119 protein-coding genes and 4 pseudogenes (1 of these 123 cut by a window edge) are annotated in these 110,461 nt (G+C 61.5%); 37 read left to right on the top strand and 86 right to left on the bottom strand.

Translation table 11 applies throughout. The annotated features are described in order from the left end of the window. The 4 genes from czcB to czcN form a co-directional block, all read right to left on the bottom strand. Nucleotides 1–1,502: the 5' portion of a heavy metal efflux RND transporter CzcB gene (gene czcB / locus FFS21_RS07960; protein ID WP_004635340.1), read on the bottom strand. The gene continues 61 nt to the left of window position 1, outside the view; the window shows 1,502 of its 1,563 coding nt (coding positions 1–1,502); it begins with the start codon at nt 1,500–1,502; its stop codon lies beyond the left edge, outside the window. Between the two features lie 17 nt (nt 1,503–1,519). Then, a complete protein-coding gene (gene czcC, locus FFS21_RS07955) occupies nt 1,520–2,776 on the bottom strand; it encodes a heavy metal efflux RND transporter CzcC (protein WP_024570390.1) in 1,257 nt (418 codons plus the stop codon). A 75-nt stretch (nt 2,777–2,851) separates the two neighbouring features. After that, nucleotides 2,852–3,199 carry a CDF family cobalt-zinc-cadmium transporter CzcI gene (gene czcI / locus FFS21_RS07950; RefSeq protein WP_137924345.1) on the bottom strand — a complete coding sequence of 116 codons (348 nt, stop codon included), beginning with the start codon at nt 3,197–3,199 and terminating at the stop codon, nt 2,852–2,854. 314 nt (nt 3,200–3,513) lie between these two features. Then, nucleotides 3,514–4,164, bottom strand: coding sequence for a heavy metal efflux RND transporter CzcN (gene czcN, locus FFS21_RS07940; protein ID WP_020206397.1), 651 nt, complete (start codon nt 4,162–4,164; stop codon nt 3,514–3,516). 249 nt (nt 4,165–4,413) lie between these two features. Between czcN and FFS21_RS07935 the strand changes: the two genes are divergently transcribed. Both FFS21_RS07935 and FFS21_RS07930 read left to right on the top strand, forming a co-directional pair. Beyond that, nucleotides 4,414–4,872, top strand: coding sequence for an MgtC/SapB family protein (locus tag FFS21_RS07935; protein WP_004635330.1), 459 nt, complete (start codon nt 4,414–4,416; stop codon nt 4,870–4,872). A 107-nt stretch (nt 4,873–4,979) separates the two neighbouring features. After that, nucleotides 4,980–5,387, top strand: a complete 408-nt coding sequence (locus tag FFS21_RS07930; RefSeq protein ID WP_004635327.1) for a hypothetical protein — start codon at nt 4,980–4,982, stop codon at nt 5,385–5,387. Between the two features lie 87 nt (nt 5,388–5,474). Here FFS21_RS07930 and FFS21_RS31965 read toward each other — a convergent pair whose 3' ends face one another. After that, nucleotides 5,475–5,651 (bottom strand): hypothetical protein, encoded by a 177-nt coding sequence (locus FFS21_RS31965; protein WP_004635326.1) that lies wholly within the window; start codon nt 5,649–5,651, stop codon nt 5,475–5,477. Between the two features lie 598 nt (nt 5,652–6,249). On the opposite strand from FFS21_RS31965, the gene FFS21_RS07920 reads away from it, so the two are divergent. Both FFS21_RS07920 and FFS21_RS07915 read left to right on the top strand, forming a co-directional pair. Then, the gene (locus FFS21_RS07920) at nt 6,250–7,188 is read left to right on the top strand and encodes a DNA-binding protein (protein ID WP_004635320.1); all 939 of its coding nucleotides are present in this window, start codon (nt 6,250–6,252) and stop codon (nt 7,186–7,188) included. After that, nucleotides 7,185–8,690, top strand: coding sequence for a tyrosine-type recombinase/integrase (locus tag FFS21_RS07915; RefSeq protein WP_004635319.1), 1,506 nt, complete (start codon nt 7,185–7,187; stop codon nt 8,688–8,690). The genes FFS21_RS07920 and FFS21_RS07915 overlap by 4 nt, the downstream gene beginning before the upstream one ends. Nucleotides 8,691–8,713: 23 nt before the next feature. On the opposite strand, the pseudogene FFS21_RS32425 reads toward FFS21_RS07915, so the two are convergent. Further along, a pseudogene (locus FFS21_RS32425) lies at nt 8,714–8,890 on the bottom strand (DoxX family membrane protein); the annotation flags it as partial. A gap of 182 nt (nt 8,891–9,072) precedes the next feature. Next, nucleotides 9,073–10,998, bottom strand: coding sequence for a cytochrome c/FTR1 family iron permease (locus FFS21_RS07905; protein WP_053823089.1), 1,926 nt, complete (start codon nt 10,996–10,998; stop codon nt 9,073–9,075). Between the two features lie 417 nt (nt 10,999–11,415). Between FFS21_RS07905 and FFS21_RS07900 the strand changes: the two genes are divergently transcribed. Both FFS21_RS07900 and FFS21_RS07895 read left to right on the top strand, forming a co-directional pair. Beyond that, the gene (locus FFS21_RS07900) at nt 11,416–11,988 is read left to right on the top strand and encodes a phosphatase PAP2 family protein (protein ID WP_115737191.1); all 573 of its coding nucleotides are present in this window, start codon (nt 11,416–11,418) and stop codon (nt 11,986–11,988) included. A 46-nt stretch (nt 11,989–12,034) separates the two neighbouring features. Continuing rightward, entirely contained in the window at nt 12,035–12,514 is a 480-nt protein-coding gene (locus tag FFS21_RS07895) for an MAPEG family protein (RefSeq protein WP_115737192.1), read from the top strand. Nucleotides 12,515–12,558: 44 nt separating this feature from the next. Here FFS21_RS07895 and FFS21_RS32785 read toward each other — a convergent pair whose 3' ends face one another. From FFS21_RS32785 to FFS21_RS07860, 8 genes and pseudogenes are all read right to left on the bottom strand, one after another. Further along, nucleotides 12,559–12,780 carry a heavy-metal-associated domain-containing protein gene (locus FFS21_RS32785; RefSeq protein WP_336510614.1) on the bottom strand — a complete coding sequence of 74 codons (222 nt, stop codon included), beginning with the start codon at nt 12,778–12,780 and terminating at the stop codon, nt 12,559–12,561. 226 nt (nt 12,781–13,006) lie between these two features. Then, nucleotides 13,007–13,531, bottom strand: a complete 525-nt coding sequence (locus FFS21_RS07885) for an OmpH/Skp family outer membrane protein (RefSeq protein ID WP_115737194.1) — start codon at nt 13,529–13,531, stop codon at nt 13,007–13,009. A gap of 680 nt (nt 13,532–14,211) precedes the next feature. After that, complete coding sequence (gene cadR / locus FFS21_RS07880) at nt 14,212–14,637, bottom strand: Cd(II)/Pb(II)-responsive transcriptional regulator (RefSeq protein WP_053821795.1); 426 nt, start codon at nt 14,635–14,637, stop codon at nt 14,212–14,214. Beyond that, nucleotides 14,634–15,497, bottom strand: coding sequence for a helix-turn-helix transcriptional regulator (locus FFS21_RS07875; protein ID WP_082371465.1), 864 nt, complete (start codon nt 15,495–15,497; stop codon nt 14,634–14,636). The genes cadR and FFS21_RS07875 overlap by 4 nt, the downstream gene beginning before the upstream one ends. Then, nucleotides 15,454–15,948 (bottom strand): signal peptidase II, encoded by a 495-nt coding sequence (gene lspA / locus FFS21_RS07870; protein ID WP_053821794.1) that lies wholly within the window; start codon nt 15,946–15,948, stop codon nt 15,454–15,456. Before lspA ends, FFS21_RS07875 begins: the two co-directional genes overlap by 44 nt. Continuing rightward, a complete protein-coding gene (locus FFS21_RS07865) occupies nt 15,938–18,697 on the bottom strand; it encodes a heavy metal translocating P-type ATPase (protein WP_465251872.1) in 2,760 nt (919 codons plus the stop codon). Before FFS21_RS07865 ends, lspA begins: the two co-directional genes overlap by 11 nt. A gap of 27 nt (nt 18,698–18,724) precedes the next feature. Continuing rightward, nucleotides 18,725–18,970 (bottom strand): annotated as a pseudogene (locus tag FFS21_RS32860) (heavy-metal-associated domain-containing protein); the annotation flags it as partial. An 81-nt stretch (nt 18,971–19,051) separates the two neighbouring features. Beyond that, complete coding sequence (locus tag FFS21_RS07860; RefSeq protein ID WP_053821792.1) at nt 19,052–19,684, bottom strand: cation efflux transmembrane domain-containing protein; 633 nt, start codon at nt 19,682–19,684, stop codon at nt 19,052–19,054. 160 nt (nt 19,685–19,844) lie between these two features. Here FFS21_RS07860 and FFS21_RS07855 point away from each other — a divergent pair, with 160 nt between their 5' ends. Continuing rightward, nucleotides 19,845–20,741, top strand: coding sequence for a sterol desaturase family protein (locus tag FFS21_RS07855; RefSeq protein WP_082371464.1), 897 nt, complete (start codon nt 19,845–19,847; stop codon nt 20,739–20,741). A gap of 399 nt (nt 20,742–21,140) precedes the next feature. On the opposite strand, the gene FFS21_RS07850 is transcribed toward FFS21_RS07855, so the two are convergent. From FFS21_RS07850 to FFS21_RS07830, 5 genes are all read right to left on the bottom strand, one after another. Beyond that, complete coding sequence (locus FFS21_RS07850) at nt 21,141–21,494, bottom strand: copper-binding protein (RefSeq protein WP_053821791.1); 354 nt, start codon at nt 21,492–21,494, stop codon at nt 21,141–21,143. After that, the gene (locus FFS21_RS07845; RefSeq protein ID WP_137924344.1) at nt 21,491–24,661 is read right to left on the bottom strand and encodes an efflux RND transporter permease subunit; all 3,171 of its coding nucleotides are present in this window, start codon (nt 24,659–24,661) and stop codon (nt 21,491–21,493) included. The genes FFS21_RS07850 and FFS21_RS07845 overlap by 4 nt, the downstream gene beginning before the upstream one ends. After that, nucleotides 24,658–26,202 carry an efflux RND transporter periplasmic adaptor subunit gene (locus FFS21_RS07840; protein WP_137924343.1) on the bottom strand — a complete coding sequence of 515 codons (1,545 nt, stop codon included), beginning with the start codon at nt 26,200–26,202 and terminating at the stop codon, nt 24,658–24,660. The genes FFS21_RS07845 and FFS21_RS07840 overlap by 4 nt, the downstream gene beginning before the upstream one ends. Further along, complete coding sequence (locus tag FFS21_RS07835) at nt 26,199–27,500, bottom strand: TolC family protein (protein ID WP_137924355.1); 1,302 nt, start codon at nt 27,498–27,500, stop codon at nt 26,199–26,201. Before FFS21_RS07835 ends, FFS21_RS07840 begins: the two co-directional genes overlap by 4 nt. A 69-nt stretch (nt 27,501–27,569) precedes the next feature. Further along, nucleotides 27,570–27,974, bottom strand: coding sequence for a hypothetical protein (locus tag FFS21_RS07830; protein ID WP_137924342.1), 405 nt, complete (start codon nt 27,972–27,974; stop codon nt 27,570–27,572). Between the two features lie 255 nt (nt 27,975–28,229). Here FFS21_RS07830 and cueR point away from each other — a divergent pair, with 255 nt between their 5' ends. Both cueR and FFS21_RS07820 read left to right on the top strand, forming a co-directional pair. Then, entirely contained in the window at nt 28,230–28,730 is a 501-nt protein-coding gene (gene cueR, locus FFS21_RS07825) for a Cu(I)-responsive transcriptional regulator (protein WP_137924341.1), read from the top strand. A 16-nt stretch (nt 28,731–28,746) separates the two neighbouring features. Further along, nucleotides 28,747–31,209 (top strand): heavy metal translocating P-type ATPase, encoded by a 2,463-nt coding sequence (locus FFS21_RS07820; RefSeq protein WP_137924340.1) that lies wholly within the window; start codon nt 28,747–28,749, stop codon nt 31,207–31,209. 200 nt (nt 31,210–31,409) lie between these two features. On the opposite strand, the gene FFS21_RS32675 is transcribed toward FFS21_RS07820, so the two are convergent. Then, nucleotides 31,410–31,538 carry a hypothetical protein gene (locus tag FFS21_RS32675; protein ID WP_255459763.1) on the bottom strand — a complete coding sequence of 43 codons (129 nt, stop codon included), beginning with the start codon at nt 31,536–31,538 and terminating at the stop codon, nt 31,410–31,412. Nucleotides 31,539–31,815: 277 nt separating this feature from the next. Here FFS21_RS32675 and FFS21_RS07815 point away from each other — a divergent pair, with 277 nt between their 5' ends. The 10 genes from FFS21_RS07815 to FFS21_RS07770 all read left to right on the top strand — a co-directional run bounded on the left by FFS21_RS07815 (nt 31,816) and on the right by FFS21_RS07770 (nt 38,742). After that, nucleotides 31,816–32,067 carry a hypothetical protein gene (locus tag FFS21_RS07815; protein ID WP_137924339.1) on the top strand — a complete coding sequence of 84 codons (252 nt, stop codon included), beginning with the start codon at nt 31,816–31,818 and terminating at the stop codon, nt 32,065–32,067. A 71-nt stretch (nt 32,068–32,138) separates the two neighbouring features. Beyond that, nucleotides 32,139–32,456, top strand: a complete 318-nt coding sequence (locus FFS21_RS07810; protein WP_237381008.1) for a hypothetical protein — start codon at nt 32,139–32,141, stop codon at nt 32,454–32,456. A 49-nt stretch (nt 32,457–32,505) separates the two neighbouring features. After that, the gene (locus tag FFS21_RS07805) at nt 32,506–32,757 is read left to right on the top strand and encodes a DUF2933 domain-containing protein (RefSeq protein ID WP_137924338.1); all 252 of its coding nucleotides are present in this window, start codon (nt 32,506–32,508) and stop codon (nt 32,755–32,757) included. A gap of 81 nt (nt 32,758–32,838) precedes the next feature. Next, on the top strand, nt 32,839–33,060 hold the full coding sequence (locus FFS21_RS07800) for a DUF2933 domain-containing protein (RefSeq protein ID WP_160475182.1): 222 nt from the start codon (nt 32,839–32,841) through the stop codon (nt 33,058–33,060). 70 nt (nt 33,061–33,130) lie between these two features. After that, the gene (locus FFS21_RS07795) at nt 33,131–33,787 is read left to right on the top strand and encodes a methyltransferase family protein (protein ID WP_137924336.1); all 657 of its coding nucleotides are present in this window, start codon (nt 33,131–33,133) and stop codon (nt 33,785–33,787) included. A gap of 62 nt (nt 33,788–33,849) precedes the next feature. Further along, entirely contained in the window at nt 33,850–34,455 is a 606-nt protein-coding gene (petA, locus tag FFS21_RS07790) for a ubiquinol-cytochrome c reductase iron-sulfur subunit (RefSeq protein WP_137924335.1), read from the top strand. Between the two features lie 56 nt (nt 34,456–34,511). Then, complete coding sequence (locus tag FFS21_RS07785) at nt 34,512–34,832, top strand: P-II family nitrogen regulator (protein ID WP_137924334.1); 321 nt, start codon at nt 34,512–34,514, stop codon at nt 34,830–34,832. Between the two features lie 205 nt (nt 34,833–35,037). Then, nucleotides 35,038–36,963, top strand: a complete 1,926-nt coding sequence (dsbD, locus tag FFS21_RS07780) for a protein-disulfide reductase DsbD (protein ID WP_237381009.1) — start codon at nt 35,038–35,040, stop codon at nt 36,961–36,963. 167 nt (nt 36,964–37,130) lie between these two features. Then, nucleotides 37,131–37,985, top strand: a complete 855-nt coding sequence (locus FFS21_RS07775; protein WP_137924332.1) for a cytochrome b/b6 domain-containing protein — start codon at nt 37,131–37,133, stop codon at nt 37,983–37,985. Continuing rightward, a complete protein-coding gene (locus FFS21_RS07770; protein ID WP_137924331.1) occupies nt 37,972–38,742 on the top strand; it encodes a molybdopterin-binding protein in 771 nt (256 codons plus the stop codon). Before FFS21_RS07775 ends, FFS21_RS07770 begins: the two co-directional genes overlap by 14 nt. 168 nt (nt 38,743–38,910) lie before the next feature. Here FFS21_RS07770 and FFS21_RS07765 read toward each other — a convergent pair whose 3' ends face one another. The 13 genes from FFS21_RS07765 to arsD all read right to left on the bottom strand — a co-directional run bounded on the left by FFS21_RS07765 (nt 38,911) and on the right by arsD (nt 49,314). After that, nucleotides 38,911–39,258 carry a cupredoxin domain-containing protein gene (locus FFS21_RS07765; RefSeq protein ID WP_137924330.1) on the bottom strand — a complete coding sequence of 116 codons (348 nt, stop codon included), beginning with the start codon at nt 39,256–39,258 and terminating at the stop codon, nt 38,911–38,913. 34 nt (nt 39,259–39,292) lie between these two features. Then, the gene (locus FFS21_RS07760) at nt 39,293–40,237 is read right to left on the bottom strand and encodes a metallophosphoesterase family protein (protein WP_137924329.1); all 945 of its coding nucleotides are present in this window, start codon (nt 40,235–40,237) and stop codon (nt 39,293–39,295) included. A gap of 560 nt (nt 40,238–40,797) precedes the next feature. Then, a complete protein-coding gene (locus FFS21_RS07755) occupies nt 40,798–41,991 on the bottom strand; it encodes an MFS transporter (RefSeq protein ID WP_137924353.1) in 1,194 nt (397 codons plus the stop codon). A gap of 17 nt (nt 41,992–42,008) precedes the next feature. After that, nucleotides 42,009–42,773 carry an arsenical resistance protein ArsH gene (arsH, locus tag FFS21_RS07750; protein WP_137924328.1) on the bottom strand — a complete coding sequence of 255 codons (765 nt, stop codon included), beginning with the start codon at nt 42,771–42,773 and terminating at the stop codon, nt 42,009–42,011. Then, nucleotides 42,770–43,192 (bottom strand): arsenate reductase (glutaredoxin), encoded by a 423-nt coding sequence (gene arsC / locus FFS21_RS07745; protein ID WP_137924327.1) that lies wholly within the window; start codon nt 43,190–43,192, stop codon nt 42,770–42,772. The genes arsH and arsC overlap by 4 nt, the downstream gene beginning before the upstream one ends. A 9-nt stretch (nt 43,193–43,201) precedes the next feature. Continuing rightward, complete coding sequence (arsB, locus tag FFS21_RS07740; protein WP_137924326.1) at nt 43,202–44,278, bottom strand: ACR3 family arsenite efflux transporter; 1,077 nt, start codon at nt 44,276–44,278, stop codon at nt 43,202–43,204. Nucleotides 44,279–44,280: 2 nt separating this feature from the next. After that, on the bottom strand, nt 44,281–44,775 hold the full coding sequence (locus FFS21_RS07735) for an arsenate reductase ArsC (protein WP_137924325.1): 495 nt from the start codon (nt 44,773–44,775) through the stop codon (nt 44,281–44,283). 34 nt (nt 44,776–44,809) lie between these two features. Next, nucleotides 44,810–45,304, bottom strand: coding sequence for an arsenate reductase ArsC (locus FFS21_RS07730; RefSeq protein ID WP_137924324.1), 495 nt, complete (start codon nt 45,302–45,304; stop codon nt 44,810–44,812). Between the two features lie 9 nt (nt 45,305–45,313). Then, nucleotides 45,314–45,787: an ArsI/CadI family heavy metal resistance metalloenzyme gene (locus FFS21_RS07725; protein ID WP_137924323.1), complete on the bottom strand. Its 474-nt coding sequence runs from the start codon at nt 45,785–45,787 to the stop codon at nt 45,314–45,316. Next, the gene (locus tag FFS21_RS07720) at nt 45,784–46,119 is read right to left on the bottom strand and encodes an ArsR/SmtB family transcription factor (protein ID WP_137924322.1); all 336 of its coding nucleotides are present in this window, start codon (nt 46,117–46,119) and stop codon (nt 45,784–45,786) included. The genes FFS21_RS07725 and FFS21_RS07720 overlap by 4 nt, the downstream gene beginning before the upstream one ends. A 632-nt stretch (nt 46,120–46,751) precedes the next feature. Continuing rightward, complete coding sequence (locus tag FFS21_RS07715) at nt 46,752–47,144, bottom strand: DUF2703 domain-containing protein (RefSeq protein WP_137924321.1); 393 nt, start codon at nt 47,142–47,144, stop codon at nt 46,752–46,754. A 4-nt stretch (nt 47,145–47,148) separates the two neighbouring features. After that, entirely contained in the window at nt 47,149–48,936 is a 1,788-nt protein-coding gene (gene arsA, locus FFS21_RS07710; RefSeq protein WP_137924320.1) for an arsenical pump-driving ATPase, read from the bottom strand. 12 nt (nt 48,937–48,948) lie between these two features. Continuing rightward, complete coding sequence (arsD, locus tag FFS21_RS07705) at nt 48,949–49,314, bottom strand: arsenite efflux transporter metallochaperone ArsD (RefSeq protein WP_137924319.1); 366 nt, start codon at nt 49,312–49,314, stop codon at nt 48,949–48,951. A 430-nt stretch (nt 49,315–49,744) separates the two neighbouring features. Between arsD and FFS21_RS07700 the strand changes: the two genes are divergently transcribed. Both FFS21_RS07700 and FFS21_RS07695 read left to right on the top strand, forming a co-directional pair. Then, nucleotides 49,745–50,263: an arsenate reductase (azurin) small subunit gene (locus FFS21_RS07700; protein WP_137924318.1), complete on the top strand. Its 519-nt coding sequence runs from the start codon at nt 49,745–49,747 to the stop codon at nt 50,261–50,263. Nucleotides 50,264–50,275: 12 nt separating this feature from the next. Then, complete coding sequence (locus FFS21_RS07695; protein WP_137924317.1) at nt 50,276–52,762, top strand: arsenate reductase (azurin) large subunit; 2,487 nt, start codon at nt 50,276–50,278, stop codon at nt 52,760–52,762. 54 nt (nt 52,763–52,816) lie between these two features. Here FFS21_RS07695 and arsN2 read toward each other — a convergent pair whose 3' ends face one another. The 3 genes from arsN2 to FFS21_RS07675 form a co-directional block, all read right to left on the bottom strand. Further along, a complete protein-coding gene (gene arsN2, locus FFS21_RS07690; RefSeq protein ID WP_137924316.1) occupies nt 52,817–53,260 on the bottom strand; it encodes an arsenic resistance N-acetyltransferase ArsN2 in 444 nt (147 codons plus the stop codon). A gap of 101 nt (nt 53,261–53,361) precedes the next feature. Then, on the bottom strand, nt 53,362–53,685 hold the full coding sequence (locus FFS21_RS07685) for an ArsR/SmtB family transcription factor (RefSeq protein ID WP_137924315.1): 324 nt from the start codon (nt 53,683–53,685) through the stop codon (nt 53,362–53,364). A 364-nt stretch (nt 53,686–54,049) separates the two neighbouring features. Then, a complete protein-coding gene (locus FFS21_RS07675; protein ID WP_137924314.1) occupies nt 54,050–54,325 on the bottom strand; it encodes a hypothetical protein in 276 nt (91 codons plus the stop codon). A 379-nt stretch (nt 54,326–54,704) separates the two neighbouring features. Here FFS21_RS07675 and FFS21_RS07670 point away from each other — a divergent pair, with 379 nt between their 5' ends. Then, nucleotides 54,705–54,923, top strand: coding sequence for a hypothetical protein (locus FFS21_RS07670; protein WP_137924313.1), 219 nt, complete (start codon nt 54,705–54,707; stop codon nt 54,921–54,923). 15 nt (nt 54,924–54,938) lie between these two features. Here FFS21_RS07670 and FFS21_RS07665 read toward each other — a convergent pair whose 3' ends face one another. The 4 genes from FFS21_RS07665 to FFS21_RS31960 form a co-directional block, all read right to left on the bottom strand. After that, nucleotides 54,939–55,559, bottom strand: coding sequence for an ATP-dependent DNA ligase (locus FFS21_RS07665; protein ID WP_137924312.1), 621 nt, complete (start codon nt 55,557–55,559; stop codon nt 54,939–54,941). Nucleotides 55,560–55,576: 17 nt separating this feature from the next. Then, complete coding sequence (locus FFS21_RS07660) at nt 55,577–55,795, bottom strand: DUF2188 domain-containing protein (RefSeq protein ID WP_202127014.1); 219 nt, start codon at nt 55,793–55,795, stop codon at nt 55,577–55,579. A gap of 68 nt (nt 55,796–55,863) precedes the next feature. Further along, the gene (locus FFS21_RS07655) at nt 55,864–56,289 is read right to left on the bottom strand and encodes a hypothetical protein (protein WP_137924311.1); all 426 of its coding nucleotides are present in this window, start codon (nt 56,287–56,289) and stop codon (nt 55,864–55,866) included. Nucleotides 56,290–56,340: 51 nt separating this feature from the next. Further along, a complete protein-coding gene (locus tag FFS21_RS31960) occupies nt 56,341–56,505 on the bottom strand; it encodes a hypothetical protein (protein ID WP_160475171.1) in 165 nt (54 codons plus the stop codon). Nucleotides 56,506–56,791: 286 nt separating this feature from the next. On the opposite strand from FFS21_RS31960, the gene imuA reads away from it, so the two are divergent. After that, nucleotides 56,792–57,688, top strand: a complete 897-nt coding sequence (gene imuA / locus FFS21_RS32855) for a translesion DNA synthesis-associated protein ImuA (protein ID WP_137924310.1) — start codon at nt 56,792–56,794, stop codon at nt 57,686–57,688. An 812-nt stretch (nt 57,689–58,500) separates the two neighbouring features. On the opposite strand, the gene FFS21_RS07645 is transcribed toward imuA, so the two are convergent. Together FFS21_RS07645 and FFS21_RS07640 are read right to left on the bottom strand one after the other, a co-directional pair. Beyond that, nucleotides 58,501–58,791 (bottom strand): hypothetical protein, encoded by a 291-nt coding sequence (locus FFS21_RS07645; protein WP_137924309.1) that lies wholly within the window; start codon nt 58,789–58,791, stop codon nt 58,501–58,503. A 379-nt stretch (nt 58,792–59,170) separates the two neighbouring features. Next, on the bottom strand, nt 59,171–60,055 hold the full coding sequence (locus FFS21_RS07640) for a DNA-binding protein (protein ID WP_137924308.1): 885 nt from the start codon (nt 60,053–60,055) through the stop codon (nt 59,171–59,173). A gap of 138 nt (nt 60,056–60,193) precedes the next feature. Here FFS21_RS07640 and FFS21_RS07635 point away from each other — a divergent pair, with 138 nt between their 5' ends. Together FFS21_RS07635 and FFS21_RS07630 are read left to right on the top strand one after the other, a co-directional pair. Continuing rightward, a complete protein-coding gene (locus tag FFS21_RS07635; protein ID WP_202127015.1) occupies nt 60,194–60,994 on the top strand; it encodes a DUF6884 domain-containing protein in 801 nt (266 codons plus the stop codon). Nucleotides 60,995–61,036: 42 nt separating this feature from the next. After that, nucleotides 61,037–61,966 (top strand): tyrosine-type recombinase/integrase, encoded by a 930-nt coding sequence (locus FFS21_RS07630; protein ID WP_171020346.1) that lies wholly within the window; start codon nt 61,037–61,039, stop codon nt 61,964–61,966. A gap of 848 nt (nt 61,967–62,814) precedes the next feature. On the opposite strand, the gene FFS21_RS32420 is transcribed toward FFS21_RS07630, so the two are convergent. Continuing rightward, entirely contained in the window at nt 62,815–62,955 is a 141-nt protein-coding gene (locus FFS21_RS32420) for a hypothetical protein (protein WP_202127026.1), read from the bottom strand. Nucleotides 62,956–63,060: 105 nt separating this feature from the next. On the opposite strand from FFS21_RS32420, the gene FFS21_RS32415 reads away from it, so the two are divergent. Next, complete coding sequence (locus FFS21_RS32415; RefSeq protein WP_237380983.1) at nt 63,061–63,684, top strand: hypothetical protein; 624 nt, start codon at nt 63,061–63,063, stop codon at nt 63,682–63,684. Nucleotides 63,685–63,773: 89 nt separating this feature from the next. On the opposite strand, the gene FFS21_RS07615 is transcribed toward FFS21_RS32415, so the two are convergent. The 8 genes from FFS21_RS07615 to FFS21_RS32850 form a co-directional block, all read right to left on the bottom strand. Then, the gene (locus FFS21_RS07615; protein WP_137924305.1) at nt 63,774–64,217 is read right to left on the bottom strand and encodes a cupredoxin domain-containing protein; all 444 of its coding nucleotides are present in this window, start codon (nt 64,215–64,217) and stop codon (nt 63,774–63,776) included. A gap of 324 nt (nt 64,218–64,541) precedes the next feature. Further along, nucleotides 64,542–66,473: an adenine nucleotide alpha hydrolase family protein gene (locus tag FFS21_RS07610; RefSeq protein ID WP_237380984.1), complete on the bottom strand. Its 1,932-nt coding sequence runs from the start codon at nt 66,471–66,473 to the stop codon at nt 64,542–64,544. 24 nt (nt 66,474–66,497) lie between these two features. After that, the gene (locus tag FFS21_RS07605; RefSeq protein WP_137924304.1) at nt 66,498–66,782 is read right to left on the bottom strand and encodes a hypothetical protein; all 285 of its coding nucleotides are present in this window, start codon (nt 66,780–66,782) and stop codon (nt 66,498–66,500) included. A 297-nt stretch (nt 66,783–67,079) separates the two neighbouring features. Continuing rightward, nucleotides 67,080–69,404 (bottom strand): sbcc family protein, encoded by a 2,325-nt coding sequence (locus FFS21_RS07600; protein WP_137924303.1) that lies wholly within the window; start codon nt 69,402–69,404, stop codon nt 67,080–67,082. Beyond that, nucleotides 69,392–69,907, bottom strand: coding sequence for a hypothetical protein (locus tag FFS21_RS07595; protein WP_137924302.1), 516 nt, complete (start codon nt 69,905–69,907; stop codon nt 69,392–69,394). Before FFS21_RS07595 ends, FFS21_RS07600 begins: the two co-directional genes overlap by 13 nt. Before the next feature lie 178 nt (nt 69,908–70,085). Beyond that, nucleotides 70,086–71,543, bottom strand: coding sequence for a metallophosphoesterase family protein (locus tag FFS21_RS07590; RefSeq protein ID WP_137924301.1), 1,458 nt, complete (start codon nt 71,541–71,543; stop codon nt 70,086–70,088). Nucleotides 71,544–71,639: 96 nt separating this feature from the next. Continuing rightward, nucleotides 71,640–72,956 (bottom strand): recombination directionality factor, encoded by a 1,317-nt coding sequence (locus FFS21_RS07585; protein WP_370459395.1) that lies wholly within the window; start codon nt 72,954–72,956, stop codon nt 71,640–71,642. Beyond that, on the bottom strand, nt 72,905–73,141 hold the full coding sequence (locus FFS21_RS32850; protein ID WP_502705156.1) for a DUF7696 family protein: 237 nt from the start codon (nt 73,139–73,141) through the stop codon (nt 72,905–72,907). Before FFS21_RS32850 ends, FFS21_RS07585 begins: the two co-directional genes overlap by 52 nt. Nucleotides 73,142–73,869: 728 nt before the next feature. Between FFS21_RS32850 and FFS21_RS07575 the strand changes: the two genes are divergently transcribed. Genes FFS21_RS07575 through FFS21_RS07565 form a run of 3 tightly spaced genes read left to right on the top strand, consistent with a single transcriptional unit; the run spans nt 73,870 to nt 75,517 of the window. After that, on the top strand, nt 73,870–74,472 hold the full coding sequence (locus tag FFS21_RS07575; protein ID WP_137924299.1) for a hypothetical protein: 603 nt from the start codon (nt 73,870–73,872) through the stop codon (nt 74,470–74,472). Between the two features lie 25 nt (nt 74,473–74,497). Next, nucleotides 74,498–75,097, top strand: coding sequence for a hypothetical protein (locus tag FFS21_RS07570; protein WP_137924298.1), 600 nt, complete (start codon nt 74,498–74,500; stop codon nt 75,095–75,097). Nucleotides 75,098–75,109: 12 nt separating this feature from the next. Then, the gene (locus FFS21_RS07565; protein ID WP_137924297.1) at nt 75,110–75,517 is read left to right on the top strand and encodes a bactofilin family protein; all 408 of its coding nucleotides are present in this window, start codon (nt 75,110–75,112) and stop codon (nt 75,515–75,517) included. Between the two features lie 111 nt (nt 75,518–75,628). Here FFS21_RS07565 and FFS21_RS07560 read toward each other — a convergent pair whose 3' ends face one another. The 34 genes and pseudogenes from FFS21_RS07560 to FFS21_RS07390 form a co-directional block, all read right to left on the bottom strand. After that, nucleotides 75,629–76,009 (bottom strand): hypothetical protein, encoded by a 381-nt coding sequence (locus FFS21_RS07560; RefSeq protein WP_137924296.1) that lies wholly within the window; start codon nt 76,007–76,009, stop codon nt 75,629–75,631. 278 nt (nt 76,010–76,287) lie between these two features. Beyond that, nucleotides 76,288–76,974, bottom strand: a pseudogene (locus tag FFS21_RS07555) (DUF932 domain-containing protein); the annotation flags it as partial. Between the two features lie 83 nt (nt 76,975–77,057). Then, a complete protein-coding gene (gene ltrA, locus FFS21_RS07550; RefSeq protein ID WP_137924295.1) occupies nt 77,058–78,776 on the bottom strand; it encodes a group II intron reverse transcriptase/maturase in 1,719 nt (572 codons plus the stop codon). A gap of 608 nt (nt 78,777–79,384) precedes the next feature. Next, nucleotides 79,385–79,675, bottom strand: a pseudogene (locus FFS21_RS07545) (DUF932 domain-containing protein); the annotation flags it as partial. Between the two features lie 461 nt (nt 79,676–80,136). Then, nucleotides 80,137–81,687 carry a hypothetical protein gene (locus FFS21_RS07540; protein ID WP_137924294.1) on the bottom strand — a complete coding sequence of 517 codons (1,551 nt, stop codon included), beginning with the start codon at nt 81,685–81,687 and terminating at the stop codon, nt 80,137–80,139. 63 nt (nt 81,688–81,750) lie between these two features. Beyond that, the gene (locus tag FFS21_RS07535; protein ID WP_137924293.1) at nt 81,751–82,104 is read right to left on the bottom strand and encodes a hypothetical protein; all 354 of its coding nucleotides are present in this window, start codon (nt 82,102–82,104) and stop codon (nt 81,751–81,753) included. A 60-nt stretch (nt 82,105–82,164) separates the two neighbouring features. Further along, the gene (locus FFS21_RS07530) at nt 82,165–82,557 is read right to left on the bottom strand and encodes a hypothetical protein (RefSeq protein ID WP_137924292.1); all 393 of its coding nucleotides are present in this window, start codon (nt 82,555–82,557) and stop codon (nt 82,165–82,167) included. A gap of 221 nt (nt 82,558–82,778) precedes the next feature. After that, nucleotides 82,779–83,252 (bottom strand): hypothetical protein, encoded by a 474-nt coding sequence (locus tag FFS21_RS07525; protein ID WP_137924291.1) that lies wholly within the window; start codon nt 83,250–83,252, stop codon nt 82,779–82,781. Nucleotides 83,253–83,262: 10 nt separating this feature from the next. Next, nucleotides 83,263–83,538 carry a hypothetical protein gene (locus FFS21_RS07520; RefSeq protein WP_237380985.1) on the bottom strand — a complete coding sequence of 92 codons (276 nt, stop codon included), beginning with the start codon at nt 83,536–83,538 and terminating at the stop codon, nt 83,263–83,265. 278 nt (nt 83,539–83,816) lie between these two features. After that, on the bottom strand, nt 83,817–84,146 hold the full coding sequence (locus FFS21_RS07515) for a hypothetical protein (protein WP_237380986.1): 330 nt from the start codon (nt 84,144–84,146) through the stop codon (nt 83,817–83,819). Nucleotides 84,147–84,309: 163 nt separating this feature from the next. After that, complete coding sequence (locus tag FFS21_RS07510) at nt 84,310–84,783, bottom strand: outer membrane lipoprotein (protein ID WP_237380987.1); 474 nt, start codon at nt 84,781–84,783, stop codon at nt 84,310–84,312. A gap of 149 nt (nt 84,784–84,932) precedes the next feature. After that, a complete protein-coding gene (locus FFS21_RS07505; protein ID WP_137924287.1) occupies nt 84,933–85,706 on the bottom strand; it encodes a hypothetical protein in 774 nt (257 codons plus the stop codon). A gap of 66 nt (nt 85,707–85,772) precedes the next feature. Continuing rightward, the gene (locus FFS21_RS07500) at nt 85,773–86,111 is read right to left on the bottom strand and encodes a DUF3085 domain-containing protein (RefSeq protein WP_137924286.1); all 339 of its coding nucleotides are present in this window, start codon (nt 86,109–86,111) and stop codon (nt 85,773–85,775) included. Between the two features lie 77 nt (nt 86,112–86,188). Next, nucleotides 86,189–86,911, bottom strand: a complete 723-nt coding sequence (locus FFS21_RS07495) for a hypothetical protein (protein ID WP_137924285.1) — start codon at nt 86,909–86,911, stop codon at nt 86,189–86,191. Nucleotides 86,912–87,100: 189 nt separating this feature from the next. Then, complete coding sequence (locus FFS21_RS07490) at nt 87,101–87,904, bottom strand: PRTRC system ThiF family protein (protein WP_137924284.1); 804 nt, start codon at nt 87,902–87,904, stop codon at nt 87,101–87,103. Next, on the bottom strand, nt 87,901–88,542 hold the full coding sequence (locus FFS21_RS07485) for a PRTRC system protein A (protein WP_137924283.1): 642 nt from the start codon (nt 88,540–88,542) through the stop codon (nt 87,901–87,903). The genes FFS21_RS07490 and FFS21_RS07485 overlap by 4 nt, the downstream gene beginning before the upstream one ends. A 1-nt stretch (nt 88,543) precedes the next feature. Continuing rightward, nucleotides 88,544–89,263 carry a PRTRC system protein B gene (locus FFS21_RS07480; protein WP_137924282.1) on the bottom strand — a complete coding sequence of 240 codons (720 nt, stop codon included), beginning with the start codon at nt 89,261–89,263 and terminating at the stop codon, nt 88,544–88,546. A 9-nt stretch (nt 89,264–89,272) separates the two neighbouring features. After that, the gene (locus FFS21_RS07475) at nt 89,273–90,412 is read right to left on the bottom strand and encodes a PRTRC system protein F (RefSeq protein WP_137924281.1); all 1,140 of its coding nucleotides are present in this window, start codon (nt 90,410–90,412) and stop codon (nt 89,273–89,275) included. A 90-nt stretch (nt 90,413–90,502) separates the two neighbouring features. Next, nucleotides 90,503–90,727 carry a PRTRC system protein C gene (locus tag FFS21_RS07470; protein WP_137924280.1) on the bottom strand — a complete coding sequence of 75 codons (225 nt, stop codon included), beginning with the start codon at nt 90,725–90,727 and terminating at the stop codon, nt 90,503–90,505. Nucleotides 90,728–90,739: 12 nt separating this feature from the next. Continuing rightward, entirely contained in the window at nt 90,740–91,186 is a 447-nt protein-coding gene (locus FFS21_RS07465; RefSeq protein ID WP_137924279.1) for a PRTRC system protein E, read from the bottom strand. 71 nt (nt 91,187–91,257) lie between these two features. After that, entirely contained in the window at nt 91,258–92,931 is a 1,674-nt protein-coding gene (locus FFS21_RS07460) for a PRTRC system ParB family protein (protein WP_137924278.1), read from the bottom strand. Between the two features lie 697 nt (nt 92,932–93,628). Then, complete coding sequence (locus FFS21_RS07455) at nt 93,629–93,868, bottom strand: hypothetical protein (RefSeq protein ID WP_137924277.1); 240 nt, start codon at nt 93,866–93,868, stop codon at nt 93,629–93,631. Nucleotides 93,869–93,897: 29 nt separating this feature from the next. After that, the gene (locus FFS21_RS07450) at nt 93,898–94,302 is read right to left on the bottom strand and encodes a hypothetical protein (protein WP_137924276.1); all 405 of its coding nucleotides are present in this window, start codon (nt 94,300–94,302) and stop codon (nt 93,898–93,900) included. A 27-nt stretch (nt 94,303–94,329) separates the two neighbouring features. Continuing rightward, nucleotides 94,330–94,752: a hypothetical protein gene (locus FFS21_RS07445; protein ID WP_137924275.1), complete on the bottom strand. Its 423-nt coding sequence runs from the start codon at nt 94,750–94,752 to the stop codon at nt 94,330–94,332. 236 nt (nt 94,753–94,988) lie between these two features. After that, nucleotides 94,989–95,405, bottom strand: a complete 417-nt coding sequence (locus tag FFS21_RS07440) for a type II toxin-antitoxin system VapC family toxin (protein ID WP_137924274.1) — start codon at nt 95,403–95,405, stop codon at nt 94,989–94,991. Then, a complete protein-coding gene (locus tag FFS21_RS07435) occupies nt 95,392–95,628 on the bottom strand; it encodes a FitA-like ribbon-helix-helix domain-containing protein (RefSeq protein WP_137924273.1) in 237 nt (78 codons plus the stop codon). Before FFS21_RS07435 ends, FFS21_RS07440 begins: the two co-directional genes overlap by 14 nt. Before the next feature lie 127 nt (nt 95,629–95,755). Further along, nucleotides 95,756–96,025 (bottom strand): tyrosine-type recombinase/integrase, encoded by a 270-nt coding sequence (locus FFS21_RS32410; RefSeq protein WP_283205139.1) that lies wholly within the window; start codon nt 96,023–96,025, stop codon nt 95,756–95,758. Nucleotides 96,026–96,640: 615 nt separating this feature from the next. Then, nucleotides 96,641–98,350 carry a M30 family zinc metallopeptidase gene (locus FFS21_RS07420; protein WP_137924272.1) on the bottom strand — a complete coding sequence of 570 codons (1,710 nt, stop codon included), beginning with the start codon at nt 98,348–98,350 and terminating at the stop codon, nt 96,641–96,643. A gap of 293 nt (nt 98,351–98,643) precedes the next feature. Further along, a complete protein-coding gene (locus tag FFS21_RS07415; RefSeq protein ID WP_137924271.1) occupies nt 98,644–99,570 on the bottom strand; it encodes an N-6 DNA methylase in 927 nt (308 codons plus the stop codon). Nucleotides 99,571–99,713: 143 nt separating this feature from the next. Continuing rightward, nucleotides 99,714–100,436, bottom strand: a complete 723-nt coding sequence (locus FFS21_RS07410) for a hypothetical protein (RefSeq protein WP_137924270.1) — start codon at nt 100,434–100,436, stop codon at nt 99,714–99,716. A 66-nt stretch (nt 100,437–100,502) separates the two neighbouring features. After that, on the bottom strand, nt 100,503–100,982 hold the full coding sequence (locus FFS21_RS07405) for a hypothetical protein (protein ID WP_137924269.1): 480 nt from the start codon (nt 100,980–100,982) through the stop codon (nt 100,503–100,505). Nucleotides 100,983–101,080: 98 nt separating this feature from the next. Continuing rightward, on the bottom strand, nt 101,081–101,284 hold the full coding sequence (locus FFS21_RS07400) for a hypothetical protein (RefSeq protein ID WP_237380988.1): 204 nt from the start codon (nt 101,282–101,284) through the stop codon (nt 101,081–101,083). A gap of 156 nt (nt 101,285–101,440) precedes the next feature. Beyond that, nucleotides 101,441–102,082 carry a DUF6988 family protein gene (locus FFS21_RS07395; RefSeq protein ID WP_202127016.1) on the bottom strand — a complete coding sequence of 214 codons (642 nt, stop codon included), beginning with the start codon at nt 102,080–102,082 and terminating at the stop codon, nt 101,441–101,443. 3 nt (nt 102,083–102,085) lie between these two features. Next, nucleotides 102,086–102,604, bottom strand: coding sequence for a hypothetical protein (locus tag FFS21_RS07390; protein WP_137924267.1), 519 nt, complete (start codon nt 102,602–102,604; stop codon nt 102,086–102,088). 159 nt (nt 102,605–102,763) lie between these two features. On the opposite strand from FFS21_RS07390, the gene FFS21_RS07385 reads away from it, so the two are divergent. The 8 genes from FFS21_RS07385 to FFS21_RS07350 form a co-directional block, all read left to right on the top strand. After that, the gene (locus FFS21_RS07385; RefSeq protein ID WP_137924266.1) at nt 102,764–103,213 is read left to right on the top strand and encodes a hypothetical protein; all 450 of its coding nucleotides are present in this window, start codon (nt 102,764–102,766) and stop codon (nt 103,211–103,213) included. Beyond that, nucleotides 103,210–104,667, top strand: a complete 1,458-nt coding sequence (locus FFS21_RS07380; RefSeq protein ID WP_137924265.1) for a 3'-5' exonuclease — start codon at nt 103,210–103,212, stop codon at nt 104,665–104,667. Before FFS21_RS07385 ends, FFS21_RS07380 begins: the two co-directional genes overlap by 4 nt. 12 nt (nt 104,668–104,679) lie before the next feature. After that, the gene (locus FFS21_RS07375; RefSeq protein ID WP_137924264.1) at nt 104,680–105,909 is read left to right on the top strand and encodes a DUF1173 family protein; all 1,230 of its coding nucleotides are present in this window, start codon (nt 104,680–104,682) and stop codon (nt 105,907–105,909) included. Further along, nucleotides 105,899–106,261, top strand: a complete 363-nt coding sequence (locus tag FFS21_RS07370) for a hypothetical protein (protein WP_137924263.1) — start codon at nt 105,899–105,901, stop codon at nt 106,259–106,261. Before FFS21_RS07375 ends, FFS21_RS07370 begins: the two co-directional genes overlap by 11 nt. A gap of 133 nt (nt 106,262–106,394) precedes the next feature. Then, entirely contained in the window at nt 106,395–107,243 is an 849-nt protein-coding gene (locus FFS21_RS07365) for a hypothetical protein (protein WP_137924262.1), read from the top strand. 444 nt (nt 107,244–107,687) lie between these two features. Further along, nucleotides 107,688–108,923: a hypothetical protein gene (locus FFS21_RS07360; protein WP_137924261.1), complete on the top strand. Its 1,236-nt coding sequence runs from the start codon at nt 107,688–107,690 to the stop codon at nt 108,921–108,923. Further along, complete coding sequence (locus tag FFS21_RS07355; RefSeq protein ID WP_137924260.1) at nt 108,920–109,405, top strand: hypothetical protein; 486 nt, start codon at nt 108,920–108,922, stop codon at nt 109,403–109,405. The genes FFS21_RS07360 and FFS21_RS07355 overlap by 4 nt, the downstream gene beginning before the upstream one ends. Continuing rightward, on the top strand, nt 109,402–110,461 hold a 1,060-nt coding region (locus tag FFS21_RS07350; RefSeq protein ID WP_137924259.1), incomplete at its 3' end, for a phage Gp37/Gp68 family protein. The genes FFS21_RS07355 and FFS21_RS07350, both read left to right, overlap by 4 nt.

Below are 110,461 nucleotides of genomic sequence, written 5' to 3'. Positions count from 1 at the left end.
GCGGCGTAACGTGCGCCCGGCTTCAGGCCCTCGACAATCTCGATGACCTTGCCGTTTGTCCGGCCGACCTTCACCGGCTGCGGCACGAATCCACCTTGAACCGCGACAAAGACTACGCTCTCGCCATTGACGTCCTGGACGGCCTCGGTCTTCACCGCAACGGGCACCTCGACATCAGCACCGAATACGTCGACCGTGACGAAGAGACCCGGTCGCCAAGCCATCTGTGGATTGGTCAATGTTACGCGGGCCTTCGCCGTCCGCGTCTGCTCGCCCAGCAGCGAACCCACGTATGAAACGGTGCCATCTGCCTTCACATCGGACGATGCCGAATTGATCGACGCCTTTTCGCCGATGCGCACCCGCTCGACATCCTTGGCAGACACCACGAACTCGGCCCAGACGGACGACAGATCCGACAGCGTGAACACGTTGGCGTTGTCCGCCACCGCTTCCCCAAGCGAGATATGCTTTTCAACGATCATGCCGTCGAACGGTGCGCGCAGCTCGTAGCGATTGAGTGCCGTCGAGCTGTTGCTGGCGCCAATGGCGGTCAGCTTCTGCTGCGCGTTCTGGACACTGATCTGCGCTTCCTGCAGCGCGTTGCGGGCGCTCAGATAATCTTGCTCCGCAGAGATCTTCTGTTCCCAGAGCTTCTTCTCGCGGTCATAAGTGACACGCGCCAGATCCAGACGTTTCTGTGCTGCGAGCAGTTCGCTGCGCTGGTCAGAAAGTCCGGTGCTCGCGATGACCGCGAGAACCTGTCCCTTCTTAACCTGTTGCCCAATATTGGCCGGAACGCTCTCTACGACGCCAGCCAGTCGCGGCACCACGTGGGCTGTCTTGTCTTCGTTGAAACGGATTTCGCCGGGGAACTGGACGCCAGCCTGGACCTTTGCCGAGCCCGCGGTTTGAACCACTACCCCTGTCTTGGCCAGCTGGTCCGCTGTCAACTCAATCTTGCCTTCCTCTTTCGAGAGCCGCACGGCGAGTGGCGAAGACGAACCGGGCAAGGTCACATTTGCGGTCACGTCAAAGACATGGGGCTCGGCAACTGGCTGTTGGCTTTCCAGCGCGTCGCCAGACACCACGAACTTGAGCGCTTGAGACTCGCCCGTAGCCCGCACGAGCTGGCCTGTCGCTGCCACGCCATTTGCCACCGCCTTCCCAGACTTGCTAACCCAGAGCCGAATACGGGCCTCGCCCTTGGATTCGGCCGTGCCAATTTCGACGTCATAGCCATCACGCGAAAAGAGCGCGCCACCATTGGGGCCCTTCTTGACCTCGTGATGCTCGCCGTCGCCGTGTGACTTGTCATCCTTGTGGTCGGCTTCCGCCGCCTGCTTGCCATGGTGCTCGGTGTCGCCATGCCCCTTGGATTCCGAGTGCCCACCCTGCTCTTCCGGCGCAGAGCGCCCGCTCAGCAGAACGCCACCAGTCGCGACGCCGCCCACCAGTACGATGGCCGCAATGGCAGCCTTTTGTTTGTTCGAAATAGCCATGTTTTATGAATCCCGTCTTAACGTCCCAGAATGCGATCGATCGTGGTCGCCGCCTGATAGGTTTGTCCAAGCACGCCGAGATAGCGGATGCGTGCCTGGAACAGCGTGCGCTGGGCATCCAGGACGTCCAGATAATTGAACTTGCCGGCCTCGAAGCCAATGGTCGCCGCGTTGAAGGCTTGCTCGGCGCCTGGCAAGACGGTCTGCTTCAGCGTTTGTGCCGAGGCGCGCGATACCGACAGCTGGTTCGATGCCATCAGGAGATTTCGGGTCAGGCTGATGCGATTGGCCAGATATTCATCCTGGGCCTTGTCCGCCTGGCGAATGGCCGAATACAAGTTGCCCTGATTCCGGTCAAAAATCGGCAACGGGATCGCCACACCGATCACCGCCATGTTGCGGTTGGCTTCTGTATCTCGCTTGGCACCCAGACTGACTGTCAGATCCGGATACTGGCGGCTGCGCTCAACGCCCACCAATGCCTGGCGGCGGTCAAGTTCAGCGCGGCTTGCGGCCACCAGCGGTGAGTTTTCCAGCTCCTTCTGAAGGAGTTCAGGCGCCGGCCTGGATGGCAGCGCGTCCAGATTGCCCTGTGCTTCGGCAAACTGCGGCGATGCATTGCCCCACAACGCCGTCAACGCCTGACGGGCGGACTGCAGGCTCGCCGTTGCTTCGGCCAATTCAAGTTCGGCGTTGGCCTGTTCGACACGTGCCTTAGTTTCGTCAACCGGGGAGATCTTGCCGGCCGCGACGCGGCGTGAAGCGGCTTGCGCGCCCCTCGCAGCGATATCCGCGGAGCCAGTTGCCAGCTTGACGCGTTCCTGTGCGATCAAGACGGAAAAAAAGCTCTCGATTACCTGCGCCCGAATGTCACCGCGAACGCCAGCCAGCGTTGCCTGCGCCAGTTCGCGCGTCCTTTCCGCGGCATTGATACGAGCCGAGCGCTTGCCGCCCAGTTCGATGGGGATATTCATCTGGGCGGTGGATGTACGGGTGGATTTCCGCGTGTCCTCGACCAGCGTCTGGAGTTCCGGGTTCGGAATAACCCGGGCCTGCATGATCCCACCTTCTGTGGAATCGAGTTCCTTGGCGGCGGCGGACAGGTTGAAATTGCTTCCTGCCGCCAGCGACAACGCGGCCTCGAGGGTCAACGGTCCCGCCGCTTCCCTTGGGAAGACGGGCACCATGGACGTGCCGGTGTCAGATTGCGCTACGGCAAAGTTTGGGCTGAGAAATGCTACCGCCAGCCCGAGCGGCAGAAATAGTCTTCGCATCGAATTGCACCAAGGTATGTGACCAGGAGAATTCGGCGAGAGACGAAAGGAGAAAAAGAGTCGTCGTCTCGCCGATCAAGCGAGACGCTGCCACTGAGGACGGTCGGGAGCCCTGGCATTCAGAGACGAGAACTCGGACGCATGTTGAGTATCGGTCACTTCTACCCGATTCGCTATCAACACGTCCTGCGTCTGTCCATAGACGAACGGGAGGGAGACCAGATGGCATACCCCGCAGTCTGTATCCACGAATGGCTTTTTCTCGGCATCCGTTTTACCTTCCGGCTGCTGATGACGATGCTCGTGGTGCCCAAGGTGCCAAGTGGCCGTGGCTTTCTCGTGCTGACAATAGCGTGCCGCTGCCGCCCAGGAAAACTGGAACGGCAAAATGAGCAGCACGAAGATCAGAACGAAACGTCGCATTCCTTGGGAGACTGTGCGGGGGGCTTGGGGTTAAAGTACTAACGGCTGGGCCGTCGCCGAAGTTTACATGAATCCTCGATCACCAGCATTAAGAGCAGATTACGATTATCGCTTTCGCCTGCTCGTTTTGGGGTGCCGCTTTCGCCCCTCATCAGTCTTACGCTTGGGGGCGGGCCCATGCTTCCACCGCAAATAGACAGCGAACCCCACATACAGGACGATCAGGCCGACCAGCATCACGAGCATGCTCTCGACAACAGAATCGGAGACGTGAGCGTAGTGCATGGCTGTACGTGTATGCGGAGTTGCCCGCATCAGGCAAGCGTCACGACCGCCCGGAGGACGCCGGCGTCATGGAACAAATCAAACGACTCCACGACCACCGACAGGCCGAGAAACCAGACCGAGTCCGCAATATTGCGTTGAAAGGAAGACACATGGACCGTCCATGTCGACTCCCCCCTATACAGCGACAGACGGGGAAAGAACGCTGGTGTACGGCGTGCGTATTCGGCGAATTCCGGGAAGGCGGAAGCCAGAAAGCGGTCTTCCGTCCGGATGACAGCCGGGTACATCAGCGCAAATGCGAGCGCCAGGACTGCGGTAACCGCCAGCGACTCGGTCATCGCCCCTAGTCCGATAATGCCTAGCAAGTTGCAGACATAGAGCGGATGGCGACACAGTGAATATGGACCCGAGGTCACCAAGGTATTGTTCTTGCGCCCGGAAATGTACAACGCGCACCAGAGCCGCCCGACCGTGGCCAGGCTCACCCCCAACATCCCCAGCGTCAGCAGCAGCGGCGACACCCAGGTACCGTCCCAGCGAGAATGGCCAAAGACCAGACTTGCCAGGACAAACGTTACGACAACACGCCAAACGCCGATGCGGTGGCGTGTCAGGAAATTGTCCAGCGCCCTCGAGAGACCAGCGGGTTGGGACGGGGAGATTGAAGAATCGGTCATGCGGTTCGGGGGCTGGAGGAGAATGTCGCGCACTTCGAGTGGACACACTGGCGCGAAAACGAGCACTAATGGCCGGCATTCTAAGGTTGCCCTTCCGTTGTCAGGCTTTATTGCCGAAATGTAATACGTTGTTAATCTTGCCCCCGGGCCAGCGAATCCGGTTGTGTCATAGCTCGGCAATCTGACAGTCATCTTCTGCGACATAGACTGTCTTGGCCATTTTCAGGACACACCCAGAGACGCTCCGCAATGAACGACATCATCCGCACATTGAGCTCGGAATTCTCCGATCTCGCTAATGCTGCCGAGGCAGTACGTGCCGTCGTTCGAATGACCGTCTCTATCGTTTTGGGGGGCTTGCTGGGGTACGAGCGGGAGAGCTCGGGAAAATCCGCAGGCGTGCGCACTCACATGCTCGTCGCGCTGGGGGCATGCGTTTTTGTCGTGGTTCCCCTCCAGGCGGGCGTGCAGCTTGCCGACATGAGCCGCGTGCTTCAGGGTCTCACGTCAGGCATCGGATTCCTTTGTGCAGGGGCGATCCTGAAGCCGGACAATGAGACACACGTCAGGGGGCTCACAACTGCCGCGAGCATCTGGATTGCTGCCGCGATCGGCGTGGCCGCCGGCATGGGCCATGCGGTGACGGCCATCGTCGCGACTGCCTTCGCACTCATCGTGCTCAGAATCCTTCAAATGTCGAAGAAGTAAGACTCCCACTGCTCCCAAGCCACGTGCAGCGCGAATGCGCCAACTTCAGGTTCGGCCAGCATTTCCCAAACGTATGAGCGCGCTTAACAATACGCAAACTCCATCGCATGAGAATTTACCTGGATTACAACCTGTTTGCGTACCTTCACGAGGGCACGAACCCGGCTCTGCAAGCCAAAGTGAGCGCACTGTCCGATCGACATGAGTTTCCTTGCAGCCCGGCGCACATGGAAGAAATTGCCTCGGCGCTCGCAAGACCTTCGGATACTCCCCCGCTCGATCGGTTAGCGGCCGCTTTCTGCAAAATAGACGATGTTTCTCGAATTAGCCGGAACGTGCAATTGTCTCCGACGACGTTAGGCCCGATGGTTACGAAAGAAGAACAGCCTCTCGAGTGCTTTCTTCGGGTCATGCGGCACTATCGCAAAGAGCCGGTTGTCGAGAAGAACGACTGGTATACGCGGGACTCCGTAAAGAAGGGGTCACTTCAGAAAACGGAAAATATTGCACGCTAAGGCATGGAAGAGGACCACTGCTGTCCCCAGGGGCATTGGCCAGCCGATGGCAAGCAGGTAGAAACCAAAGTCGGGGGACTCCCGTTCTCAGAGATCGGCTAGCAGCAGGTAGGCGCGGTCGAGTTGCCGATGAGCTTCCTGCCGGCGATCCATCGCTTCTAGGGCGAGCAGGAGGTCCTCGGCCAGCTCGAAATCGCTTTCCTGGCATGCCCTTTCGAACACCGCAAAGACCTCTTCATACAACGTGCGCCCCGGAACGCCCATTTGACTAACCTCCGGCGGAAAATCCGATGCTCTCTGCCGACTTGGTCCTGCCACGCCGCAGGGGCTTCTGTCCCCCATGGTTAATATGGACGTTCCCACGGCAGGGAAGGTCAAGCATTTTTCCGGCCGCGGGCCGACCTATGGTTCGCAAGCCGCCGCGCGAGACGGTTAGTGCTCGCCCCCTACAGTTCGTCCAGCGACTAGTTACCCGCACCCGGGCGCAGCCGCACCACCAGCATCGCCGCCCACTGGATATGCGGCCAGGCCAGCGAATAGACGAATGTCTGGATCAGGGGTCCCCTTGATTTCGCCGCAATTTACCGGGGTAGCCACCCGTAGCAGCCATGCGGGTTCCAGGGTGATGCCCACCCTAAAACCCTAGTCAAATCAGTCACTTGCTGACTGGTCCTTTTCCCCTTGGTTTTGGAACGTTGACCGCCCCCGCCGCGCGGCCAAGCGCGCCCTGTGGCTGGAAGCCATTGTTTCCGCAAGATAACTAGATTTATCCGTCTTTGGTTTTCCCAAGCAACACATAAATGGCTTTTCTAACGTTAGGTATGTGCGTAAGATAGGCTGAAATGCGCCTCCGGAAACTGCCATGCCCCGCCTCGCCGCCACCCCCGACCAGATCCGCGCCACCGTGCTGGCCATGCTCACCGAGGCCGGCGACGCGGCGCCGCCCACGGCCGCACGCTTTCGCCGCGTGGTGTCGGTGCGCAAGCTGCGTGACCGCCTGGGCGGCGGTGACCCTGCAACGCTGTCGCGTACGCTCAACGCGATCGAGGCCGAGGTGGTGCGCTCGGGCCTGGCCGACCTCGCCCTGCCCGAGATTCCGGTCGAGATCGCCGAAGCGATGCGCGCGCTGTGGCAGGCCGCGGTCGCGGTGCAGCTCGACGACGTGGTGCGCCTGAAGCGCGAGGCGCAAGCCACAGCCGACACCGCCGAGGCCGCCCGCGCCGAGGCCGAACTGCGGGTCGAGCTGCTGCGGGCCGAACTGAGCGAGGTGCGCGGCCAGCTCGCCGCGCGCGACACCGCGCTGGCCGTAGCGTGCGCCGCCCAGGCGGCGGCGTGCGCGCGCGCCGATGAGCAAGCCGCACGCCGGGGCGAGCTCGAGGCGGCGCTGGCGACCGCCCAGGAGCGCGCCACGGCGGGCGAGCGCACCCACACCGAGGCGATCGCCACCACCCAGGCGCGCTACGAGGCGCTGTCGAAGCAGCTCCTGCAGGAAACCGCGCACCAGCGCGACGCGGTGCGGGCCGAGCGCGCGCAACTGGCCTCCCAACTCAAATTCGCCGAGCGGCGCATCGCCGCGCTGGAAGACGAGCGCGCACGACTCGACGCCGACCTGGCCAGCGAGCGGGCCGCGCGCCAGACCGCCGCGGGCGAGGCGAGCGCACTCAAGGCCGTCACCGCCAGCCAGCGCGCCCAGCTCGACGAGCTGCTGCGTGCGACCCTGGCCGCGGCGCCACCAGCGGCCAAGACGCGCGTGCCCAGATCGACGGGCAAGGCGGCCGCCAAGCGGACCGCCCAGTCATGAAGCCGGCCGACTGGATCGATACGGGCGCGGTGCCGCCGCGCCCACTGCCGGCCACCGTCGCGGCGGCCCTCGCCTACCTGGCGGAGGCACTCGGGCACCCGGTCTACGCGCACTGGACGCTGGCGCGCGTCAAGCGCCGCTATGGCTCGCTGGCCGACGCCAAGGCCGCGCAGCCGACCGTGCTCAAGCTGCTGCTGGCGCACGATGGGGCAGTCGAATACTGGGAGCGCGGGCGCCTGCGCACGGTGACGGCGGATCTGGCGCCCCGCCCGGAGACGGTCCTCGCGCGGCTGCTGCACACGCACCGGCGCCGCATCCGGTCCACCGCCGCCTTAGCGAGCGAAGCAACGGTGCCGACCGCCGCGGAAGCGAGGGGAGCTGTCGCGGCGAACCCGTGGCTGGCCGCTTACGGCCCTGCTGACCACGCGTGGCTCACGCGCGCCGGCCGCTTCGCCCAGCCGCACGCGGCGGCCAACACGCTCGGCGCCGCCGACGATGCACAGGCGCTGGCGCTCTTCCTGCGCGACCGAACCGGGCGCTCGCCCCACACGTTGCGCGCCTATGGCGCCGAACTGCGCCGCCTGATGCGCTGGTGCGGCGCGCACGAGCTTGGGCCGCTCTCGGACCTCACGCGCCAGCGGTTGCTCGGCTACCGGCACGCGCTGCAGCACGGGGAGACCGGCAGGGAGGACGCCGCGCCGCCCTTGTCAGAAGCGACCCGCACGCGCGCGCTGGCGGTGGTGGCAAGCCTCTACGGCTACTGGTACGACACCGGCTACTTGCATGCCAATCCGGCCGCGGGCCTGTCCGCCGGCAGCCGCACCCGGGCCGGCTTCGCGCCGACGCGGCTGATCCCGCCAGCGCTGCTGGCCGCGTGCGATGCCTGGCTTGAGGCGCCGGAGTTTGCCGCCGCCAACACGACCAACACGCTGGCGGCGCAGCGGCGGCGCGCGATTTGGGCGCTGTATCGTTACGCCGGCGTGCGCCTGGCGGAACTGGCCTGGTCGACAGAGATCGCACTGCCCCGCCTGGAGGCCGAGGCGCCCGGGCGGTGGACGCTCTATGTCTGCGGCAAGGGGCGCAAGGCACGGGCCATTCCGCTGCCGGTGCCGTGCGTGACGGTATTGCGCGCCTACCGACAAGCACGCGGCCTGCCGTCCGAGCCGCCGGCGCACGAGGCGCTGCCTGTAATCCACGGCAACAAGGGCGAAGCGCTACAGTCGGCAGGCCTGTACCGGGAGGTCAAGGCGATCTTTGCGGCCGTGGCCGATGGTCTGCAGGCGCGCGAGCCGGCGCAGGCGCTCTTACTGCGCGCGGCCTCCCCGCACTGGCTGCGCCATGCCTATGCGCGCACACTGGTGGTCGACCACCAGGTGCCGCTGCCGGCCGCCCAGGCGCTGCTCGGCCACGCCTCGGTGCAGACCACGGCGGCCTATGCCAGGACCGACCTGACGCAGTTGCGGGCCTTTGTCGATGCCACGTTTGCGGATGATGGGCCGTAGCGACAGCGCGCGTTGCCTTGTCGCATCGCCACGGCGCGGGTCGCCAGTCCCAGCAACAGCAAAGCTGGGGCGGTCAGCTCGATTGACACCGCCAGGCAGGCCGCAGACTCCGAGGGCACCAGCGGCACCCGGTAGTCCTCGCGGAACAGGTCGAGGGCGGCATTCCAATTGGCCAGCTTGGCGATCGCCGAGTTCCAGAAGGTTGGCTTTTTCTCAGCCCGCACAGCACGACAGTTGCGTGACATCCTTGGCAGCCCTACATGTCCATGCCGTCCATCGATCCTGCCGCGAATGGAAGGTAGTCGCAAAAAGTCCGCCACATTTGGGCCAAATCGCTGACTTTGAAATGGTCGACGAACAAAGCTTCGCGCCTGACAGGGGCTCACACCCTCGCGGTACGTTGCGATCGCAAGTTATAGGTCACGCTGGCAACGATGATGAGGAGAATAGCCACTTGCGCGGCAATGGTTTGCACAGAGGGGTAAACGCCCAAGACATCGATACGCGGCATAGAGAGCGGCGTCACTTGCAACAGGCCAACTTTCTGCAGTGCCGCCACGCCCTTGCCAATCAGGACCACGGCAAGCACGCCAACCAAGGCGGAGCTGAACGCGAAAAATTGTCGAATCGGCAAACGCGCCGTCGATCGCAGGAGCAGAAACGCAATCACTGCCAGCACAGCAATACCGCAACCGAGTCCCGCGAGCATGTAGGCACCGTTGCCATCGGACCACAGGGCCGCGTAGAAGAGCACGGTCTCAAATACTTCCCGGTAGACCGTGACGAACGATAGCAGGAAGAGCATAAACGCCGATTTCCTGTTCAATGCCGACGACAGCTTTTCCTTCACGTACGATTGCCAGCGTCCCGCCAGACTCTTCTGGTGCATCCACATGCCGACGCCGAGTAGGACGACCGCCGCGAAGACCGCGGAGAAGCCTTCGGTCATTTCGCGACTAGCGCCGCTCAGATCAACGACGTAGGTAGCTACCGCCCACGTCAATCCACCGGCTCCCAGCGCAGTGACCCAACCCGCGTGAACGTAGGGAAGGACGTCAGTGCGATTGGCCTTCTTGAGGAACGCCAGCATGGCTACGACTACCAACAGCGCTTCAAGCCCTTCACGAAGCAGGATCGTAAAGGCGCCAAGGAAGGTCGAGAATGCGTCATTGGCGCCTGCGAGCGCTTCCTGCGCCTCGTCCAGCCTTGACTGCAGTTGCGCTGCGATGTCATGCGCGCGCTCTGCCTGGCCATTCGCGACGGCATTTCGATAGAGTCCCATCGTCTTCTCGATGTCCAGGAAGAGAGCCTGGTTCTTGGCAGCCAACGCAGGCTCAACTGGTTCGAACCCATCAAGATATGCGGACAAAGCCAGTTGCGATGCGGCCCGCGTGTCTCCCTTGTCAAGCGCAGTGACACTTTCCTTCAGCTTTTCCTTGGCGATTGAGAGACTATCGGTGGTCGATGCGGCCAGTACGTCCGGTGAGCTTCGCAGGTATGCAAGACCATCACGAGAGGTCTGTGCACCCACGAATTTAGCAAGTGCCGCCTCCGAGGTCTGGCTAAGCTTGTCGAGCGTGGGAACCGCCGCGCGCAGCCCCGGTTCAGCAGTCCAAAGCTTGGCGCCCGCCTGGCGGTCAGTATCTGAATAAGACAGCGTCGAAGCAAAATAGGCCAGAGCCCATCGGTCGTCTTCGGAGAGATGGGCAAAGCCCGGCATCGATGTTCCCTCCACGCCGCGCGTGATGATCTGTTGCAAGGCAAAGACGCTGCGTTCCTGCGCGCGCGCGTGGTCGGCCAGCGCAATCGGGGGCGGGTTGAGTTTCGCTGCGAGGGGGCCGTCCGCGTTACCGGATACGCCGTGGCAGGACGCACAATGGCTTTGATAGAGCTTCGCCCCGTTCTGCAAATCAGGCGCCTTGCTTGGTGCCATAGGAACCGGATAGGCTGTGAGGACGCCGCTGGCCAACTTCCGAGCCAGTTCGGCGACAGTTTCTGGCGAGGCCTTCGCTGCGATGGACAAACGCAATGCGCCAGCTTCCTTGCCTAGTTGTTCGGAGGCGGGTCCTGGCGGCAATTCGCCTAGCTGTCGCGCGACCGTCTGCGCGAACTCTTGCATCTCGGCATATTCAGCCTCATTGGTGATGCGGCCATCGTTGACTGAACCGCCATAGTCAACGGCAAGGTAGTCCAGCAATTGCCAGACTTGCTTGGCCTTGTCTTGCGTGGATAGAGGCTCGGCCAAAGCCGTCGAGACGGATAGCGCCAAGGAGACTAGAACGAGGGAGAGGATGCGCAGGGCTTGCATGAGGAACACGCCGGGCGGGCGGCAGTTTTCGCGGACAAATGCGAATGATTGTAATTCATATCGTTTGCGCGAGCGACCCATCTTGGTGATGGAAGTATGGGGAATCGCGCTTGACTCTATAGCCGCTAGAGGGCGTAGAAATAACAACGTTAGTCAATACTGGCGACCTACTTTGAGTCAGCGCAACACAAACCGATGGGGACTTCCGGCGGATTGCTCGTATGGGGTCGAGCCAAGTGCAGCCGCGTGCAAGATGCGGGAGGGTGCAATGCGCTTACGTGAGGTGCGCACAACTTCGGGCGACCCTCCGCCTCGGCTTTCAGGCGTTCGCACGATTGCGAACAATAGAACCCAACGCCCCCATATCGCGAGTCCTTACCGTATGGTGGGATGCGAGGGGCGGAGGATGGTGATCCGATGAGTTGGGCACTTGTTCTCTACGACTGGAGCGGCTGGAATCGAGAGATCTTCCTACTGGTCAATGAAGGCACGCCGGCAATGTTCTTGCCTTTGGCCAAGCTGTTTAGCTACCTATTGGGCAACTATTGGACCGCGCCTGTTGTCATGGGAGGCTTTTGGGTCTGGTCAAGAACAACCTCGGATGTAGATCGTTCGTTGGAGCTACAGGCTCACTTGGCACGATTTGTAGTCGCATTCGGTATGGCATTTGCTGTAGTTGGAGCATCAAAGTTTCTCTTCGATTTCCCGCGGCCGGCTGCCGTGTTCGGTCACCTGTGGCATTCAATCGGTTCAATTGAGACGCACTACAGTCTTCCGAGTGGACATTCCACGTACGCCGCTCTGGTTGCTGGTGGGTTATGGCCAATGGTCCGCGCCCACTGGCGACCGGCTCTACTTACCTATGTCGCGCTAGTCGGCTGGTCACGTTTGGCCACAGGGATGCACTTCCCGGCGGACGTCTTGGCGGGCTGGTTAGTAGCGCTCGGCAGTTTGGCTCTTTCGAGCCGGTTATTGAAGGGGGCTGCTTAACGTACCAAGGATCGTCGTGCCGGGGTAACAGGCGAGGAGTGCAACCATGCCATGGAGTCTGCAACAACGTCGCATCGTACGTGATTCGATGCTTGCCTGCTTAGTTTGCGCGGTAGTTCTTGGCGCGGGTTATATCTGGCTTCCCCCCGCTCTGTTCGGCCTCGATGGACAGCTTGGTATTGGCGACCGTGTCGCGTTTGCGCTCAAGGCCGATCTCCCTGTTTTCCTATGGTTAGCAGATTGCGTGAGAGCCGTAAGCAAGGGACGCTTTTTATCGCAAGCCGATATCCAGGGCTCGGCGTTTTCGCGTCCTAGTCCCGCTATTGAGCTGCGCGTGGCGGTGCTACAGAACTCGCTCGAACAGACCGTACTGGCGGTAGGCGCGCATTTGATTCTTGCGACAGTGCTGTATGGCGCCGAACTTAGGCTGATGCCGATTCTGGTGAGCTTGTATCTGCTCGGTCGTATCACGTTCGCGGTTGGCTATGCGCGGCATCCTACCGGTCGGCTTTTGGGATGGCGATGACTGGGATTTCGACCGTTGTGGTGCCTACACGCTTGCGGTGGCTCTCATTCTCTCGGGGCGCTGAAGGAGGGGGGCCGTTTCATCGGACAGATCAGGCCCCTGCCTCGCGTTCGACCGTGGCATGCATGCCGTAACGGATTTGGTAGACGGTATTGCACCTCCAGCCGGCGGTTCATCAGGTCAAAGTCGAGTCGTTCTATCCCCTCCACCTTGCCCAGGCGCTTGCGAATCAGGGCTTCCTCGGTGGGGCAGTCCATGTTGGTGATCAGGAACTGCGTGGTGTTGCCCGTGGCTGCAGGGACGAGCGAGATGGCAGTGCCGCAGGGACCTCAGCCGGCCTCGATGGAATGAACCCAGCATTGCACCATGTCAGACAAAGTGGATGATGCTTCTATGCCTTGAAGGGTCACATCGCGTGAGTGAACATGAATTACCTACAGAGCGGGGCCAAGCATCTCCGCGCAGCCTGCTGCGACCTCCCATGAAGGTTTCCTACTTGCTGCTGGCGTCCAGCGCTTTCATGACGTCTTCAGTGATGTCAATGCGCGGATTCACATAGACTGCCTGTATGACAAGGTCGTACCCGCGCTGCTCGGCAAGCTGGCGAATCGCCTGCTGGGCGCGCTCTTGCACCCGTGCCAGTTCCTCGTTGCGGCGCTGTTGCAAGTCCTCTCGGAATCCACGCTGCTTGCGCTGGAATTCGTGGGTCAGCTCGGCCACTTCGTGCTGGCGGCGCTGATGGTCAAGATCTGTGAGCACGGCCGCTTCCTTCTCGAGCTTGTCAGCCAAGGCCCTGGTCTTCCGGTCCATGTCCTGCAGTTCACGGTCGCGCGTGGAAAACTCCTGTGCAAGCCTGTTGTGGGCCTGCCTGGCTGGCAACGAGTCCGGCAGAATAAGTTCGGAATTGACTACGGCAATGCGCGCTGGCTGCGCTAGCACCGGTCCTACCGCGCACAGCATGGCGGCGGACAGCGCCGCCGCTATCAGAGTTTTCGGATGTGGGGTTGGCGTTTGCATGAGCGACGGAGCCGTACCTTTTGTGAGTGTATGGCGGTTACCGGTTACTTCTCGGAGTGGCGTTTGGCATGCAGAAATTCATGGGCTCGAGTGTAGTGAAATCGAAGATGTTGCAGCACATTGGATCGGTCGGCTTGGATCCCGCGCTCGGCAGGTTATAGAGCAGTGCCGAGGCATGCCCCAATGATATGGCCGGTCGCCTTTAGCCCAGCGCCTCTCATTGGCAGCCTGTCAGCTGATATGTCGGTGCGATTTGACACCATGTAGTGGCTACAGGGTCAAGACAAGGCTGCACGCATATATGCCGCCTGCTACGAACAAAGCACCCGCGCCGCACTTCAGGAGAAAAGTTCGGCAAACGCGTAGCGTTTTCCTTGACCCTATGGCAGCTACACAGTGCTAGATGAAGCACTAGAAGGGGCTAGCCCAAACTGGCGTGGACCTTGTTGGCTGGTCGCGTCTGGTCGCAGGCATGCATTTCCCGGCAGACGTTTTGGCGGCTTGGGAGGCGCACTTGGGAGTCTGTGCCTTTCTGCGGGGCTATGGCAGAGGCTGCCTTGCGCGTCGGGAACGCTTCCGCCTGCGCTGTTTGGGGTGGCGCACATGCCGCTTAGCGCCGGCGACAGGAAAGCGTTCGCTGAAGGCGGATCTGCCTGTAGTCCTTCGTGGGATCCGCGTCCCTACTCTTCTCCCAACAGCTGTGGTGTCTGATGGGCTGTTTTCGTAAGGCCCTCCAGAATGCCGCAGTCCTTGGCCTCTCGCGACAGACCGCATTGACTGCGCAATTGCTTCAGGTCACGTTCCAATGCCATCAACTCTTGTATGCGGCGCGCCACGTGTCGAATGTGGCCTTCTAGCAGGACGTTGACCTCTCCACAGTCCTCGTGGGGCGCATCCTTGAGACGCAGCAAGGACCGAATCTCGTTCAGGGTCATGTCCAACGAGCGGCAATGGCGGATGAACGCCAACCGCTCAAGGTGCTGGGAAGCGTAGAGTCGGTAGTTTCCAGAGGAACGAGCCGGCGCCGGCAGTAAGCCTTCATGCTCGTAGAAGCGAATAGTCTCCACCGTGGTGCCGGCGGTTTGAGCAAGTTTGCCGATCTTCATGCTTTTCCCCTTTGTTGGGCTCCTGTCTGACGCCCTCCATGCCGGATGGTGTCGACAAATTCAAGTCCGTGCAGTGTGAATGGAGGTTTGGACTGTGCCGTACAGACAATCCGAGCGCCACGCAGCGGCGCTGGCCGGACTCCGAATGTGGACACGAAGGTGCGCGTCAGGTGCGCGCTGTCGGCGAAGCCGGCGAGATGAGCAGCCTCGGTGAGCGTACAACCATCGGAGAGGGTGCGCACCGCACGCTGCAGGCGCAACCAACGCACGTACGCCCGGAACGACAGTCCGCTCGCCTCCGCGAACCAATGCATGAAACGGGAGGACGACAGGCCTACGGCGTCGGCGGCATGTGCGACATGCACGGGTCCCTCCAGCGACGTTTCCAGCCACTGGAGGACCGCAGCCCAACGCGAAGCCTCCGTGGCAGGTTGTGACACATTCGCTGTTTCAGACGGCATTGCGCCTCGCAGCCAGCGGTCCAGCTCATGTTCCAGCATATCCGCCTGCACGGGGCTCGGCGCCATCGTGGCTGCGGGCCGACGGCCAGTAGGGCAAACGCTGTGCATGGTCGGGTCGAGAAACACCATGCGCACCGGGCCGGCCGCTACGAGACGATGCGGCACCCCGGCCGCAAGAAAATGTCCCGGGGCCTGCAATCCGCCCCAGGCCCCTTCGAGGAGCAACATCCCCTGTTTGCTCCATGCCAACTGAGCTGCTTGATGTCGGTGCAACCGACCGGCCTCTATCGGTCCGATGTAAATGGCCCAGCCGCGGCCGATGGTCAGCAGCGGCTGCCTGTCGGATGCTTCGTGTTCATCCGCGGGCTGGGCGTGCCTGCATTCTGCCGAAGAGCTCATGGAACACGATCAAGGCAGCACCGAGTGTGATGCCGATGTCAGCCACATTGAAGGCCGGCCAATGGTACGAACCCCAATGAAGATCGATCCAGTCGACCACCGCTCCGCGTGCGACCCGGTCGATCATATTGGCCAACGCGCCGCCCAAGATCAGTCCGTAGCTGATCCGCTCGGTATCGGTGGTACCAGTACGCCGAATCATGTACACAAGGAACGCGGAGGCCGCCAAGGCAATTCCAATGAAAAAATATCGCTGCCAGCCCCCCGCGCCGTGCAGAAAACTGAAGGCGGCACCTCGGTTCAGCACATGCACGACGTTGAGGACGGGCAGCCAGTCGAGGCTTGCACCGTAGTCGACCCAGGCCACGATGGCTACTTTCGTCCCGATATCCATCGCCACGATAAGGGCCGCCAATACGAAACCCAGGCCAATGCTGCGATCAGCCCGCATGGTGGTCACTCTCAGTGGAGGGGCTGGTCCCCAGCAGGCGCAGTCCGTTGAACACCACGGCCAGGCTTGCGCCCATGTCGGCAAGAATCGCGAGCCACAGGCTGGCATGGCCGGTGAAGGCCAGCACCATGAAGACCGCCTTGGTACCGATCGCGAAGGCGATGTTTGCCTTCAGCACGCCACCCACCCGGCGCGACAGCTTGATGAACTCAGGCAGCTTGCGCAGGTCGTCCTGCATCAGCGCCACGTCGGCGGTCTCGATCGCGGTGTCGGTGCCAGCAGCGCCCATCGCAAAGCCGATGTTCGATTTGGCCAGCGCGGGCGCATCGTTGACGCCATCCCCGACCATGCCTACCGGCGCCTTCGCGCCAAGCTCTGCGATCGCAGCCAACTTGTCGTGCGGCAGCAGGTCGCCGCGCGCGTCGGTGATGCCCACCTGGGCGGCCACCGCTTCCGCGGTCTTGCGGTTGTCGCCGGTAAGCATCACCGGCTCTACGCCCAACTGCTTGAGCGCCGCTACCGCACGCTTGCTGCTGTCCCGGACCGTGTCGGCAACTGCCAGGACACCCAGTGCCTGCTTATCGGTGGCAAGCACCACTGCTGTCTTGGCCTGCGCTTCCAGGCTCTCCAGCAGCTTGCGGACCTGCTCGCTGGCCACGCCAAGCTCATTTGCCAGGCGGTGGTTGCCGACGTAGTAGGTCTGGCCGTCGATGTCGCCCTTGACGCCACGGCCAGCCAGAGCCTCGAAGCGTTGCACTGAGGCGTGCGGCTTGTCGCCGTAGGCGTTGACGATAGCTGTGGCCACTGGATGTTCGGACAACGCATCCAGGCTGGCGGCAATGCGCAGCACTTCCGTCTCCGAGAGCGCGCCCGTCGGTACCGTATCGGTCAGCGCCGGGCGGCCGTGCGTAAGGGTGCCAGTCTTGTCCAGTGCCACCGCGCGCAGCAGACGCCCTTGCTCCAGGTACAGGCCACCCTTGACGAGGATGCCACGCCGCGCGGCCGCAGCCAGGCCGCTGACGACCGTCACCGGTGTCGAGATCACCAGGGCGCAGGGACAAGCAATCACCAGCATCACCAGCGCCTTGTAGACCCATTCGAACCAAGGCGCCCCAAAGAACAGCGGCGGGATCACGGCAATGGCGATCGCCAGCGCAAAGACAGAGGGGGTATAGACGCTCGCGAAACGATCAACGAAACGCTGCGTCGGCGCGCGCTGGCCTTGGGCTTCCTGGACCGAGCGCGCGATACGGTCGAGCGTGGTCTCTCCCTTGCGCGAGTGCACTTCGAATTCCAATGTGCCGCGCTCATTGATCGTGCCCGCGAACACCGTGTCGCCGGGGTTCTTTTCCACGGGCATGCTTTCGCCGGTGATGGGCGCCTGGTTGATGGCTGATGCGCCCGACACCACGACCCCATCCAAGGCGATACGTTCGCCGGGACGAACGCGCACGACGGCTCCAAGCGGCACTGTCTCGGCCTTGACCTCTTGCCAGCGACCGTCGTCCTGGCGGACGAGTGCGGTTTCCGGCGCCAGGTCCATCAGCTTGCGAATCGCGTTGCGCGCCCGGTCCAGGCTTAGCGCTTCGATCATCTCCGCGATGGCGAACAGCCAGATCACCACGGCGGCTTCCGGCCACTGGCCGATCAAAGCGGCACCGATGACGGCAATCGTCATCAGGAGGTTCATGTTCAGTGACAGCGTGCGCAGCGCGATCCAGCCTTTCTTCAGGGTCTCGATACCGCCCAACGCAATGGCCGCCAGCGACGCGGCCACCACCGGCCATGCCGATTCACCCATCCCGGCGAATGTGAGGACTTCCGCGCCAACCGCCAGCACGCCGGCGGCCCCCATGCGCAGCCACTCCGCCTTCGAAATGCCGGTGCCAAAGTCCCTCGTGACTGCGGGGGCAGGCCGACTATGGTCGCGCAGCACCGGCTGCATGCCAAGTCGCTCAATGGCCGCTGTGATTGGCACCTCGTCCTTCAGCGAATGGCTGACGGTCAGGGTCCGGCTCATCAGGTTGAACTGCAGGCTGCTGACACCCGGCATGCCTTCCAACGCCTTGCGCAGCAGCGCCTCTTCGGTCGGGCAGTCCATCTTTTCGATCAAGTAGGTGGCTTGTCCCTTGGAACTTGCCCCTGCCTCGCGCTCGACCGTGGCATGCATGCCGATCTCGCGCAGTGCGCCGAGGACCGGTGCCGGATCGGGCAGGCGGTGTTGCACCTCCAGTCGGCGATTCATCAGGTCGAAGTCGAGGCGTTCGATGCCCTCCACCTTGCCTAGGCGCTTGCGGATCAAAGCTTCCTCGGTGGGGCAGTCCATGTTTGTGATCAGGAACTGCGTGGTATTGCCCGTGGCTGCAGGGACGAAGGAGACGGGGGGCGTGCCGCAGGGACCGCAGGCAGTCTCCGTTGTCGCTGCGCAATTCGCGCCCGGAGGAGTTGTGTCTTCGCCCAGCCTTGCCTGCATGCCGATCGATTGCAACGCCGTCAGCAGGGGTTCCACCGAGGACAAGGTGTGGACGACAGACAGCTGGCGTGCGGGTAGGTCGAACTCGAGCGACCGGACGCCGGCCAACGGCTCCAGCCGCGCGCGGATCGCCGCCTCTTCGGAGCGGCAATCCATGTTTGGAATCGTGAATGTGTCTTTTGACTCTTCTAACGCAGCGCTCTGGCTGCCGGCGCAGGATCCAGCGCACGCGGATCCGCAAGCGGCGTTGCCCGCGGCTTCGCCGTCGTCCTCCATCGATGCTTGCATGCCGATCTCATGGAGGGCCTCCAGCAACGGCCCCGGGTTCGGTAGCCCATGCCGGACGGTGAGGCGGCGCTGGGGAAGGTCGAACGAAAGGGACTCTACCGCTGGCAATTTGGCAAGCCGTGCACGGATTGCCGCTTCTTCGTTGCGGCAATCCATGTTGGGAATGCGGAAGACGGATGTCGCGCCGTTCAGGTCCTCCGCCTTCTTCCTTTCTTGAGTTGATCTCGCATCACTTTCGGCATGGGCTTGGTCGAGTTTCATCATTCGCCTCTTTCTGTATATGTCAGAATTTCACACCCTAAAGTAGATACAGAGTCAAGGGCTCTGCCTCCTGGTCGGAGGTTAAGTTGCCTCGGAACGGGCCTTTTCCTCATGTTCTGTCGCGTCAACCAGGATTTCACGACCTCCGTTAGCGGCGATCGCAGATACCACCAGACCCAGAACCAGGTCTGGCAGGTTGGAGCCCGACCACATCACGAGCGCTCCGGACAACACAATGGCCAGATTCACAATCGAGTCGTTGCTGGTGAATATGGCGGAAGCCTTGAAGTTGACGTCTTCCCCGCGGTGGCGTTTCAGTAAGCGCAAGCAAATAATGTTCAGCGCCGCATTGATCGCTGCCATGACCATCATCGCCGGCCCCAATGGCGCCTCGCCGCCAAAGAACCGGCGCAGGACTTCCACGCATAGCATCAGGGCCAGCCCAATCAAAAGCCACCCCGATAGCCGCGCTGCCCGCACCTTGATGGCTCGCGATCGGCCGACGGCGTACAGGCTGACGCCATACACCAACGCGTCGGCAAGGTTGTCCAGAGCCGCACCAAGCACCGCCGTGGACGCCGCCCAAAGGCCCACGCCCATACCTGCCAGACATTGGCTGACATTAATCAGTAGTACCAGCCACAGAATCCGGCGGTCGGCCGCCTGACTCGCGTCGAGGTCAAGGCGTTCTTTGTCGGGGAAGTGGTCGTTCATGCAACTCCTTTGTTAACCCGCCTGTTTCCACAGAAGATCTGAGTAATTTCACACCCCGTACCTGCTATAGAGTCAAGACGTCGCCCGCACACAGCATGTTTATTCAAGCTAGCTGTCTGTCGCTTGGAGAAACTGGAGGAAATTGAACTCTGGAGTCGCAATGACAGCGCGTTCTGTGGTGCGGTACGGCGCCTATCCGACCATCATGGCCCTGGTAATCACAGGGGTTTCGGTCGCCCCATCCCACGGCACGCCGCTGGCTTGGCTGGCGTTGTGGGCCGCCGCCGGGCTATTTCTTGTTGCTTGGCTGGAGCGCATTGTCCCGTTCGATGCACGGTGGCAAAAGCGGGATCTCGACTTTCCGGCGGATGTCGCCCATGCCGTTGTGAATTTGGCCGTGATGCACGGTGCCGTGCTGGGGTTCGTGGTGCTGCGGGAAGGAACGGGTTGGCCCAAGCTATGGTGGCCTGCGGAATGGCCATACTTGTTGCAGGTATTACTCGCAGGGGCGCCACTGGACCTGTCGCTGTATGCCGTCCATCGGCTCAGCCACCACTACGGCTTTCTGTGGCGGCTGCACAGCATTCATCATTCGTCGCGGCGGCTCTACTGGCTAAACGGGGAACGCCGCCACCCGCTGCATGCAGCCCTGATGGCGGGTCCGGGCTTACTGGTCCTGGGCATACTAGGCGCGCCGGCCGAGGTAGTGGCCGGCTGGTTCGCAATCCTGGCGGTCCATCTGGCATTCCAGCATGCCAACCTGGACTATAGCCTGGGGCCGGTGCGGTATATGTTAGGCGTGGCAGAACTCCATCGCTGGCACCATCGGGAGCGCTTCGCGGACGCGCAGGTCAATTTCGGGGAGTTCTGGCTGGTATGGGACCACCTCTTCGGTACCTTCTATCAACCGCAGGCGCCACTGGGCGCAATCGGCATCGAAGGCGACCCGGTGCCGCACCGCTACGGCGAGCAACTGATTTATCCGTTTGAACGACCGGATCCGCAAGTTCGTCTGGCCACCGAAGACGTCTCGCAGGGCCGCGATGCTGATGTCTAAAGCCGCTCTCGTTGGTGAAACCGGCTCGCAAGCTGCATCCAGCATGAATGCTCAGGTGGGATCTGACAGGACTATTTGCGCCGTCTTGAAGTTATGCGACGTCGCGTGGACGAACCTGATCTGTCATTCTCGAGGCCGCGCTTGATGCGCATCTGGCGACGAAAATGCCAGGCAAGCGAACCTGTAGCACACACCGTGAACGCCACGGCAAACACGATGACAACGATGACTTCACGTGGCAGGTCGAAGGGTGGGCGGCTCACTGTGGCCGAACGTTCATGGAAAGCGGTTTCGATCCCGACGACGCCATTCGGAGGTCTACCGAAGCGGCGTGACGGAGGATTTTGGCCATGGCAGGCGGCACACTGCCCCGATGCGAGCGGTGGTGCCGCCTGAGTTTTACTTGCGCTGCATGTCCACGACTGTCGGCTTGCCGTCGACCGTGTCGAATACGGCGGTAACCGCATCACCTTCCTTGAAGTCCTTCAACGAAGCGCGATCCTTGACCGGGAACGCCATGGTCATGGCGGACATGCCGAGATTTTCGATCGGGCCGTGCTTGAGGGTAACTTTCCCTGCCTTCGCATCGATCTTCTTTACCTCTGCCGCAACCGGGTGGGGGGCCTGCTTCGTTTCGGCTGACGGCTTCATGTCCATGCCCTTCATATCCATGCCGTCCATCGACCCTGCCGCGAACGCAGCCGGTGTGGCAGCGAGAGCAGCCATGATGGCAAGAGTTTTGACGTATTTCATTGTGATTCCTCCGGGAGTGAGGGGTGGGTGGAAAGTGAGACAGATTCGGCCTGCCGTCTGCGTATCAGCAAGTACACCGCCGGCACAACAAACAGGGAAAGCAATGGCGCGGTGACCATGCCGCCAACCATCGGAGCCGCAATGCGCTGCATGACCTCCGAGCCGGTGCCATGCGACCACATGATGGGAATCAGGCCGGCAAGAATGACAGCGACGGTCATGGCCTTGGGGCGGACCCGCAGCACTGCCCCTTCCTGAATGGCGTCCAGCAATGCGGACACGCTGGTTTCGCCTCGGCCCTCGCGTTCGCTCCAGGCTTGCTTCAGGTAGAGCAGCATGATGACGCCGAACTCGGCTGCCACGCCGGCAAGGGCGATAAAGCCGACAACCCCCGCTACCGAAAGGTTGTAGCCCAGCAAGTAAAGCAGCCAGAATCCGCCGATGAGCGCCAGCGGCAGCGTGCCCATGATCAGTAGCGCTTCATCGAGACGGCCGAACACCAGGTACAGCAACACGAAGATGATCAGCAGCGTGAACGGCACCACCACCTTCAGCTTCGCGGTGGCCCGCTCCAGATACTCGAACTGACCCGACCAACTGAGGGAATAGCCCGCTGGCATCGGGACCGCCTTGGCCACGGCGGCCTGCATGTCCTGGACGGCCGAACGCAGGTCACGTCCGCGAATGTCCACGTACACCCAGCCGGACAGGCGGGCGTTTTCGCTGCGCAGCATCGGCGGCCCTTGCACGACCTGGATGCGCGCGACGTCGGATAGGGTGATCTGCTGACCCCGGTCGGTGACGATGGGGAGGCTGCGCAGTTGCTCCACCGAGTCGCGGTAGTCGCGCGGATATCGGACATTGATGGGAAAGCGCGCCAGCCCGTCGACCACTTCCCCCACGTTGTCGCCACCGATGGCCGAGGACACGATGCTCTGGACATCCTCGATGTTGAGCCCATACCGCCCGGCGGCCATCCGGTCGATGTCGACATCGACGTAGCGCCCGCCGGACAGGCGTTCGGCGAGTGCAGAGGTGACGCCTGGCACCGCCTTGACAGCATCCTCGATCCTCGTGGCCAGTCGGTCAATTTCCTTCAGGTCGGTGCCCGCCACCTTAATGCCGACCGGGCTCTTGATGCCGGTGGCGAGCATGTCGATCCGGTTGCGGATTGGCGGCACCCAGATATTGGACAGGCCCGGCACCTTCACCACGCGGTCGAGCTCTTCCACCAGCTTGTCGGTCGTCATGCCGGCGCGCCACTGGTCGCGCGGCTTGAACTGGATGGTGGTCTCGAACATCTCGATGGGGGCTGGGTCGGTCGCCGTGTCGGCACGGCCGGCCTTGCCGAACACGGTCTCGACCTCGGGCACGGTCTTGATCAGCCGGTCCGTCTGCTGCAGCAGTTGCGCCGCCTTGCCGGCGGACAGGCCCGGCAGTGCCGACGGCATGTAGAGCAGGTCGCCCTCGTCAAGGGGCGGCATGAACTCGCCGCCAATTCGCATGATCGGCCAGGCGGTCGCCGCCATCAGGAGCGCGGCGATCGCCACGGCCGTTTTCGGGTAGGCGAGCACCTTTGCCAGCACCGGCTGATAGCCGCGAATGAGCCAGCGGCTGAGCGGATTGGACTGCTCCGAGGGGATCTTGCCACGGATCATGTAGCCCATCAGGACCGGCACCAGGGTGACGGACAATCCCGCCGCCGCGGCCATGGAGTAGGTCTTCGTGAACGCCAGCGGCGAAAACAGGCGGCCCTCCTGCGCCTCCAGCGTAAACACCGGGATGAACGACAGCGTAATGATCAGCAGCGAGAAGAACAGCGCGGGTCCCACCTCGGCGGCCGACTCGCCAATCACGCTCCAGCGCTCGCGCTCGCTCAGATCTCGTCCGGGGTTGTCCGCATGCCAGTGTTCCAGATGCTTGTGAGCGTTCTCGATCATGACGACCGCGGCATCGACCATGGCGCCGATGGCGATGGCGATGCCGCCCAGCGACATGATGTTGGCGTTCACGCCCTGATATCGCATGACGAGAAAGGCCGCCAGCACACCGAGCGGCAGCGAGACAATGGCCACCAATGCGGAGCGCAGGTGAAACAGGAAGACCAGGCAGACCAGCGCGACGACGATGAACTCCTCGATCAGCTTGTGCGTCAGGTTCTCGACCGCACGGTTGATCAACGCGGAGCGGTCATAGGTCGTCACGATCTCGACACCGGCCGGCAGGCTCTTCTTGAGGACCGCCAGCTTGGCCTTCACCGCCTCGATGGTCTCCAGCGCATTCTTGCCCGATCGCATCACGATCACGCCGCCCGCTACTTCTCCCTGCCCGTCCAGTTCGGCGATACCTCGCCGCATCTCGGGGCCAAGCTGGACGGTGGCGACATCGCCCAGGCGCACGGGAATGCCCGCGTCACTCGTGACTATCGGGATGCGCCGAAAATCGTCCAGTGTCTTCAGATAGCCCGAGGCGCGCACCATGTACTCGGCCTCGCCCAGTTCCAGCACGGAGCCGCCGGTCTCCTGGTTGGCGCCCTTGAGGGCCGCCAGCACCTTGCCCTGTGACAGGTTGTACGCGCGCAGGCGGTCCGGCATCAGGACCACCTGGTACTGCTTGACCATCCCGCCGAGGGACGCGACTTCGGCGACATTCGGGAGCGACTTCAGTTCGAAACGCAGGAACCAATCCTGCAAGGCGCGCAACTGGCTCAGGTCATGCCGGCCGGTCTTGTCCACGAGCGTGTATTCGTAGATCCATCCAACGCCTGTGGCATCCGGGCCCAGAGCCGGTTTGGCCGCAGCCGGCAAGCGGGATTGCACCTGGTTCAAGTATTCGAGCACGCGCGAGCGCGCCCAGTACAAGTCGGTGCCATCCTCGAACAGCACATAAACAAAGGAGTCGCCAAAGAAGGAATAGCCGCGCACCGTCTTCGCGCCAGGCACCGATAGCATCGTGGTCGTCAGCGGATAGGTGACCTGATTCTCGACAATCTGCGGCGCCTGGCCGGGGAACGGCGTGCGGATGATGACCTGTACGTCGGACAGGTCCGGCAGCGCGTCAAGCGGCGTGCTGCGCACCGCCCATAGGCCCCAGGCGGTCAGCATGACCGTTGCCAGCAGGACCAGGAAGCGGTTGCGAATTGACGCCAGGATGAGTCGGGCGATCATGGCTTGCCTCCCTGGACAGAGGCGGCGGGCTCGACCGCGGACAGGACAGGCATGCCGTCGTTATTCAGATGGAAGCGGAAGCGCACGCGATCGCCCGCCTTGAGCCCTTTGGGCAGGCCCGCGGGCGGGGCGGCAAAGTCCATGGTCATGGCTCCCCACTGTGCCGACGGGATGGGGCCGTGTGAGATCGTCAGGCCTGCGCCCGTTACCGCTTCGATGCGCCCGACGCCCTCGTGCTCCGGCGCCGGCGCAGCCGATGCAGCGGGTGCGGAAGCCGCTGGCGCCACACTCATGCGCTCGGCCGTGCCGCGCAGGCTCGCCTCCGAATCGATCAGGAACTGGCCCGAGGTGACGACCTTCTGGCCAGCCTTGAGTCCATCCACAACCTCCACCATGCCTTCGGCCTCGCGGCCGGTCTTGACGTCGGTGGCCACGAAGCCCGCCTTGCCGGCATCGACGAAGACGACACTGTGCTGGCCGGTGCGGATGACGGATTCCACGGGAATCTGCAGCACTTCCTTTTCTGGGCCGCTATCGAACCGAACGGTCGCAAACATACCCGGCAGCAGATGCTGGCCCTTGTTGGGCAAAACAATGCGCACCTTGATGGTTCGCGTGGCCGGATTGACGTCAGGCAGGACGGTATCAACCTTGCCCACGATCGGGTCGGAGACGCCAGTGGGCAACACCTTGGCAGGCAGGCCGGCCGCGAGGGTACGGGCCTGTCCTTCCGGCACCTCGGCAATCACCCAGACCTGGCTCAGGTCGGCCAGGCGAAATAGCGTCATGCCGGGGGAGACGGTCATGCCATCGCGAACGGCGACTTCCGTCACTACGCCATCGACCGGACTAGGAATGCCCAGGCTGGGCTGCAACTTTCCGGAGCTTTCCACGGCGCTCACCTGCCCAGGGGTCATACCCGCCTGAAGCATGCGCGCTTTTGCCGCACCCGACAGGTCGGATTGCGCGCCAGCGGGCAGGCGTGAGACGGCAAGATATTCTTCCTGGGCGGCGACCCAGTCGGGCGAGTACAGCGTCACCAGCGTCTGGCCCCGCCGCACGGGGTCGAGCGTCGCCCGTACGGCAACGTGCTGGACGAAGGCGCTGGTGCGTGCCTGGATGACCTGGACGCTGCGCTCATCGATGGCGACGTTGCCGGGCGCCTCGAGCACCGGGCCCATCTGGCTCGCCTTGACCTCGGTGGTGCGAATGCCCAGGTTCTGAGCGACGCGGCTATCCACCGTGACCCCGCTACCGCCGCCATCGCCATCCGCGTAGACCGGCACGAGTTGCATGTCCATAAACGGGGACTTGCCGGGCTTGTCGAAACGCTGGCCGGGCACCATCGGATCGTGCCAGTACAGAATCTTCTTGCCGGTCTGCGGGTCCATGTCGCCCGCTTTCTGGCCGGACGGCGCGCCGGCCGACGCCGGCGCCTGCGGCGACTGCGCGCCCCGCGTGACGCCGAAGCGGTAGCCGCCATAGCCCACCGCGCCGAGGAGGACGAGGCATGCCGCCGTGATCATCAGTGGTTTCTTCATTTGAGGTCCTTCGCGGCAGGCTCAGTTTGGGCGGTGGGCAGTGGAATCAGAAAGGTCAAGTCAGCCCACAGCCTTGCGGTCTTCGCCTCCAGCGATAGCCGCTCCAACGCGGTGTCAATGGCGCGATGATTCGCTTCGGCCAAAGCGAGCAGCGAGCCCGTATTGGCCCGATATGCCGTCAGCGCGGCGTCTGCCTGAGCGCTCGCCAGCGGCAGCGTTGACGCGTCATAGCGCTTGAGCCGGTCGAGATTGCGCTGCAGTTCGGCCAGCTTGGCGTCAATCATGCTCTTGGTATTGCGCCTGATGATTTCGGATTTGGCGCGAGCCTCCTGCGCCTGCGCCAACCTGGCGGCGACTTCACGGTCCTGGCGGTTTCCCTGGTCCCACGGGACGGGGAAGCTGACGTTCAGCGAAGCCATGTTGGAGTACGCGGAGCCGCGCTGGCTGTACATCAGCTCCACGGTGACATCCGGCTTCTTGTTCTCGGTTGCGGAGCGGATTTCCGACTCCGCCAGCGTGACGTCACGCTGTGCGGCGGCCATCTCGGGCACGGTATCGAAATCTGTCAGGGCAAGTTGCCGGACGCGCTCGGGCACATCAAGAGGAGGCCGCTTGCCGAGTGGACGGCTCGCGTCCGTACCAATCCAGCGCGCGAGATTTACCTCGGCGGTTGCGATGGCGGCCCGATTTTCATCCTCCCGGTCTCGCAGCTTCTGGACTTCCAGTTCGGCCGAGAGCACATCCGCGCGTGTGCCGCGCCCGCCGCGGTATGCGGCAGTCGCGGCCTGGAGCGCGAGATCCAGCGGATGGCCATGGTGGCCGAGCAGCACGCCGGCCTGTTCCGCATACCAACGGTCAAGCCATGCCGCAACGGCATTGCGTTGTACGTTGGCCAGACCAACCGCGCGTTGCGCATCGGCCGCGGAGGCCTCGGCCTCGAAGCGAGCGGCACGGGCGCGACGCTTGTCCGACCGCGTGAATTCCTGCATCACGCTAATGGAGCGCTGGGTCATGAAATCCCGGCTGAGCGAGAACGCGTCGGGGCCGGTGACCGGAACATTGTCGAGCCCAAGCTTCAGCACGGGGTCGGGCAACTGGCCGGCGGCGACCGCCATCTGAACGGCAGCCTCGACGGAACCCCGGGAAGATTCAGCATCGCCAGCATGCGCGGAGGCAAGCGCGATGGCTTCCGCAAGGGAAAGGGAGTCAGTGGATTGCGGCGTCGCGGCTTGCGACACCGTCATGCCGAGAACAGGCGCGCATAGCAGCGCCAGCGTCAGGCGACGTAGAAAAAGCATACAGCCTCCGAGAGCAACGACAACCACCCCGGCATGGGGGATGGCAACAGTTCGGCGTTGTTCCGGAGGCTACGTGCGAAAACAGCAGTGAAGAATGGCCAGCGGCGGGGGCGGCGCACGCGGCTGTGCGTCGACGCTCAGTACGGTGCGCAGATCAGCCACCACCAGATGCGCTGGCTCGATGACGTTCACCAGAACAGGCAAGAATGCCGGAATCTGCGGGGAAACATGGTCGGCACTCTTGGAGTCCGCCTGGCAGTGCCCCAGGCAGAGTGCCTTCTGGTTGCCGCCCTGGTCGCTCTTGTGGTCCGCCATGTCGGGGCAGGACTCCATCAGGGCTGACGCCGCGTTGACGTCCTCCATCTGGTAGCGGCTACCGGTACAGGCGTACGCAGCCGCTGCCAGCTGGACTGTCAGGAAGACAACGAGAAGGAAGCCAGCGAACCAGGGATGCCGGCGGGCCGAGTGATGCAAGGGTGTTTTTGAGCGTTGACACGCGCAAGCATAGCGTCTTTGTCTCGAATTGCAACGTCGCTCGCAGGCCGCGTTGTGCGGCACCTACCAAAGATCGCGAGTAGGGTGCTTATTAAGCCACATCACTTTGCGCGCTACGACCTGCTCTTGACCTTCCCATATGGGCAAGGTCTATGTTGAAACCATGCTGATCAGGTCACAAAGTTCGCTCGCATTAGTGCAGCGCTAAGGGTGGTCCTATCCAGGGAGCGCATCGTGAACATCGGACAAGCGGCGGGGTCGTCCGGCGTGCCCGCCAAGATGATTCGTTACTACGAGCGGATTGGCCTGGTTACTGCGGCGCATCGCACCGCCGGCAACTACCGGACCTACGACGCGGATGACATCCATACGCTGCGCTTCATCGGGCGCGCCAGGAGGCTGGGCTTCTCGACGGAGCAGATTCGGCAACTGCTTGACCTGTGGCGAAATAAGCGCCGCACTAGCGCCACTGTGAAGGCGATCGCGCTCCGGCACATGCGCGAACTGGACGCGCGGATTGCTGAGCTGTCTCGCATGCGAGACACGCTCATGGAGCTCGCGGAGCATTGCGAAGGCGATGACCGGCCCGCCTGCCCGATCCTTGACGCGATCGGCAGTGCAGAACCGCGACATCGCCTGGTGAGTTCGCAGGGGCAAAAACATCGAAGCCCACTGTCCCGGGGGCTCCAGTCTCCGCGCGTTCACGCAAGCGGGCAGGACTTGAGCGGGACTTAAAGCAGGAGTCATCGGCATGGACAATCGGCAACGGCATACGGTTACCAGGGCGCAAGCGGCCTCGTCGCCAGCATTAGAGGTCGAGGGTGGCCCTGGCAACAAGCATCAAGGCCACGCGCACCAGCATTGCGAGCACGCGTACGCACGGAATACTAGCGAGGTCAATGACGGGGCCAAAGCGCTGGCGCACGATCCCGTGTGCGGCATGCTTGTGGAGCGCGATGGACCGTACCAGTCCGACTATGCCGGGGCGCATTACCACTTCTGCAGTGCATCCTGCCAGCGCCGATTTGATGCCGAGCCGGCTCGCTATGCGAGCCCGCAGGCTGCACCTGCCCCCAAGGAAGCGGAGGCACTGGGCACGATCTACACGTGCCCCATGCACCCCGAGATCCGCCAGGACCATCCAGGCGCCTGTCCAAAATGCGGCATGGCGCTTGAACCAGAAATGCCAAGCCTGGAAGAGGAAGAGAATCCGGAACTCGAGACATTTCGCCGCCGCTTCTGGTGGACCTTACCGCTGACGGTCGCCACCGTGCTACTCGCCATGCTGGGCCACCGCATTGCCTTGGTCGATCCGGCAATACAGGGCTGGGTGGAGCTCGTGCTCTCCGCGCCGGTGGTGCTATGGGCCGGTTTCCCGCTGTTCGTCCGCTGCCTGCAATCGTTCCGAAATCGCAGCCCCAACATGTGGACCCTGATCGGCCTCGGGACCGGCGCGGCATTCGTCTACAGCGTTGCCGCCACAGCCGCCCCGGGCCTGTTTCCCTACTCGTTCGTCATGCATGGCCGCATCGGGGTCTATTTCGAAGCGGCAGCCGTGATCATTTCGCTGACACTGCTGGGCCAGGTCTTTGAATTGCGGGCACGCTCCCGAACGTCTGCTGCCATCAAGGCGCTGCTCGGCCTTGCCCCCAAGACGGCACGCCGTCTCAACGCGGACGGCAGTGAGGAAGACGTGCCGCTGACACATGTGCACATTGGCGACCTGTTGCGGATTCGCCCGGGCGAGAAGGTGCCGACCGATGGTGTCGTGACTGATGGCGCGAGCGCAATTGACGAATCGATGCTGACAGGAGAACCGCTTCCCGTTTCCAAGCGCGCCGGCGATCATGTGATCGGTGCCACAATCAATACCTCGGGTGCGCTGGTAATGCGCTGCGAAAAAGTCGGGGCCCAGACGGTGCTGTCCCAGATCGTTCAGATGGTGGCACAGGCGCAGCGCTCGAAGGCGCCCATGCAACGAATGGCGGACCAGGTAGCTGGAGTCTTCGTCATCGTAGTCGTTGGCATCGCCTTGCTTTCCTTCTTTGCGTGGGGCCTGTTTGGTCCTGAGCCGAGCTGGGTCTTTGGCCTGGTCAACGCGGTGGCGGTGCTGATCATTGCCTGCCCGTGCGCGCTCGGTCTTGCCACCCCCATGTCCATCATGGTGGCTAGCGGTAAGGCGGCAAGCCACGGCATCCTGTTCCGGGACGCCGCAGCCATTGAGAACTTCCGCAAGGTCGATACCCTCATTGTCGACAAGACCGGCACCCTCACCGAGGGCCATCCAGGCTTCGAGCGCGCGTTTGGTGTCGCCTCGTTCGGCGAGGCCGAGGTGTTGCATCTGGCGGCAAGCCTTGACCAGGTCAGTGAACATCCGCTGGCCGCCACGATCGTCGCGGCGGCACGCGAGCGAGGCTTGTCGCTGGATCGGGTGGAGAATTTTGCGTCGGATGCCGGGATGGGCGTGCGCGGCCAGTTGAACGGCCAGCATCTCGAGCTGGGCAATGCCGCGTTGATGCACGCGTCGCAAGTCGACATTGAACCGGTGGCGGCGCAGGCCGATGACCTGCGCCGGCAAGGCGCCAGCGTAATGTATCTGGCGGTCGATCACCAGCTGGCCGGACTGCTCGCCGTTTCGGACCCGATCAAGGCCAGCACGCCACACGCGCTTGCTGCATTGCGTCAAGCTGGGATACGCGTGGTGATGGCAAGCGGCGACGGCGTCGCCACGGCAAAAGCGGTCGCCGGCCGTCTCGGCATCGACGAGTTTCACGGCGAAGTCACACCGGCCGACAAGCTGGCCTTGGTCGAGACGCTGCAAGCGGAAGGCCGCGTGGTGGCGATGGCAGGCGACGGCATCAACGACGCCCCGGCGCTGGCAAAAGCCGATGTGGGCGTCGCCATGGGGACGGGTACGGATGTAGCGATGCACAGCGCCCAGGTGACCCTGGTGAAAGGCGACCTGCGCGGCATTGCCCGCGCGCGGGAACTGTCCGAGGCCACCATCGCCAATATGCGGCAGAACCTGGCGTTCGCCTTCGTCTATAACGCGTTGGGCATCCCTCTGGCGGCCGGTTTGCTGTACCCGCTGACCGGATGGCTGCTGTCGCCCATGATCGCGGCGCTGGCCATGAGCCTGAGTTCATTATCGGTGGTGAGTAACGCGCTGCGGCTGAGCGCGAAAGTGAATGAGGCGGCGCAACGTACGCGGTGAGCATGCGTGAGCGATTTCCTGCGACGGCTGTCCGCAGTGACCTTGCTGCCAGGTTTTGGCAAGACTAGACTGGAAGCACTTGTTTTCATTGGCCCATGAAGCCTACCCATAGCCCGCTCTCGCGACTCCTCGCGCTGGTCTTGCTGGCGTCGGTGCTGTTCATGCGCCTCGCGATTGCGGGGTACGTATGCCCGACCGGCTCAGGCGACGCGGCGGATGCCATGGCAATAGCAGCCACCGAACCCTGTCAGGGTATGGACCAGGCACAGCCGGCGCTGTGCGCTGACCACCAACAGGATGGCCGGCACTGGGCCGACAATAATGGGCATTCTCCCGATCTCGGCCTCTTGCCTGCCATGGCGAGCGGGCCCGCGTACTTTCTCGCGCCGATCGCCTCCGCCGGACGCGCGCCCCTGACTGCCGCCGTGCGGCATCACCCACCACCTGATCCAGTCTATCTCGCAACGGCACGGTTGCGAATCTGATCGTTCCCCATCGCGTGGCCAAACCTGGCCACCTGCCGTGATGTCGGTTGCCTGACCGCGCGCGTGTCACTCGGCTGCGCATGGTCGAGCCGGCAAGCCATCAGATTTGGGGAAGATCATCATGCATACCATTTTCAAATCCATCCTTCTTGTTTCACTCGGCGTGTTCTCTGGCTTCGCACTGGCCGGCCCGAACTGGGACGTCATTAACAGCGCGCGTGCCGCCGCGCAGCAGCGCGACACGACCGCCGCAATCCAAGCCGCCAGGCTGGCGCAATGTGACCAAATGATGAAAAAGATGGGTTCCCACCCGATGAGCAGCGGCAAGGACGCGCAGCCCATGACTCCGATGGGCCCGAGCGAAGCCAAGTGACCGGATTCGCTTCCTCCCGCGCTCACGGCGCCGGAAGTGGCGGGAAGCGAGGAACCCAAGCAGATATGGAGATGGACATGAACACAAAGTCAGTGATGGCGGTAGCGCTTGCGGTGACCCTGCTAGGCGCCGGTGGATGGAGCATGGCGGCCGACGCAGACCAAGGCGATGCGGGTGACAAGGCCCAGACCCAGTCGCAGGAAAAAGGGCACGCGATGAGGATGGACCACGCGATGGGCGGCGGCATGATGGGCAGTTGTCCAATGATGGGGCAATTACCGCCTGGAAACGAAAAGCTCTTGATGCAAATGCACGGCGAAATGATGCAGGCCATGGGAGAAATCATGCGCAAGTACGCCGACAAGGTCCAGGTGCCGGTACAGAAATAGGTGACAACGGCGTCGTGTATGACAATCTCGCGTCGACAGGAGTACTGCGATGAAACGCAACGCGAAAACCATGATAGCCATTGGAGGTGCCCTGCTGGCAATGCTGGGCGCTGCCTACGCAGTGTCCCCGGGCATCCGCGCGCTTGTTGTGGGCGTCGGGCCGTACCTGCTGCTCCTGCTATGCCCGTTGTTCATGTGGCTGATGATGAAGAGCATTAGCGCGTATGACGATTTCCGGGACACGGAATCCCCGGGGAAACGACAGGAACCTCAATCCGGGCCGCTTCGGCGAAAGGAGTGAGCACGCATGTTTGTACTGAGGTTCCGCCGCTTGACCAACGGACCAGGGCATTGCAACTGCCGCGTGCAAGGAGATCCGATCATGTGCAGCCTCAAGACGATGGTGAAGCTTGGAGTCGGGCTGGCTGGCCTGCTCGTTGTCGCGTATGTGCTGCTGCCACAGTATCACGCCGCGATGCGGGCCATTGCGCCGTTCGCGCTCGTGCTCGTATGTGTGCTGGTATGTCCGCTCGCAATGTACTTCGGGATGCGGGGAATGCAGGCACCAGGCAAGGACGAATCAACGCATCGAGAGGACAAATGATGCCTATGAAGGAATGGACCCGGGGATCTCGGGACGGTCTCGTGATCGGCTAACTTCCTGGAGCCTTTCCATGAACCCCATGAGCGGCTTCGCCGCGCATTATGGCCATTGGGATCTCGTGCTCTTCCTCATTGTCTTGGTATCGTGGGCGTTCTACCGATACGCGGCACCGAGCGGTTGGCGTGAGTGGGCAGGGGCGGGCCTTGTCCAAGCGTTCCTGGTCGCGCTCTACGCCGAAATGTTCGGGTTCCCGCTCACGATCTACTTGTTGACGGGCTTCCTCGGCCTCGATATTCCGCACACTCCCTACGCGGGGCATTTGTGGGCGACCTTACTTGGCTATGGCGCTATCGGTGCGATCGTGGAAATGCTGCTCGGCTATGCCTTGCTCGCCGCGGGCATCGTGCTGCTGATCCGTGGCTGGACTGCGGTATACGCGGCCCGCTGCGAGGAACGGATCGCACGGGAAGGCCTGTACGGGGTGATACGCCACCCGCAATACGCCGGCATCCTGCTGGCGGTCCTTGGCGAGGTCGTGCACTGGCCCACGCTGATCACCCTGGCACTGTTCCCGGCCATCGTGTTCGTCTATGTCCGGTTGGCGCGCAAGGAGGAGCGAGACATGATTTGCCGGTTTGGCGCGACCTATGCGGACTACATGCGTCGGGTGCCGATGTTCCTGCCTGGGCGCGGCCAGTGGAGGCGGCTTTTCGGCGCTTTTGGTTAATGCGCCGGTTGTGCCAGCGCGCCGCCTGGCGGACGCGTTGGTCCCGGATGGAGGTAACTGCCATGAACGGTTCCATTGCCATGCCGCGAGATCTGCGTCAGCGCAGATTGCTGCTACGAGCCACCGGTACCCTCGGCGGGATAGGGATCGCGGGCGCCATGCTGCCGTTTGTGCAAAGCATGGCCCCGAGCAATGCCGCCAGATCGAGCGGCGCGCCTGTGGATGTCCGGCTCGACACCGTGAAGCCCGGTAACGTGGTCACGGTTGCCTGGCGGGGCAAGCCCGTATGGATCTTGCACCGGACCGAGGCCATGTTGGCGGGCTTGCGCAAGCATGACGACCTGCTGGCCGATCCGCAGTCGAGACAGAGCCAACAGCCGTCCTATGCCGCCAATGAAGCGCGGTCTATCCGGCCGAATTTCTTTGTGGCGATTGGCATCTGCACCCATCTGGGCTGCGTGCCAATCTTTCGGCCGGAAGTCGCTGCCGCGGATTTGGGGGATCGCTGGCCCGGGGGCTTCTTTTGCCCATGCCATGGCTCCAAGTTCGACCTGGCGGGGCGTGTCTTCAAGAGCGTTCCGGCGCCGCTCAATCTGGAGATTCCGCCCCACGAGTATCTGGGCGACACCCGACTGGTCGTCGGCAGGGATCGCTTCGGGGCCGAATGACAATGTTTTCCTGAACGCGCTTAGCGAGAAGTGCCACAGCCATCAAGGAGACCACCATGAGCACCAAATGCGTCGTCGCCATCGTCCCATCCGATCTGCTGGAAAAGCTTGAACAGCAGTTCGCAACCGTTCACGTACCCGGTCTGACGGCGACCCGAGTCAAGGGGTATGGGGAGTACAAGAACTTCTTCTCCAGCGACCTCACCAGTGTGCATACCAAAATTGAGATCTTTGTGGAGGAGGAAAGCGTTCAGGCCATCGCTGACGCAATTTTCCAGGTGGCACGTTCCTCAGTGCCGGGGGCCGGCATCGTGGCGGTCATGCCGGTCGATCAATTGCTGCATCTTCATGCCCCTGCGACAGAGCTCAATCCGTGAGACGGCAGGTCGTCTCGGCCAGTGCGGCATGGCCTGAGGCCCCGGCCGGCCGCGATTGCCCGCCTATCAAACGTCCGCCGAGTTGCTTTGCGGCAGGCGCGCGCATCGGGCGGTCTGGCGGCAAGATCAGAAAAGGCGGTGAGAGTATGAGGTGCGGTGCGCCGTGTCATTCTTCGGCGGCCCGAGTCGGATGCCGACCTTGAACATGGCACGAATCATTTCTGGCCTGCTCGTTGCGCTGTGGCTGTGCGCCGCGAGCACCATGGTCGTCACCCATGCCGCAGGCAGCGAGGAACTTCTGTCTCCCGAGCAGGCCTTCCGCTTCGCCGCCCGCGAGCTCGACGACCATGCCGTCGAGGTGCGTTTCGACATAGCACCGGGCTACCACCTGTATCGTGAGCGCTTCGCCTTTACCGCACAGCCTGCCGGCGTCAAACTCGGCGCGCCGGAACTCCCACCGGGCCAGGTCAGGGTCGACGAGGCGTTCGGCAAGCCGATGGAAATCTATGAAGGGAGTGTCATCATCCGCGTGCCGGTGGAGAAAGCGCCGACCGATGGCAAGTGGACGTTGGTGGTGACCTCGCAAGGCTGTGCCGACCAGGGCGTCTGTTATCCCCCAATGAAAAGTGTCTACAAGGTGCGAGGCGGCAAGCCAGTCGGACTGACGGGACAGCACGAGCGCAACGTGCCTTCAGCTTCCTCGCCCGAAATCCGGACTGATACCGGGAATCTCGCGCAGCGCAATCTGCAGGCGGACGAGGAAACCATTACCGGCGCACTGGACGCCCGCAACATTCCTGAAATTGCCGTGTTGTTCTTCGGCCTGGGTCTGCTGCTGACATTCACCCCCCCGGTCTTGCTGATGATGCCAATCCTGTCGGCCATCGTGGTCGGCGAGCACGTGACTCGCAGCGGTGCTGCGGTCGTCTCGCTGGCTTATGTGCTCGGCATGGCGGTGGTCTACACCGGCCTCGGTGTGGCCAGCGGGCTGCTTGGCGAGGGGGTCTCGGCGGCGCTCCAGTCCGTGTGGGTACTGAGCATCATTGCGACATGGATGGTGGCGCTGTCGCTCTCCATGTTCGGGCTCCTTGCACTGCAATTTCCTCAGCGTTGGCAGGCGCGGATGATGACGTCGCCTTTGCGTCGCCAGGGCGTACATGCAACCGCCGCCGCAGCGATGGGAGCCATTTCCGCGCTGATCGTCGCTCCTCACGTGACGGAACCCCTCGCTGGCGTGCTGACCTATATTGCGCAGACCGGCGATTCCGTGATCGGGAGCAGCGCGTTGTTTGCCATGGCGCTCGGCATGGGAGCGCCGCTGGTCCTGGTGGGGGTTGGCTCCGGCAACCTGCTGCCACGCGCCGGGCGCCGTGTGGCAGTGACAAGGTGTGCCCTCGGCTTCCTGCTGCTCGGCACGGCGATCTGGATACTCAGGGCGCTGCTGCCGGCCTGGATGACAATGTTGGCATGGGCCGCGCTCCTGCTGGTGGCCGCCGTGTTCCTAAACGCCTTCGACTCGCTGGGCCCCGAAACGCATGGGCTGACCCGGTTGGGCAAGGGCCTGGGCTTGCTGGCTGCGCTTGCGGGGGCCGTCGTGCTCGTCGGGCTGGCATCTGGCGGGCGCGATCCGCTGCAGCCGCTGGCGGGATTGAGCGCCGGCCGCCGAGCACCGGATAGCCTGGCAAGCCACGAGCCCTTGCGTTTCGAGCGGGTGCGCACCGTGGCTGAGCTCGATGTGCGCATTGCGCAAGCGGCCGCCATCGGCCAGCCGGTCATGCTCGATTTCTATGCCGACTGGTGTGTGAGCTGCAAGGAGATGGAGCGCTTCACCTTTTCCGATGCAGGCGTGCGAGCGCAACTCGCCAATATAGTAATCCTGCAGGCGGACGTTACCCGGAACAACGCCGATGACAAGGCACTGCTCAAGCGCTTCGGGCTATTTGGCCCGCCGGCGATCATCTTCTTCGGCGCAGACGGTCGCGAGAGCCCTGTGAGAGTCATCGGCTTCCAAGCCCCTGCACGATTTCTTGATAGCGTGGCGCGCGCTTTGGGGGGCGCGGAGCGGAACTCGGCGCGTGGGCCGTCAGCTTCCGCTCCGCCACCGGCCCACGGGCAGACATCTCCCCAATAATTCCGGCAGCGTCGACAACTCTCCGCAGTCGCAGCACTGCTCTCGCGGCAGCCCCGCTGTCCGCCTTGACTCCGGGATATCGCCGAACGCCTATCATTGATGCATCGCGCCACGCATAAGTTGTCGAGGCGACGCTGCCAAGCGTTTCATTCGATGAGAGCTACACCATGCGGTCTTCCGATGCAGCGGTCCCTCGCCGAGACTCGCTTTATTACCGCCACACATTGCCGGTGCGGATCATGCACTGGATCAACGTCATCGCGTTTTTCATCCTGCTGATGAGCGGGCTGCAGATCTTCAACGCGCACCCTGCGCTCTACTGGGGCAAGTCGTCGTATACCGGCCGGCCGCCGATCCTGCAAATGGGCGCCAAGGAAACCAAGGACGGAAAAGTGGTCGGCGTCACCAGGGTGGCTGGCCGCGAATTCAACACGACGGGTGTGCTCGGCGCATCGAGAGGCCCGGACGGCGACCTGGTCGGACGGGGTTTTCCTGCCTGGGCGACCATTCCCGGGCCCCAGTGGCTGGCACTGGGACGGCGCTGGCATCTGTTCTTTGCCTGGATCTTAGTCATCAATGGTCTGGCGTATGTCATCCACGCGATCTTCAGCCGGCATCTCGTGCGCGACCTGACGCCGACCAAGGAGGACTGGCATTCCATCCGCAAGTCGCTCAAGGACCACCTGCTGCTACGCCATCCCAAGGGCGAAGCCGCGAAACATTACAACGTTCTCCAAAAGCTCACCTACCTGATCGTCATCTTCGGCCTGCTGCCGCTCGCAATTTTGATGGGGTGGGCAATGTCGCCGTGGCTCGACTCAGTGATCCCCGGGTGGGTCGATTGGTTCGGCGGACGGCAATCCGCGCGCACGATCCATTTCATCGCCGCCCTGGCACTGGTAGCGTTCGTCCTCATTCATGTCTCTCAAGTCATCATCACAGGGCTCTGGAACAACCTGCGCGCAATGGTTACGGGGCGCTATCGGATCCCGGCGACGGAGGATCATCATGACAGCGAATGAGCCGAACCGCCGCCGCTTTCTTGCCCGACTCCTGGCCGCCAGCGGCGCCCTGTTTCTCGCAAGCTGCGATCGATTGTCGGGCACCGTGTGGTTTCCGAAGCTTCTGAAGAGCGGGGAAAAGCTTAGCCAGGCCACGCAACATCTGGTGACCTCGCGCCATTCGATGGCGCAGGAATTCACCGAAGCGGACCTCTCGCCGACGTTTCGCAGCAATGGCACCGCCAATCCGGACGACGAGCGATACCAGTTCCTGGCCGCCGGCGAATTCGCCGCGTACCGACTCAAGGTTTTCGGCCTGGTTGAGCAGCCCGCAACGTTTTCGCTGGACGAACTGCGCGCGCTGCCCGCCCGGAGCCAGATTACCCGTCACGATTGCGTCGAAGGATGGAGCGCGATCGGCAAATGGAAAGGCGCACCATTAAGTGCCTTGCTCGCGCGTGTCCACCCGAGGCCGGAGGCACGCTACGTGGTCTTTTACTGCGCCGACCCGATGGATGCAGAGGGGACGAAATATTACGAGAGCATCGACATGGAAGATGCCTACCATCCGCAGACCATTCTCGCCTACGAGCTCAACGGCAAGCCGTTGCCGATCGCCAATGGCGCGCCTTTACGCGTCCGGGTAGAACGACAGCTCGGCTACAAGATGGCCAAATACATCATGGGCATCGAACTCGTCAGCAGCTTTGAAAGCATTGGTGAGGGCAAAGGCGGCTACTGGGAAGACCAGGGGTATGAGTGGTATGCCGGCATCTGACGAAGCGCCGGATTTTTCGTCCTGCGCGCGCTTGCCGGCGGTGGTCAGCGCTACTATCAGTTCGCCGTTCATCTCTGCCGGCGTCTCCACGCGGACCCTCCCTGCAGCGCGGCCGGACTAGGCCTCGGCCGCCTCTGTCTGGCCTCGCGCTTCCGGCTCGAACTGTATCTACTGGACGGTTATCGTCGCCCTCATGTTCGGGTGTATGCCGCAGAAGATGTTGTAGACCCCCGGTTTATCGAATCTGAACTTGAAGGTGTCGTTCTGGTCGAGCGCGCTGGAGCGGAAGAGGCCGGCGTCGTTGACAATCGTGTGCGGTTCGCCATCGAGGTTTTTCCACGTGACGGTCGTGCCGGCTTTGATCGTCAGCGACATCGGCGAGAACTGGAAATTCTTCAAAACGACGGCATTGTTCTCCTCGGCTTGCGCGACGGAGAACCCGGAAGCCGATGCCGCGATGAATACCCCGGCCCCGAGAGAGAAGACCAAGGCGCGGCGAAGAATAGACGTTGGCATGATTCTGGTCCTGGTTGGTGGGGTGTCTGGACGTTCAGGCGAGCGTCGTGTCGGTGAGCGTCGCAGCGAGCGGGTGCCGCATGATCTTGATGCTGGTCACGCCAAGCATCCTAGGTAGCTGATCACTAGGTACCGTGAGCGGCATCGGTCCGGGGCCATTGCCGGCTGTCGGTTGAGGATAGGCCGTCGAACGCGCCGTATGGAAAGTAATATTGCCTTCCACCTTCGATACGATCTGGTGGATATGGCCGTTCAAGACGGTGACGGAACCGAAGCGCTGCAGATAGGTCATCGCCTCGCCGGCATCGCCGGTGCCCCAGCCCCACGGTTGGTAGATCGTCCACATTGGCATGTGTGCGAAGACGACGATCGGTGTGCTGGACGAGTGGCCCTTCAGATCGGCCTTCAGCCAGGCGAGTTGGTCGTCGCCCAAGCCCCCCAGACCGTTCGGCTTGAAATGCATCACGTTGACCAGCCCGACAAAGTGGACGCCACTGTGGTCGAAGCTGTAGTAGCCCTTATTGCCGGAGGCTTGGCCGAAACGATTGAAGTATTCCGTCCCAGGCCCATCGGTTACATCATGCTCGCCGGGCACGGTATGCAACTCGGTGATATTCAGCCCGGACATCAATTGCGCCGCGTGGTCGAACTCTTCTGCCTTGGATAGATGCGTAATGTCTCCAGTGTGAATCGTCAGCGCCGGCTTGATCGGCATCGCGTTGACGAGGTCAATGGTCTGCTTGAGCGTGCCCGCGACGTCCGGATTGGCTTCCTTGTTGAAGCCGATATGTGTGTCGCTGATCTGCAGGAATAGAGGGACGCCCGAGCCGACCGACGGCCTCTTCCCTGTGGCGGCAAGGGCCAATTCCATAGGCGAGAGAACACCGCCGGCCAAAACAAACACGGTGCCCGCGCCGCCGAATGCGAGACACTTCAACGCACTGCGGCGCAACGGATCGAACGGAAGACCTGATGACATATTGCCCTCACGAGTCAGTTTCGAGAGGTAGATTGCCGGACTATCCGACAGGCCTCGCGATTGGGTTCATCTGTATTACTGCCGGGCCATCCGTTTTATTCCGCCTTAAGCATTGCCTGTGACAACAGCGAAAAGAGGACGCCGCGGCGGTCGAAATTCCTTATACGGCACCCTGGGATCGATGCCGCTTGTGGAGCAATCCGAGCAGGCGGTCGGCACGGCAAAGTCGGTCGGCCCCGCGGCACACGAACGAAAGACCGTACAGTGCCGGGGTTTTCTCGTCCCCCTCAGGGGTAGGGTGTGGGCCTGATCAGGCACGATTCATCGAGCGCGCTTGAGGCGGGTCGCCAGCCTACGCGAACGGCCGCTCATGGCCCGATCTCTGCCCTCCGCCCACCCTGTCCAGCGGTTGCGGCTTTCAGAGGCAACTGCCGACCCTTTATAGGCCATCGGCTGAGTTCCGCGCAGATGAACGTATGCACGCGATTATTGGACGCTCGGCAACACCGGTGATTGCCTGAGGGGCATTCAGTCATAGCGTCGCTGAGCGAGCTGCCGGCTCAGACCGCCTTTGCGAGGGGTTCTTCTGTTTGCCGAATTGCCATCAGCATGACGATGGCCCCTACGCCGAGAGCCGATGATAGCCAAAGCGCCTTTGCGCCGAATGCGTCGAGGCAAATGCCAAACAGCCACGGTGCCAATGCCTGTGCAACGCGTGCGGGGACCATCAAGACGCCTTGACGATGGCCGTAATCGTTTGGCCCGAAGATGACCAACGGTAGCGTTCCCTTTGCGATGGTTAGGATGCCGTTGCCGGCACCATGCAATACACCGAACAATGCCGCTGCGGGAGCGCCTGCCACGCCAAATGCCATTGCTCCGATGGGGTGCAGTGCGGCTGCAATGCGAGCGGAAAGCAGCGGATGAACCTTTCTGAGGAAGCCGAACTCGAGGATTCGCGCCCCCACTTGAGCAGGGCCGATCAAAGCGCCTACCGTCACGGCCGTTGCGACGGTTGCACCGCCAGCCTGCAGGAGGCGCGGCAAATGGGCCGCCATCGCTGTGCTGATGAACCAGGTCGCCGCGAACACAAAGGCCAACGCATACGAGGCGAGCCGTTGGGAGTCGCTCTCCGCCACATTCGAGGGCTCGCGCTTCACCGGAGCAACCTTGTCTTGCTTGGCATCTTGGGACACAAGGCCGCGCGGCACGCTCGCATTCAGGAGCAAACCGAGTGTCAGATGCAATCCCGCCCACGCGAGACACGCACCGCGCCATCCAATGTGTGCCTCCATGAATGTCGACAGCGGCCAGCCGACCGTGCTGGCGAAGCCGGAGATGAGCGTGATGCCGGTAATCGCGCCCCGAGAGCGGTGGCCGTACAGGGCCACAAGCGTCGCGAATGCGGCCTCATATAGCCCTGCGCCCATTCCAATACCCAGGACCAGCCAGGCAGCAAAGAGTCCAACTGGGCCTTGGGCGAAACCAAGACCCGCCAGACCCAAGGCAAATATGATGCTGGTGGCTACCAGTATCGAGCGGCCGCCAGTCCGATCGATCATTCTGCCTGCAGACGGCCCGATCAGGGCCGACACGACAAGCGCAGCGCTGAAGGCCGCAAATACCGTAGGGGTGGATACGCCGAGGTCCTTCGCCATCGGCGTCGCCAGCATCGCCGGCAGGTAGTACGTCGAACCCCACGCCAAGGTCTGGGCAATGCCCAGCCTGGCGATCACGCCGCCGCTTGGCTCCATGGCCATCCCGTTCTTCGTTATTCGACTTCGCCGCTGTCGGTATCGCTGACCTGCGCGTCTTGCTCATGGCTCATCGCCGCTGCTGCGAGCGTGGTTGCCGTGGCCGGTGCTGCTTCCTTGCGCTCACTGTAGCGATCCGTCAGGTAGTCGCTGCGATCGCGTACGAGAAGCGTGAACTTGAAAAGCTCCTCCATGACGTCCACCACACGGTCATAGTAAGAGGAAGGCTTCATGCGGCCATTCGCCTCGAACTCCTGGTACGCCTTGGCGACCGACGACTGGTTGGGGATCGTCACCATGCGCATCCAGCGACCCAACACGCGCAGTGCGTTGACCGCATTGAAGGACTGCGAGCCACCACAGACTTGCATGACTGCGAGTGTGCGCCCCTGAGTGGGACGAATGCCGCCCATTTCCAGCGGCAGCCAGTCGATCTGATTCTTGAAGACCGCCGTCAGCGTGCCGTGACGCTCCGGGCTGCACCAGACCTGGCCTTCCGACCATTCTGAGAGCTTTCGCAGCTCGACCACCTTTGGGTGGTCGGCAGGGACGCTGTCGCACATTGGCAGGCCATGTGGGTCAAACACACGGGTCTCCGCACCGAAGTGCTGCAGGATCCGTTCAGCTTCCTGGACGAGCAGGCGGCTGTACGAAGTTTCGCGCAACGAACCATAGAGCAACAGGATGCGCGGCGGGTGGGTACTGATGCGTGCCGGCTCCAGTTTGTACAGGTCCGGCGTGTCGAGAACCGCTGGGACGATGTTGGGCATTTCCATCGTCATTGCACTCTCCGACCTTGGCCGTCGATCACGACCTCGCCGTCTTCCTTGGTGAAAGAACCTCGCTGTGGCGAGGGCAGGATGTCGAGCACGACCTCCGAAGGTCGGCACAACCGCACACCAAGCTCGGTGACGACAAAGGGCCGGTTGATCAGGATCGGATGGGCGAGCATCGCGTCGAGCAACTGGTCATCCGTCTGCGCAGGATCGGACAGACCCAGTTCCGCGTACGGCGTGCCCTTTTCGCGGATAGCCTGGCGCACCGTGAGTCCGGCATCACGGATCATCTGTTGCAGTGTCTGCCGGTCCGGCGGTGTGTTCAAATACTCGATGACATTTGGCTCGATGCCCGCGTTGCGGATCATGGCCAAGGTGTTACGTGATGTACCGCACGCGGGGTTATGGTAGATCGTTACCGACATTCCAGTTCCTTAATGGCCCTTGGCCTCATACCACGACTGCGACCGGTTGACGATGCCGACAACCAGCAGCATGACCGGCACTTCGATGAGAACGCCTACCACTGTCGCCAGTGCAGCCCCCGACTGGAAGCCAAAGAGGCTGATTGCGGTCGCGACGGCAAGTTCGAAGAAATTACTGGCGCCGATCAGACTGGACGGGCCCGCCACGCAATGGGCGACGCCGAGCTTGCGGTTCAGCAGGTAGGCGAGTCCAGAGTTGAAGAAGACCTGAATCAGGATCGGTACCGCGAGCAGCGCGATTACCAGTGGCTGATCGATGATGGCCTTGCCCTGAAATGCAAACAGGAGAACAAGCGTAAGGAGCAGCGCGGTGATGGAATACGGCCCGAGTCGGTGCACGACACGCTGGAAGTAGGCCACGCCGCGGCTTAGGAGCATCTTGCGCAGCAGTTGCGAGATGATGACCGGCACAATGATGTACAAGGCCACTGACGTGAGCAGAGTGTCCCATGGCACTGTGATGGACGACAGGCCCAGCAGCAGTGCTACCACCGGCGCGAAGGCGACCACCATGATGGCGTCGTTCAGAGCGACCTGGGACAGCGTGAAGTACGGATCGCCCTTGCAGAGCTGACTCCAGACAAACACCATGGCGGTGCAAGGAGCGGCGGCCAGAAGGATAAGACCGGCCACGTAGCTATCAAGCTGGTCGGCAGGCAATAGCGGCGCGAAAAGGTGACGCACAAAAATCCAACCGAGCAGCGCCATCGAGAATGGCTTGACTGCCCAATTGATGAACAGGGTTACGCCGATGCCTCGCCAATGCGATTTCACCTGGCCCAGTGCGCCGAAATCGATCTTGATCAGCATGGGGATGATCATCACCCAGATCAGAATGCCCACTGGCAGGTTGACCTGCGCGTATTCCATCCGCCCAATCGCCTGGAAGACTTCAGGAAGGATCTGCCCGAGTGCGATACCGGCGACAATGCACAGCGCGACCCAAACGGTCAGATAGCGCTCGAAAAAGCTGATCGCCGGCTTGGCCACGGCTTGGCCGGTCGCTGCTACGTTTTGGCTACTCATATTCAGCTCCCTGCCAGGCGCTGCAGGGTCTCCTGCAACTCTGCGTTGTTCATGTCATCGATCGGGAGCAGCAGCAATTGCAGCATCCTGTAGGCGATGGCCTGTCGGGTCAGCTCGAATGCCTGACGCTTCTTCTCGTCGCCGCCTTCCGTGTTCGACGGATCTGGGTAGCCCCAGTGCACCTTCACCGGGCTACCTGGCCAGTACGGGCACTCTTCTTCGGCCGCGTTGTCGCAGACCGTGATCACGACGCGCATGTGGGGCGCATTCTCGCCGACGAATTCATCCCAGTTCTTGCTGCGGAAGCCGCCAACATCGACGCCGGCGTTTTCAAGCGCCTCGATGGCGAACGGGTTGATTCGTCCGCTCGGGGAGCTTCCGGCGCTGTAGGCATGCACATCGCGGCCAAATTGCTTGGCCAGATGGTTGAGCATGCCCTCGCTCAGAACGCTACGGGCGGAATTGTGGGTACAGAGGATCAGTACGTTGGTAGTCATGGGGGCTGCAACAACAAGTAATTTGGGGAGCGTTTCAGCGCGTGCCGATGTCCCGGATCGCCTTCTGAAGCGCGACCGCGTCAAGCTTCGGCAGAGGCAGCGACAGGAACAGTTCAATACGGCGCTTGAGTGAAATGGCGGCTTCGTTGATGGCCTGCTGCTTCTGGGCTTCGGTACCTTCGCAGGCGGCCGGATCGGGTACGCCCCAATGCGCTGTCATCGGCTGACCTGGCCACACGGGGCAGATCTCTCCCGCGGCCTTGTCGCAGACCGTGAAGACGAAATCGAGTTGAGGCGCACCGTCCTGTGAAAATTCGTCCCAGCTCTTGCTGCGAAAACCCGTGGTGTCCATGCCGTGGCGCGCCAGTGCTGCCAGCGCGAGCGGATTCACCGCACCGGTGGGATGGCTGCCCGCTGAGTACGCGCGGAAGCGCCCCTTGCCCAAATGGTTCATCAGCCCTTCCGACAATATCGAACGCGCAGAATTGCCGGTGCAGATGAACAGCACGTTGTAGATTTTCTCGCTCATGAGGCACCCTTAGCAGCAGGACGGCGTGGAGTTGACCGCAATACCGACTGGCTTTCCCCTGGGCGCGCAGCACGCTGAATCCGATTTGGCGTCTTCGATCTTTCTGGATTCGCCGTACACGGGCACATTGCCAAGCGTATGGAAGTGCTCCCACGCGATGCCTTGCGGATCGGTGACCCAGTACTTGTCGCTTCGCGCATAGCAGCAGGTGGTCTCGCCTTCGTCTAGCAGCGCCATATCGGCCGCTTCGGCTCGCGCCTTCAACTCCGCCAGCTCGCCTGCGTCATCGGTCTGGAACCCGAGGTGGTCTACCCCGGTTTCGGCACCGCGTGCCGAAATGGCGAAGTTCACGCGAGGGTCCTCAAGCATCCACTTCGCGTAGTCCTCTTTCACCAAAGTGGGTTCGGCTGCGAAGAGTGCCGAGTAGAAACGAATGCTCGCAGACAGGTCCGCGACGCTGACGTGAACGTGGAAGCGCTTCATGATTGGGCCTCGGTGGCGACGGAACAGTTGGACACAGGAGAGCACGGATTGCCGCCGCAGCAGTTCTCCGTGAGGTAACCCAGCAATGCGTTCATGGTCTCGAAGCGAGCCATGTAAATGATCGAGCGACCGTCCTGGCGGCTGGAAAGCAAGCCGGCGCGGTGCAATTCCTTCAGGTGGAACGATAGCGATGACGCTGGCATTTCCATCAATTCGGCAATTCGACCGGCGGCAAGCCCCTCGGGCCCGGCTTCTACCAGTAGCCGGAACACCGACAGGCGTATCGAATGGGCAAGCGCGGCAAGCGCTTCAAGGGCGTGGTCCGTTTTCATGATTCGACTATATTCGAATTATGAAAACTTGCAAAGTGAATTTTGTATGACGACGGGCGAGGAAGCCTGCACTGGAGAGTGCGAATTGCCGGCAGACGAGCTGCAAGCTCGCCACCCGGAGTTTTTTGCCGAGTGATCTGCAATGCTGGAAGACCTGCCGGTATAGCCGCCGACCTAGTGCGTGGAACGCTCGTGAGGACGCAGGTTGTGCGTCGCGGCTATGGACCGCTCAATAAGCGTGTAGGCGGCATTCAAATGTGAGCTATCCCCGGACTGGGCGGCCAATAGCTCAAGTGCGCGCAGCAGGGGATCAGCGACGTCTGTGTTCCGTTGGCTCAACGCCAGTGCGTACGCGGCATAGACGGCTTCCGCCAATGGAAGGGAAGACAAGTCAGTCATTGTGCACTTCCAGTGCCGGGCGATGATGTATTGGCGCCCAATCAGGGTGGTCCTATTCACACTATCGACCTTGCTACAGGGGGAAGGTCAAGCGGCTTATGCATCTCGCCGGCCGGGCGGCCGGGTTCCGCGCGAGAACTTCGTGCTTGACCTGTCGCTCGCTCGTAGCTCAACACGGCAAATATGTCGCTCGGTCCCAACGTGACGTCTAGTTGCAGATGGCACATCCGTTCCTACTTTTCCGCATTCATCGTCAGCGCGGCAATGAGCCCGGCCTTGACCAGCAAGTCCTCTGGCACTACCTCGTAGGCGGTCCCACCAACGTCGACGGTGCGACATTCGGAGTCGCCGCAAACCGAACAGCAGGGGCTGCTGCCTACCGAGGCATTGACCCATTCCTCCATCGGTTTTCCCGCAATCCAGATCCGATTGGATTCAGACGGATTGGCCTTGAAGGTGGCGTCATCAATCTCTCGAGTCTCCAATACTGGCTCGATGCCCAGCGGCATCAACTGCTCGCGCAGTTGCCGGTAGGCCCGCTCAACCTCATCTCCGGTGCCAGCGCATCGTGGGCAAGTTTCCCCACCGGAAACGAGGCGCTGCCAAACGATAGGAAGTGTCTTCACGGTGTTACCTCACAGAAGATGGATCGGGCTCGCGGTTTGGCTCGCGAGCGACCAGATGCTCCAGGCCCTTGACTCCGACTGGGGACTCGGAGAGCCACGGTATTAGGGCGCAGCTTTGCGCCAGCTCGTCGACGACGCGGCGAATGAAAGGCACCTCGTAAGCGCCGCGCTGGCACAGCACGGGGTGCGTCGTCCCACTCGCCAGGAGCGATTGGTTGATGACCCACGCGTAAGGCTTGATACCAGCTCGGGCCAGGTCCTTGGCAAGACGCTCCGCCTCGTGAACGGGCGTGGCCTCCGGCAAGGTAACAATAAGCACTCGCGTATAGCCAGGGTCGCGCAGCCTGGGCAACAACTGCCGCACAGCCTCAGGCATATCCCCTTGCGTGCGCATCACTTCCCGGTGGTAGGCCTCCGCCGCATCGAGCAACAGGATCGTGTGGCCTGTGGGGGCCGTGTCCAACACCACGAATCCGTCCTTGCCTTCGTCGACGGTGCGGGCAAAGGCTCGGAATACGGCAATTTCCTCGGTGCATGGCGAACGCAGGTCCTCTTCCAGCATCGCGCGCCCAGCGGCGTCGAGTTGCTGGCCAGCCTTGGAGAGCACCTCCTCCGTGTACCGTCGCACTTCCTCCGCTGGGTCGATTCGGGCGATCGTCAGGCCAGGAAGCTCGCCTTCAATGGTGGCGGCAATATGCGCAGCCGGGTCAGTCGTTGAAAGCACGACCCGATGGCCCTTCTTCGCAAGTGCCACGGCAACTGCTGCAGCGACAGTGGTCTTGCCCACGCCGCCTTTGCCCATCGTCATGATGACGCCATGGCCGGCCGACGCCATGCGCTCGACCAGACCGCTCAAGCCAGGTGGCAAGCTGGTTTCGGGCATCTCGTGACTGGTCGGCAATGCCACAGTCTCGGGATGGGCCATTTCGCGTAGCGCGTCCAATCCGACGGTGCCACGCGGCAGGAAGGGGATACGCGCCTGCGGCAACCCGGCCAATTCGGCCGGGATGTTTGCCAATGCTTCGTCCGCCAACTGCGCCATGGCCGTCGCCGTTGGGTCGCCGGAGCCGGCGTCCGTGAACAGGCCATTGATGACCAGGGCCTGGTTACGTATCCCAAGATCCGCCAGTTCGGCACCCGTGCGATTGGCTTCCCTCAAGGATGCGGTATCGGCACGGGCAACCAGGATGACCGTGGTCTCGTCTGCATTGGAAAGACGATCGACGGTTGCCGCGTATAGCGCCTTCTGTTTTTCCAGCCCGGCCAGCGGACCGAGGCAGGAGGCGCCGCCAGTGGATGAGGAAATGAACTCGTCCCATGCCGAGGGCATTGTCAGCAGACGCAGGGTGTGTCCGGTGGGAGCCGTGTCGAAGATGACATGGTCAAAGTCGGCCGTACCGGACGAGTCGCCAAGGAGTTTCGAGAACTCGTCGAACGCAGCAATCTCGACGGTGCACGCGCCGGAGAACTGCTCCTCCATGCTTTGGATTGCAGCAGCCGGCAATATGCCTCGGTAAGGGGCCACCATCCGCTCCCGGTAGGCGTGTGCCGCCGCTTCCGGGTCGATGTTCAGCGCGTGCAGGCCAGGCGCCCCGGGGATCGCCGTTGGCAGTTGACTCAGGCCTACGCCCAGCACCTCGTCCAGGTTAGACGCAGGGTCCGTGCTAACGATGAGCACCGAACGCCCGGCTTCGGCCAAGGCCAGCCCGGTGGCACAGGATAGCGAGGTCTTACCGACCCCGCCTTTCCCGGTGAAGAACAGATAGCGGGTACGTGTAGAAGGCAAGGTCATGGCGTCCCCGCTTCAACAGCAGCCGGAGCCGGGTGTGCAGCTACCCGCCTTGACCCGCGGCTTCTCGGCCGTTGCCGGCGCAAGATTGAGCTTCTGCGCCAGGTGTTGGCGCGAGGGGTACATGCCGGTGGATACAATATGGCCATCGATTGCAATGATGGGCAGACGATCCATGCCACCCTCCATTTCCTTGACCACAGAGGGGTTGGCCACGAATGCTTGAGGCTCCTGCCCCAGGTTGTACCGGGTCACAGTGACACCTTGTTCTTCGACCCATTTGAGGTCGGCCGCGAATTGCGCCAGGATCGGATCTATATCCACGCCACAGACCCCCGTCGAGCAACACATGGCAGGGTCAAACACTTCCAGCTTTTTCATGATGACTTCCTTTCAAAAAGTCGGCCCTCGGGCTCGCTGACAGCAATCGGTGAACGGTGTGCGGTGTTCAGGGAGACGGGAAGGAATCGCTCCGGCGTTCCCATAATTCCATGTTTCCAATATTATCAAAATAAAGAGATTGCATGCGCTGTTTTCCTTGCGCTAGATCAGACTACCCACTGTTTGTTTGATGTGCTCTATGGCGTACAAACATCGTGACCATCGGCGCCGCTTTATTTTGCTATGCAACTTGCAGTGGGGCTGTCATTGCCCTAGAAATTAGTTACACAATTCCAGAATTATCAAGATCTAGTCGCGTGATCCCTCGGGGAGCGCGGCCGCCCGGCAAATCGCCCTCTAAAGCCCCGCGACCACGATGTACCTCAGGCCACCCAGCTCGGTCCGAGATCGCATTTGGAAGGAGGGCGACATGTCAATTTCGCGCAGGCAGTTTCTGAAGGCTGCTGGCGGTTCCGCGGCCGGCGTAAGCATCTCGGGTACGGTGGTGAGTCCGGCCGGTGCTGCCGCGCCACCAGCGGACGTAGGTCGCACGACCTTGCCATTCAAGCCTAAGGTGATCGCACGGGCTGGCCAGCTTCGGCCCAACACACCGGTCACCTTTACGTACCCTGATGCCTCATCGCCATGCGCGGTAATCAAGACGGGTGCGCCGGTTCCAGGTGGCGTTGGCCCCGACCGTGACATTGTTGCCTACAGCACGCTCTGTACGCACATGGGTTGCCCGGTCGCCTATGACTCCACGGCGCGCACATTCCGATGCCCCTGTCATTTCAGCATCTTTGACCCCGAGAAGTCCGGGCAGATGGTATCCGGCCAGGCCACCGAGAATCTTCCGAGAATCCAGCTCGAGTACAGCGCCGCAGATGGCAGCGTGAAAGCCATTGGCGTCGACGGGTTGATCTACGGCCGTCAAGCCAACCTGCTGTAAGGGGGCACTGCCATGGCAACGAACAAGGATCGGGTGACATTGCCGCCCGTGAGCGCGCAGCGGACCAACCTGACATGCCACTTCTGCATTGTCGGATGTGGGTATCACGTCTACAAGTGGCCGGAAAATAGCGAAGGCGGCCGAGCGCCGGGCGAGAACGCACTCGGCCTGGATTTTCGCAAGCAGCTTCCACCGCTGACTGTGATCATGACACCTGCCATGCAGAACACGATCGTCGATCGCGATGGCCGGCGCCAGAACATCATGATCGTGCCTGACAAGCAGTGCTCGGTGAACAAGGGGCTCTCGTCCACGCGCGGTGGTCAACTGGCCAAGGTAATGTTCACGCCGGATGGCGTGGGCCGTGCGCGACTGCGCAGCCCGCGCGTCTATGTTTCCGACCAGTGGGTGGACACCAGTTGGGACGATGCCCTTGCACTCTATGCCGGCCTGACCAAGAAGATCCTCGATCGGGACGGCCCCGCCGCACTGGCGTTTGACTGCTTCGATCACGGTGGCGCTGGCGGTGGCTTCGAGAACACCTGGGGCACAGGCAAGCTGATGTTCACGGCGCTGAAAACGCCGCTGGTGCGCATCCATAACCGCCCGGCCTACAACTCCGAATGCCACGCCACGCGCGAGATGGGAATTGGGGAGCTGAACAACAGTTACGAGGACGCGGAACTAGCCGATGTGATCATGGCGATTGGCTGCAACTCATACGAGACGCAGACCAACTATTTCCTCGCCCACTGGCTGCCGAACCTGCAGGGCCAGACGATGGACAAGCGCAAGCAGCGCTTCCCCGGCGAGACCATGGCCGCCGCCAAGGTGATATTCGTCGACCCGCGCCGCACGACAACGATCGCGGTAGCGGAGCAGGCCGCCGGCAAGGAAAACGTCTTGCACCTGGATATCGAGCCCGGTACCGATATCGCGCTATTCAATGGGCTGCTTACCTATGTGGTGGATCAGGGCTGGCACGACAAGGAGTTTATTGCCACCTACACCAAGGGGTTCGACGCCGCGCTGCGCGCCAACAAGCTGCCGCTGGATGAATGCAGTCGCATCACTGGCGTGCCTGCCGACAAGCTGCGCCGCGTGGCAGAGTGGGCGTACAAGCCGAAGGCCTCTGGCCATCGCCCTCATACGATGCATGCCTATGAGAAAGGCATTATCTGGGGCAATGACAACTACCTGATTCAGTCCGCACTCGTGGACCTGGTGCTGGCCACGCACAATGTTGGCCGACGTGGCACGGGCGTCGTACGCATGGGTGGGCACCAGGAGGGTTACGCCAGGCCGCCATACCCCGGCAACACCAAGATCTATGTCGATCAGGAGATCATTCACGGCAAGGGCTTGATGTACACGGCATGGGGCGCGAATCCGTTCCAGACTACGCTCAACGCTCAAGAGCATCGTGCCGTCATTCTTCATCGGTCGGGAATCGTCCGGGAGGCCATGTCCCGCCAACGCGGTGCGTCGATGCAACAGATGGTGGATGCCATCTACGACGCCGTGAAAAGCAAGGGCGGCCTCTTCCTTGTCAACATCAACCTCTACCCGACCACCCTGGCGGACGGGGCTCACCTGATGCTGCCCGCTGCCCACCCCGGCGAAATGAACCTCACGTCAATGAATGGTGAGCGCCGGATGCGGCTGTCCGATCGGTTCATGGATCCGCCGGGCACGGCGCGGCCGGATTGCCTGATCGCCGCAGCCATCGCCAATACCCTCAAGCGCACGTACGAGGCGGAAGGCAAGCAGGACATGGCGGCACGCTTCAGCGGCTTCGACTGGAAGACTGAGGAGGATGCTTTCAATGACGGATTCCGCCAGGCTGGGCAGCCCGGCGCAGCACCGATTGATAGCCAGGGTGGCAAGACGGGCAACCTCGTTACCTTTGAGCGCCTGCGCGCCATGGGCAACAACGGCGTTCAACTGCCGGTTCAGGCGTATCGCGATGGCAAGCTAGTCGGCACCGAGATGCTCTACACCGACGGCAAGTTCGATACCGCCGACGGCAAGGCAGAGTTCAAGCCAGCAACCTGGCCCGGCCTGCCGAAGCCCGTAGCAGACCAGAAGGCCAAGTACCATTTCTGGATCAACAACGGCCGCGTCAACGAAGTCTGGCAAACGATGTACCACGACCAGTTCAACGAATTCGTGCGCGCCAGGGTGCCGATGGCCTATCTCGAAATCAACCCCGAGGATGCACGTGCGCTCGGCATCAGCTCCGGCGACGTGGTCGAGGTCTACAACGATTATGGCTCGACCTACGCGCTGGCCTATCTCGAGCCAGACATCAAGCGAAATCAGACCTTCATGCAGTTCGGCCACTACAACGGTGTCATGGGCAACGTGACCACACCGTGGACGGATCGCAATGTCGTGCCTTACTACAAGGGTACTTGGGCAGATCTTCGCCGAATCGGCAGCAGCGAAGATTTCAAGGAGACTGTCAGCTTCAAGAGACGTCGCTTTGAGTCGGCCTAGGCGCGCATCACACTGCACGCCGGCGTTCGCGCCGGCGTCGACGGGCCACCAGCCTCAGGCGGTGGCCTTCGTCATGCAAGTCGCAGATGCTGGACATAGAGCGGCGAACTGCGCGCTGGATTGCAGTGCTGCGGGCGCAGCGTTTCTCTCGACGATCCTGTACCCAAGATTGAGAAAGTAGTCCGCTGCGGAGGTCGTCAACAGGTAGAGTCGTCGTACACCGATCGTCCCGGCATCTCGTTCTATGAGGTCCACCAGGACGCGGCCGAACTGATTGTGGCGGGCATCCTTCGCAACGGCGACTGATCGGAGCAGTCCATCCGTCCCATAGGGCTCTAACCCAGCACAGGCCAAGAGGCTTCCGTCCTGTACAGCCACGAAGAAGCGGCTGGAGTTTTCTGCAGCTACGTCCTCGACAAGGAGGTCTTCTTCGGCCAGCAGCGCACGGATGGACGCGAAGTCGTCGGGGCGAGCAAGTCGAAAGGTCGGAGTCGACATAGGTTGCCTTCAGTACCGACCCGCCCGATGCTGATCGGAAGACTCAATGAAATTGGCGCAGCCGCCGCGCGCTTGCCGTGGCTCTTGTTGCGGAATTTCCGTCAGCATTGGCATGAGGTAGCGCTGGCTTCCAGGCAGGGATGCCCCTGGCAGCAGTTGGCCGTCAGGAAGCCGAGCAGCTCGTTCATATGGGCGAACTCTGCCCGATAGATCAGATTGCGACCCTCACGCTGCTGCGTCACCAGGCGCGCGTGCATCAGTTCCTTCAAGTGGAACGACAGCGTGGCGCTCGGCACGTCAAGCTCCTCGGCGATGGCCCCCGGGGTCAAACCTCCCGGGCCAGCGACTACCAGCATCCGAAAGACTTGCAGGCGGATGTTGTGGGCTAGCGCCGCGAGGGAGCGGACAATGTCTTGCTCTTCCATATTTCCAAGCTATGCGAAAGAGAGGAGTAATACAAAGGAGTATGCGCCACATGGGCGACTCATGTTGCTCCTATCAGGCATAGCTGACCAGCCTTCCAGTGTTTTGCAAACGAGCTGAGCTTTCCGATGGTTTCGGCGCGAGCGTTGGCTGTGGGGTAGTAGCGTACGCCGGGTGGAATCTTCCCCTTGGGCACCATACTGAAAGATGCGAGCACGGCTTCACGCTCACCACTCTCAGTTGCGCGGATGATCGGGGCAGAGTAGTCAGGCCAGGCTTCCGATCGCCATTCTCCGACAGGCGGTTCGACGCCAAACACGTTCCGGAGCATTTGCCGTTGGACCGGCGCGTAGTTGACGCACATCATCACCCTCCATTCAATTTGCCGGACTTCCCCCGGCCGCGTACCACGTCGGCAGGGATGGGCGTTTCCATCTCCTCGCGCGTGATCGGCCGCATTAGCCACGCTTGCCGATATTCCTTCAGTTCGAAGTCGGCGCGCTCGAATCCCGTAAGGACCAAATCGTCTCCGGACATTCTCACGATCCGCGCGTCATACAAGATGCCAAGTTCGGCTGTGTCTTGGTGCTTGCTGTGGGTCATGATCGCATGCGGTATGACGCGGTGGGCGCGCGTATCCATCCGGTCCTCGATTACCACTTGGCCACGCCAAAGCAGCTGCCCGCCCCACCATCCTCGGTGTAGCCGGCGTCCTTCCAGGCAGAGTTTCATGACTTCAAACAGCATACTGTATAAATATACAGTGCTCATCGATCTTGCGGCAAGGCACATGCACGGTAAGTGGTGCGAGAGCTGTATCCCCCAAGTGTCGGGGTGACAATGAAGCACCTCGGACTCACAATCCCGTGTTCGTGACTTGACCCCACGAGGACTATGACGGCCCGCAATCAACTGCGGGTCATTTTTTTGGCTCATCGACATGCCCGGGTAACCAACAATGGCGGAGGTATCTGTGGGCCGCACGGGCTCGGAGCCTGACGCAAACAACGAGAGAAAAACTATGGACAAGCCTGCGGTCTATATTTCCCAGGAGACAATCAGCGATTCGCTGACAAAACAGGGAAATCCATCGATTTTTGAGGACAGCATTGTCAGCTTGCTCAATGGCGGCTACTCGGTTGGACTTGGCAATGCCGAAGCGCCGGTGCGAGTATTTACTGAGGCCGATGAATTTTCGGCGTGGTTCAACAACTTGCGCGTGGCCATCGAGACTGCGTGACTGTTTTTCGCGAGATCAGGGTCCACGCCTGAACGCGCCGTGCTCATGCACTCCACGACGCCTTACCTTGATCCAGTCCACCGAAGGCCCGGCTCGATAGGGGCTGCTGGCACGCTTGCAGACGATGCCTTCTAGATTGAGCGCCAGCGCGTTCGCGAAGAGCCAATCGGACTGATCAAGGACAGCCTGGACGTAGAGAAGGCCGGGCAGGGAAGCGAGTAGCGGGCGCAGCATGGCCTTACGCTCCTCGATCGGCAGCACTCGCACGTCCCGACCCCTGAACGCAAGGATGTCGAAGACGCAGTAGACAATCGGATCAGCGCCTTCATACCAGCACTTGCGCCTGGCCCGCCGATGCAGCCGCTCAAAGTCGGCGCGGCCGACGGCATCCAACACGCATACCTCACCATCGAGCACGGTGCTGGCGGGAAGGGCCCTGAGGCTTTGAAGCAGTTCTGGGAACCAGGGGGTGCAGTCCGCACCGTTCTTCGTTCGCACAGAAGGGACCGAGCCTGTTAAGGCCAAGGCTCGATAACCGTCGTACTTGACCTCGGCCCACCAGCCTTCGCCGCGTGGCAGCGACTTACGCAGGCTTGGAAGCATGGGCGCGAACGCGGCAAGATCCAACTGCGCCATAGCGCGCGGCATGGGACTTAGCCCTTAACGTCTCGCGGGTCATGGCCGAACGAGTTTCGCTCGCGGATCTGGCCGTCGCGGCCGTGAATCAGCAGCTCGACCTTGTCTTGCTTGGCGCGCTCGGTGCCAGCCAATATGGCTTCTTCCTGAGTGGCGAACATCGTCCGCTTGCCCCCTCCAGCCGCCTCAACCGCCCAGCCCTCGCCAGCCGGAACCACGTGAATATCGTTGGCCATGATGGTCTCCATTGTTGACCCTCTTCTAGTGTTCTCCTCGGGGCAACATTGGGGTATCAGGTAGGGTCCTACGGACGTTCTGCGAGCTCTTGGAGCATCGACCGATACCCTTCATGCGGATACATTAGCCAGTGCTCGGGCATGCACACGTCCTGCTTGTCGATCTCAGTGAAGGCAGCATGCCAGTCTGAACCAGCCGGAAATACCCAACCGGCAAGGCCGATGGCGCCAAATTGGTCATAAGTGATGTCGACAATGACGCCACTGGTTTCGAACCACGCGTGACTTTGCGTTCGCTTCAGAAGAGGGTGGTAAGACCCGCAAACGTAATGGCCGTCGCAATCCAACCTTTCTTTCAGAATTCTGCCAACTAACTCCGCCGCTTCGCCACAATTTCCGCGGGGGAAATCGCGGAAGCGGGAGCTTTGTCTAAGCGCTAAAAGGCCGGTTCGGCACGCCTGCGCGATGTTTTCGATGGCTAGTAGGTCGATCATTTGGTGGACCTAAAAAGAAAGAGCCCGCACTCGGCGGGCTCTTCTTTTGACTCATCGAGTCTGCTTGGCAAGATCATGAACGGTCGCGCGGACTTCGTCGGTAATCTCGTCGTCCGAGAGCCCGTCGAACCCGAGCGCACGCATCGCATCCTGCTCGTTCTGCTCTTCTACGCTGGGCGCATAGTTATCGAGCTCTTCGTCTTTGTACGAAGACATATAGGCACTCCTTCGCCAAAACCGCAGCGAGAATGATTTCCCGGCGGGGAGCTAGTGTAGCGGCAGGTTCTCGACGTGTGGGCGGCGGAGCACAAATTTAAAGGCGTGTGGCGCAAAAGCTACCGAATGTGATTTATAAAGCATAATTAACCTTATGTTCAATGTAAACAAAGCCGTTTAGCCGGCTAAATGGCGCGACACAAGCGCGACGATAGATATCTAGTAGCTACTAGATATCTATCAATTAAATTGCAAGGGGTCTTCGAATACTGTATATACGTACAGTATGCAGAGAGTTCGCGCGCACCATCCGCCTGATGTACCTACCCAGCAGATGTCGCTGTTGGGTGACGTGGAGCCTGTTCGCCCCATCGCCACGAACCTTGCCCTGCAGCCACCGGAACCAACAGAACCAAGCAGATGCTCCGGCAGGTTGAACCCCCTAACAGATCCAGGCGCGATCCACCCTTCTCTATGGCGAGCCAGCCAACTCGCCCGTCCCATTGGCAAAGTTGTGCCGAGCGGCATCGATGTTCTGGATGGGGAGTTGCCTGGCGGCGGCTGGGCAGAAGGATCAGTGGCCGAACTAATCGTCAAGCATTCGGGCATTGGCGAACTATCAATGCTTCGAGGAGCGCTGGACGCAGCGGCACAACGCAATCGCCCGATATGGTTGGTAGGGTGTCCATTTGCTCCAAACGGGCCCGAGCTTGCGCGCATTGGCGTGGGCAAGCACGTTCGATGGGTAAAGGCGGAATCTCCGGCCGACGCACAGTGGGCGTGCGAGACCATCTTGCGGTCGAATGCCCTCGGCGCGCTTGTGGCATGGTTGCCCCGGGTGCGGCCAGTAGGTATCCGGCGCTTGCAGGGCCTGACCGCGGCGACGGACGCATTGGTGTTCGCCATTCGTTCGGCATCGGCTGCGAACGACGCATCCGCATCCCCGCTTCGTATTGCGCTTGAGCCAGCGCCAGGAGGTTTCGTACGCGCGCAAATACTGAAGCGGCGGGGTCCGGCAGCTTCCAATACTCTGCTGTTGCCGCTTGGAAGCCTTGCACACTTGTTGGGCGTCAGCGGCGGTAATCGCAGACAAGTTCAACCTAGTCCAGAGACGAGTCAGGACAAGGACAGAGATAGCAAGAAGGTCGCGGGAATCGCCGAAGTGACCGGCGCTGGCACCTGAGTTGCGGGCAAACGCCATGCCGATAATTTCAGTTATCGGCATGGGGGGCTGTCGTGAAAAAGCCGCCTCGCGGGCGGCTCGGGGGAACAGACGTCTAACGCAGAGTCGCGTGCCCAAGGGCCGTTGCGATAGCCCCCCGTTCTTCGGAAGACTTAGCTTTCTTCAGCGCGGCGATCAATTCCGTTCTCGCTGCCTCGCCTCCAACCACGCCGAGTCCCGCTGCGGCGCCAGCACGGTCAGTGCCGTTTTTCCCGTTATGAAGTAGGTCGACCATTGCATCGATTGCGTCTTGCTTACTCGCCATTATTTGCGCCCTGATGTGAAGTTGGGAGCCTACTGTCGCACATGGGGCGGGACTACGCTATGGGCGCGAATACCACAAAGGGGGGCGTTTTCTGTCAAAGAGCCTGGTCCGTGTCGTTGCCGCAGGCGTCGCAGGCATAGTCGGCCACGGCATCCGGCGCGCACGGCAGCTTTTTGCCGCAGCCAGCGCAAGCCTGCCAAACAATCCAGGCGCCTAAGTACGGCTCGCACTCGCAGCCATCCAAGGGCCGCACGCTGGCCAGCGCATCGATATCCCGATCCGGTCAGCCGCATTCCTTCCGCATGAAACGGCGCGCAGCTTGCGCGTCGATGAAAAACCTTTGCATCACTGGGACTCCACGAGCTCACCGGTGTAGGTTTCACCGCCTAATTGAGAACGCACAACGCTATTTGCGAATGTCCACAGCTAGGTGGGTAGCTTTCGGCTACATGTAATCCAAAGCTACCCATCGGCCCAGAAACTATCCATAGGCTTTCTAAGATAAGTCTCAAACCGTGCGCCGGGCGCGTCGCGCCTGCTGCGAGTCGAAATGCGCCGCGACGACGGCCACCCACTGGCCGTGACAAGCTTCCGAACAACATGGAGTCCAGCCGTTTTCGCCTGTGGCGACAGGCTTGCCACAACCGTTAGCGCACCAGCGGGCGCGGTCCAGGTAGGCAGCCGTGGCCGCCCGCTCGGACTGGAGGCGTTTAACCTTGGCACGCTTGCGTGCAGTCTTATGGACGGCACGTGTCCGAGGGTCGGCGATGGTTCGTTCGAGGATGTAGTTGCGGCCCATCGTCTGACCCTCCAGAAAAGTAGTTTCCTATTCTTCAGGCTGACGCCCTACTACGGCTAAGGGTTGCCATTCACCTGCCGTGTACTCAACGCGGGGAAAATCGCCATTGGCAATCAGGCGGCGAAGCTCTGCGAGCAAACTGCTTGGCGCCTCGCCATTGGAGGCACGTGTCGCGGCCGTCTTACCGATGCTGTAGCGACCTCCACAAGCGGGGCAGTCATAAAGATAGCCGTCGGTACTCTGACGCTCCGGCTGGCGCCAGGCCGGCATATGGCATACCGCGCACGGCGCGGCTTCATTCGATCGTTGCACAATGGGCCTCCATCAGGACGCGTCGCTATGTTACCGCTATAGGCCGCTTGTCAGCGCACCCAATATCTCAGCCTTTGTCAGGAGGAGGCTGCTTGTCGCGCGCCCCCTTTTGCTGGCCAGCGGGCATTTTTCGCTCCGCCGACACTGGCCCTGCCCCGCGCCGCAAATCCACCGGCCTGCGCAGTTCGCGTTCACTACGCGCTCGCACAAGGCGACCGTCGACCAGCTGCGCCGTGAGCTCCTTTATCTGACCGTTCGCTTGTTCTTCGCGCGTGGACACGGTGCGGAGCTCCGTCTCGATGTGCTGGCGTGCCTTCTCCTCGCCCTCAAGCCGGGCGGTCGCAACTGCAGCAGCCTGCTCGGCAGCAACGCGATCGGCGCGTTCTTTCGCAGCCTCGGCGCGAGCGGTTGTCAATTCTTCCTCCAGGCGCGGCAGTGCTTCCAGCCGCAACAGTGCCTTGGCCAGATCCGTTCGAACGCCGGCGGCGGCCATGCGCTCCTGCTCGGCGTCACTACGGGCAAGCTGCAAATCAGAATTCTGCTGCTGTGCACGGCCCGCCAACGAGTCACGCTCGGACTGGCAGGCAGTAAGTTCGGCCTGCAAAGCGTCGATTTGGCTGATGAGCCGTTCGTTCTCCATGCTGAGGTCCGTATTGACCTGTTGCTGCTCCGCCAAGTCAGCGGAGAGCTCCACCTTGCCTTCAGCAACGAGCTGGGCGAGATAGTCGGCGAGGACGCGTTGGAGCGGCGCGGGCAACGTTATGGGAGCTTCAGGAATTTGTACCTGGCCTGCTCTCCACACATCCAGCATGCGTCCCACGGTGGCGTGAGAGCCAACGTCCCCCAGTTCTTTTCGCACTGCGCGAACCGATGGCTTCTTGCTGCCGGCGGCACGCAGCGCGTTCGCCGCAGCATTTACCTGTTCTTGGGTAATCGACGCTTCGCGTACCATAACAACTCCATCTATTTCGTTATGTTATGTTACGAATGTTATGTTATGGCACGAATTGGCGCAAGGCGTGAACCTTGACATGGCCATTTGGTGCGTACGCTAAAAGGGCAATTTCGCCACATCGCCCCAGTGCCCGCAATGCAACTCGCCCTATTCCAGCGAAATACCGAGATCCAGTTTGATCCATCGGCGCCTGCCCTCCTCCTCCTGGCCTGCTCTGGGAAAAAGGCGACTGTTCGCGCGCCTGCTTTGCAGCTCTACCGGGGCGTGATGTACCAGACCTACCGTGCGCATACTCGACGCGGCGCCGCCCTGGCGATGGTGATCCTCTCTGCCAAGCACGGTTTCGTGGCGCCCGACGACACGCTTGACCCGTACGACTTGCGAATGACAACTGCCCGCGCAGACGAGCTCTTGGCAAGGTTGGACCAGTCCATCACGCAGGTGGCCTGGCCACGTCGGGCCAGCAGAGTCCTCCTCGCTGGGGGTCAAACCTACCGGCGCGTGATGCGCGCTGCGATCGGGCTGGTCGGTGCGCCGCACCTGCCGATCGAGGAGGTCTGCGGAGGCATCGGCTACCAGCGCTCCCAGCTTGCGAACTTTCTCGCCGAGCAAGGCCGCCCTGCCCTTGCCGACCAGATCGGTTCCCATCCGAATGGCCAGCCGCTGTACAGGAGATACGGGGTCTATGCGGTCGGAGACAGCGTGCTTTTCAACGACCCTGGCCCGGGGCGGCTGGCGCTGAAACGCGCAGTACTGCGTGAGTTGTTCGATGGCCCGGCGGGCCCCACTGCATGTGCCGACGTCGACGACACGGTTGCCGGCCGTCCGCGCGTCGTTTCCAGGTGGATCTCGCTCGCCGGAATTCGATGCCGCGCCGAGGCCCTGGCAGACCGCCCCCCACTTTTGGAAGCGATGGCCGCATCAAAGATGCGGTGAAGATTGTCGGGAAACGCAACTTTCAGTATATAAATTCGGCCTATGGATACCCTTTGGCACCTTGACCCTGCGCGCGCTTACGCCGACTGGCAGACGCGCGAAGCCGCTGGCGCTGACCGGCGACCGTTCTCCCAGCAATCCATCGTTCAGCACCGGGCGATGTTCGACAGGTTCCACCGATACCTGGTCGGCCGCGGTGCCACGCTGGCCGGCTTCGGCGCCGATGTTCTCGACGGATTCTGGCTCGATGGCGATGCCGCAAACTACTCGCCGGCGACGCGCATGCGCTATCTCAAGCTCATCGATCGCCTTTGCAGGCATTTGGTGGCCATCGGTGTTCGAGATGCCAACCCTGCCAGTGACCTCGTCCTCGGTCAGTACTGGCCCGGCGAAGACCCCGATGTTCTGTTCCTTCCCCAACACGTCGACCGGGATATGCAGGACTTCGTACGGCCACAGCCGCACGACGATCCGGCCACGCTGCAGAAGCGGGCGATCGTCGCGCTGTATCTCGGCACCGGCGTGACGGCCAGCGAGGGCCGTGCTGCCTGTATTCAGGATCTGAATCCGCACGCATCACCTCCGTATCTCCACGTGCCGGCGCGGCCGCCGAAAGTATCCCGCACCATCCATCTGGATCCATTTGCGGTGGCAGCTCTGAGCGCCTGGCTCTATGCTCGCCGAAGCTGGCCAGCCGATGGCGACCTCCTCTTCTCCCTCAAACGCACGGGCACACCGATCACCGACATGAGCCTTGGCAAGATCGTGCGTGAGGCGTTCGCCACCATTGGCCACGAGGCTGACGACATGGGCCCGCGCATTCTGCGAAACACCTACTGCCGGCGGTTGTTGATTCGTGGCGTTGCGCCCGACACAGTCACGGAGCGGCTTGGTCTGGCCAGCAACCGAACGGTTGAACGAATCGCCGCAACAATCGACGTACCCGTTAGCCAGGATTGCCCCCCTCTTTAGCCGGGAGGCCGTCTCAGGCTTGCTACGCCATACTCGCAGCTCGAATTTCCGGATCAAACGAATTGAACAACACCGGGAGACGCAGCATGGTCACAACCCTCGCATGGGCTCTCTACGCCCTCACCCTCTTGGCCGCGCTTTTTGCGGGCCTGCGCTGGATTATCACCAACGACCCGAGCTACGCATGGGCCGAGTAATTAGCCGCTTGGCTGCCCTTGCCTTGATCGGCGCCTCGGTGGGCACAGCCCATGCATTTACGAAATGCCAGCGCGCCAGCCGAGTGTTGTACACGCAGGACCTGTACTGTCCGACCGGTTTTACACCGGTCGCAAGTCCCGCCGTTGGCACGGTCTCGACTATCGGCAAAAGTGAAGGCGTCCGCCGGCAGGAGCAGGAGTTTCTCGATGCCCGCGCCAGCACGGCTCGATCAGCGCCACCGAACGCCATCGCAATGACCACGTCGGTGCAGAACCAGCCCCAGGCAGCAGCATGCGATGCGCTAGCCGATCAGGCCAGGGCCGTTGAGGCTGCGATGCGGCGCCCCAACTCCGTGTCCTGGCTAGACAACTTGCGTCAGCAGCACCGCGGAATCCGCGACCAACAGTACCGGATGGGATGCTAGGATTCTCTCAGTCTGAGAATCGATAGTCCGTCGCACAGTGAAACAAGCCAGTCCCAAAACGTCGCAACGCGCGGCGGCGGCACTCGCCCGGCTCCACGCCACCGCCATTCAACAGGGCTTCACCTGTCACGCGACGGATTGGCCTGGCGTCAGCGCCAAGATTCCTCTGGAATGTGCCAATGGGCATCGTTTTGAGCGAGCTGCCTACGGTGTCCTATACAAGGAATCAGGTTGCCCAGAATGCAGCCGCGCCAGCGTCGCAGAAAAGTTCGACGGGCTCGTGGCAGCTTACGGCGGCCAGTGCCTGAACGAAGGCGGATTTCTTGGTGGCGCAGCGATCCACCGGATACGCTGTGAGAACGGACATGAATGGTCGCCGGAGGGCCGAAGCATATTGGCGGGCTATTGGTGCCCCCGTTGCGCTGGCAAGCCCGCGGTCTCAATCCCCCAAAGGAAGCCGTCAAAGTACGGGTTGGCAGACCTGCACGCAAAGGCCGCCGAGCACGGTGGCAAGTGCCTCGCGGCCGAGTGGAAGACCGGGCGCGATCATTACCCGTTCGAATGCGCGGCTGGCCACAGGTGGGAGGGGATGGGCTATAAGGTTCTCAAGCAGGGGAACTGGTGCCGAGCCTGTACCGATACCAGACTTGGCGCGCAGCGTACTGATACTGACGGCCTGACACGTATACGAGGCGCCGCGCGCGACCACGGCGGCCAATGTTTGAGCGCCACTTATCATGGAACGGCCGCAACCTACCGCTTCCGATGCAAGGCCGGCCACGAATGGAAGGCACTCGGCAATAACGTCCTCCAGGGAGGTGGGTGCCGCCTTTGCCGCAACGAGGGACAGAGGCTGGGCATCGAAGCGATGCGTGCCTTGGCGCGGGAGCGCGGCGGGAATTGTCTCTCCAGCACCTACCACACCGGCAAAGCGAAGCTCAAGTGGGAATGCCATCGCGGCCACGTATGGGACGCGACGCCGTCAGGGGTAAAGGCCGGCCACTGGTGCCCGTCCTGCGCGATTCTCAACACCATCGCGCCAAAGAATTATCACAAACGCCAGCGCTACGAGGTCGCAGCAAAGGCCGCAGACTAGCAATTCCTATTGCACGAAGCGCGGGCTTCTCGCTAAGCTATTTCGGTCCGGCCAAATGCCGGCATGGGTTGGCGATCCGCAAGGTTGCCCTATTGACTCGCCTCCGTTATTTTCCAGCCGCCCCAACCCACTGCTACGAGCGACAGTCGCAAAATCGGGTGGTACTGTTCAGTCACTGTCACAGCAATCTCGCGATCTGGCGCCTTGTCTACAGAGGTTGCCGCCACGCCAAATACGTATCGACCAGGCGCAAGATTGACGACCAGCTTCTCTCCGCTGCCAATTCGTGCGACTTGCTTTCCGTCCACAAAGACACTCATCAGATAATAGTGACCGGGAAACGTGTCCCGCTTGAAAACAACTGGGACGGTTCCCGGCGTGGCTTCGCTCAGAGCTGTAGCGTAGATACGGTCGGCTGGAACAGGTGCTGCAGTGTCGGTTATGACGTTCGTCGAGGCGCAGCCGGCAACGGCTAAGACAACCACCAGCCCGGACAGTAACTGGAAACTAAGATTCTTAGCTTTTGTAATCATTGTTAATCGCTCGTCCTTTGTGCATGACGCAGAAGTCTACCGCTGATTTACCCGGACTGTATGCCAGCCTCCGCTGAGCACAGCCATGAAACAGGTTCGAAACCGCATTGGGTCGGAATTGCGCGATCGGCGGCGGGCCAATTGCCCGACTGAAAAGGGACGTCCAGCCACCAGGGGCCGGAACCGGAGCTCACGGATGTCGGACACTTGTCGGCTGTTAGCTGCCTCCCCGTAACAGATACATGGGCGGGGGCGATATCCGGCCTAGCCTCACAAGGAAAAAGCCCCGAACGTCGCAAGGACGCCGGGGCTTTTTGAAGGGACTTAGCAAAGGGCAAGTTGCGCCTGTTCACTACCATAGCGTCCCCAATGGGCACTCGCCGTAGGTGGGAGCTCCTCAAGCGAGACAGACCTGGCCACGACGTTCTTGACGTCGTAGCTCAGTGTCAGACCCAGGCGGTCCTTAAACGCAGTTCGTCGAGCGATATCGTCGTGCTCGACCTTCTGCGCGTGAGAAAGCGTCAAACAGCCGTAGTTCGCGTACCAGCGATACCCCGCCGTCACTGAGCCTGGCCCGCCGTCTGCGTCGTGCATATCAAGCAGCCGATCAGTCTCGAACTCCGCAATGAGGTGCGCAGCTTCGGCGTCGACGTCAAACTGCTGGGCCGTCTGAAAGTCCAGCACTGCCCGCCCGTCCGCCGCAATTGTCAGATTCGACTGGCAAGCACTCCCCTCCGTCAAGGCCTCACGCATAGGATCGCGCAATCCGGTCCAATCGGCATCGGGAGCCGTGTCGTCCCATTCGCTGCCGACGTGCAAGTATCGTGCGATCGGCATCGCAGACTGCGGAGCGTCGGGCACTTCCGGCACGTCGTACCGGACTCCGCGAACCTGAATGTCCCGAAGGTCGGCCCAGGCTGCGAAAGGCCTCGCAACTCCGTTCAGCGACTGCATTGCGTCGACTGCGATCATCATGTCGAGGGGCAGCAACTGAAACTTTGGTCGCTCGCCAACGCCTGCAGCCCGTCGCTGCTCGTCGAAATCCAACTGCAGCATGTAGCGAGTCAGCGCCCGCAACATCGAGGGATGGTACGTATCGGGCATCACCCGGATGTAGCCACCTCGAATGGTGCGACCGATCCAGTGGCGCCGCGACCAATCGTACCGAGTCGCCCGGATGAAGCGATTCAGCTTTTGCAGGCCTGCGGCATACGCGTACCGGTCGTCGTACGCCACCATGTTTGCGAGGCTCTTGTCCTCGGCCATCTGGCAGACGTGACAGCCCAGGCGCGCACCACATTTGCCTTGCCGCCGGGTACCGCTACCGTCCAGTATCGCATCAGCCACGACAGCACACGAAGTCCCGACGGAATGGGCATAGATCCGCCGCATTTCTTCGAAATCCGAGTACCCAGGTCGCGCATCGCCTGCATACAGCCCCACGGCTTCCCAAATGTCGTCATCACTCCAATGGGCCACCGGACTGATGACCAGGTCACCATCCTTGTTGCGTGAAGCCGTGATGTCAGTGTCTCCCCGCAACCGCATTCCGGCCGCACGTCGCGTGCTTTCATCGTATCGGCTGCCGAGGCAGGTCACCGGTTCCGCGAGCCCCTGCTGTTCAAGCTCACGAAATAGCCTCCGCCGAAAGCTCCGCTGCGGCCCGATTTTGAGGTCGGTCGAACAGTCGCCCTGCGCGCCAGGAAAGCTTGGCAACGCACGACCAGAGAGCACCTTCACCTGAAATGTCGACGCCAGCGACGGCGTGACGATATGCGCCGATACAGTGATGCCATGCGCCTTCCCGAATGCGCGCATACGGCGCAGCTCCGCGCGATAGTGTTGCGCGACTTCCGGGGACTCCACGAGGGTGTCTCCCGTGGTCACGACAACCATCGGCTTGCCGCCGGCGCTGTGATGCAATAGCGCAGCATGCAATACAAGGGCTGCGACGACGCTACTGTCCTTGCCACCGCTGTACGCAACGACGACAGGATGACGGGCGGCGAACAAGGCGACGATGGCTGCGATCGCCTTGTCGGCCTTACGGTCCACCGGGTCGCATGCGCCCTGCGGAAATAGAGAAATGGTTTCCATATGGTCCTCGATAAGGACCAGCACCCAACGGGCACTGGTCCCGTTGGGTTGAAATAGCGTGTCGACCGACGGCGTCTCGTCGTCACAGAACATCGCGGAAGCGAAAAGGAAAATGCCTATGCGCCCCGGATGGGATGCATAGGCATGTAGGTATTGCAACGAACTTGGATTCCGCCAAGTCCGTCAGGCGGCTTTGCGGCCGGGAGGCAGCAGACCGAACTTGGCCAGCGCCTTCAGGTTGGTCTCGATGTACGTCACCATGCCGTCGATCTTTACCGCAAGGTAGTGATCGAAGCAGGCGGCGTCTTGGGAGACCTCAACGTTCTTGGCAGACTGGAACACTTTTAGCAGCGCCTCGCGATCCATGTTGTCACCCTGCCATCCAAAGATGCGGATAAACGTGTGGATCTTCCGGCGCCGCGGCAGCAACTTTTCAGCCTCTTCGGCCGTGACGAATACCTTAGACATGTTTTCGGTGTAACTGGGCTATGCCTGAATGATTAACGGATCGAGGGCGCTCAAGAGCAGCCCTTCGGAAGGGGGATAAAAGCCAACCGGCATTTCAGTCTTGGCATCGATGCCGTACTGGCAAACTGGTCCAGTGCCGCAGTAGCCGCCGCCGCAGATCTGTTGGCAGTAGCTCTCGATGCCCTCGGCCCGGAGTTGGGCGAAGACATCTTCAAGACATTCCTTAGACATTGGAGACAAAAGAAATGCCCGCTCCCTTTCGGGAAGCGGGCATGTGGTTAACGAATGGCGCCGGACCTACTGCAGCGCCAGCGCAACGACATCGATGACGCCATCGGCGTCGTCCACCAGGTCTGGCGTCTGCGAGATAAAGTACTCCCGCTCATAACCGCCGACCCGCAGCACCTCGCGCTTCATCTTCATGAAGGCGCGCTTGCGCTCCGGATCCAATGGGCCATCCGCTTCATCGGTGAACAACGTCTGGAAAGGCTGCTGCGCATCCTGCGCCCGATACAGGGCGATTCCGCGCGTCAGGCACTCGTTGATCCAGACCTTTTGCCCACCCGACATCACGCCAAACTCCTTCGTGGTGTCGTTGTCAGCGTCGATCACGTTGATAGAGAAGCCCTCGCGCAGTTCGCCGCTGGCCAGCGCTGTCTGTGTCTGGATCGCGATGGTGAATCGCGGTCCGTAGCAGGCCAGGAGCAAGTCATTGACGATCTGAGTGATCGCCGGGCCCGCGTCATCGATAGACAGCGCGATCACGCCATCGTTGCCCAGGCCCTTCGCGAGCAGCTTCCACTGCGCAATCTGGTCGGACAGCGCCTGCGCCTTGGCTTCGAGGTTCGGCATGCCGACAAGCTCAACATCCAGACGCTCGCGCTCGGACACGAGCATGCTCTCCTGCCGAATCAACGCTTCAATCCGGCCGGCAATCGCAGCGACAGCCTCCCGGCTGGCGGCAATCTGGCGGTCCATGTGGGCCAGTATGCCGGTCACGTCCTCCGTGGCCAGCGTCGCCAGTTCCCGACGCACCGCTTCGACTTGGGATTGCACGTCCGCGATATCGCGCTTGTGGCGCTCAATGCGTGACGCATCCTCCTCGCTCAATGCCGTCAGATCGCGTTCGGCCTGCGCCAGTCCTTCACGCGCGGCGTCCAGCAACGGCTTCTTGGCAGCCATTGCCGTGAGTCGCTGCAGCAGTTGCTGATCACGAACCAGGTGAGCCTCCAATGCCGACAGTGCAGCGCGTGCCGTGGCACGCTCAGATAGCGAACCTTGCATCGATTGCACCTGCTCCAGCTTCTTTCGATAGCTTTCGCGCAGTGCTTTCACCGACACCACCTGCTCTCCGAGCTTCACCTTGGCATTACGAGCGTGTGCCAGTAACGGACACGTGGCGTGCATGGGATCATCACGGCATGGGACCGCTTCGATGACCTCGGCTTGCAGCTTCAACGAATCGGCCAACTTCGCACCTGCAACGCCTTGCTGCTCCAGGCCCTTGAGCTCTGTACTCAGCGCCGCGTGCTCGACCTGAACGGCGTCGAGCTTCTCCACGATCGCGCGCTGGCTGGCAATTTCGTCCTGCCTCCGGCCAATAGCCAGTTGCAGAACGTCTCGTTCGCCGGATGCCGCCTCAATGTCTGCGGCCTCCGCCAATACCGCACGATGGCCTGCCACTTGCCGATCCAAATCGCGCCGGCGTGTCGTAACACGTCCGGCGGCGACCTGTTCATCGTTGGTCAGCGATGTTGCACGCTGGTCCAACTCGCCCTTGCGCTGGTTCAGTTCCCGCAACCGCGCTTCGGTACCGGCATTGGCGGCCTGCTTCGCCGCCAGCGTCGCGCGCTCCTGCAGCAGCTTCGCACCCTTCGCTGTTTCGCTGTCACGTGCATTTCGCTCGGCGTCCAGGCCTTCACCCATCTGCCGGATCTCGCGCGCCACGACCACTGCCCGATCGCGCTTGCCCGTGAGGGTCAGCACGTCGCGCTGCAGGGTGTCGAGCGAGCGGGTAAGCAGCTTGGCGACCTCGCCTGCCTTCGCCGACAAGTCGCGCAAGTGATCGATCCCGAGCAGCTCGGCGAGCAGCTTCTTGATCTCGCTAGGTTGATAGCTGGCGAGCGGCCGCCTGTTTTGAGCAGAAAAAACGCTGGTGAAGAACGCCTCGAGAGACCCCAAGACGGTTTCGAGACACCGGTTGTAGGTGTCCGCCTTGCCGTCCGACAGCGTGCCGTCGGCCAGTTGCACCGGCTTCCAATCGCCATCGGCGTGCTTCTCAAACAGGTAATACTCGGCCTTCCGGCTCTTGCCAGGGTTACGAAAAGCGAACGCGGAGCGGTACGTCTTGCCGCCATGCTCCCATTCCAGGTCCTTCTCTGCGCGCGGGGCGCAGAGATGGTCCCAGTACGAGAACGCGTCGGCCGACATCTTGCTCGCGTGGCTCGGCATGATAGGAAACGGATGCAGGTTATCCATGATCGTCGTCTTCCCTGCCCCGTTGGGGCCGACAAGGGCGATCAGGCCGCCGGGCAGCGTCGACAGGTCGACGGTGACGCTATCACGATGCATACCATCGCGGATCCCGTGGAATCCGGCAAGCGTCAGCTTCAGTGGGCGCATTCGGACACCTCCGAGCCGTTGAAAGAATGGAGATAGTCGGACGGTACTTCCATCGCGCTCTCGTCCCATTGCGGCACATCGGGCAGCGAAGGTGCATCTTGCTCAGGCTTACCGGCGACCGCACGTTCGACGGAGCGACGCGCTGTTGAAAATTGCTTGCCTGCGAGCTTCATCACGGCGTCCCAGTCCTGATGGCCGGTGAGGGCTCGCAGTTCCAGCTCGCTCCACTGTGATGCCAGGCCGTTGGAGAACGACCAGATCAATTCCTGCAGTTCCTTGGACGGCGCCACGGCAAAGAAGGTGTTGCCACCCGCCTCACCCAAGGCCATCACCAGCATGTGGTCGCGCTTGGCGATCACAGCGCCGCGGCCTGGGCCGAACGGCTCATACATCATGCACTGCGTAAAGCCGTGCTGCTCGCAAAGGCGCTTGGCCATGTCCGAGCGGTTGATAAAGGTCTCTTCAATGAAGAGCCATTGGGGACCAGCCGGGTAGAGAATCATGTTGAGCACTCCAGAGTCGGACGGAGTGCGCCCGGACGGGAAGCACCCGTCTGGGTAGATAGAAAAGAAATGGATACTGCGGGGTCGATGCGTCAGGGACGCGGGTAAAACCAGTTTTCGACAACCTCAAAGGCTGTCGGAACATGGCTTTCGCAATGTTCTAGGGATTGGCGTATCGCTACGCAAAAAGATCGTCGGTCAACCAGTTCATTGGCGCCGCCGCGGTGGCAATGGGTGCTACCGGCTCCGCTAGCGATTCCAACAAGGCAGACGTCGCCTCGGGTGCGACGGCGGTTTCATCCAGGTCCAACTCGCTCAGTTTCGCAATGAAGGGCAGCGCGGCAGCTTCCACAACGCGGACCTCCTGCGTTACAGGGATGGACGTCTCCGCAAGACCAGCAAGCACTTGATCGGCAATCGCCTGTGCGTCGAGGTTTTCCAGCATCGAAAGATTGTCCAGCAACGGATTCGCGTCGACGCCCGTCAGTTCGCACCATCGTCCAACCTTCTCGGACAATGTTGCGGCCCGACTGATACCTTCGGCGCGACTGCGGACAGCCGGCAGCACACGTGCTTCCAGCTTGACTTCCGCACTGGCAGCGAAGACCGCTTCGATGGCCTCACGATCCACCAGTTGACGATGCTCCTCGTTGACTGTCCACCGCACGCGCACGTACTTGTGGGCAGCATCGGCAGCAATCTCGGCAAGCTTTGCCATGTCAGGCGGCCCGTCGAAGTCGATGCAGACGGCCTCGCTCGCCGGCGTCTTCACCTGGGTGGCTACCGCCTCTCCCGGTGAAACCTGCCACTGCAGATACCCCTTCGCTCCGATCTCGCCGTAGTGGAACCGTCCGATTGAGCCCGGGTAGGCAACCACCCTGCCCTCACGTTCCCACTGCTGGGCCCGGTGAATGTGGCCAAGCATGAACGCGTCGCAGCTGGCCTCGAACAGTGCCCCGATAGTGAACTCGTGGTCGAGTCCGGCCATCGGCACGCCGTGCTCCGTCTGGCAACCGTTGACGGTACCGTGTGAAACACCAATCGTGCGAACGCCCTGCGACCGCCATTGACGATTCACAGCACCCGCAGCCGCCAGATAGTCAGCCAGGTGATTACCCACCGCCGTCGCAGCGTTTGCCACGCCAGCCGCGGCCGCCAACACAGCCTTGTTGACCGTTGGCACGCAGGTGAACACAACGTCCGGCAGACCGTGCTGTGTCAGCAGCCGGTCCATTTCAACCTGGCTGAAAATCGCTCCATCGCTTGGAAAGAAAGCCCCGCCAACGAGCGCGACCTGGTGAATCCGATCCGCAACGTACACGGGATAACTTGCGCCGATCAGTCGAAACAGATCCAGCGTGCCGGGCGGTTCGTGGCTAAAGGTCCCTTGCAGCATGATGACCGGCAAGTGGGCCGACAACTGATGGATGCGCCGCGCCAGCGCCGAGAGTGCCGGCGTGTGGGCATCGAGCCGGTGGTCGGTCGAATCGCCCGACACCACAGCCACCTGGCAGCGACTTGCGATCGCGTCCTCTACAGCGAAGCCAAAACAACGATCCGCCTCGGCCAGATGACCAGGGGAGTAGTGCAAATCAGAGAAATGCGCAGCCAACAGGCTTTCGCCATCGTTGAGCATTGTGGAACCTCCAAGGGAATGTGCCGGCATGCGGCAAGAAAGAAGAAAGGGAAGCCCGTGGGCTTCCCTCAACTGCCGGCACAAGGCTGGCGATAGTTACGTAGCGACGTCGGCGGCGATGGCCGCCACCTGCTCACGGAATGCCATCGGATTGGCCAGCGCAGTGCGAAGTTCAGCCAAGAACCGCCGCACATCCTGATCCCGCTTGGACCAGCCACGTCCGAAGGTCGCCGCTGCAAAGGCTTTCAGCTGGCGGGTGCCATCCTCGCTGTTGAGCCCAAGGCGCTTCACGAGATCGAGGTATTCGCTCTCCAGGTTCTCGGTACCCGCCGTATCGGACGCGGGTGCCGAGCTAGCGGCCTGATCTACGCCAATCTCCGTTGCGCCGGCCTGCGGCGTAATGGTGGCGTCATCGGCCTGGCCGTCATCTGGCAGAGGATCTTCCCGGTCGCCTTCGAGCATCGAGGCGGCCTGTTCTGCCATCTCCAATGCCGGCGGGCGCCTGTCCGAACCATCAAGCAACGCAGCGATGTCGATCTCCGCGTCGAGCGTGATGAGCCATTGCATCTGGCGCACTGGCTGACCGGAGTCATCGATGCGGCTGATCTCGATCTCCTGTTTCGACATCCAGAACTTGATGCCGACCAGCTTGCCGCGAGCCATGAAAACGGTCTGCATGGCGGCGTGAGCCTTTTGCAGAACGTAAATCGAGGTCGTGGGCATTTCGATCAGACCGAGGCCAATAGCGGAGGGCACGGCAAAAAAGAAACTGGCCGAGAGGTTACAGTTACCGGCTTGGTACTGTGGGCACTCCTGCGGATCGCAAATGCCATCCTGGATGTGTTCGTCCTGACGCAGGATGACGGTGCGGCCGTTCCACGTGCGCTTTGCACGGTCGGCCCGCGCATCGCGGACGGGCGCAGCGTACATCTTGCAGTAGCGCCTGCCGTCAGGGCCGTACTCCGAGAAGTACTGCCTGCCGCTCTTCGTCCATGCAACGAGTTGGTTGGGCATGTTGCTCAGCCAATCGTCGAACGCAAAGACCAACGGAAAGCGCCAGAGTCGCCGTCCGTGACCATCATTTCGGTCCTCGCCGTAGCGCTGCACGATGTCTTGCGCCAGCGCCGGGTTGGCGAAGTCAGAACCCCGGCAGGTGAACCACGGGACGTTTTTTGGAACCATCGGCGTCTTGATGCCAGTCGCCCTGGTGATGTCGGCCGAAATGCGCTCGAAGCTCTCGCCTCTGGCCAGTCCGGCATCGTGAATCCTCACGGCTTCGGGCTTGTCGCGCGCAGCTCTGGTCAGGACCTTGATGCCGGGCCGGATCTTGCCAATGACAGGCGGCCGCATGGGCCGCTCTTCTAGCAGGCTTCGGCGTCCGCCGGGCTCGCTGTAGGTGATGGGTGCATGCATTCGCTCTTTCTCCTATCAAGGAAACGAACGACATTCGCCCGGATGGACGCAGCATGCTCCCGAAGGCGCAAGGCTGTGTCTGCCCCGCGCTGGGTCGTTACTAGATTGAGGAAGTTCGCTCTCGCGGCTTCCGGTAGACCGGCGACGTGAGCCGCCTCACAAAGTGCCCGCCACGCCTGCGGCATGTCCTTATATTCGGGACGGCGCAGGTTCAGCGTTGCCGCGATGGCGGCGGAAATCTCGGCGTTCTGGTGGTGCATCGGGTGCTCCTGGAATCGAGGTCTCTCATCCAGAAACAAAAAAAGCCCGCCCCGGTTTGCGCCGGCAGCGAGCTTTGTTAGACAGGAACCTGCAACGCCACGCCCCTTCCGGGGGCGTGGCATCGAGGGAGCGGCGCACGAATGCGCGCTGCTCTATGTTGAGGACGTAAAGTCGCCCTCGTGCAGCATGGTCACGCTGCACAACAACCCTTTTCGCGAACCCACAGGTTCGGCCGCAGGTTCACGGATCGGCTCGACGTCTGCCGTTCTGCCTAGGAGGGGCCTTTGAGAGAGCTCCACATGGTCCCAGGCTCGAACGGTGTCCTGCGTGCGCTCATGAAGAGGCACAGCAAGGAACGCGTATTACGAGCTGATGAGGGGGAAGTGTTCGGCGAAAACACTTAGCACAAGAAGTATCCACACTGGTAGCCAACCAGTCGGCGCGTGCACAGAAGCACGACTTGATTCAACAGATGGACTCACGAGGAGTCGGGGTCGATGCGTCAGAGACGCGAGGTGTGATTGAATTCTGACACAGAGGCCTCCTAAAAAAAGTCAAAAAGCTCGCGAATTTCGTATAGCTTTCTCGGGGCGGTCTCGGCCAATTCTCGCTCACAATTTGTTACTGAGAGAGATCCTATAACACATGGAACATGGCCGAACCCTCCCACCACCTGCCAGATGGTGAACCGCGCCCGGTACCCGTCGTTTCATCCGGTGACGTGCCACCTTCCCCTGCCTCCAGCTCGGGCCCGAAGCCGATCCGGCGAATGCTTAGCGAGACGCGCGTCTCGAAGATCGTTCCTCAAACGGATAGCGGCACAGAAATCGCCTATTGCACAGACTTCGTACGGAACTTCCTTCGCAGCGACTACAACTTTTGTGCAGCCAAGTTTTCTGTTGCTAGTAAGTCAAAAACGCTCGCACTGGACGAGGCATTCCGTGAAGCTCAGCAATGGATGGACAAAAAGCTAAGCTGGATCGAGGACAAGCCTCGCCGGTACATCAGCATGAAGTTCAGTGATCGGCAAATCGTTGTGACCCACCCGCTTGCCGGCCGGCTAATCCGATTGCTGAACCAGCATGATCGCTTAGTACATCGAGCCCTCGGCGCCTACGTCGCCCAAACCATCAACGACAAAGAAAAAGACGACGCCATTCTTGGCGCGGCTCGGCACATTCGAGCCATTCATCGGCTCTGCATCCCCGATAACGACAGATTCTCCCCGGATGGCAAGCTGTCTGACGGAGCATAAGGCGATCAACGAATAGGCATGAATAATGGACATTCAAGAACTGCAGAAGCTTCATAGTCAATACGCTCAGCCGCCCCTTACCATCGACGTTCAGTCTTCCGACGCCATCTCCATGGCCCCTGGGGTTCACGCTCTCCCCGGCCCGGATCAACCGAACACATCCAGCGAAAGTCAGGGGAACCTCGGCGCGTTGCAACGTAAAGCCCTGTTGGTCGGGCTTGTCCTCGTTATGGCGGCCGCTGCTTATGGCATTGGGAGCTGGATGGGATCTTCACAGAAGCGCAAACCGGTGGAAGAGCGCGAGCAGGCAGCTGCGCTACAAAACCGTACTGGCGTAACAGCATCGGACCACGAGTGGCCGGCAGCTTCCGCAGCTGTGCCTGGCAAGCCAGCGGATCCAGCCTCCGCACCGGTCGTCATCGAGCCGCAGAGCCAAGCCACGAACGTCCGAGCAACAACAACTCAGGAGCAGCCCGCCGAGCAGCGGCCTGAGGTAAAGCTACCGCCGAAGAAGCCGCAGGTCACGAATGCGCCCCACCCCGTCCAGCAAACTGCGCCGTCTCATCAGCCTGTGAAAGCGGTATTGCCGACCAAGCAGCAAGGCAATGAGATCACCCTTTTCTGAGAGCATTGGCCAATGACACAACCAGCAAATTTCAGCCTCATCCGACCAGGTCTCAGCATCCACGGAGATATCGTTGCAGATCACGGCATCAGTTGTTTCGGGCTCATTGATGGAGACCTACGCGCATCGCGGGGGTTGGTACACATCGGAGCGGAGGGACTGGTCCGAGGTATGGTGCAAGGCGAGCACGTCGTTATTGACGGCACTGTTGAGGGCGACGTCGCAGCAAGAACATCGCTTCATATCAACGGCAAGGTAAAAGGCCGCATCATGTACGCTGGCACGATACGCCTAGGCGTCTCCGCGTCTCTCGATGGCACAATTAGCCGCGTCTCATCGACGCTTTGCACGGATGCGACCGAAGCGACGATCGCTTCGTCGACAGCGATGGAAAGCGAGACCATCGAGGCCAAAGTCTGAGCGTGCTCATCGTAAAATCCCGAAAAGGCAGCACAAAAGCAACGTCTTTCTAAGGTAGCAAGCAAAAATAGGGGGCCAACACACGAGTGTGTCGGCCCCTTTTTATTCCCGCTACAGTTGCTTCATGCTGACGATCTCTTCGACTGTGAAGAGCCTTTTGACTGTGATCCAGGGTCCTGGATGGTCTGCTGCATCAAGAAAGGCGACAAGCGGTACGCGGCTGTCGATGATGCAATCAAATTTTCGTGCACCCCTCACGTAGTCCTCTATGAGGTAACGCTTTCCGTGGCGCAGTTCAAACTCCAACAAGTCCTGCTCGATGCAGATCCCTGCGATAGCGCCGTTTGCGGGCGTCGCAGCAACTCTGAGCCAAGCATCGAATGAATCGAATTGTTCTTGAAGTCGTACATTTGATAGCCACTCTTCAACGCGAACGGCAAGTCCGTGTCGCGGCAGCCTGTCGACTTTGATATGTAGTGGATGGGATTCCAAGGCATGCTCCCTGGTCCCTCCCCGTCGTACGCAGCCACGTCGAATCCTATTGCCATATGCAAGGTCGTCGCGCAACGCGATTATCTTGGCAAATGGAACAATCCGGCTCATGAGCTTCAATGCGGCGTAAGTAATAGACGATGGAGTTCCCAAAAAGAAAAAAGCCCCGGGGTCAGCCGGGGCTTCATACCTGAAACGACCACTCCAATACCAGACTACGGCATCGGAGCAGATCGCTTGAGGTCGGGTTTAGTAGAAGGGCTCCAGACCCGAAGGTCTTAGGCCGCGTCAGCTGCGAGTTCGAGGGCTGCGTCCCAAGCGCGCTGCTTGAGAATTGCGCCGGGGCCGAACCACGCCGAATCCAGACGGTTGCCAGGGTTGCGTGCACGCTGCTGGTGATCGACATACTCGGTCACGCTGTTCACGAGACCCCAGGCGGTGCCTGCAGCCGATTGCAGCGTTGCACCGCGGCCATTACCTTCGAAGAGACTGAGCACTGCCTTCAGGCCGCGCTCATTCATCTTGGGATTGTCCGAGGGCTTGGCAGTCGAGTAGGTGAAGAGTCGCTGGAAGAACCGCTCCGTCTCGGCCTGGCTGACCTTGCGGTCGGCCAGTTCGTGCATGTTGGCCATGAAGCCATCCCACGACGAAATGGCAATGCCAAGCTCTTCCTTCACGGCGCGCGGATCGAACTGGCTACGGTGCGGCACCTTCACGGCGCCACGGTTGCGGCCCAACGCGATCTGCAGCGTGTTGTTGCACACCACGCGAACCGAGGTGAACTGAGCAGTGGTGGCCAGCGTACCGTCGCAGGCCGTGGCCAGCAGCAGGTAGCCGCGCACCTCGTCACCGCCCTTGAGCGTGGCCGATTGTCCTGTGCGCGCGAGCGCCCAGAGCTTGCGGCCCTCCTTCAGCACACCAGCCGTTTCCAACTGGTATCCGCCTACCTGAACAAGGTCCCTATAGTCGGGTAGAGACAGGCCATTGCTGGTCCCATCCCCCCCTAAGAACCGTACGTGAGAGTTTCCCCTCATACGGCTCAAGCCTTTCAAAGCCCGCTTTCGCGAACCGGCTTCACTACCGTCAGACCAAGAACGTGAATCTGGCTATGGCAGTTCGGATGCACCATGATGAGATTGGTACGTCCATCCTTTCCGCCGTCGACCCGCCGAACGATGTGGTGAACGTGCCACCGTGACTCCTGCGTAATCGATTCGCGACAGATTGGACAATGACGATCCTGCTCCAACCAGAGGTTGATCAGCTTCTTCCTGCCCCTCAATGAGTTCTGCATCTTGAGGCTCACTCGGTCCTCAAAGTACGTCTCCCACTTCGGATCGAACGGATTTGCTTCCAACTTGATCGGCAGGTGTCGCCGAATGGGCGTGTCGGCTGCTTTTCGCAACGACTTCAGGATCGGCTTCCCGTCAGGGAATCTTTCACCTGTTGCCGCCGCGAACACCCAGCTTCGGGTGTCCACAGAGCGAAAATAGCGGTCCTTGATCCAACCACTACCTTTCTGCGGATGCCGACGGACGGCCCACTGCCACAACACACGCCAAATCTCATGATCGACACGAGCGAACGTCGCTTTCGCAACGACATGCTGGTGATAGTTCGCCCAGCCTTGAATCATCGGGTTGAGAATCCGGATCAGACGTTCCTGTTCCAGAGCCTTGCTCCTTTTGACCGCAGAGCGCACCTTTCCCAAGAAGGTCTCAACATTTGCTTTCGACGGCATGATTAACAACTTGCCGTTGTACTTGCGGATGTTTTGACCTAGAAAATCAAAGCCCTCGCTGATGTGCGTGATTTTGGTCTTCTCGGGCGAGAGTGTGAGCCCCCGTTCCCGCATGAATTCCTCAATGATCGGCATGACCTCTTGTTCCAGTAGCTCCTTGGAGCGTCCCGTCACGATAAAGTCGTCCGCATATCGCACGTAGTTGACCATCAGGCGAGTCTGTACACCGTTGGCGTACCGCTTTCTTCCGAAAGCGCTATCCAGTTTGGCTTCCAGCCCGTCCAAGACGAGGTTCGCCAGGGTTGGCGAAATGATGCCCCCTTGCGGGGTACCAGCTTCCGATGGGAAAAGTTGTCGATCTTCCATATAACCAGCGCTGAGCCACCTCTTGAGGACCTTTCGATCCGTGGGGACGTTGCCCAACAGCCAGTCATGGCTGATGTTGTCGAAGCAGCCCTTGATGTCGCCTTCGAGTACCCACTGTGCTGCAGCCTTCCTCGATAGTGCCGTAAAGCACTGTTCGATTGCATCAGCAGTGGCTCTCCCAGGTCGGAACCCAAATGAGCGCCGATCCGCTGTAGTCTCAGCCACGGGTTCAAGAGCAAGCAGGTAAAGCGCCTGCATCGCCCTGTCTTTCATGGTCGGGATACCCAGCGGTCGCATCTTCCCATTAGCTTTGGCAATATAAACACGCCTCAGCGGTTTGGGACGATACCCGCTCCGCTTCAGTGACAACATCGCTTGAGACTTGGCCTCCGGAGTAGACCACGTGAGACCGTCCACGCCCGGAGTCTTTTTGCCTTGGTTTTCGGTAACGCGTCTAACGGCCAATGCCTTGCCGCTAAACGAGTGGGTAAGAATCCATTGCAAGGCTTTCACCCTGCCGTGCTTTCCTTCCCGTGCTGCCTTTACGATACGCGCTTGGAGCCTTCGCACTTCACGGTGACACCTGGCCCAGTCGATGCTGTGCCATGGTACCGGTTCGCGAGAGGGCGCACCCGCGCAAGTAGCTTCTTGCGTAGTCATCTGCAATTCCCTCCTGAAGAAGGTTAGACAAGTTTTCTCGTAGAGAAAGACCATGTGGAAGTCTGCCCGCTTTCGCGTGAGGTAATGTTGCCTCGCGGCTCAACCCCTATCCGCCCTATTACCGGACGGCATTCGCTTTTTCCACACTCCTATACCCGCACCACCAACAGCATTCCTTGCGGTCCGCCTGCCCCGAGAGGCGGTGATACGGGCTTACCGTGTTTCGCGTGAGTAACGAGATGGGTTAGACCCTGCCTTTCCGCCGGCGGCCTTTATGTCCGTGTACCCCCAGAATTTAGGGAGATAACCGACCGCACACCTTTTGGTTCAAGCCTGTCAGCATCTTTGGCTTGTTGATCCTAACGACGTTTATTGGCAGTTCACTTGCGTTGGTCGTACCACCCAGCCTAGCGTTGCACCCGCATTGATGCTCGCAGGTGACACCTCGCCTCGCGGCGTCGATGCGGCCCGAAGGCCCAACTACATTGTCCCGGCAGCTTCAAACAGGACCGTTACCGGTTCTGCATGTGCCGGTAGGCTACTGATGACGGAACATCAGGTCCCTCAACAGGTTTCCCCGTTGGGACAATTACTCAAGCGACTTCACGTCGCACAAATTCTAGGATCTCGGCGGGTTGGACAACCTGGTACCGCTGCGATACCGTCGACAGCGGCTTGCCGTTGTCGGATCGGTACAGCACCTTCTGCTCAGGGAACGACTTGATCGGATCGAGGTCATGCGTGCCAACGCGGAACATCACGTCGGTCTCCTCGATGCGCCAGTTCATGCCTGCGGCTTCGGCCCAGACTTCGAGCGGCTGATGCTCGGCCAACCGGTTACCCAGGCCGTGCCAGGGGGTTGCGCCAGCGTAAGCCATCGTTTGAACGAGATGGGACATGGGATTGCTCCTAGAAATGGAATAGCGCGAGCGAGAGCCAGTGCTTTCGATCGCAAATGAAATAAAGGGAATGAAAAAAGAAGAGAAAGACGGCCGGGCCGGAAGCGCGGTCGCCTGGGAGACGCTCGCCATCACCGCCGGCAGCGATGAGTGACAACGCGCCGCGTGGCTACAGCAAGGTGAGGTACATCGGAATCGTGGAGATGCCCACGGAGCCGTCCCATCAGGGAGCGGTCCCTGTGGGCGGTTTCAAGAGATAACCGGCGTGCCGGCGTTTGGGTCGATGCGTCGGAGACGCGGGTAAAACTCGGTTTGGACTGAACGGTTTTCAGTGCAAACAGAGCTCTGTCGGTATCGCTAAGGCTATCGCGAAAGCGGTGTCGCGCACCCGTCGAAAGCTCGGCATTTGGGTAGCTGATTTGAGAAAAAACCCCCAGCCAAGACGGCCGGGGGGGTAATAATCATGCAATCGCCTCAGATGCGTTTTGCTCGAGGCGCGCGCGCGCGTAGTCCAGCGTACCGTCCTTGGCGCGCAACGGCCGCGAGATCCGCTTCACCGGATCGTGAATCCAGTAGCGTGTGACGCTTCCCCGCCGCTCGTCGAGGAGCCGCGAGAAGCCCGCAGCGATGCAGAAGTCAACATACTCGCGCCCGTTCATGGCCTGACCGGTTTCGAGTCGGTAGGTCGTGCCCTCGGCGCGCGACTTCGCGTCTGCGACCACCCTATCAGCCCGCTTGCGCGCTTTTGATATGGCAGCCTGGGCTTCCCACTCCGCTTGCTCGGCGAGCGAGAATCCGCACAGGTCGAACAGGCGCCGTCGCCGCTCGGCAGAAGTGCATTGCAGGACATCGACACCATACTCATCGCGCAGTGCGCGCTTCGACTCGGTGTTCCAGTCTTTGGGCCCGTCGAAGATGTCCAGCACCACCGCGATATTGCGCTCCATGACGGCCAGCGCGACCCGATTGGGCCACTCGTAGCCATACCCGTCACGCTCGATCACTGCCGCCCGCAATCGTCGATCCAGTTCGCGCTGGCTGATGTTGAACGCTTCGCGCTCTGCACCGGCCCTGTCCACAGCTTCCTGATATCGCCGCTGGCAAATCAGGGTGCGAATTCGCGCCGCCAGCTTCGTTGCCGGCTGAGCGTTCGCTCCCTCCAGAGGCTTGGGTGTGGGCATGGTCCGCGGTGGCAGGATGCCGGCCGCGTACAGCGCGTCGTCGACGTGCACATAGTTCCCGTCGCGCGGCACGTCTCGCAGCGCAGCGATCAGCTTGCCGACGTTGTGTGTCGTGATTTCCAGCTTCTCGCTGCGCATGGTTTGGCAGAGCGCTTGCAGAACGCTGGGCGACAATGCCCCGCGCAGCGCCGGCACCTCGATCAACGGACGCATCCACAACTCGGAGCGGGCGTGATGCGGGTTGTCGCGATAGGTGTTGATGATGCATTCGCGCACCTTTTCGCCACGCATCAGCGCATAAGCAACATGGACTTCGTGACGGCAGTTGGGAGGCGCGGTCGGGTGATACAACGGCCCGTTCGTGCCATAGCCAAAGCGGCGGAAAAACTCGCCGCAAATGAAGTCGGTAATGTCGAAATCCCCCTGGTCTTCGAAGAGGTCCACTGTCTGGAACAGCGGCCCGGCGTCGGCTTGGGACATATCGATGGCTTCTGCCGGAAAGTACGCCAGGCGGCCGGCGGCCACCACGGCGCCCCAGGCGGCGCGGCTCATCTCGTGGGGGCGCAAGATCTTGCCGCCGACACGAACAATGAAGCGATCAACCTCGTCGAGGATCAGGGAAAGGATGGCACGGCGGGTACCGGCCGGCCGAACGGCAAAATTGCCGCTGGCGAGTCGTTCGACAGGGATCGCACCGCGTTCAACGTGGCGCACTGCGATATCTTCGACACGCGGCGCAGCCTTGCCGTCGCGGTCATCGTTCAGATACTGCAGCACGCCAGCGAGCGTCGTGCGATGTTCGGCGCGCTGGCCGATGTGAATGACGTACATAGTGGCTCCAGGACGGAGCATGCCCCTTCGGGGACATGCCCCGATAGGGTTGGAAGGGATGGCTTATGCAGGCTCTGCCGCTCTCGCGACGTGGATCGCCTGTAGCAGTTCGGGGGAAGTGATGCGCCAGATGGCACCCCGGAGGTTGCCGACGGCAATCGTGCGAGTCGGCTGGAGGCAGTCTGAGTCGAGCAGCGCAACCACGGTCGACATAGGCAGGCGCCAGATGCCGACGATCACCTCATCGTCCGCAAGCGTTTCGCTGGGGACGTTAGCGGTGAAGGTCTCGTAGATATCGCCGGTCGTCATTTCGACCAGCGACAACGCAGGGCGGTCGTTGACTGCATAGACCTCCGCTGCGATGTGCAATGGACCGGGCGATCCGGCCAGACCGGTTCCGTCGATGGTGATGGGCATGGGAATCTCCCATAGGCCCACCGCCTTGCGGGATGGGCCCGCAAGGGTTGAAGGGATCGGTCAGGCGACGACGGCCGAGCGCCGCGCGGCTTTGCCACGACTGGCCACAACACGTGCCGCCGCGACTTCCGTAAGGATTTCGGCATCGACAATGCGCCAGACTTCGCCCCGGTCAAAGCCGACCTGGTTCCAACGGCCGGTTTGCACGAACTTGCCGGTTTCAAGCAAGGCAGCCTTGAGGTCGAGGGGCAGGATCCAATCGTCCGTGACGAGGATCTCGTCGTCGGCAAGCGTGGCATCAGGCAGATTCACCGACAGCACGCCGTAGGGCATGTCGTCATCAGCGCAGACAAACGAAATGGCTGCGCGAAGGTTGGTCGAATAGACGCTGGCGCGCAGCAGGACGCCAGCCGGGTAGCTGGCCAGGCCTGCGCCATAGACGGTACTGTTCATCGGGATGCATCCTTGGATGGGAGACGTCCCGACGGGACGGCGCCCGTGTGGGTGTAGAAAACAAAAAACGCACCCCGAGGGGTGCGTTCAAGCGGTGAGCCGACGAATCGGCTCCTGAGAAGGGATTGGCTAGTCCTTGTGGATGCGGCGGCCGTTGCGGTCAGCCCACAGCATGTATGCCGCGATCAGCAGGCCCAGCAACAGAACAAATGGTCCAAACATCACTTTTCTCCTTTAGAGAGGACAGCGCCTACGGCGAATAGTACAACACCGAACGCCAGAAGGCTTGCGCAGTTCACGACGGATGTTGCGGTCCAACCAGGCAAGCCTGCTCCGTAGCCAACAGCACCAACTACCGCCGATATCGACAGCGTGTGGCAATAGCGGCCATGCTGCAGGCGCTGGTCCTTCGTCGGTGCAATGACCGAGGATTTGAGCTCGTCCAGGAACCCGGGACGCGTGGCATGCGAGCGGTCGACGCGGTACGCCCCCGTTTCGTCACGAACGAGCGGGTATTCGAAGCCGCGCTCGACAAGCAGAAGCACATGCTCGTCACCGCTGGCGCCGATCTGCTCGACCAACGATGTGATACGCGCCGGCACGGCGACGAGATTCTGTGAACCTTCATACCGGACCGAACAGGAGACTTCGACCCCGTTCGTGGCGCGAAAAACCACCTTTGCAATGCGCGACATGAGCAGCTCCTCAGCCGCGCCGGCCGGCCACCACGCGCAGCGTAGCGACCAGATTGGCGTAGCCTTGCTCGCTGGCCAGCGAATCAACGCTGACCGCGTTATCTCGGCCGCCGGTGAGGTCATGGCGACCGCGGCATGTCCGGTAGGACATAAGCACGCCACCTTCGGCACCAGCGGGATGCTGGATCTCGATGAGCAGCGAGTCGGTATGCAACGCGAACACGTTGACATCGCGACGACGCTGGCGATGCTCGCGGATGGTGTATTCGCGCGGGCTGAGCGCCATGTCGCCGGCGAAACGACGGAGAACACGGCAAGCATCCCGACGAATTGCCTGGCAGGCTGTGGAATTGGTCGGTTGGTGCCGACGGGTAAAGGACTTGGGGACTTTCATGGGAGCCTCGATATAGACGGGACATCCCTTCCCCATGGGACGAGTGTCCCAGCTGGGTTGGTGGTCCGGACGATGCCGGACATGGGTCGATGCGTCAGTGACGCGGGTGAAAACGACTTGCCGAAGCCTCAGGGCTTGGGCAAGCCCTCTCGGGCATGCACGCTGCGATGTCAGGTGACGTCGAGCAATTTACTGATCGCACGAACGAGATCCCAGCCATGCTGTTGGGACAACGTCTTGCCGATCAGGAGCTTTTGCAGGGCTGTCGTGCGCTTTGGAGCCTCACCGGCATAGCCGATGTGGTCAACATAGACAATCCAGCCTTCCGACGTCCCTCTGTAAAGAGAAACGGCGAGACGATCGCGTGCGCCGAGTTTCGGCCACGGCCGATCCGGCTTAGGACCATACAGGGCTTCGTTGCCATCGCCCGGAAAGTTGGCGGAATCCAGCCATTCCGGCTCCAGCTCGGTACCCCGGAGGGCCGCTGTGATCTGGTCCAAGACCTCTGCAATCGATTTGCCATCGGTGAGGACGGGCGAGAATTTCGGGGGTGCGTCTGCCACGGGTGGCATAAATAGCTCCGATGGACGCACGGAGCCCCGCACGGGGACTCCGTGCGGGGAAGGTGAAAGAATTTGGGGATCCGACTGGAACCCGATTGAATTAGCGCGTCAGACGGTAACCGCCACCGGACGCCACGAGGTAGAGCTGCTGCCCCGTGACGAACTGTTGGTCGGCATCCTGCGTGACGGCGATCTGGCTGCCATTCTCCTTGCGGACAATGACTTCCAGGCCTTCGCGGCGGTTCATGCGGCTAGCCACAGCTTGCGCTGCAACAGCCGACACCGTGCCGGACATCGCGCCGGCAATGTAACGTCCATTGCCGCCGCCAATGACACGGGCACCGAGCAGGCCACCCACGACCGCCCCAACGATACCGGGGACGCCGCTATTGGCCGACGTGTAGCCATCGCTGTCGACGATCGTGACCTGGCGGACACGGACGACAGTGACAACTTCAACGGCGCCAGTGCGCAGAGCTTCCGAACTGCGATAGGCATTCGGAGACGTCTGCTGGACAGCGCAGCCGGTGAAGATGACCGAGCAAAGGAAAAGCGAAACGATGCGCTTGAACATGATGGCCTCAAATGAAAAAAGGGCCAACATGCCCACGGGCAGGAAGGCCCGTAGGTGGGAGAAGAAAAAAGCTGTCCGGCTATACAACCGGAAGTGTCGATGCGTCTGAGACGCGGTAGGTGCACGAATCTTAGCAGCCGTTACAGGAATCAGCAACGATTGATGCGCGCGATTGCCAGGGCATCCACGAGTGAGATGCCGTACTCCGCAGCGGGGTCTGCATGGAGCCAGAGCGGGGAACCGCATAGGGGGTTGAAAATCTCTTCGCCCCCCGAGACGAATACCAGTCGCGGAAGCGGTTCTCCACTTTCATCGTCATGCATGGTGATGTACAGCCCGAGCCGCGGATAGCGACCGTGGTACCGTGCGAGGTCAGCGACCGTCGCACCGCGCAAGCTTCCAGCATCAGCGCCGAAGAACCGGAAGCCCGGAACGGAAACCTCGCGACCGAGCTGCCGCGTCAATGCAAATGCGCGCTTGGCAGTCATGATGGCAAGGTATTGTGCCAACCCGTAGACGTCGAAGACGAACTGGTTGGCCAGCTTGCCCGTTACCGCGCCGACCGCCCCATGCGAGGCAAATTCCCAATACGCCGCGTAGCCCATGTACACGAAGACTTGCACAAAAATCAAGGCGGCGGCCGCATAGTCGTCGACACGCCTCATCGCCTGAGAATCAACAGCGACTGTGCGCGAGCGGACAACACCCCAGAAAAACCAGCTGATTGCTACCAGCATGGCCGGAAACCCGATGGCGGCAAGGAAATGCTCGCCGCAGGCCATGAGCTCCCGTGGAATGGCTAGCCAATCCGCCGCGTAGTAGCCCTTGTATTCGAAGTATCGGAAGGCGCGCGACGCCAAAGCAACGCCGCAGAATCCAACGGCGAGACGAATATTTGTGAGAAGAAACTTTCTAGCGTTCATCGTTGGAGAGAAGAGGAAGGAGACGCGCCGCCTCACAAGGCCAGGCGGCACGTTTCGCATTGCGGGTCAGGCGAACGAGTCCAGGCGGATTGACGTTGCGTTCACGGTGATGCGGACCTTCTGAGTCGCAGGGATTTCCAGCGCCTTGCGCAAGTCGACCAGCGGCAAGTGCTCACCAAAGTCATCGCCACCGAAACTGCGGCGCGCGTTTTCATAGAAATCGGCGTCCTTCGCAGGATTGCAGCCCTTGAAATAGAACAGGCACTGCTTATCGGGCGTGGCACCCGTGCTGTAGCCGACATACGCACCGTGGTCCTTCGCGATGAAAAACTGGTCCGAACCAGCCGCATCGCAGAAGGCGACGAGCGATGCGACCTGCGTGCGGGAAAGAGTGATCTGAGGCATGAAAGTGCTCCTAGAGATGGGCGGAGCACTCCCCCAGCGGGATGTGCCCGCGATGGGTGAAAGAGAAGGTTAGAAACTCAGACGCCGCCGACTTCGCGGGCCAGTTGGTCCAGCATCGCTTCGATGATTCGCTCGCGCCGCGCTTGCTGCGGCAACGCATTGAATCCCTCGCCATCGGCGAGATACGTGAGCGCGTCGACAACGGCAATCCATTCGCTGGACTGCACAGCAATCCGAACCGCTCCCGGCAACGGAAGCCGCTGGCTTGCAATGGCCAGCACGGCATCGAACCGAGACAGGTCCAGCCGACGACGGCAGTCCAGGCGCTGTTCGATATAGCCGGACAACCGGAAGGACGCATACGCACACAGCGCAACGTGATCCTCGTCTGCCAGAGCTTGCATCCATTCGAGTGCCGCCGTTCGGACCATCACGTGCAACGACTGCCCGTGAATGGCAGGGACGGTATCGTGACGCGCCAACTGCCATCCCCAACCGAAACCGACGGCGTAGAGATCCATCAGCTTTCCGTCGACGATGTGGGGTTCGGCGTCAAACCATTCGGTACGGCTTCCTTCGACGTGCCGCACCGCATTGCGCGACTCACTGAAGGTTAGATCCGGCAACAGCTCGCAAAGCCGCTGCACATCCGCACGACTAAACATGGGATATGTCAGCGTGTGCCACGGCTTGCCGTTCCAATAACCAGTAGCGATAACGCCAGCAGACAGCCAGGGGCCCGTCACGAAAATGCGACGAAAGGCCGACTGGGCCGGGACTTGAGGGGTGGAAATGCTCATGTAGTGCTCCGAAGAGGATGGAGCACTCCGCCAGGGCAAGTGCCCCAACGGGATAATGAAATGTGTGGCCTAGTGCCACGGGTCGATGCGCCGGAAGCGCGAGGTGTGGCGCAATAGTAGCAGCCAGGCCTGCCGTCCTGCAACGAGCGCACAAAAGAAAAAAGCCACTCCCGCAATGGGAGTGGCTGTTCAAACGGATTGGCGCGTCTTGCGTTTGGCACGAGCCTTAGTCTCACCCAGCTTATAGCCGAAGCGTTCCCATGCACCCGGATCCAGCGGCAGCGGGCTTGTACGCCCCGTCGCCAGATTTACAAACGCACCGCAGTACTGGAGCGTCCCCGTGCGGAACAACGTCCACAACAGGTTGTACGCCTGTACTGCAATCACCGAGTTGATCACCAGCGACTGCTTCTGCAGCGCCTCCGCCATCGAGCACGATGGCGCGGTGTCGGCCTTGTCCCCTTTCGGGTCCAGCAGCTCCGGAAACAGGTCGCCCACGTGGGGCAGCCGTTCCTTTGCCTTGCCACGCACCTGCCCAAGAATCACCTGGCCGCGATCAGACTCGTTGCCGCAGTCGATATAGTAGCCACCGGTACCCCGTTGCATCGCGCCGAGGATCGCCTTGCGAGCGCCCCGTGTGTCGACGCAACCAATCACCATGTCGCACGCGAAGCGGTCGCCGCTTCCAATCCGGCGGGTCTGCGCTTGCCAGCGCGTACCCATCAGGTTGTTCAGGCGGTTCACGATCAGCGTCGCTTTGGGCTGTCCCACATCAACCGGGTAGAACCCCTGGCGGCCGACGTTGGTCTCGCTGACGGTATCGTCATCGTAGACCGTACAGTCAATACCCCCAGGATGGCCAAGCTCCAGCATGGCGTGATGCAGCCGCGCAAGGTTTGGCAGCAAAGCGCTTCCGGTACCGCCAGCGCCCACAACCGCTACTTCCCATGCGCGAGTGGTCATCTCCTGCGGAATGCGATGTGCGAAGGTCATGCCAAGACCTCCTCGCGCGCGGCCTCGTACCATTCAGCCGGTACCTTCTCCACGTTCTCAAAGATCCCTTTGGCGCAGAGACGCAGTGCCAGCGATGGCACCGCGGCCTGGCAATTTCCCATCACGAACGCGAACTTCACGTCGTGCTGGTCATCGGCGTTGTCCGTTCGGGAAAACCCCGCCGGATGGCAACCATGCGAATGGCAGTCGACTACCAGGACCTCGCCAGTTCGGAGCGACGGACGGTCATACTTGAGGTGCCCGCCACTATGCTCCAGGATTTGCACGGGGACCAGTCGGAATGCCGCCGTTGCGGCATTCCAGACAATCCACGCGCCCGTTTCCTTGGGGTGCGTAGCACGCGCCATCGCAGCGAACTCGCCGATCAGGTCGGCGGGAACTCGACTACAGCGCAGTTCGGTGGCTTCAGCCACCTCGCCATAGGGGATCGCCGTGCGGTACTGGAAGGCACCGAGACGACGAACGACGCGCAGCCAGGGCCGCACGATTTCCAGAAAAACACCGTTGGCCGCGATGAGCAAGCGCTCGCCGGGCCGCTCCATAGTGGCCAGCGCACCGAAGCGCGGGACCATCACGGACGGAAAAGACTGCTGCAGGGCAGCGTCAGCAGGATGCATGTTACTTCTCCAGTTTGCCGGCGATCAGATCGGCCAGCGTGGATTTCATGGAAACGAGGACGTGCTTGGGAAAGTCAGGAAACTGACCGTCCAGCATGTCCTTCCAGAAGGCATAGGCGCCGCGCTCGTACTTGACGCGCTTGCCGCCGTGATTGGGATGGGTGAATGCCGAGTTGAAGAACCCGTCTTCCCAGCCCTTAATCGAGGCAACGTCGATCTGCTTTGGCACGTGTGCTGAGCCGATGCAGATCTTGCCGTGGTCCCACGTGTTGAAGTACGGCGGTTCGAACAACACGCTCTCCGGTACCGGGCGCTCTTCCCCTTTCAGGGCGAAGACCTTGAAACCGGATTGCGATGCCTGGAAGACCAGCGCGGGGTGCGCAACGATGGCGCTACGCTCACCCAGCTCCTTGCACTTGAAGAACACCCGACGGCGTTTGGCTGGACACCACCACGTCACCGCACTCGTGCTGATCGAAAGCACGTTGGGTGTCAGGAACTCGCCCTTGGGAAGGGCGTGCTCTGCTACCTCGCGGACTGCGTGGATCAATGCCATGCGATTCAGTGGCACACCGGCGCCAATCACCGGGCGCCCGGATGCTTCCGATTCGATGCGATGGGCGGTGGCATAGGAAAACTGCCCCGGCCCTTCCCCATAAAGCAAAATGGCCCCCTGGAGGGCCACTTCATGCGACCGCGAGGCGGTCAGGATTTCGGCCATGTGGCCCCCCTAGTCAGAAATAAGTGTGAGTACGCGATCCAGCGCCGCAATGATCTTGAGCATGCCGCTCAGATCCTTGAACTGTTGCCGAATCGCCTTTGGCTCGTCCGCGATGGGAATAAAACACTGGAACATCGTTGCATCGCCGTTGCAGTTGAGTCCGTCATAGAGGTCATCCAGCACCTGCGTGACATAGTCCGACTGCATATAGGCAAGGGTGGCCGCCGCATAGGCCGGTTCGGCCCATTGGGAACCCGAAACAGCCGATCGGTCACCCTGGCGCTTTACCGCCAGGTTCAACTCCGCCAACGCCACGCACAGATCCTTGATCCAGCCTTGATGGCTGCGAGCCAGCTCGTAGAGCTTCCGGCTACCAAAGGCCCTGAGTCTGCGCGACTCCGGGTATGCGTGACAGAAGGATGGGAGCACCTCATCCGGCGCCAGTTCCGGCCGAACCGCGGACGGCAGGTACCGCGCGATGTCGTCCTCATCCAGGCCGCACTGTTCCTTGAGGAACTCGCGCGCGTCGTCGTCGTTGGCAAGGGTGCAGTCGTACTCCCAGTGCCACCGCGCGAACAGGTCGAGCAGTACCTCTGGCGTACGGAGAAACAACGATTTCGCACCCGCCAGGTTGATCAGCGACATGGCGGTGTACAGCAGATGGGGATGCACGGACCGCAGCGCGTTCGCGCGAGCCTCACCGATGAAGTACGCCTCGTCGCCAGGCATGTCGATGGCCAGATACAGCGGCGCATCCACCTCATCATCCCAGCCGAACTGCATCAGTTGATCCCTCGCTGCGCCGATATCAAGGAGCGAGAAACTGAAGTTCAGCCGCCGGCAGCTTGGCATCCGCGCCGCGAGCCATGCGAACATGGCCTGCGCGAACGCATCACCCGCTCCAGTGGGATTGACGACGTCACTGGCACGTAGCACGCCCGTTGCGAACTGGGCGCGTGCCAAATCCACCGCTTCGACCTCGTCTCCGAAGGTCAGAAGCGCACGGCTGGGGATTCCCTCCGGGATGGCAGGGAGCGTCAGAAAATCATGGGCAGGTCGACGTTTGGCAACGGGATGCTGTCGCGCAGGCGTCCATGCGGGTTGTCCAGCATCGACCGCTGGAACAAACGACCGAGGGTCGAACAACATTGTTGAGTCTCCTCAGAATGTAAAAAAACCGCCCTCTCGGGCGGCTTCGTAGTGGAAGAGAACTGGGCAGATGCCAGCGCTCTCATCAAGTCAGATTTGCGCATGCGCGCCCTTTGCGCCGGCGGCGCGGACGAACGTGTAGCGAGCGACACCACCCGTCACTTCCGGGCCGTCCACCGCGGCGGTGGTCAGCTCGGGGTATTGAGCGGAATAGACATCGCGCACCTGGTCGGGCGAGAACTGCGGGCCCACGTCAGGAAGCGTCATGCCGTTGTAGGAAAACTCACGGGTGAGTTGCGTTACTTCGAGTGCCATGTCGGTTCTCCTTTACAACAGGGAAGCGAGGTCGGTACCGGTGGACGCCGGTGCGCTCGTATCAGCTTTCGCCTCGACTTGCGCGCCGTCACCGGTTTCCGACTCGTCAGCATCACCGCCATCACTGGTGGTGTCGGGCGCCGACGGCGATGCGGCCTTGGCCAGCGCTTTCGTCGCCTTGGACGATTGCGTGGATTTGGCGGCATCGAGAATCGACCTCGTGGCCTCGGCCTGCTCGGCAAGCGAGCGATGGGCTTCGGTCACGCTGGTGACGGCCGCCGCGAATTCGGCATCCATTTCCGCCGGCGTAGCCGACAGCATCAGGGGCCTTGTCAGTGCGGGGTCCGCAGCGTCCTTGATGACGGGCATCACGACGACGGACATCGTGTCGCCTTGCATTGTGAGGGTGAGAACGACCTTGTCGCTCGCGCGAACGAGCGGCATCAATTCAGTGAACATGTTGAATCCTTTGGGGAAATGAAATGACAGAGGGCGCCTGGGCGCCCTCTGCAGATGGAGAGTTGAGTGGATCAGTAGCCCAGAACCTTGGGCAGCTTTCCGGTGTAGTCGAAACCTTCCACCGCCAGCAGGCCGGCGATGACTTCGGGCTTCGACTTGTTGAATAGCTTGGCGAAACCATCGCCGAGCGCCTTGCGGATACCCAGTTCGTCGGCGAGAACCTTCATCTCCGACTTGGTGAGCATTTCGAGGAAATCCTGTGCTTGCTGGAGATTCCAGTGGTTGCGCAGATCCAGCTTGTGATACCGGCACAGTTCGCGGAGATTGCCTACCTCCACGCCATCGATAGCGGCAACGGTCAGTCCGATCGTCAGCTGCTGGCGCTTCTGGTCATCCAGCGCGTGGATGGCCGTCAGGCAGCCCTGCAGCGACGATGACGACTTCTGCTCGGTCAGCTTCTCGAAAAACTTGCCCATCACGTCGCCGGCGATATTGCGCGCCAGCCCGTTCAGTGCAACCGCCAGGAGGTACGAGTTCGCCTGTTCGGCGTTCTGCGCAACTTCCTTGCGCAGTGCCTTGCGCCAGAGCGCGGTGCGGTACCCCTTCACCTTTTCACTCTCGCTGATCGACGTCACCGGCTTTTCGGCCGCAGCAGAGGACTGGTCGCCCTTCTTCGCAGGCGCCGCCTTGCCACCTGCTGCCGGTTTGGCTGCAGGCGCCTTGGTGGCATCCTTCTCGGCCTTGATACGCGCGGCAACCTTGCTCTGGTTGCAAACGGTATCGAAGCACTGGCCACTGTAGACCTTGCCCATCGAGTCGGGCAGGCCACTGACGGCGGCGCCGAAGTTCTGGCACGCGTGGCAGGCTTTCGCCTGTTCATCGCCCACGCCAGTCGGGCCTTCAACCTTCAACTGGATCCGGGTGTGGTTGTCACCCACCCGGATGATGCGCACGATGGGATACTCGTCCTTGAGCCCATAGGCGATGCCTTCGAGCTTGCTGGTGAGCTTGCCGTCGTAGCATGCGCGGTTTGTGCAGTTGCCGGTGGCAATGGCTTCGCTGAACATCTCCGTTTGCAACGACGAGTTGTGCGGGCACGCCGCGCACTCAGTCTTGTCAAAGATGGCGGCTTCGAGACTGCACGCGGCGGCCTCGATCGTCTTCTTCAGTTCCGCAACGGGCTTTTTCTCGCTCACGATGACCGGCAGGAGCTTGTCCTGCTTGTCCTTGGCGAGCGTGGCCAGCAGTTCGGCATGGCCGAGCTGGATCGTACGGGTGTTGAGCGCTTCCAGAACGGATTCGCTGCAGTTCATCAGCGCCAGGCGCTTGTCGAGCGTTGAGCGCGACCAGCCAAGCTGGCGGGCCGCTTCGTCGCGGTCGCCGTTCAGTTGACCGACAATCTTCGACGCTTGCACGGCCTCCTCGGATGGAGCCATGTCGGCACGCTGGATGTTCTCGATCAGCGCCTTACGATCGGCTTCGGCATCGGTCATCACCTGGATGTTGACAGGCATCTCGTACCTGTCGCCGTGGGCCGCCATTGCAGCACGATACCGGCGTTCGCCGGCTACCACCTCATACTCGTGGCCGTGCTCATCATCCTCGATGGGACGGATCAAGATGGGCTGGATGACCCCGTCTACGCGGACGGATTCGGTCAGCTCGGCCATCTGGGCAGGATCGAAGTACTTGCGCGGGTTGCGGCCAGGACGGATGCTGCCAATAACAACGGTAGGATTTTGCATTGTGGGTTCTCGCGAGAATAGGGGAACCCGTTGCCGCACCGGGAACATGGTTCCCGAGGGGATAGAAGGTTGGACTACCAGGCTATGCTGGCCGGCCACCGTACTGCAGAAGCTGGCACCAGGAGGTGCGGGGTCGATGCGTCTAGGACGCGGTAGGTGCCGTGAGGATATCCTAGGCCAGTTTCGGAATCAAGCACCTGCGATAGTAGGGTGCGGGATCCCGCAGTCAGGCAGATCCATGTCCTTTTCCGTTGTCAGTGTTGTCGCTGCCCGATTGCTTTCGATTCGCGCAGCTTCCGCTCAGCCGTGTCGTGCCTCAGACGGTCCAAGGCCGCGAGAGCAAGACGCACTTCGTCGCGCATTTCCTCCAGTGTTTGCCAATCGCCTTCCCTCCGCGCTCGCTTCGTCATGGCGTCCAGGACAATCGGCAGCCGAGAAGGGTCATCGAATCGCTCGTACTCTGCCAGATGCTGCGAGGCCAGCCGCCACTACGCCACGCAGAGCGTCGCGCAAAACACCGCGAGGGTGATCCCGAGATATAGAAGCCGATATCATTTCGCAGGCGGTCGCGGAGCTTCTTCTGTTCATCACGATCCGCCCTGCGAACCTTCCGTTGGAGTTCGCGGACTCGCTCTGCTTCGGCCTGAAAGAAAATACTCTTTCCCTTCATACCGGCTTCTGTCGTCCTATATCGCGGTTATCGAACGCGCGTTCGCCAAACAGTCAATATAACCACGAATGCGCTGCCGGCCATGCCGATCAAGCTAGCAAGGATGGCCGCCGGGTTGCGCGAAGCAGCATTGAAAAAGATCCCAGCTACGCAGCTGCCGAACACAACACAGTTGAGAATCAGTAGTGCCAGGGAGGGGCCGGAGAAGGAGAACCTCGCCTCTTCGGCGTCGCGCTCGCCGCATTTTATTGCAGTACTTTCCACCATTTCTGCTTTTCCTGTCTATTGCGACTGCGTTAGGACGGCTTGCCCACCGTTACGGATACGTCGTAGGGCCCCGTGGCACACGCGGACGTGATCGACCGCTCCAAGGGCGCGTCACCGTACGGCTTGACAACGGTGTTGTTCACCACGGCCTGCACCACGACATCGGGCCGCAATGGCCGGGCGTTGCGCACGAAGCTCTCGCAGGCCGCGGGGTCCTTTAGGACCCCGCGTACGCGCACTGCGTCACCGCTGCGGGTGAGCGTCGCCGCTTGGAAGGTCGTCCCTGCCGGTGGCTGCTTCTGGCAAGCTGCGCCTTCCTCCAGCCGGCACTGCGCGAACGCGACGCTGGCCATCGCCAGCTCCCAGCCGGCGTCCGAGCAGCCCGACACCCCCAGTGCCGCCATCGTCAATGTCACAACGGGCAAAATTTTCATGGTTCAGTCAGTCTTTTCCGTTGTCTTTTACCCTGCAGCGCCGAGCTCGGCGAAGTCAGCAGGAAGCTTCGGAAGCTTGCCATCAAGATCACCATAGCCGCGCACAGCATTCCATGTGTCACGCAGATCCTCGATCGCGCGCGAGACCGCAGACGTCCATTCGGAACCGCGGGTCAGTTGCTCTTGCGGTAGCGCGGCCAGCTTCGCTTCCAGTGCGGCCATTGCCTCATTGAGGGTGCGACCGGTTTCCATCGGCAGCCAATCGACGCTGAATACGTACTCCATTGCCGGGATCATGTCGAGATCGCCCGCGCTTGATAGGTCGCGGACGGTATCGATCATGTTCTCCCACACCCCGAGCGCCGCCCACACGCCTTTGCCGTAGCGGTCTTGCCAGGCCTGAAAGGCGAAATCATGCGTGGTGATTAGTGCGTCAATTCGCTCGAACATCGTCTTTCCACTTTTCCCTTGTCTTACTGGGCGGGCTTCCAACCCATATCTTGGTGGCACACTACCGGCGTGCCGTCGGCAGTTGCTTTTACCCCTTTGCTGCGCGATACAAGGCGCACCTTGAACGGCCGGGCGCTTTTGCGTCAGGATGTTCCAGGCGTAGGCGAACATCGCCAGCGCGATTACGAGCAAGACAAAGTTCGTTGCTATCCTCATACTTGAAACGCTCCTTTTCCTTAGTCGAATGGGTTCAGCACTCGGACACCCAGCCCCCCGAAGTCTTCTACGTTGCGCGTTACAACGGTCAGGTCATGTATCAGGGCAGTTGCAGCGATCAGCTTGTCTAGCGCGTGCTCGGGATGCGGAACCCGAAGGCGTCCCCACACTTGGCCAACTTCCTCGTCCACCGAAAGGATGTTCTGCGCGAAATCACTCAGAACAGTCTCCAGCCATGCGTCAAGCATTGCCGCCTGCTGCTCATCGCCACGGTGACGAACCACCTCGACACCTCGCCGCAACTCGCCCACAGTCACCACGGACAGATAGAGACCGTTATCCTTTTTGACTGCCTGACGAAAGAATGCCAGCACACCTTTGTTAGCACGCAGGCGCTTTCGCACCTCGCTGATGACATTGGTATCAACCAAATACACGCGCGACCTCTCCCACGTCATCAACGCGTGCAAAGTCGGCATCCTCGCCAACGTTGGGCATGCTCATAAGGACTTCCGCAAAACTCTTGCGCTTCGTCCCGCCCAACGCTTTGGCCAAGATTTCACGATGTTCGGCTTCAGCGCTACGCCCGTGAGCTGCGGCCACTTCACGCAGTCGTTGCACGAGTCCCTCATCGACATTTCGAACCAAAAGATTTGCCATTGCCACTCCTTGTCGTCGCGCTATCAATGATAGCACGCACACAATGAAGTGCAATCATTGATAGCGTCAGGGAGTGGCGCACCAACACCTCGTTGAGGTATCGGCATTTGTGCTTAGATCTTTACATTCAGCCAGCGTCCAACTCGGCTATCGCCTCTCGATATTCTTTCTTCGGCACTTCCAAATAGGGAGCAACATGATCCAGCTCGGCATGTCCCAACAGCAGTTGCGCGGTTTCGAGCGAATGCCCCTGCGCCAGAAGCCAACTGGCGAACGTCCGTCGCCTTGAGTGGCTGCTGTAGTCCCTCCCAAGCCCGGCCGCTCGATAGAGCCCCGTCACATAGCTTTGCAGGCTGTCGGCTGCAAGGTAATCGACCCGTTCGCCGGCCTCGTTGATTCTGCGCTTGACGCTTAGTTCATAGGGCCCGCCCTTGTGCGTCAGGATGAGCCTCGGTGACGCGGAGTAGGTGGCGGATTTGGGAAGGTTTGAGGGTCTTGGCGCCCTTGATATTCATCCTTGTCCATCTCGGAATATGCTCGATTTCGAACTTGTTACGAGAGAAAAACGCGGAGCGCTCCCTGCTTGGCGTCCTCGGAAAAGGCGATGGACAGGCATTGGAATGCTTCGCCTCGAATTTCATTGCTCTCCCAGTCGAGTCACCGTCCGGATTTCCGCGGAGTGCCTCGCACTCGCAGGGATGGCAGCCACACGCCAGGCCCCGGCGCTTTGACTACGGTGCCCTCTACAGTCGCTTCGCGGCCAACGAGCGAGCGAGCCTCGTCCAAAGGCATTCCCACCAGCTCCCAGGTCTCATGGGCAGCCGTCTCCAACACCACGGTCGGGAATGGCTCGTTACCCTTGATGTGAATCTCCCCCACCAGCGTTTGCGTCTGAGGCTCCGTTGCCGCGCCCGCGCAGGCCGCAAGGCCGAGTGCCGTTAGTGCGGTCAGTACGATCTTCTGCATGACAATCCCAAAAAACGAAGGGGCGGCTGTTGCCGCCCCGGGGGTCTTATTGAATCACGACCGACAACGTCGAGTTAGGCGGAACCTTGACCGTCTCGCTATACGTACCGTTCACGGCCTTGCGCACCACCGGCAGGCTCGCGTAGGGCTGGAGCGTCGACGGCACCGTCTGCGTCAGCGTGCGGCTGGCCAGCTGCGCCTGCGGATCGATCACCGGCAGCGTGAAGCCACCTTCCGCGCGGGCCGGGAAGCCGAAGCCGGTCGGGCTCGGCGCCTTCATCAGCGCGCCAGACGTGGCGGCGAAGCGGCGCAGCTGCTCGCCAAGGCTGGACGTCGGCGCGATCGCCTTGATCGACGCGTCAAGCACGGCAACGGAGTCCGTGCTGCCGACATTGGTCAGCAGGTGCTTGTAGAAGCCCAGGCCGAGTTGCCGATCCAGGAAGCCGCCCAGCGAGCCGGACACCGAATAGCTGTCGCAGGCCGCGCCGAATGGGTCCCACGTCAGCAGGCTGCAGTTATACGAGCCTGCCTTGTAGCCGATGTAGTTCGGGAAGCGCACATCGCGGATCGCGTTGTAGGTCGGGTCGATCGACTGGCTCGCGAAGTCCTCCATCATCATCGCCGTGCCCTCTTCCAGCCACGTGGCAAAGGCGTAGGCCGGACCCTTCACCACGCCGCGCCGGTAGAAGTTTTGCATGTGCATGCCTTCGTGCGCCATCGTCAGCAGCATCGACTTCATGCCCGACGCGCCACCCAGGTATAGGGTCTCGGCATCGAGGTACAGCGACACCGACTGGTTGCTGAGCGGCTCGGCGGCAGCCGTGAGCGCATTGCGACCGTAGAAGTAGCCGACCATGCCGAACGGCGTGGCGTTGTTGTCGAAGTTCAGGATCACGATGTCGATCGGCTGCGCCACGGCGCCAGAGATCAGGTCCGTGTACACGTGCGGACCCCACACCGGGCCGCCGGTCTGCTTGAGCAGGTCGTAGATCTTGCCGGCCGGCACGAAGCCCGCTTCCAGCGCGGCGACGATGGCCGTGCTGACCTTGAGCGGGTTGTTCTCCGTATCCTCGACCCAGAAGTTGACGACCGTGCCGTCGGCGGTCGTATCCGTACGGACCAGCGTGGTTGCCCGCGAGCTGTTGTCCTCGTGATACCAGTTGCGCGTGTCGCCCACGGTGTAGGCGGCACGCAGCGGCGGCGTGGCGCCGAACGTCGACAGGCTGGCGCCGGTGCCCCGGGCGCCTGCCTTGGCGGCCCAGCCATCGCGGTTGTAATCGGCGATCCGGCCCTTGGCGGCGCTGACGCCGTCATCCCACTGGATGGCGCTCGCGGCCACCGTCGGCAACTGCGACGCGGTCAGCGCGACAGTCGGCATCGTCTGGGCGGTGCCGGATTGGTTCGTGAACACCAGGGTCACGTCTTGGCCGGTCAGGCCGGCGATGCTGATCGGCATGTCGACGGCTGCCGTCGTGGCATTCATGCTCTGCCAGACACCGACGCCAGAGCCGGCGTAGGTATTCGCATCGACCGCAGCGCAATTCGAGCAGGCCGGTGCAACGACACTGGTTGGCTTGGCAGCCGGATCGGCGGGCGTCTGGGTAGCCGGACCGCTCGGCGCGGTCGCGGCCGTTGTAGTGGATTGCGTGGCGGGCTCTCCGCCATCGCCGCCACCTCCGCATGCCGCTAGCACGGCCGACGTCAGCAATGCCAAAGCAAGAGACCCTGGGAACGACAAAGTGCGCTGATTGCGCATGACAATTTCTCCATGTTTCGTTGGCCGCTACCCTTCAATTCGCGGCATCTGAATATCGGCGGATTCGCCGTGCCCTGCACCCCGCTTATGGGGGATTACCCTAACCCTCTGGACTTGCCGGTGCATCTGCGGCAATCGCCCACGGCTTCAAAAAAAAAGCCCTCACGAGGAGGGCGGGGAGAACGGGTCCATCTTGAGAGAGTTCCGTAGCGGGGCGCTACGGAAACCATCTTATGGCTTAGTGGGCCGGTCGATGACCCCGAAAGGTTGGCAATTTCGGCGTCTTTTCGCCGTCAGAACAGCGCAAGCTGGTCATCTGGCACGAAGACCCGCATCGCCGGTGTGGTTAAGCGCGCCTGCTCGGGATCTGCACTCACGTGGAGAATGGATTCAACCTCAAGGTCAGTCGATCCAGTCGGCAACGACGGGGCAGCGGATTCGTCGGTGTCAACGGACTCCGGAGTCAGCGATTCCATAGCCTCACGGAACCGCTTTACCCGCAGCTTCGCGCCCCAACCACCGAGGATGTGAGCCGGCGTGAACCAGGTGCCCCAAGCCTCGACGGAGAGCGCGTTGCCGTGTACGACGATGGCGGGGATATTCAGGAGCGACAATTGAACGTACGCCATGTGGACGCACCTTGGATCGATGTCGATGCAGGTCGCATGCATCGTCTGCTGGTAGTTGCGGCCTGCGTCATGAAGTGCATCCGCGCAAGCGATCACCATCCCACCGGCACCGCATGCCGGCTCGCTGATCGTGACGAACCCGTCCCGGTCAACGTACGGATTGCCGTCGCCGATATTGATGCTGGCCATCAGGCGAGAGACGCTGTACGGGGTAAAGAACTGCCCTGCCCGATCGTTCCCGAGTTCGAGCATCATGTATGTCTGGCCAAGCACATCGGCCAGGCCGTCGCCGTGGGGCACCAGTTGCTGCACCCGGTCTTCGAATGTCAGCGTCAGGGCCCCCAGCATGTGCGAGAAGCGCTCCAGATCCTCGCGCTCGTACCGCTTCACGATTTCCAGGTAACGCTTCTCCCGCGCATCGAACTGATGGCGATCGACGGCATTGCTGATGGTCAGCGCCGACAACTCGACGAAGTCGGAGAAGACCTCGTGCATCGAGTGCCGGTGGCCGAAGGCCTTGAAGAACGACAGCAGCTGCTTGTGCGGGTCGCTGGCCGTGCCTTCGAACTTGCGTTTGGCGGCCTTGCTCATTGACCCGGCCTACGCAGAAACGGGTACGCGGCAGTACTGCAGCAACGGAATTGAATGGAATTTGGGGGCATTTCGTTGGGATCAATGGATCCGGAAACGCCCCCTTGCCGGGAACGTTCCCGGACGGGGTGGAAGAAAAGGGTTCAGGTGCCGACGAACTGCGCCAGGCGCTCGGCAAGCTCTCGGTGCAATCTGATCTCCCATTGCTCGTTGAACTGGCGGATCTCGACACCAGGGAAGGCGCGCCGCTGGGGAGATACAAACGGCGCGTCGACGCGAAACTCACTGAGGCAGGCGGCCATTGCCAGCTCGCCAGAGCGTTTGGCGAAGACGGCCAACCCAGTTAGAACCAGGTTAACCCGGTCGACAGCGCCGGCACAAAGCCACCGCATACCGGGCGTATGGCCGGCCGCCGGCTCGGACGGAGCCGCAAGGCGCAGGATTCCGAGTTGCCGCGTCAGCCTCATGCTCAGGTTCGTGTTATCCGCGAAGGCGCTTCGCAGCACGCTTACGGCCTGCTCGATAGGCAACGGCTGAGCTTTTGAGGCAACCAAGACATGCCAGAGCTTGTCGAGATCGGGAATCTGGCCGGCGTCAATCACCTGCCAGACATTACGGGGACCATCCAACTGGACCCGTGTTTCGTCGACGCGCTCCCCGATCTGCGTACTCGCCTTGTCGACAAGGTTTGCTGCAAGGCGCTTCAGGAAGGCACGACGGTACCGCAGCCGAGATTCACTCGAACGCCGGCAGGCGAGGCGCGCCGCATTGGGGAACAGAGTGGCCTCCAGCTTGGCAACCCGATCCATATCGGTCGTGCTGAAGTGTTCCGCGGCCAGAAACTGGCCGATCAACTGGTTGTACATATGGTCTCGAAGGAATATCGGGACCGACCCGCAGGGACTCGGTCCCATGCGGGGAAATTGCGATGCTCAGTGCAAGCCGAGCGATGGCACGGCGGGGGAAAAGCCCATAGCCCACCACTGCGCAACAGGGTGATTCGGGAATTCCGGAATCTCTTGCGCCCGGAATATCTCCGGGACAAGGGCAATGGCCGACGGCCGCGCAAGCACTGTCTCGCGCCACTGCTGCTGAAGGCGCAACCACGTCAGTTCGGCGCGAGCGACATGATCCCAAGCGTGCGGCAAGCGGTCTTCGTCAAATACTTCTGCACCTTCTGCCGTCATGACTGCCACCACCTCGTGGTACCGCCCGAGTTCATGCGGGAAGCCGCGACGAACAAACTTCAGGATGGTCGCGTCCGGGAAATTGAAGACGCGCTGCAATTGCCGGATGTACACAGCGCATTCACGTCGCGAGCGCTCGTTGTAGTCGTCGCGGCCAACCTGCGCACACGATTCTTCGGCCGGGACGGGCCCGACTTCGATGTCAATTGTCTTGGGGCGGAGCATTGCGTTTCCTAAATGGGAGACGGGAAACGCCCCATCGGGACGCTTCCCGGATGGGTGTGGAGGGCCGCGCGTGCCGGATGGGCAGCGCGCGGCGATGGTCAGACCAGCTGGCCCGACAGATGAGAGAACCTGGCAAGGACCCACAACACAGCAACCACCAGAACGGCGACTGTCAGCGTGGAAAGTTGCAGGTACAGCAGCGGTATGCTCACCGTCGTAACGATGAAGAAAAGCGCTGTGAAAAGAATCACGACCAGTGCAACGATGGCACCGGCAGTTTCAGGGGCGTCGATGTGAGACATGATGGCTCCAAAGTAATGGGAGCCATGACCCATGTGGGGACATAGCCCCAATGGGTGAAAGAAGAAGATGGCCGGTACGCCGGCGAGGTCGATGCGCGGTAGCGCGGAGAATCGAGTGGATAGTACAGCGCACCAGCGCCTAGGGCAAGACGCTAGTCATGCATCGGGCTTCTTCGCCGGCATGCAATCCGCAAAGTCGGCGTGGAGTGCGCGCACGGGAACCATGTTGGGCTGAGCGTCTGTCGAGACCAGCGCAGCCATCTGCGCCGCATAGGTGACCAGGCCATTTGCGCACCTGACCACATTGTCAATCAGTCCCATCGGGTAACCGGAACCGGATCTGGACATGGGATTCATACCGCCGTGCGTGAAACTGTTCATGGCGCGCAGGGATTGCTGGCGATACTCGTCCAGATGCCCCACGATTCCTTTCACTCGCGGGTCATCGAGCTTGAGCAGCTCGTCGAACATGACCTTGAGGCCCGGCGCCTTGTCCGCTGCCCGCGCCGACTCTTCGCTAAGTGGCTCGTGATACTGCCGCACCCACTTCTCGCCTGCCGCTTCCAGCAGCCAAACGCCACGGATCAGGGTTTCGAACTGCGGTCGGAAAAGTGCCATCGCGGCATTAGGCATGCCCATCGTGAGCAATGCAACGGCGCCTGCTGCATGTTCCACGGACATTAACGCGCATTGGTAAGCACAGATCGTCCGCGGATGATCCACGGGCGTGGCGCGGGCCATGCCAGTCACTGCGGCGTTGTGGAGTTCCGCCGAGCGGCTCAGGATATCGACGGCCATCGGCTATTCCCCCTTTGTTGCATGTCGGGCCAGGCGGTTAGCCTCCCGGAGACGGTTCACTACGGCCCAGCGCCGCTGCTCAACCTCTTCCGGGTTCTCCAGATTGGAATAGTCCTGCATGGGTCCATCGCCAATGAACGCCCTGTAGTCCTCAGGAAGCTTGCCTTGCGCCTTCAGCTTGTCGCGCTGCAGTCGCCCTAGCCCATCCGTCGCCTCGGTGATGGCCACGTAGTCCCAGCGCGCTGGCACGGCCGCCTCAGAAAACCAGACCTCCCCCTCTCCCTGGCCCACGAGTGCGACCACGTCGTACACGCTACCGACAGGCGACGGCACAGCGCGCACCTCGAAGCGCAGCACCTCAGGGCGAGGGTGCCAGAACACACGGTCGAGATAGCGTTTGAAGATGAAGGCGTCGAGCCTGGCGATCTCGCCGTACTCCGGCTCTCCGGGCGCGATGAACTGCGGCTCGCTTTGGGGGCGGTTCCCGAGGGATACCTCTCGGCTGATGGGTGTGTGCGACATGGTTTTCCGGTAAAAGGCGCCCCAAATTCTATAGCTTTCGGGCCTAACCCCGACGGAAATCACCCGGAGAATGGTTGGCGGCGAACTACGCCCGCCGGCCGCCTTGACTTCGGCGTGGGGCCGGTATCTTGGTCTCAGACCACCAAATACCTAGCCGCCATGCGATTTACCCGACACGGACGCCACGATCCCATCAATTTCAATGCACGCCGCCAGGCTGCCTTCGCCCGCAAGCAGCAACGCGAGCGCGACAGGTACCCGCTCTTTGCGGAACACGTCGCGGCCGAGCAGCACTCGCCGGACGAGGAGTTCGCGCGCCGTCAGCGTCGCTCAGACAACCTGGAGCGCACGACGCGCAGCCTGCACGCCCGGATCTGGCGTGAGAAACGCGCCGTCTACTTTTCCCTGGCAGCCGAACTTCGCGCCGAAATCCGTACGAAATGGTTGGCGTGGACGGGTCCTACAACCCCCTTCTACTTCGCCTACATCGTTGACATGGTCAGCGGCGAAGCTGCACGACGCGCAGAGGCCTCCCGCGCAAACATGCTCGCGGTCCGTCGGCGCGTCCTGGCCATGATGCCGGAACAGGCTGCACTGGAGATTGCATGAAGCCAACCGCTGAACAGGATCAGGTCGTCGAAGCAGTCGGCGCCGGCGGCGCCGTCAAGGTCAAAGCGTATGCCGGCGCTGGCAAGACCTCAACGCTGCGCATGGCTGCCGAGGCTCGCGGCCGTGCCCGGGGTCTGTACCTCGCCTTCAACAAAGAGATCGCCAACGAAGCGGCCCGCAAATTCCCGCAAAACACCCGCTGCCGCACGGTGCACTCGCTGGCCTACAGCGGCACGCGGCCCGAGATCACCCGCAAGCTGAGAAATCCGGTGGAGCCGCCCCACCAGTTGGCGTTGCGCTATGGCTTTGGCAAACTGCGCCTGCCTACCACGATTGGCAAGGATCTGGAACTCAGTCCGAGCAAGGTCGCCCGGATGGTGATGGACGGTGCCGCCCGCTTCTGCCGCTCCGCCCAGTCCGAACCGCTCGCATGGCACATCCCGGTCGAGGCGATCGTAAAGGACGAGGAAGCCGAGCATCTGCGCGAATCGCTGTTGCCGTCCGTCAAACGCCTCTGGTCGGAATACCTCGATCCGGCGGCGCCATCAGCCATTTCACACGACTGCTACGTAAAACTCTGGCAACTCAGCCGGCCCCGCATCGGCGCAGATTTCATCCTGTTCGACGAGGCGCAGGATGCGGATGGCCTCATGCTCTCCGTGCTGCGCGCCCAGCAGTGCCAGGTCATCTACGTTGGCGACCCTTACCAGCAAATCTACGAATGGCGTGGCGCCGTGAACGCCATGGAGCATATCCGCGCGCCCGAGTGCGCACTGACTGAATCGTTCCGCTTCGGCCCCGCTATCGCCCAGCTCGCCAGCCGCGTGCTGCAATTGATGGACGAGCAAACGCCCGTACGTGGCCAGGACCATGTCGCTTCACGCGTCCTGCACGAGTCCTCCCCCGGCCAAGACCGATTCGACGCCATCCTGTGTCGGAAGAACGCCACGGTGCTGACCCACCTCGCGCAAGGCATCGGCCGCGGTGACCGTGTGGCGGTCCGAGCCAACGTCGATGAGCTGCGCGCCTTCGCGGACGGCGCAGAGCAGCTCATGCGCGGCCAGCGCGTCGGTTTTCCAGCGACCCTCGCCCTCTTCGAGACGTGGGATGAGGTGCAGGAGTACGCCGAGTCGTTCGCAGGCCGGGACCTCAAGCCACTCGTCACGCTGATCGACAGCGAGGGGGTCGACTACCTCAGGCTCATCCTCACGCGCGTTGCCCCGGAGGACGAGGCGGACTACATCGTTTCCACCATCCACCGCGCCAAAGGCCTCGAATGGAACCGCGTCCAGCTCGCCGGCGACTTCAAATTCAAGAATGACGAAGGCCAGCTCACGATGGCCCCAGAGGAAATGCGACTGCTCTATGTCGCCATGACCCGCGCCAAGCACGTCCTGGACGTGAGCGAGATCCGGCGCGATCTCTACACCATGTTCCGCGATGCAGGCGTCTGAGGAGAATCAATCATGATCACGGTGCGGATTGGCGGGACCGAGTTCCCGTTGGGCGATGTGTTGGAAGACCCGGGCCGCTATGCCCGGCAACTGGAACGCGCGAAGACCGTACAAGGGTTCGCAGAATGCGGCTGCACCTCCAGCCGTCCACGGCCCAAGCTGGTGATCCGACGCCACCGCGATATCTTCCTGCTGGCGCGCTGGCCGGACCAGGCCCATCACCACGGCGGCGCATGCCCCTTCCATCGGCAGGCGCAATCCAAGACCAATGTCGTCGACAGCCTCGACGCTTTCCGCGTGCGCGACGGCCGCCATGACATCCGCCTGGATGCCACGCTGTCTGCAAGCACGCGAACGCCGGCGAAGACCGTGCAACGGACCCCGCAAGCGCAGAGCACCAAGCCCCAGCGGCGCTCCGCAGGCCTGCTCGCCTTTCTCGAGTACGCGTGGGAGCAAGCGGGACTGAACGTCTGGTCCGGCAACGGCTCGCGCGGCTGGAACGCGTGCTGGTCCCAGCTGACCACGGAGCTAGCCGACTGCCACATCAACGGCAAGCCCGCCGCTGAATTGCTGCACGTCATGCAACGATGGGACCCGGCGCGCAAGACAGAAATCCTGGCCGAATTCGACGCGTGGCAGGCCCGCCTCGCCCCCAATTCGACAGGCAACCCGCGCGGCATCGTAATCGGGGAGGTCGAGTCGCACGGAGCCACCCGGTATGGCGGCAAGCTGGTGTTGCGCCAGAGCACGCAGCGCTTCTTCATGGCGGCCGAGATCTACGCCCGCCTGCAATCTTCTTTCGGCGGGGCCCTGGCGGCACTTGGCAAGGACGACCAACGCTGCGTCGCCGTCTTGCTGGTTGAGCGATCGAAAGCCGGCTACCTGACCGTGGTCAACGTGGCCGCAATGCTCGCGAACCGCCAGTTCCTGCCGTGCGATTCGTCGTACGAAGTCGCTATGGCCGATCACCTGGTCGCCCAGCGCCGTGCGTTCCGCAAGCCCCTGCGCCACATTGGCCGCGCCGTCGTCCATCCCGACTTCGTATTGACTGATGTCGAACCGGAGGTCGTCATCGAGGTGCTGGGCATGACCGGAAACCCGGAGTACGACGCGCGTATGGCGGCCAAGCGCCAGCACTATCGTGCACAGGGTGTCCCGTTTGTCGAATGGGATGCGGTGTCGACGTCCCTCACCCAAGTGCCGCTGCCCCAAGCCAAGTCACCGTCGCACGATGCACGCTGATCGCGAAGCCCTGTTCGCAAGGACAATTGCGCTTGTCCACGAGCATCGCGCAGCGTCTGTTGTGCTCCTGCAGCGTCATCTTGGCGTCAGCCACGACACGGCAGAAACGTTACTGCTGCGCATGGCTACGGAGACGACTGCGGTGCGGCGCATGCAGAACGGGTTGTTCCTCTACACGCAGGGACCTATCGGCGAGGAACTGGCGGCGCTCCACGGGTTCGCACGCGCCGTGCTCACCGCGCTGGCGGAGGACAACGTCGATACCGAGCTGCTGCGAGCGGCTGCAGTCCGTTTTGGGTTGGCTAAAGGCGAGGCCCTCCCTTTGACGCTCCAAGGACGCTTTCCACCTTGACTTCTAACGTTGCCCGCTAGGGTGACGAAACGCACATGTTTTGCGTCTTCACCAAAAAGTGCGAGCAAAGCGCGAACGCACGGCTCGCGATTAAGGTTTCAATTGTCATCCTCACCATATACAAGGAGCAAGCATGACAGTCACGGAAAACGGCACGCTTGATGCCGGTGGCACGACCAACGGCAACGCACGCCAGGCGGGGCTGACGATTGCGGCGCAAGTCGCGCGCAATCGCGGCCTTGACCTGCACGCCACCGAGCTCCGCGCCATCCTCGCCGCCCAATCTGGGGATGTCAGCAACGCTGCGATCCCGCAAGGCTGGATGCTAGTTCCCGTGAACCCGACCGAGGAAATGCTTCATGCGGTTGACATCGGGCGAATCGTGCCTGCCAGCGTTGGCGAGACTGTGAAGCGCTGGGACCGCCGTCGCAAGGACTGGGCTGTAATGCTCGCAGCGGTTCCTCCCGCGCCCAATACCGATCCTGCCAAGGATGCCAGCAACGCAGCGACGGGGCGAGGGCTGACGGCGGAGCAACGCAAGCAAATTGCATGGGACGCCCATAACACGATGACGCGCATTCCTGGCGCTTCGATCTACAACGATGCAGAAATGACAGTGCCAGCAACTCTCGAAGCCATCGCTGCGCCCGCCGCACCAGCGCCGAAGCTGACGCCTGAGCAGGCTTACGCGGCATGGTCATCCATAGCGCCATACGGCACTGGCTTGGAGCCGGAAACCATCGTGGCATTTGCCGAGGCAGTCTGTGCCATGATCGCGGCGCCGGCACCCGCTGCGCAGGCGGATCTCACAACGATCAACGTCACGCAGCCGGGCGACCAGCGCTTGATTGACATGCTGACGCAGGCTTTCGGCTCGCGGCACCAAGCCATTGACGACTTGGCCGCACTGATTCTCCGCGCCAACGCGAAGGCACGCACCCAGAGCGGCGAGGCGGGGGCGGATGCGAAGGGAGGTACGTGATGGATTTCGATTGCCACAAATGCGGCGGAGAGAAAACCGTCTGGATACTCCCAATTTCAGGGGGTCGCGGAACGGGGGAGGCGACTGCCTATGAGGCGCGCTGCGAGACATGCATGGTGGTTCATGCGACCGAGTTGCCTAGCAACAACGACGGAAGGAAGTCGAGCGCAAAGCGTGAGTTCCAGCGCATTCAGCACGCCGCCATGCGCGATCAGCGGACCGTGGAGGGGTGAGATGGCGAAGCAGATCCTTGATCTGCGGCTCCGATTGGAAAGCTGATTTGGATTCACTGGAGCGGCTCGACCAACCCAACGACGGCCGCACCTTGGATGCGATCCAGTCCCGTTTCCACATCGGCTGACGCGCGCGTAGGTCGCCCCGACTTGACTTTGCACGCCAGCGGCTAGGCTGATGACACCATAATTTCGTCCTCTCCCTCACACCATGATTTCGCTTCCCCGTTTCCCCGCCGCACTCCGCAAGATGTGGAGCGGCGCCGAAGTTCAGAACTGGATCGATACCAATCTCGCCCCCCTCCTCTCCCGGCAAGACATAACGTGCGGTAAACTCCGCGAGGCTTTGGATCGGATGGACGCGCTGCTCGACCCCGCCTGCGGCTTGTTGAGCGTGCCAGCTGAATCTGCAACTGCACAAGCCAGTGTCCGCGACATGGCCATGATCCGCGCCGCCCTCGTCCCACTAGACGAAGGAGTGTCTGAGGCCGATGCCCGGCTTCAGATTGAGCACGTCCTGCACACGCTGGACGGCGGGTACGTCATGGAAATGGGTGGGGACAGGATCGTCGAAACCGTGATGAACTTGGTCCGACGTGCCGCCCTTACCGTCACGCCACCGTCGGCGTGGACAAACGACCGCTGCGAGCATGAAGTCTGCGACGAAGAAGACGAGCACGACACGAAGTGCACGGCGTGGTCGACGCAGACCCAGCAGCATGAGCGACCAGCATACGGTCTCACCGCAGAACCTCTGCCCACACAGGACCGCATCGAGTATTGGATTCATGAACTCCGCGGCAAAGCGCGCACCTGTCGTGCGGTGGCCTCCGCCATCACTGCAGATCCCTCGGTCCAAATCGGTTCCCCGGAGGAAGTCGCTGGTGGTATCACCCAGGATGCGCACGCATTCGAAGCGGCCGCGACCCTGATCGAGGATCTGGCAGCCGAACTTACAGCGCCGGCCGGTGGACCGCCACCGTTCACCGGGCATTGGCGTGGCGGCAATGGGGTGATCTCTTGCGGCACGCTGCGCATTTTCAGTGAGAACTTCGACACCAATCCCGCGAGCGACATTAAAGCCGTGATCGTGCAATGGGTGTGCGACACGCTCAATTCCGCCCAACGGCCAGGCGTTGTGGCTGGCCATGACGCTTCGGCCGACGCCGGTGTTCCCTGCGTGCCGGCTGCCAAAGCTGCCCCCTTTCACCCTCCGTTGCATCTGGTCAGCCACATTGCATCGCTAATCGCGGCGGATCTGCTCGGCCAGTCCAAGGAAGAAGATCGCCAACTGGTTGCCCTGCGTCTTGTCGAACTCCTCGTGCGCGCGAATGCCCACCCATGCTGCCCGCCCCCTGCAGATAGGACCGAAGCACAGGAGCGCCACCATTTTGGCTGCGCGCACTGTGGTACAGGCATTTACTTCGCCGCACCCAGGCGCCCATGATGTCCAAGGACGATCGCTACTTCGGCAAGACCATTGCTGAGCACCGGGATATCGGCACCTGCTGGCTTTGTGGTGGCCGTGTGGAGCGCGCTCAAGGCTACCACGGGGCCACTGGTGCTCATTGGGAATGCAGCAAGGCTCTCACGACGCAGTACGCAAGACTGACCCATAGTGACTCGACCCCGTTTCTCGCCCGTGCAAATGGCGGCTTCTTCGTGCACACCGTTGACCCGGTAACCGGCACGTCGTTGTGCGGACACAAGCCGAAGGACACAGCTCGCCAAATGCGACCGCGCGCCCGTTGGATCCCACTCGATCGTGTCCCGCGTGGGTTCAAGCGCTGCCCGCACTGTGCACGAATCGTTGCCGGTGCCGGTCAATCAGTTGCAGCCCATCAGGCCGACTCCGGTCGGTCGGCTGTTACCAAAGAATCAGAACGAGATACCCGCACCCGGGATCTCTTCGAGGACCACATTTCATGAGCGAAAACACGAACATTGAATGGACCGACCACACTTTTAACGCTTGGGAAGGCTGCCAGAAGGTCGGCCCCGGCTGCGACCATTGCTACGCTGAGACGCGCAATGCCCGGTTTGGCGGGGGTGTTGCCCATAACTGGGGCCCAGGTGCGCTACGGCGCCGCACAAGCGCCGGCAACTGGCGCAAGATGTTCCGGTGGAACGCCGCGCATGCGGCCTTCGCCGCGGTTCACGGGCGCCGCCAGCGCGTTTTCTGCGCGAGCCTGGCCGATGTCTTCGACAACGAGGTGCCCATCGAATGGTTCATCGACCTGCTCGATGTCTGGCGCCAGACGCCGAACCTCGACAAGCTGGTGCTGACCAAACGCATCGGCAACGCTATGAAGCGGCTGAGCGAGGCATTCAACGTTCTGATGTCGCGCGAAGACTTCGCCGAAAACCCACTCGTGCCGTGGCTGGCCACCTGGCTCGCTGGCAATGCGCCCGCCGATATCTGGCTCGGTGCAACGATTGTGAACCAGGCCGAGGCGGACCGTGACATCCCGAAGCTGCTCCGCACGCCGGCGAAGATTCGTTTCCTGTCGATGGAGCCGCTGCTTGGCCACGTTGACGTCTTCTCCGCCGCCACGGGAGAGCTACTGCATACCTCGGGCAACGAGTACGATCCAGGCGCCATCGATTGGATCATCGCTGGCGGCGAATCCGGTACAGGTTCTCGATACATGCTGCCCGCATGGCCCCGCAGCCTGCGCGACCAGTGCGCAGCCGCCGGCGTGCCTTTCCTCCTGAAGCAATGGGGGGAATGGCACACAAACGCCGTGTTGACGACGACCGGTGAGGCCGTCTTCCGGAGCTTCGACACGTTCGAGCAGTGGGTGAACAAAGCACAGACCTGGATCGCCGGTGGCATTTGTATCGACAGGCATGGGCAGCAGCTCACGAAAGGGGAGGATTTCATGCGGACGCGTGACCACGGGGCTTTCCCCGTGACCAACATGCATCGTGTCGGCAAGAAAGCGGCCGGACGCCTCCTCGATGGCGTCCTCCACGACGCTTTTC

The sequence above is a fragment of the Cupriavidus sp. 2SB genome, assembly GCF_005503625.1.
Lineage (GTDB): Bacteria > Pseudomonadota > Gammaproteobacteria > Burkholderiales > Burkholderiaceae > Cupriavidus.
This window is presented reverse-complemented; position numbering and strand designations above follow the sequence as displayed.

What these genes read in the sequence shown, in the direction of transcription:
- FFS21_RS07730 (WP_137924324.1), bottom strand. Translation starts at nt 45,304, where the DNA reads ATGAGCGAGAAAATCTACAACGTGCTGTTCATCTGCACCGGCAATTCT.
- FFS21_RS07835 (WP_137924355.1), bottom strand. Translation starts at nt 27,500, where the DNA reads ATGCTTTTTCTACGTCGCCTGACGCTGGCGCTGCTATGCGCGCCTGTT.
- FFS21_RS07895 (WP_115737192.1), top strand. Translation starts at nt 12,035, where the DNA reads ATGCCATGGAGTCTGCAACAACGTCGCATCGTACGTGATTCGATGCTT.
- FFS21_RS07760 (WP_137924329.1), bottom strand. Translation starts at nt 40,237, where the DNA reads ATGTCATCAGGTCTTCCGTTCGATCCGTTGCGCCGCAGTGCGTTGAAG.
- FFS21_RS07685 (WP_137924315.1), bottom strand. Translation starts at nt 53,685, where the DNA reads ATGGAAGAGCAAGACATTGTCCGCTCCCTCGCGGCGCTAGCCCACAAC.
- FFS21_RS07875 (WP_082371465.1), bottom strand. Translation starts at nt 15,497, where the DNA reads ATGAGCTCTTCGGCAGAATGCAGGCACGCCCAGCCCGCGGATGAACAC.
- FFS21_RS07475 (WP_137924281.1), bottom strand. Translation starts at nt 90,412, where the DNA reads ATGTTGTTCGACCCTCGGTCGTTTGTTCCAGCGGTCGATGCTGGACAA.
- FFS21_RS07575 (WP_137924299.1), top strand. Translation starts at nt 73,870, where the DNA reads ATGGCCGAACCCTCCCACCACCTGCCAGATGGTGAACCGCGCCCGGTA.
- FFS21_RS07520 (WP_237380985.1), bottom strand. Translation starts at nt 83,538, where the DNA reads ATGGCGCTCAGCCCGCGCGAATACACCATCCGCGAGCATCGCCAGCGT.
- FFS21_RS07455 (WP_137924277.1), bottom strand. Translation starts at nt 93,868, where the DNA reads ATGGTGGAAAGTACTGCAATAAAATGCGGCGAGCGCGACGCCGAAGAG.
- FFS21_RS32420 (WP_202127026.1), bottom strand. Translation starts at nt 62,955, where the DNA reads ATGTCCGTTCTCACAGCGTATCCGGTGGATCGCTGCGCCACCAAGAAA.
- czcI (WP_137924345.1), bottom strand. Translation starts at nt 3,199, where the DNA reads ATGCGACGTTTCGTTCTGATCTTCGTGCTGCTCATTTTGCCGTTCCAG.
- FFS21_RS07395 (WP_202127016.1), bottom strand. Translation starts at nt 102,082, where the DNA reads ATGGCCGTCGATATCCTGAGCCGCTCGGCGGAACTCCACAACGCCGCA.
- FFS21_RS07355 (WP_137924260.1), top strand. Translation starts at nt 108,920, where the DNA reads ATGATGTCCAAGGACGATCGCTACTTCGGCAAGACCATTGCTGAGCAC.
- FFS21_RS07640 (WP_137924308.1), bottom strand. Translation starts at nt 60,055, where the DNA reads ATGGTACGCGAAGCGTCGATTACCCAAGAACAGGTAAATGCTGCGGCG.
- FFS21_RS07660 (WP_202127014.1), bottom strand. Translation starts at nt 55,795, where the DNA reads ATGGCCAACGATATTCACGTGGTTCCGGCTGGCGAGGGCTGGGCGGTT.
- arsA (WP_137924320.1), bottom strand. Translation starts at nt 48,936, where the DNA reads ATGACCTTGCCTTCTACACGTACCCGCTATCTGTTCTTCACCGGGAAA.
- FFS21_RS07665 (WP_137924312.1), bottom strand. Translation starts at nt 55,559, where the DNA reads ATGGCGCAGTTGGATCTTGCCGCGTTCGCGCCCATGCTTCCAAGCCTG.
- FFS21_RS07540 (WP_137924294.1), bottom strand. Translation starts at nt 81,687, where the DNA reads ATGTACGTCATTCACATCGGCCAGCGCGCCGAACATCGCACGACGCTC.
- FFS21_RS07375 (WP_137924264.1), top strand. Translation starts at nt 104,680, where the DNA reads ATGATCACGGTGCGGATTGGCGGGACCGAGTTCCCGTTGGGCGATGTG.
- FFS21_RS07365 (WP_137924262.1), top strand. Translation starts at nt 106,395, where the DNA reads ATGACAGTCACGGAAAACGGCACGCTTGATGCCGGTGGCACGACCAAC.
- FFS21_RS07450 (WP_137924276.1), bottom strand. Translation starts at nt 94,302, where the DNA reads ATGAAAATTTTGCCCGTTGTGACATTGACGATGGCGGCACTGGGGGTG.
- FFS21_RS07865 (WP_465251872.1), bottom strand. Translation starts at nt 18,697, where the DNA reads ATGGAGGACGACGGCGAAGCCGCGGGCAACGCCGCTTGCGGATCCGCG.
- FFS21_RS31965 (WP_004635326.1), bottom strand. Translation starts at nt 5,651, where the DNA reads ATGGGCGTTCCGGGGCGCACGTTGTATGAAGAGGTCTTTGCGGTGTTC.
- FFS21_RS07805 (WP_137924338.1), top strand. Translation starts at nt 32,506, where the DNA reads ATGAAACGCAACGCGAAAACCATGATAGCCATTGGAGGTGCCCTGCTG.
- FFS21_RS07565 (WP_137924297.1), top strand. Translation starts at nt 75,110, where the DNA reads ATGACACAACCAGCAAATTTCAGCCTCATCCGACCAGGTCTCAGCATC.
- FFS21_RS32850 (WP_502705156.1), bottom strand. Translation starts at nt 73,141, where the DNA reads ATGCCGCAGGCGTGGCGGGCACTTTGTGAGGCGGCTCACGTCGCCGGT.
- FFS21_RS07590 (WP_137924301.1), bottom strand. Translation starts at nt 71,543, where the DNA reads ATGCTCAACGATGGCGAAAGCCTGTTGGCTGCGCATTTCTCTGATTTG.
- FFS21_RS07670 (WP_137924313.1), top strand. Translation starts at nt 54,705, where the DNA reads ATGGACAAGCCTGCGGTCTATATTTCCCAGGAGACAATCAGCGATTCG.
- FFS21_RS07460 (WP_137924278.1), bottom strand. Translation starts at nt 92,931, where the DNA reads ATGCAAAATCCTACCGTTGTTATTGGCAGCATCCGTCCTGGCCGCAAC.
- FFS21_RS07645 (WP_137924309.1), bottom strand. Translation starts at nt 58,791, where the DNA reads ATGGGCCGCAACTACATCCTCGAACGAACCATCGCCGACCCTCGGACA.
- FFS21_RS07770 (WP_137924331.1), top strand. Translation starts at nt 37,972, where the DNA reads ATGACAGCGAATGAGCCGAACCGCCGCCGCTTTCTTGCCCGACTCCTG.
- FFS21_RS07930 (WP_004635327.1), top strand. Translation starts at nt 4,980, where the DNA reads ATGAGAATTTACCTGGATTACAACCTGTTTGCGTACCTTCACGAGGGC.
- FFS21_RS07695 (WP_137924317.1), top strand. Translation starts at nt 50,276, where the DNA reads ATGGCAACGAACAAGGATCGGGTGACATTGCCGCCCGTGAGCGCGCAG.
- FFS21_RS07370 (WP_137924263.1), top strand. Translation starts at nt 105,899, where the DNA reads ATGCACGCTGATCGCGAAGCCCTGTTCGCAAGGACAATTGCGCTTGTC.
- FFS21_RS07920 (WP_004635320.1), top strand. Translation starts at nt 6,250, where the DNA reads ATGCCCCGCCTCGCCGCCACCCCCGACCAGATCCGCGCCACCGTGCTG.
- FFS21_RS07525 (WP_137924291.1), bottom strand. Translation starts at nt 83,252, where the DNA reads ATGTCGCGCATTGCAAAGGTGGTTTTTCGCGCCACGAACGGGGTCGAA.
- ltrA (WP_137924295.1), bottom strand. Translation starts at nt 78,776, where the DNA reads ATGACTACGCAAGAAGCTACTTGCGCGGGTGCGCCCTCTCGCGAACCG.
- FFS21_RS07415 (WP_137924271.1), bottom strand. Translation starts at nt 99,570, where the DNA reads ATGAGCAAGGCCGCCAAACGCAAGTTCGAAGGCACGGCCAGCGACCCG.
- FFS21_RS07765 (WP_137924330.1), bottom strand. Translation starts at nt 39,258, where the DNA reads ATGCCAACGTCTATTCTTCGCCGCGCCTTGGTCTTCTCTCTCGGGGCC.
- FFS21_RS07495 (WP_137924285.1), bottom strand. Translation starts at nt 86,911, where the DNA reads ATGAGCATTTCCACCCCTCAAGTCCCGGCCCAGTCGGCCTTTCGTCGC.
- FFS21_RS07820 (WP_137924340.1), top strand. Translation starts at nt 28,747, where the DNA reads ATGGACAATCGGCAACGGCATACGGTTACCAGGGCGCAAGCGGCCTCG.
- FFS21_RS07535 (WP_137924293.1), bottom strand. Translation starts at nt 82,104, where the DNA reads ATGCCCATCACCATCGACGGAACCGGTCTGGCCGGATCGCCCGGTCCA.
- FFS21_RS07735 (WP_137924325.1), bottom strand. Translation starts at nt 44,775, where the DNA reads ATGACTACCAACGTACTGATCCTCTGTACCCACAATTCCGCCCGTAGC.
- FFS21_RS07700 (WP_137924318.1), top strand. Translation starts at nt 49,745, where the DNA reads ATGTCAATTTCGCGCAGGCAGTTTCTGAAGGCTGCTGGCGGTTCCGCG.
- imuA (WP_137924310.1), top strand. Translation starts at nt 56,792, where the DNA reads ATGCAGAGAGTTCGCGCGCACCATCCGCCTGATGTACCTACCCAGCAG.
- FFS21_RS07655 (WP_137924311.1), bottom strand. Translation starts at nt 56,289, where the DNA reads ATGATCGACCTACTAGCCATCGAAAACATCGCGCAGGCGTGCCGAACC.
- arsH (WP_137924328.1), bottom strand. Translation starts at nt 42,773, where the DNA reads ATGACGATGGAAATGCCCAACATCGTCCCAGCGGTTCTCGACACGCCG.
- FFS21_RS07400 (WP_237380988.1), bottom strand. Translation starts at nt 101,284, where the DNA reads ATGTCTCACATCGACGCCCCTGAAACTGCCGGTGCCATCGTTGCACTG.
- arsB (WP_137924326.1), bottom strand. Translation starts at nt 44,278, where the DNA reads ATGAGTAGCCAAAACGTAGCAGCGACCGGCCAAGCCGTGGCCAAGCCG.
- FFS21_RS07360 (WP_137924261.1), top strand. Translation starts at nt 107,688, where the DNA reads ATGATTTCGCTTCCCCGTTTCCCCGCCGCACTCCGCAAGATGTGGAGC.
- FFS21_RS07855 (WP_082371464.1), top strand. Translation starts at nt 19,845, where the DNA reads ATGACAGCGCGTTCTGTGGTGCGGTACGGCGCCTATCCGACCATCATG.
- lspA (WP_053821794.1), bottom strand. Translation starts at nt 15,948, where the DNA reads ATGCGGGCTGATCGCAGCATTGGCCTGGGTTTCGTATTGGCGGCCCTT.
- FFS21_RS07410 (WP_137924270.1), bottom strand. Translation starts at nt 100,436, where the DNA reads ATGTACAACCAGTTGATCGGCCAGTTTCTGGCCGCGGAACACTTCAGC.
- FFS21_RS07800 (WP_160475182.1), top strand. Translation starts at nt 32,839, where the DNA reads ATGTGCAGCCTCAAGACGATGGTGAAGCTTGGAGTCGGGCTGGCTGGC.
- FFS21_RS07470 (WP_137924280.1), bottom strand. Translation starts at nt 90,727, where the DNA reads ATGGCACTCGAAGTAACGCAACTCACCCGTGAGTTTTCCTACAACGGC.
- FFS21_RS07840 (WP_137924343.1), bottom strand. Translation starts at nt 26,202, where the DNA reads ATGAAGAAACCACTGATGATCACGGCGGCATGCCTCGTCCTCCTCGGC.
- FFS21_RS07420 (WP_137924272.1), bottom strand. Translation starts at nt 98,350, where the DNA reads ATGCGCAATCAGCGCACTTTGTCGTTCCCAGGGTCTCTTGCTTTGGCA.
- FFS21_RS07390 (WP_137924267.1), bottom strand. Translation starts at nt 102,604, where the DNA reads ATGTCGCACACACCCATCAGCCGAGAGGTATCCCTCGGGAACCGCCCC.
- FFS21_RS07605 (WP_137924304.1), bottom strand. Translation starts at nt 66,782, where the DNA reads ATGTCTAAGGTATTCGTCACGGCCGAAGAGGCTGAAAAGTTGCTGCCG.
- FFS21_RS07935 (WP_004635330.1), top strand. Translation starts at nt 4,414, where the DNA reads ATGAACGACATCATCCGCACATTGAGCTCGGAATTCTCCGATCTCGCT.
- FFS21_RS07500 (WP_137924286.1), bottom strand. Translation starts at nt 86,111, where the DNA reads ATGCCTCAGATCACTCTTTCCCGCACGCAGGTCGCATCGCTCGTCGCC.
- FFS21_RS07385 (WP_137924266.1), top strand. Translation starts at nt 102,764, where the DNA reads ATGCGATTTACCCGACACGGACGCCACGATCCCATCAATTTCAATGCA.
- FFS21_RS31960 (WP_160475171.1), bottom strand. Translation starts at nt 56,505, where the DNA reads ATGTCTTCGTACAAAGACGAAGAGCTCGATAACTATGCGCCCAGCGTA.
- dsbD (WP_237381009.1), top strand. Translation starts at nt 35,038, where the DNA reads ATGGCACGAATCATTTCTGGCCTGCTCGTTGCGCTGTGGCTGTGCGCC.
- FFS21_RS07635 (WP_202127015.1), top strand. Translation starts at nt 60,194, where the DNA reads ATGCAACTCGCCCTATTCCAGCGAAATACCGAGATCCAGTTTGATCCA.
- FFS21_RS07815 (WP_137924339.1), top strand. Translation starts at nt 31,816, where the DNA reads ATGCATACCATTTTCAAATCCATCCTTCTTGTTTCACTCGGCGTGTTC.
- FFS21_RS07795 (WP_137924336.1), top strand. Translation starts at nt 33,131, where the DNA reads ATGAACCCCATGAGCGGCTTCGCCGCGCATTATGGCCATTGGGATCTC.
- FFS21_RS07810 (WP_237381008.1), top strand. Translation starts at nt 32,139, where the DNA reads ATGGACATGAACACAAAGTCAGTGATGGCGGTAGCGCTTGCGGTGACC.
- FFS21_RS07585 (WP_370459395.1), bottom strand. Translation starts at nt 72,956, where the DNA reads ATGCATGCACCCATCACCTACAGCGAGCCCGGCGGACGCCGAAGCCTG.
- FFS21_RS07485 (WP_137924283.1), bottom strand. Translation starts at nt 88,542, where the DNA reads ATGCATCCTGCTGACGCTGCCCTGCAGCAGTCTTTTCCGTCCGTGATG.
- FFS21_RS07465 (WP_137924279.1), bottom strand. Translation starts at nt 91,186, where the DNA reads ATGTTCACTGAATTGATGCCGCTCGTTCGCGCGAGCGACAAGGTCGTT.
- FFS21_RS07885 (WP_115737194.1), bottom strand. Translation starts at nt 13,531, where the DNA reads ATGCAAACGCCAACCCCACATCCGAAAACTCTGATAGCGGCGGCGCTG.
- FFS21_RS07435 (WP_137924273.1), bottom strand. Translation starts at nt 95,628, where the DNA reads ATGGCAAATCTTTTGGTTCGAAATGTCGATGAGGGACTCGTGCAACGA.
- arsD (WP_137924319.1), bottom strand. Translation starts at nt 49,314, where the DNA reads ATGAAAAAGCTGGAAGTGTTTGACCCTGCCATGTGTTGCTCGACGGGG.
- FFS21_RS07755 (WP_137924353.1), bottom strand. Translation starts at nt 41,991, where the DNA reads ATGGAGCCAAGCGGCGGCGTGATCGCCAGGCTGGGCATTGCCCAGACC.
- FFS21_RS07445 (WP_137924275.1), bottom strand. Translation starts at nt 94,752, where the DNA reads ATGTTCGAGCGAATTGACGCACTAATCACCACGCATGATTTCGCCTTT.
- FFS21_RS07510 (WP_237380987.1), bottom strand. Translation starts at nt 84,783, where the DNA reads ATGTTCAAGCGCATCGTTTCGCTTTTCCTTTGCTCGGTCATCTTCACC.
- FFS21_RS07675 (WP_137924314.1), bottom strand. Translation starts at nt 54,325, where the DNA reads ATGGATACGCGCGCCCACCGCGTCATACCGCATGCGATCATGACCCAC.
- FFS21_RS07615 (WP_137924305.1), bottom strand. Translation starts at nt 64,217, where the DNA reads ATGATTACAAAAGCTAAGAATCTTAGTTTCCAGTTACTGTCCGGGCTG.
- FFS21_RS07480 (WP_137924282.1), bottom strand. Translation starts at nt 89,263, where the DNA reads ATGGCCGAAATCCTGACCGCCTCGCGGTCGCATGAAGTGGCCCTCCAG.
- FFS21_RS07850 (WP_053821791.1), bottom strand. Translation starts at nt 21,494, where the DNA reads ATGAAATACGTCAAAACTCTTGCCATCATGGCTGCTCTCGCTGCCACA.
- FFS21_RS07405 (WP_137924269.1), bottom strand. Translation starts at nt 100,982, where the DNA reads ATGCTCCGCCCCAAGACAATTGACATCGAAGTCGGGCCCGTCCCGGCC.
- FFS21_RS07595 (WP_137924302.1), bottom strand. Translation starts at nt 69,907, where the DNA reads ATGATTCTCTACCCGGCTGGTCCCCAATGGCTCTTCATTGAAGAGACC.
- czcC (WP_024570390.1), bottom strand. Translation starts at nt 2,776, where the DNA reads ATGCGAAGACTATTTCTGCCGCTCGGGCTGGCGGTAGCATTTCTCAGC.
- FFS21_RS07600 (WP_137924303.1), bottom strand. Translation starts at nt 69,404, where the DNA reads ATGCGCCCACTGAAGCTGACGCTTGCCGGATTCCACGGGATCCGCGAT.
- arsN2 (WP_137924316.1), bottom strand. Translation starts at nt 53,260, where the DNA reads ATGTCGACTCCGACCTTTCGACTTGCTCGCCCCGACGACTTCGCGTCC.
- FFS21_RS07380 (WP_137924265.1), top strand. Translation starts at nt 103,210, where the DNA reads ATGAAGCCAACCGCTGAACAGGATCAGGTCGTCGAAGCAGTCGGCGCC.
- FFS21_RS07845 (WP_137924344.1), bottom strand. Translation starts at nt 24,661, where the DNA reads ATGATCGCCCGACTCATCCTGGCGTCAATTCGCAACCGCTTCCTGGTC.
- FFS21_RS07725 (WP_137924323.1), bottom strand. Translation starts at nt 45,787, where the DNA reads ATGAAGCGCTTCCACGTTCACGTCAGCGTCGCGGACCTGTCTGCGAGC.
- FFS21_RS07785 (WP_137924334.1), top strand. Translation starts at nt 34,512, where the DNA reads ATGAGCACCAAATGCGTCGTCGCCATCGTCCCATCCGATCTGCTGGAA.
- FFS21_RS32675 (WP_255459763.1), bottom strand. Translation starts at nt 31,538, where the DNA reads ATGCCCATTATTGTCGGCCCAGTGCCGGCCATCCTGTTGGTGGTCAGC.
- czcN (WP_020206397.1), bottom strand. Translation starts at nt 4,164, where the DNA reads ATGACCGATTCTTCAATCTCCCCGTCCCAACCCGCTGGTCTCTCGAGG.
- FFS21_RS07915 (WP_004635319.1), top strand. Translation starts at nt 7,185, where the DNA reads ATGAAGCCGGCCGACTGGATCGATACGGGCGCGGTGCCGCCGCGCCCA.
- petA (WP_137924335.1), top strand. Translation starts at nt 33,850, where the DNA reads ATGAACGGTTCCATTGCCATGCCGCGAGATCTGCGTCAGCGCAGATTG.
- FFS21_RS07860 (WP_053821792.1), bottom strand. Translation starts at nt 19,684, where the DNA reads ATGAACGACCACTTCCCCGACAAAGAACGCCTTGACCTCGACGCGAGT.
- FFS21_RS07905 (WP_053823089.1), bottom strand. Translation starts at nt 10,998, where the DNA reads ATGCAAGCCCTGCGCATCCTCTCCCTCGTTCTAGTCTCCTTGGCGCTA.
- FFS21_RS07720 (WP_137924322.1), bottom strand. Translation starts at nt 46,119, where the DNA reads ATGAAAACGGACCACGCCCTTGAAGCGCTTGCCGCGCTTGCCCATTCG.
- cadR (WP_053821795.1), bottom strand. Translation starts at nt 14,637, where the DNA reads ATGAAGATCGGCAAACTTGCTCAAACCGCCGGCACCACGGTGGAGACT.
- FFS21_RS07490 (WP_137924284.1), bottom strand. Translation starts at nt 87,904, where the DNA reads ATGACCTTCGCACATCGCATTCCGCAGGAGATGACCACTCGCGCATGG.
- FFS21_RS07630 (WP_171020346.1), top strand. Translation starts at nt 61,037, where the DNA reads ATGGATACCCTTTGGCACCTTGACCCTGCGCGCGCTTACGCCGACTGG.
- FFS21_RS07505 (WP_137924287.1), bottom strand. Translation starts at nt 85,706, where the DNA reads ATGAACGCTAGAAAGTTTCTTCTCACAAATATTCGTCTCGCCGTTGGA.
- FFS21_RS07775 (WP_137924332.1), top strand. Translation starts at nt 37,131, where the DNA reads ATGCGGTCTTCCGATGCAGCGGTCCCTCGCCGAGACTCGCTTTATTAC.
- FFS21_RS07570 (WP_137924298.1), top strand. Translation starts at nt 74,498, where the DNA reads ATGGACATTCAAGAACTGCAGAAGCTTCATAGTCAATACGCTCAGCCG.
- arsC (WP_137924327.1), bottom strand. Translation starts at nt 43,192, where the DNA reads ATGTCGGTAACGATCTACCATAACCCCGCGTGCGGTACATCACGTAAC.
- FFS21_RS07530 (WP_137924292.1), bottom strand. Translation starts at nt 82,557, where the DNA reads ATGAACAGTACCGTCTATGGCGCAGGCCTGGCCAGCTACCCGGCTGGC.
- FFS21_RS07900 (WP_115737191.1), top strand. Translation starts at nt 11,416, where the DNA reads ATGAGTTGGGCACTTGTTCTCTACGACTGGAGCGGCTGGAATCGAGAG.